Genomic DNA, 109,900 nt, shown 5'->3' with positions numbered 1-109,900 from the left:
TAGGCGCCCACAAAGCCCTGCACATCGTCGCGCGTGATCACCCAGGATGGGCGCGTCGCGACCGGCACGTTGGCATGGCAGACATGCGGCGGGAGGGACGCCCGGAAGGGGTGGCGGGCGGCTTCATCGGTGAGGACAAGGGAGCGTCGCATGGCGAAGTTCTTAACGGCCCGGAAACCATCGCGCTCCCCGGATTTCCGCCCCTGTCGCGCCGCGGGACATTAAGGCTGTTCGTTGACCAGGCGCGCGCCTTGTCCACAGAAAAAGGGCCGCCCGCTGCCGGACGGCCCTTTCGTTTTTGCTCGCCGCGTGGGCTCAGATCTTGTTGCCGAACGCGCCCTTCACTTCGCCTTTGAGGTTCTGCGCCTCGCCTTTGGTTTCCTGAGCGGCGCCTTCCGCGCGGGTATCCGGATCATCCGACATCTGCTTCGCGTTGCCCGCGATCTCGTTGCCGATGCCCTTCGCCTTGTCCTTGAGTTCACCCATGGGAGTTCTCCGATTATTCAGGCAGCGACCCAATGCCGCCGTCTCGCAGAACTAAACCCATGTAAGTTTGCGGCGTTCCGCAGTTATGCCGCGCCGAGCGTCAGAACGCGCTTCCACTCCGCCGGAGTGAATTCGCACACCGAGAGCCGCGATTGGCGGATGAGTTCGCATTCGGCGAACGCGGGATCGGCTTTGATGGCGGCGAGGGTGACCGGCTTGGCCAGCTTCTCGACCGGTTTGACCTTCACTGACGTCCACTTGCCCGTGTCGTCGCTCGGATCAGGAAAGCCGGCGACGCTGATCTCGACCACTCCGACCACCTCTTTGCCGATGTTCGAATGGTAGAAGAATGCCCGGTCACCCACCTTCATCGCGGCGAGGTTGTTGCGTGCGCGGTAGTTGCGCACGCCATCCCACGTGCCTTCCCCTTCGGCGACAAGATCGTCCCAGCCGTAGACGTCAGGCTCCGATTTCATCAGCCAGTATCGCCGCGCCATGTCTTTTCCTTGCCTTACGGGCCGACCGCAAGCCGACCTTAACCTAATTTTCAGCCCCATAGGCGATAGGTCCGCGTTCGCAACGTCAGGGGGTCTGGTTGCTCCGCAACAAAGTCAAAGCGGGTAAGTCAGCCGCGCGGGAGCCCAAGATGGGCCGCGCCGAGCGCGATCTCGTGGCGCTTGGAATTGCGATCGCCGCCATTCTGCTGTTCGTCGGCACCGGCGGACTGGTCCTGCCGCAGGTCGTGCGGTCGTGGATGGGCGCCGGCACCGCGCCCGATCCGATCCTGGTCAATGCGCTGTTGCTCAACATCGCGCTCGTGATTTTCGGGTGGCGCCGTTACGCCGAGCTCACGAGCGAGATCGCCGAGCGGCGCAAGGCCGAAGAGCTCGCGCGCCAACTCGCCGAAATCGATCCGCTTACCGGGGCGCTCAACCGCCGCAGCATCGGGCCCGCGACAGATGCCCTGCTGGCCGAAGCCCATGCATCCGATCGCTCGGTCGCGTTCGTCATGGTCGACCTCGACAATTTCAAGCTGGTCAACGATCTCAATGGGCACCTCGCCGGGGACGCGCTGTTGCGGCTGACCGCCGAGCGCATTCGCGCGCTGCTGCCCAAGGATGCGCTGCTCTCGCGTCTCGGCGGCGACGAGTTCGCCTGCGTGGTCCCGTTCGACCCGCGCACTCCCGACCGTATCGACCAGTTCGCCAGTCTGCTGATCGACCGCGTCGCGCAGCCGGCCGATTTCAACGGCCTGTCCATCGAAGTCACGGTCTCGGTCGGCATGTCGGCCGATCTCGAGGTGCCCGGTACTCCGAGCGAGCCCGCCGACGCGCAGATGCTGATTCATCGCGCCGACATCGCGATGTACCACGCGAAAAAGCAGGGCAAGAACCGCTACTTCTGGTTCGAGGAGCCGATGGAGGCCGAGCTGCGCTTCCGCAGCGAGCTCGAGACCGGCATTCGCCGCGGCATCCCGCGCGGCGAGTTCATTCCGTACTACGAGCAGCAGATCGATCTCGCCACGGGCGAGCTCACCGGCTTCGAGATGCTGGCGCGGTGGCAATCGCCGACGCTCGGGATGGTCAGCCCCGAAGTGTTCATCCCCGTGGCCGAGGACATCGGCTTGATTGCGGATCTGAGCGAAAGCCTGATCGAGGTCGCGCTGGAAGACGCCAAGGAGTGGGATCCGCGCCTATCGCTTTCGATCAACATCTCACCGATCCAGCTGCGCGATCCGTGGTTCTCGCAGAAGATCATCAAGATGCTGGTGCGGCACAACTTCCCGCCCCCCCGGCTCGACATCGAGATCACCGAGAGCTGTCTGCACGAGAATATCGGAGTGGTCCGCTCGATCATCACCAGCCTCAAGAACCAGGGCGTGACGATCAGCCTCGACGACTTCGGGACCGGCTTCTCCAGCCTTGCGCAGCTGCGCTCGCTGCCGTTCGACCGGCTCAAGATCGACCGCAGCTTTGTCTCCGAGCTGAAGGACGGCGAGGACGCAGACAAGCTGGTTCAGGCGATCATCCAGCTCGGCGACGGCCTCGAACTGCCGATGACCGCCGAAGGGATCGAGGATCCGACCATCCTCACCAAACTCCAGAGAATGGGCGAGCTCAAGGGCCAGGGCTATTTCTACGGCCGGCCGGAGAACGCCGAAGCGGTGCGCACGCGGCTCGCCGCTGCGGGCCTGTTGGCCAAGAACCCGGAACCGACGCCGACGGGCGAGCCCGCCGACGACCAGCGCAAGGCGGGCTGACCCCTCGCCACTGGACGCGCGCGCCGCCCCCGCATAGAGCCCGCGCGCGATGCGGGTCCCCTTCATCAAGATGCACGGCCTCGGCAACGACTTCGTTGTGCTGGACGCGCGCGTCGAAGCGCTGCCGCCGCTCGGAGCGGCGATGGCCGCTGCGCTCGCCGACCGGCGCACCGGGATCGGCTGCGACCAGCTGATCATCCTCGAACCGTCCGACCAGGCCGACTTCCGCATGCGGATCTTCAATCCGGATGGGGGCGAGGTGGAGGCGTGCGGCAACGCCAGCCGCGCGGTTGCCCTCCTCCACGGCCGCGCGGCGCGGGTCGAAACCGCGGGCGGCGAGATCACGGTCGAGCCCACGGGGCGCGGCGCGCGGATCGACATGGGTGAGCCCCGGTTCGAGTGGGACGCCATCCCGCTCGCCTACGCGGTCGATACGGCGGCCATGCCGGTCGCGTGGGAGGGTCTCGCAAACCCGGTGGCGGTCAATGTCGGCAACCCGCACGCGGTGTTCTTCGTCCCCGATCTCGAAGCGGTCCCGCTCGATCGGCTCGGCCCGGAGATCGAGCACGACGCGCTGTTCCCCGAGCGGGTCAACGTCAATGTCGCGCAAGTGACCGGCCCGGCGTCGATCACACTCAAGGTGTGGGAGCGCGGCGCCGGCCTGACCCGCGCCTGCGGCACTGGCGCCTGTGCGACCACCGTGGCGGCGATCCGGCGCGGACTGCTGGCGGAGCGTCAGGCGCAAGTCACCCTGCCCGGCGGCACGCTCGACATCGAGTGGGGCGACGATGGGCGGATCATGATGACCGGCCCAGCGGCCGAAAGCTTCCGCGGCAGCTTCGATTGGGGCGACTTCGTATGAGCGCGGAGGTGATTTCGCTCGGCTGCCGGATGAACCTCGCCGAGGGCGAGCGCATGCGCGGGCTGCTCGCGGGCGAGCCCGACACGGTGGTGATCAACTCGTGCGCGGTGACGTCAGAAGCTGTGCGCCAGACGCGCCAGGCGATCCGCCGCGCCCGCCGGGCGCACCCCGACGCTCGCCTGCTCGTCACCGGCTGCGCGGCGGAGATCGAGCGCGAGAGCATCGCCTCGATGGCGGAAGTCGACGGCCTGATCGCCAATGCGGCCAAGCTCGATGCGCGCGCGTGGAATGTCTCCGGCGAGACAGGCACGACGACCGAGCGTCACACCCGCGCGTTCGTGGCGGTGCAGAACGGCTGCGATCACGTCTGCACCTTCTGCGTGATCCCGCAGGGGCGCGGGCCAAGCCGTTCGCTGCGGGTCGGCCAGGTATTGCGCGATGTCGAACGCGACCTCTCGCGCGGCGCGAGCGAACTGGTGCTGTCCGGCGTTGACCTCACAAGCTGGGGTCAGCACTTGCCCGATGCCCCCCGCCTCGGCGCATTGGTGCGTGCGATCCTCGACGCCTTCCCTGCGCTTCCACGCCTGCGGCTCTCCTCGCTCGACGGGATCGAGATCGATCCGCTGCTCGAGGACCTGATCGCCAGCGAGCCGCGCGTCATGCCGCATATCCATCTGTCGTTGCAGCACGGCCACGACCTGATCCTCAAGCGCATGAAACGCCGCCATTTGCGCGGCGATGCCGTCGCGCTGGTCGAGCGCCTGCGCACGCGCCGGCCGGAGATTGCGATCGGAGCAGACCTCATCGCCGGCTTCCCGACCGAGAGCGAGGAGCATCACGCGGCCAACCTGTCGATCGTCCGTGAGCTCCGCGTGGTCCACGGCCACGTCTTCCCCTACTCGCCGCGCCCCGGCACGCCCGCCGCGCGCATGCCGCAACTCGATCCCGCGACGATCAAGCGGCGTGCCCGCGAAGTGCGACAGGCAGTCGCCGAGGTCCGACACACCTGGCTTCAGGCGCAACTCGGCCAGCAGCTTTCGGTGCTGGCCGAAGCGGACGGAACCGGCCACGCGAAAAACTTCGCGCGCGTTCGCGTTCCCGCCACTGTGCAGCGCGGCGAGATCGTCACCATAACCCCCACTCGCATCGAAGAAGGCCTGCTCGCATGAGCGAACCCAGCTGGACCGAGCGCGTGTTCGGAGGCTTCCGCAAGACCTCCGAACGGCTCAGCCAGAACCTCACCGGCGTGGTCGGAACCGCCAAGCTCGACGACGCGACGCTCGACGATGTCGAGGATGCGCTGATCGTTTCCGACCTCGGCCCCGCCGCCGCGCGCCGTATCCGCGACCGGTTGGCCGAGAAACGCTTCGGCCTCGGCATCACTGAAACCGAGCTGAAGGAAGCGGTCGCCGAGGAAATCGCCGCGATCCTGCGCCCGGTGGCCAAGCCGCTCGAGATCGTCGCCTTCCCGCGTCCGCAGGTGATCCTGGTGATCGGCGTCAATGGCAGTGGCAAGACCACGACAATCGCCAAACTGGCGCACTGGCTGCAGGAAGATGACTACGCAGTCATGCTCGCCGCCGGCGACACCTTCCGCGCCGCCGCGATCGGCCAGCTCGCCACCTGGGCCGAGCGGGTCGGCGTGCCGATCGTCAGCGGGCCGGAAGGCGGCGACCCGGCCTCGATCGTGTTCGACGCGGTCAAGCAGGCGACGGCGGTCGGCACCGATGCCCTGATCGTCGACACCGCCGGCCGGCTGCAGAACAAGCGCGAGCTGATGGACGAGCTCGCCAAGATCCGCCGCGTGCTCGGCCGGCTCAACCCCGAGGCGCCACACGACGTGATCCTAGTGCTCGATGCGACCAACGGACAGAACGCGCTGTCGCAGATCGAGATCTTCCGCGAAGTGGCCGGGGTAACCGGACTGGTGATGACCAAGCTCGACGGCACCGCGCGCGGCGGTGTTCTGGTCGCAGCGGCCGAACAGTTCGGCCTGCCGATCCACGCGATCGGCGTGGGCGAGAAGATCGATGACTTGCGTCCGTTCGATCCCGACCTGGTCGCGCGCGTGATCGCGGGAGTGGCCTGATGGCGGAAGACAAGCGCAAGCCGTCCGGCTGGCTGAACGTCGCGGTCGATTACGGGCCGCTGGTCGTATTCCTCGCGGTGTTCAAGCTATCCGAACCGAGCGGACAGGACATGGCCGGCACCATCGCCGCGATCATTCGCGGGACCGCCGCGTTCATCGTCGCCGCGATCGCCGCGCTGGCGTTCAGCCGGATCAAATTCGGGCGCGTGTCGCCGATGCTGTGGCTGTCGACCGCGCTGATCGTTGGGTTCGGCGGATTGACGATCTTCCTCGGCGATCCCTTCTGGGTGCAGGTCAAGCCGACCGTCATCTACCTGCTGTTCGCGATCTCGTTGCTGATCGGCTGTGCCCGGGGGACCGCCTTGCTGGAAGTGCTGCTGGGCGCCGCGTTCGAGGGCGTGGACCGCGACGGCTGGCTCAAGCTGTCGCGCAACTGGGGCCTGTTCTTCCTGTTCCTCGCCGCACTCAACGAAGCGCTCCGGCACTTCTACAATGCGGAGAACGGCGGGTTCGAGACCTGGCTGTGGGCGAAGCTGTGGGTGTTCATGCCCCTGAGCTTCCTGTTCACCTTCACCCAGGTCCCGATGCTGCTGCGGCATGGTCTGAGTTTCGAGGACAAGGATGAGCCGCTCAAAGAGCAGCCGCCAACCGATTAGAGACTGGCGATTAAATCTCCAGTTGGCTGCCGAGCTCGACCACACGGTTGGTGGGCAGCCGGAAAAATTCCATCGCCGTCGCCGAATTGCGCAGCATCCATGCGAACAGCTTCTCGCGCCAAATCGCCATCCCCGGCCGCTTCGACGCGATCAGCGTCTGCCGGCTGAGGAAGAAGCTGGTGTGCATCATGTCGAACATGCCGCCACAGGCGGAGTTTGCCTTGAGCGCGGCGGGCACATCGGTCTCCTCCATGAAGCCGAAGTGCAGCACCATGCGGTAGAGCCCCTCGCTCACCGAGTGGATCTCGAACCGCTCGAGCGGATCGACATACGGCACGTCCGCAATCTCGATGGTCAGGATCACCACCCGCTCGTGCAGGACCTTGTTGTGCTTGATGTTGTGCAGCAGCGCGCTTGGCACCCCGCCGGTGTTGGACGCCATGAAGATCGCGGTGCCGGGCACGCGAGTGGCGGAATTCTTGGCGCTCTTGGCGAATATGGCGATCGGCAGCGCGACCTCACTCATACGGTCGCGCATCAGCTTGCGCCCACGCGCCCAAGTGGTGAGCAGCGTGAAGGCAAACGCACCGACGAGCAGCGGGAACCAGCCGCCATCGGGTACCTTCGGCAGGTTGGCGCCGAAGAACGCCCCGTCGACCAGGAAGAACACGCCCGCCACGGGGAGCGCCATCCACAGCTTCCAACGCCACACCGCAACGAACAGCACAGCCATCAAGCAGGTGTCGATCAACATCGCGCCGGTCACCGCGATGCCATAGGCGCTCGCGAGGTTGGACGAGTTGCGGAAGGTCAGCACCAGCAGGATCACCGCGATCATCAGCACCCAGTTGACGAACGGAATGTAGATCTGCCCGTGCTCGGTTTCGCTGGTGTGGAGGATCGACAGGCGCGGCACGAAGCCCAACTGGATCGCCTGCTGAGTGACCGAGAACGCGCCCGAGATCACCGCCTGGCTGGCAATGAAGGTCGCGGCGGTCGCCAGCAGCACCAGCGGCAGGCGGAAGCTCTCGCTGGCCATCACGAAGAACGGATTCTTGATCGCCTCCGCGGCAGCTGCGGCCTCGAGGTTCATGATCATCGCCGCTTGGCCAAAGTAATTGAGCAGCAGGCACGGCATCGCGAAGCCGAACCAGCTCAAGCGCAGCGGCCCGCGCCCGAAGTGGCCCATGTCGGTATAAAGCGCCTCCGCGCCCGTCACCGCCAGCACCACCGAGCCCAGCGCCAGGAAGCCGAGGAGCTTGTCGGTCATGAAGAACTGGACCGCGTACCACGGGTTGAGCGCCGCCAGCACGCCGGGGAATTCGAGGATGTGGATCACCCCCAGCACCGCCAGGGTCGCGAAATAGACCAGCATGATCGGCGAGAAGAGCTTGCCGATCGTCGCAGTGCCGCGCTTCTGCAGCAGGAACAGTGCGATCAGCAGTGCGAGCGCGATCGGGATGACGAACTCGCTCAGTCCGGCTTCGACCGTGGTCAGGCCCTCGACCGCCGACAGCACCGACACCGCGGGCGTTATCATGCTGTCGCCGTAGAACAGCGAAGTGGCGAACACCCCGAGCATCACCGCGATCCAGCCGCGGTTGGTGCCGCCGAGCTTCTGCGAGATCAGCGCGACCAGCGCGAGCGTACCGCCCTGCCCCCGGTTATCGGCTCGCATCAGCACGGTGACGTACTGCAGCGAGACGATGATCGTCATCGCCCAGAAAATGAGGCTGACGACGCCCATCAGGTGCAGCGTATCGAGCGTCAGGGGATGCGGGCCGACGAAAGTTTCGCGGAAGGCGTAGATCGGGCTGGTGCCGATGTCGCCGAAGACGATGCCGATCGCCCCGACCGCCAGCTTGACCTTGGCCGAGGGCGACTTGGAGCCGGCCTGGCCGTGCGGAGTTGCCGCGCTCATAGCCCTGGAATCGGTGTCATGAAGGGCGCGGCGATTAGCACCGCGTCCAGCCCCCCGCAACGCGGAGTGCGAATGGTCACTGAGTCCCCATTTGCGCGATGAGAACGTCGAGCCGGTCGAGCCGTTCCTTGAGCCCCGCCCGCCACGGCGCGTCGGCGGGTGCGCGGGCAAGCATGTCGCCCCACAACTGGCGCGCTTGCGCGGGCTGGCCGGAGTTGATCAGCGCCACCCCGAGGAAGAAACCTGGGCCGGGATTATCGGGTTGCGCGCGCTCGGCGCGGCTGAAGGCGTACATCGCCGCCGGGGTCAATTGGCCGTCCGCGTTCTCGACCAGCGCGTTGGCAAGCGCTAGCCAGGCTTCGGGATCGTTCGGCTGCTTGTCGAGTGAGGCGCGCAGGATGCCCGCTGCGTCGGCGAACTGGCCGCGCCGGGCGAACCCGTCAGACACCGTGACGAAGGGCGATGGCGGCTCGGGACCGAACAGCTCGCGCCGCGCCTCGACCAGGGCCACGCCTTGTTCGGCCGCCTGTGCCTCGCCGGCCTTGGGCGAGCCCGCCTGCCCGGGCGATCCCTGCAGCGCATACCCGGCAAGCCCGAACAGCAGCGCGGCGGCGAACAGCGTCCAGCCAGCGCGCGGCAGCCGCAAGGCCACCACCGCGATCGCGAACGCCGCCAGCGCGACCAGGATGATCGGTACGAAGCTCACCCGCGCCTCCCGAACCGGCGCCACATCAGCAGCGCCGCGATCGCGAGCAGGATCAGCGGCCCCGCAAACAGCGGCCAGGTTGTGCGGCTCACTTGCGGGGCATAGCTGACGTAGTCGCCATAGCGATCCATCATCCACTGGCGGATATGTTCGGGGTCCTCGCCCGCGGCGATTCGGGTGCGGACCTGATGGCGCATGTCGCCCGCCATCGGCGCGTCGCTGTCGGCGATCGACTGGCTCTGGCACTTCAGGCACCGGAGCGTTTCCATCAGCCCCTGCGCGCGTGCCTCCAGCGCGGGGTCATCAAGCTGGCGATAGGCGTAGGGCGCCGGCGGCATGGTGTCCTGCGCTGTCACAGGCAGTGTTACACACAGTGTTACAAGGGCCAGGAACAGGACGATCAAGCGCTTCATTGACCGGCCTCGCGCAGCTTTTCGAGGATCATCGGCACCTGGCTCGCCCGGATATCGCCGATGTGCTGGTAGCGGATCACGCCGTTGCCATCGACCACGAACGTCTCCGGCACGCCCGAGCTGCCGATCGCGAGCTGGAGCTGCGACAGGTCGTCCGCCCCGATCCGATCGAACGGATTTCCGTAGCGCGACAGGAACGCGGCGACATCTTCCGGCCGGTCGCGGATCGCCACGCCGACAATCGGCGCGCCCTGCGCCTTGAGCGCGGCGAGCTGCGGCGCTTCGGCTGCACAGGGGACGCACCAGCTCGCCCAGATGTTGAGCAGCTTGGGCTTGCCATCCTTCAGGTCCGCCAGTGCCAGTCCCGGCCGGTCGGCCGCTGCGGCGCGCATGGCGAACTGCGGCATCGGCTTGCCGATGAAGGCCGAGTGGACGAACTCGTCCTTCGGCTGGGTCAGCTGCCACGCCGCCACGCCAAGAAAGGCGAGGAAGATCGCCAGCGGCAAGAAGAAGCGCCAGGCCTTCACGCCGCAACCTCCGCGCGCCGCGCTGCGCCCTTGCGCCGGATCGCCCGCCGCTTGAGATCGCCCGCGACCCGGCCGAGCAAGGCCAGCACGCCGCCGAGCGCGATCAGCAATCCGCCGAACCAGATCAGCGTGACGAACGGCTTCCACCACAGCCGCACCTGCCACCGCTCGCCGTCCGCCGCCTTGCCGAGCACCGCGTAGAGTTGGCCGTTCCAGCGCGTGTCGAGCGCGCTCTCCGTCGTTTCCTGCGGCGGCGCCCAGAAGGTGCGCGCCTGCGGGGTGAGGAGCACCGGCTCTCCGCCGGCATAACTTGCCGCCATGACGCCTTCGAGGGCGTTCCAGTTGGGACCCGCGACGGGCGAGACCGCTTGCAGCGTGACCTTCCACGGACCGACCGCAGCGGTGTCGCCGACCTTGAGCGCGGCCAGCCGCTCCTCGCTGAAGGCACTGTCGCTCGCCATACCGATCAGCGCCACCGCGATGCCGAAGTGGGCGACGACCATGCCGAGGGTGGCGAGCGGCAGTCGCCGCAGGTTGCGGCCCCGCAGCGGCAGCAGGCTCGCGACCGCCAGTCCAGCACCGAGCGCAAGGCCGAGCAGCGGCAGCAAACCGGGGCTCGCCCAGGCGGACGCGACCACCAGCCCGGCGAGCGCGACGAGCCCGGCCAGTAATAAGGGCGATCCGACCCTCTGCAGCCGATCACGCCGCCAGCGCAGCAGCGGCCCCGCGGCCATCACCAGCAGCATCGGCAGCGCGAAGATCGCCGAGGCCGGGTCGAAGTACGGCGGCCCAACCGACACCCGCACGCCCATCGCTTCAGTCAGCAAGGGATAGAGCGTCCCAAGCAGCACGACTCCGAGGATCGCCGACAGCAGCACGTTATTCACCACCAGCGCGCCCTCGCGGCTCACCAGCGCGAACCGCTCGCCTTCGGATATCGTGCTCGCGCGTAAGCCGAACACCGCCAGCGCGCCGCCGATGTAGATCGCGAGCAGGATCAGGATGAACGCGCCGCGCTCCGGATCGACCGCGAAGGCGTGGACGCTGGTGAGGATACCCGAGCGGACGAGGAACGTGCCGACCATGCTCATCGAAAAAGCGACCACGCCGAGCATGATCGTCCACGCCCGCAGCGCATCGCGCGCCGCCAGCACGCTCGCCGAGTGGAGCAGCGCTGTCGCCGCCAGCCACGGCATCAGCGACGCGTTCTCGACCGGATCCCAGAACCACCAGCCGCCCCAGCCGAGCTCGTAGTAGGCCCAGTACGACCCGGCGGTGATGCCGACGGTGAGGAAGATCCACGCCCCCAGCACCCACGGCCGCATCGCGCGGGCGAAGTCGGGCGTGACGCTGCGGGTCAGCAATGCGCCCACGGCAAAGCTGAAGGCAACCGAGAGGCCGACATAGCCCAGGTAAAGCGTCGGCGGGTGGAACGCCAAGCCGATGTCCTGCAGCAGCGGGTTGAGCCCGTTGCCCTCCAGCGCCGGGACCGGCAGCCGTTCGAACGGGTTCGAGCTGAACAACAGGAAGGCGTAGAACCCCAGCGCGACGAAGCCCTGCGCCGCCAGCGTCGCCTGCATTGTGCGTTCGGGCAGCCGCCGCTCAATCAGCGCGATCAGCGCGCCTGCGGCGGACATGACCGTGACCCAAAGCAGCATCGAGCCTTCGTGGTTGCCCCAGGCGCCGGCGATCTTGAACACCAGCGGCTTCATCGAGTGCGAGTTCATCGCGACCAGCTTCACCGACAGGTCGGTGCGGGCGAACAGCCAGATCAGCATCGCGAATGCAAATGCACAGAGAACCCCCTGCACCACCGCTGCAGGCCGCACGAGCAGCGCGAGTTCACCCTCGCCCACCGGCGCGTTCTGGCGGACCGCCAGGAACCCCGCGACGAGCTGCAGCGCGGCAAGTGCGGCAGCCAGCCACAGCGCGGCGAGGCCGAGCTCGGCGATCACTTCGCGGTGGTCTCCTCGACAACCAGCTTCTTCTGCGCGGCGGTCATCTCTTTCAACTCTCGCGGGACGTAGTTCTCGTCGTGCTTGGCGAGGAGTTTGTCGGCGATGAACGTGCCGTTGGCCTGCATCCGCCCCTCGGCCACCACGCCCGATCCCTCGACGAACAGGTCCGGCACAATGCCGGAATAGCGGACCGGCACCCGCGCGGTGCCATCGCCCACCACGAAGTCGATCGTCACTCCGTCGGGACGGGTGAGGATCGATCCCTTCTCGACCATCCCGCCCAGCCGCACCGCGCGGCCCGGGGCCGGGTGATCTTTCACGATCTCGCTGGGCACGTAGAAGTAGCTCGCCTGGCTCCGCAGCGCCCAGGTCGCGATGATCGCCGCCGCGACCAGCGCTACGACTGCTGCAACCACCAGCGCCAACCGCTGATGCTTCGGTTGGAGGCCCCCGCGCTCGCTCATCGGCCGGCTCCGTCGCGGCGGCGTTCCGCGCGGCGCATTGCCAGCCAGCTCCAGCCAACCAGCACGAGCGTGCCGATCACGCCAATCGCATAAGCGGCGATCACGAACGGCCATGGATCGAGCGTTTCGCGCATCAGGCGCCAGCCTCTCTCAATTGGCCCGCGTCGCCGTCCGCCTCGCGCGCGCGGCGGCGCAGGCGGGCTTCGGCCTGCGTCTCGGCGAGCAGCGCGCGCATCCGCATCAACACGACCGCCGCGAACAGGCAGGTGAAACCCATCGTCGACGCGAGCAGCGGAACCTGGAACGCGGTGGCCATCGCCGATTTGCCGAGCGAGAAGCTGGGCGGCTGGTGGATCGAGTACCACCACGTGACCGAGAAATGGATCACCGGCACGTTGATCACGCCGAAGAGGCCGAAGATCGCGGGGATGCGGCTGGAGGCTCCTTCGCGCGCGGTCGCCTGGCTCAGCGCGATGTAGCCGAGGTAGAGGAACAGCAGCACCAGCATGCTGGTCAGGCGGCCGTCCCATTCCCACCAGGTACCCCAGGCAGGCCGGCCCCATAGCGAGCCGGTGACGAGGCACAGCGCAGTGAAGAATGCGCCCGGCACCGCCGCGGCGCGGCCCGCGATCGCCGCGAGCGGGTGGCGCCAAACGATCTCGGCGAGGCTCGCTCCGGCGATGGTCATCCAACCGGCCATGCCCAACCACGCGGCGGGCACATGAAGGAACAGAATGCGGACCGTTTCGCCTTGCAGCCGCTCGGCAGGCACTCGCGTCAGCCCCCAGAACAGCGCGCCGCCCGCCAGCGCCAAGCCGAGCGCGAGCAGCCACGGCGTCAGCGGCCGCGCGAAGCTCAGGAAGCGCTTGGGATTGGCGAAGCCGTGCATCGAAAGACCGTCGCCGCCGCTTTGGCAGGACGCGCCAGACGCGGCAAGTGGCCGAGCGCGCCGGTGCCGGAAAGCTTACCGGCCGATCAGCTTCTGCGCCATGCGGTCGGCGACCTTGTCCGACGACACGCCGGTGCGGTCGCTCTCTTCCCAGATCGTCCGCAGGCGATCGGGGATCTGCTTGAGGCGCTTGCGCACCTCGTTGATGTCGCAGGCCTGCCCTTCCGTGCGCGCGAGGTACTCCAGAGCGACCGAGATGATGCCGCCTGCGTTGATCACGTAGTCGGGCGCATAGAGAATGCCGCGCTCGGCGAGGCTCTGACCATGCTCTGGCCGGGCAAGCTGGTTGTTCGCGCCGCCCGCCACAATCGCGCAATCGAGCCGCGCGATCCCTTCCTCGTCAAGGATCGCGCCGAGCGCGTTGGGGCTGAACACGTCGCACGCGACCGACATGATCTGTTCGGGGCTGACCGCTTCGCCGCCGACTTCGTTGGCGAGCGCCTGGGCGCGCGCGCCATCGACATCGGCGACCACCAGCCGCGCGCCATCCTTTGCGAGGAGGCGGGCGACTCCTCCACCGACGCTGCCCGTGCCCTGCAGCGCAACGCGGACGCCTTGTAGCGAGGACTTGCCGAGCTTGTGCTCCACCGCCGCCTTGATGCCGTGGTAGATGCCCATCGCGGTGAACGGGCCGGGATCGCCGCCTGCCTCGCCCTCACCGACCGGGAGGCCGGAGACGAACTTGGTGTGGCGCGAGACTTCGACCATGTCGGCTTCGGAGATGCCCACGTCTTCCGCGGTCACGTAGCGGCCGCCGAGGGCCTGGACAGCATCGCCGAATGCCGCGAGCATTTCAGGCGTCTTGCGCCGGTCCTTGGAGGCGAGAATGACTGCCTTGCCGCCGCCCATGGGCAGGCCGGCCATGGCATTTTTGTATGACATTCCGCGACTTAGGCGCAGCGCATCGCGCATTGCGTCGGCGGGATCGGCGTAGTGCCAAAAGCGCGTGCCGCCTGCCCCTGGACCGAGGTGCGTGGAGTGCAGCGAAATGATCGCGGTCAGGCCCGAAGCCTGGTCGTGCACGACCTCGACCAGCTCGTGGTCGTCGTAATCCGCCTGAGTCCAGAAAGCCGTCATCGCGCGCCCCTAAGTGGCGGCAGAGACAGGGAAAATGGGGCGATCGAGGGGTCTCGAACCCCCGACCTCCGGTACCACAAACCGGCGCTCTAACCAACTGAGCTACGATCGCCACATGCCCTGCGCATGCCGTGAAGGCCGGGCAATTAGACCCCCTTGGCAAGCCGTCAACCCGCTTCCCGCAAGGGCGAGCGCCTGTTGCATAAGGCCGCGAAATTGGGAAGGGAAAACTGTCTGGCCCCCCTTTCAACGCAAGATTGTTTCTCCGACCTTGACGCACAAATGATTCAACCTGGCGAATCCTCGGCCGAAAAACTCATAACGACGCCGCGCATGCAGCGCGCGCCGCTTGCCAAGCTCGAGCTGTTCCAATTGAAGGGATTCCTCCCGCCCGAATTGTGCCGCGACCTAATCGCGCTGATCGATGCGGGCCGGCGGCCTTCCACCATCGCCGACGCCAACGGCGACCACTATTTCCGCACCAGCGAGACGTGCGATCTCGATCCGGCGCACCCGGCGGTCCGTGATCTCGAGGCGCGACTGTTCGCCGTGAACGGGATCAATCCCGCATACGGCGAGCCGGTCCAGGGCCAACGCTATGCCGAAGGGCAGGAGTTCAAGGCGCACACCGACTATTTCGAGCCCGGCGGCGCGGACTTCGACCGGTATTGCAGCGTCGCCGGCCAGCGGACCTGGACTTTCATGGTCTATCTCAACGAAGTCGAGGCCGGCGGCGGGACGCGGTTCGGGGTGGCGAAGAAGATCATCCAGCCCGAAACCGGCAAGCTCCTCGCGTGGAACAACCGGCGGCCGGACGGACAGCCCAACCCCAACACGCTGCATCACGGAATGAGGGTGCGAAAGGGCGTGAAATACGTCATCACCAAGTGGTACCGGGAAAGGCCATGGCAATGAGCGAAGCGCGGATCGTCGGTCTGGCCTGCAGCGGCGAGCATAATTTCTCCAAGACGCCGCGCGAACGCATCACGCTGGTTGAGGGCCTGGGGGTCGAAGGAGATGCCCACGCCGGGGTGACGGTCCAGCACCTTTCGCGGATCAAGAAAACGCCGGATCAGCCGAACCTGCGGCAAGTGCACCTGATCCATGCCGAGTTGTTCGATGAACTGGCCGCCAAGGGCTATGTGGTCACGACCGGCGATCTAGGCGAGAACGTCGACACCCGCGGGATCGACCTGCTCGGGCTGCCGGAGGACACCCGCCTCGCGATCGGCCCGACGGTGTTGCGCGTCACCGGCCTGCGCAACCCGTGCTACCAGATCGACGACTTCCAGCCGGGACTGCTCAAGGAAATGATCGAGAAGCGGCCCGACGGCACCCTCAACCGCAAATGCGGCGTGATGGCGGTGGTCGAGGCGGGCGGCGAAATCGCGGTCGGCGATCCGATCTCCGTCACCCTGCCCGACGAGCCGCACCGCCCGCTCGATCTGGTATAGCGCAAACGCAAAGGGCGGCCCCGCAGGACCGCCCCTCTTGGATGCACGAGATCCCAGCTTGCGCTGGGATGACGCCGCTTACTTCTTGAGCGTGAGCCCGCCGAAGCGCTGGTTGAACTTGGCCACCCGACCGCCTTCCGAAACCTGCTGCTTGCCGCCGGTCCAGGCGGGGTGCGTGGTCGGATCGATGTCCAGCGCCAGCGTGTCGCCTTCGGCGCCCCAGGTCGAGCGGGTCTGGAATTCGGTCCCATCGGTCATCTTGACCGTGATGGTGTGGTAGTCGGGATGCGTATCGGCCTTCATGGCATAGTGCTCCGTTAGCGTAAGACCGGTTCCGACCGGCCAAGCTGTTTCGGGAAAGGCGCGCCGTTAGCGGCGTCGCCCGGACTTTGCAAGCGCGGCGTCAGTCCTTCGGCGCGTCGGCGATCATCGCGGTGAACTCGACCTCGCAGGTCGTGTTGCCCTCGACACTGGCGCGGCCCTTGAACTTGCACACCCGGCTCGACTTGCGGGTGAATTCGACTTCAAGGTCGAGCAGGCAGCCCGGCTCCACGGGCGCGCGGAACTTGGCGTTCTCGATCGCCATGAAGATGACCAGCTTGCCCGATCCGGCAAGCTCGTAGCTCTCGATGCCGAGCACGCCGGCCGCCTGCGCCAGCGCTTCGATCTGCAGCACGCCCGGCATGATCGGACGGCCCGGGAAGTGGCCCTGAAAGAACTGCTCGTTGAACGAGACCGCCTTCACCGCGTGAATCCGCTCACCCAGCTCGATCGACTTGACGCGATCGACCAGCAGCAGCGGATAGCGGTGCGGCAGGGCCTTGAGCACCTTGAGGATATCGTACGGCGTGTCGCCGCCGGGATTGCCCTCGCTCATGACCCTGCCCCCGTTTCTGCGCTTAGCGGCTGTTGGTCGCCGGTGGCGTGGTCGTCGGCGCGGCGGGCGCCTGGCCGTTCTGCGCGGCGGCCTGGGCGGCCTGTTGCTCGCGGATTTCGCGCGGCAGCCAGCCCTGCGGCGGCACCAGCTGCGCGTTCGGCAGCAACGTGTTGAGCTCGTTCAGGACGTCCTGATTGATGTTGTACGCTTCCGACGCGAACAGAACATCGCCCTGGCTGCTGTCGAGCACCAGCTGGATGTTCTTCTTCTTGGCGGCGTTCTGCACCGCGGTGTTGAGCTGATCGGTGATCTGCTCGGTCACATAGGCGCGGCTGAGCGCGACCGGCGCGATCATCTGCTGGATTTCCTGCTGACCCGCCTGGCGGATTTGCTGGATCGCGTTGTACTGCTGCTCGAGCGCCGGATTGTTCGGGTTCGCCTGGCGATCGGCGTTGAACTTGTCGATCATCGGCTTGAGCTGCTGCTCGATCGCCGCGCCGCGCGCGTTCGCCTGGTCGATCTGCGGCTTGTAGGTCACCGGACGCTGGGTCTCGGCGGTCTTGTACGCATTCGAGTTGGCGACGATCGCAGGCAGGCTGGCGACGCCGATGCCCTTGACGATCTGCGCGGCGGCAGGCGCCGCGACCACCGGCGAAAGGCCGGCGAGCATGACCCCGGCCGCAAGCAGGGGCTTGATGGTGATCTTCATCAGAATTGGGTTCCTACGTTGAAGGTGAAGCGCTTGGTGTCGTCACCCGGTTGTTTCATAAGCACGTGAGCAAAATCGATCCTGAACGGGCCGAACGGCGAGTTCCAGTTGACCCCGATGCCGACCGAGATGCGCGGCTGCGGCGAATCGCCCAGAAAAATCTCCCGGAACGGTCCGATATTGCTGGTCAGCGGCGAGTTCTGGTTGCCGGCGAGGCAGGACGGCGGATTGGGGTTGATCGGGTTGGTCACCGTGGTCACGTCGCCGGCATTGGTGCCCGGCGTACAGATCGGCGTGCCGCCGCCCGTCGGCGTCACCAGCGTCGCGACGTTGACCTGGGTGTAGAGCGCGTTGCCCGAGGCGTCGCGGATCGGGAAATCGATCCCGCCCGGGAACGGGCTGTTCTGCAGCACCGGGGTCTTTACGCCCCACAGCGCGCCGGCATCGAGGAACACCGACGGGCGCAGGCCCAACTGCTTGGCCCCGCTGCCCAGCGGAATCTCGAGCTCTGCGCGACCCAGGTAGTAGTACTTGCCGCCCAGCGCGTCGTCCGACACCTGCTTGCGGTCGGTCACGATCAGCGGCAGCGGGTTGGTCGGATCGGGGCTGTCCGGATCGGCGATGATCCGCTGACGGATCACGCGCGGACCGACGCCGCGGATGTCGAAGCCGCGGATCTGCGGCTCGCCCAGGAAGAAGCGGTCGGTCAGCTGGACGCCGTCGTTGCCGAGCGCCTTGATCGCCCCGCCCTCGGCCGAGAGCGAGAAGATGAACCCGCCGCCGACCGGCCAGTACTGCGCCGCCTTGCCGCGCAGGCGGACGAACTTCACCGAGCCGCCGAGACCGGCGAATTCGGCACCCGCCGAGATCGACCGGCCGCGCGTCGGACGCAGGCGGCTGTCGAGCGAATCGTACACCACGTTGACGCCGAGGATCGAGCTGGTCCGCTTGCCCAGCGCATCGCACAGGTAGCGGCCCGCGAGCAGCGGATCGCAGGTGAACAGCGGCGGGTTGAGCCGGTTGGAGAAGAACTGGCTCTCGTCCAGGCCGACGTTGTCGAAGTTCAGCGTGTAGCTGCCGATCAGCGACATGTACTCGGTCAGCGGCACGCCCAGGCGGACCTGGCCGCCTGTGGTGGTCTGCTGGAAGGTCGTGTTGCGATCGTTGTTGAGGTAATTGAAGCTGTTCAGGTCGCGCCGGTAGAGATCGACGCCCATCGAGATGTTGCGATCGAACACGTACGGTTCGGCGAAGCTGACATTGGCGCTCTTCGAATAGCGCGAATAGTTGATGCCGAGGCCGACCGTCTGGCCGCGGCCGCGGAAGTTGCGCTGCTGGATCGAGGCGGCAAGGATGAAGCTCTCGATCGAGGAGAAACCCGCCGATAGCTGGAGCTGGCCGGTCGGCTGCTCTTCGACGTTGGCTTCGAGGATGATCCGGTCGGGCGTGGTACCGTCCTTCTGCGCGACCTCGAAGTTTTCCTGGAAGTAGCCGAGCGACTTGATCCGGTTGGTGGTGCGCTTGACCTGCAGCGAGTTGAACGCGTCGCCTTCGACCAGGCGGAACTCGCGCCGCAGCACCTTGTCCTGAGTCAGCGTGTTGCCGTTGACGTCGATCCGCTCGACATAGACGCGTGGCGCTTCCTTCAGGGTGAAGGTCACGTCCATCGTCTTGTCTTCGGGGTGACGACGGTATTCGGGCTGCACGTCGGCGAAAGCGTAGCCGAAAGTGCCGGCGAGCTCGGTGAGCTGCTCGGTCGTGTCCTCGACCTGCTTGCCGTTGAACCAGTCCCCGCCCTTCATCGGCAGCTGGGTGGTCAGCGCATCGCTGGAGAAGTCGCGAATCTGGCTCTGCACGGCGACGTTGCCGAACTTGTACCGCTCACCTTCCTCCACCACGTATGTGATGATGAAGTCCTTCTTGTCGGGCGTGAGCTCGGCCACCGCGGACACGACCCGGAAATCGGCATAGCCCTGCGTCAGGTAGAACTGGCGCAGCTTCTGCTGGTCGAACGCCAGGCGATCGGGGTCGTAGCTGGTGTTGCCGCTGAGGATGCGCGTGATGCGCGCTTCCTTGGTGATCATCTCGTCCTTGAGATCGCCGTCGGAGAACGCCTCGTTGCCGATGATGTTGATCTGCTGGACCTTGGACTTGGGTCCTTCGTTGATCTCGAACACCACGTCGACGCGGTTCTGCGACAGCTCGACCATCTTCGGCTCGACCGTCGCGGCGAAGCGGCCCTGGCGCTTGTAGAGCTCGACGATGCGGGCGACGTCGGCGCGGACCTTGGAGCGGGTGAAGATCTGCCGCGGGGCGAGCTTGATCTCGGGCGTGATCTTGTCCGACTTGATCCGCTTGTTGCCCTCCAGCACGATGCGGTTGATCACCGGGTTTTCCGCCACGGTGACGATCACGTCGCCGTTGTTGTTGGCGATGCTCGCGCTCGAGAACAGCTCGGTCGCGTAGAGGTCCTTGAGCGCCTGGTCCGCCGCAGCCTGAGTGTAGACCTGGCCGGGGCGCAGGCGGATGTAGGACAGGATCGTGTTGGGTTCGAGTCGCTGCGCGCCGGAGATGGCGATCGAGCGGATCACCTCGGACTGCGGGGCGGCCGCGGTCGTCGCGGGCGCCGTCGCCGCGTCCTGCGCGAACGCGGCCACGGGCATGCCGCCGAGCACGGTTCCGCACAGCAGGGTGAGGGCCAACCTGGTCTTCCCCGGCCGGGTGCGTGAACCGGCGTTGTCGCGTGCATTCATTGAGGTGGGACTCCCGTCCGTAATGTCCAAACTGCGCAGATGATGCGCCCGCCGCCTGCCGGATCTTGAGCAGGGCGCCGCGTGGCTGCGCCCTTGCCCGATAGCCGGTCCCCAATCAAGCGGCGGAAGCTCGGTTGTGCTCCGCGAAACGATCCCCCGAGGCTGCCGGGCTACCGCCGGAACAGCGGCAGCGACAGCAGGTCGTTGACGGTGACGAACAGCATCAGCGCAAGGATCATCGCCACGCCGGCACGGAACGCCATCTCCTGACCGCGCGCACCGATCGGCTTCCGGCGGACCGCCTCGGCCGCGTAGAAAGCGAGGTGCCCGCCGTCGAGGGCAGGAATTGGCAACAGGTTGATGAATGCCAAATTAAGCGAAATCAGTGCCGCGAACCAGATGAACGCCTGCGCGCCGAGGCTCAATTGCTCGCCCGAAAACTTCGCGATCTTGAGCGGGCCACCCAGCTCTTTCACCGACCGCTGGCCGCTGACGATCTGGGCGATGCCGGTGACCATCATGTCGACCACCGTCGCGCTCTGGCGGAACGACATCGCGACCGCCTCGCCCGCGCCGACCGGCTCGAAGTGCGGTCGATCGACGTATTTCCAGCGCACGCCGATGCGGCCGACGGTCGAGGCGTTGCCGAACTGGTCGCGCTCGACCGCCGAGCCGAAGGTGACCGGCACGGTGATCTCGCGCCCGTCGCGCAGCACGGTGACGCTCGAGCTACGGCCGGGATAGAGCATGACCTGCTCGGCCACCTCCATCACGTCCGCCACCGGGGTCTCGCCGATCGCGATGACCTTATCGTCGGGGGCAATGCCGGCCTTCTCGGCCGCAGAGCCGGGCAGCAGCGAGCCGACGATGTTTGCGCGCGCCGGGTCGGGTGGCACCGGCTTGCCGTAGGCGAGGTTGAACGCGGTGAAGATGCCGAGCGCGACGATGATGTTGGTCAGCGGGCCGGCGAACACGATCAGCGCGCGCTTCCACAGCGCCGCGTGGTGGAAGCTGCCGTCGCGCTCCGCCGGGCTCATGCTGGCGATGGCGTCGGCATCGGGAATCGACGCGGGGTTCATGTCCCCCTTGAACTGGCAATAGCCGCCAAGGGGGAGCGCGGAGAGCTTCCACCGGGTGCCGCGCCGGTCGGTGAACCCGGCGATCTCCTTGCCGAATCCGACCGAGAACGCCTCCACCCCGACGCCAAACAGGCGGCCCATCAGGTAATGGCCGAACTCGTGCACGGTCACCAGCGGCCCCAGCAGGAGCAGGAAGCCGGCAATGTAGAGCCAGAAGGGCGGGCTTTCGATCAACTCAGGCAAGCTCCAGCAATTCGTCCGCGCGGACCCGCGCTTCACGGTCGACCGCCAGCACGTCTTCGAGGCTGGCAGGCGCGGGCGGCAGTGTGCGGGACAAGGTTCGCTCGACGGTTAACGCAATCCGGGTGAACCCAATCTTGCCGGCGAGGAAGGCCGCAACCGCCGCTTCGTTGGCCGCGTTAAGCACCGCCGGCGCCGCGCCGCCCGCCTGCGCTGCCTCGCGCGCGAGCCGGGTGGCGGGAAAGCGCATCTCGTCGGGCGCCTCAAAGGTCAGCGTGCCGAGCTTGGGCAGGTCGAGCGGCGCCATCGGCGTCTCCATCCGCTGCGGCCAGGCGAGGCAGCTCGCGATCGGCACCCGCATGTCGCTCGGGCCGAGCTGCGCGAGCGTCGAGCCGTCGCGGTATTCGACCAGCGAGTGGATGACGCTCTGCGGGTGGACCACGATCTCGATCCGCTTGAGGCCGACCGGGAACAGGTGATGCGCCTCGATGAACTCGAGGCCCTTGTTCATCATGGTCGCGGAATCGACGCTGATCTTGGCGCCCATGTCCCAGTTGGGGTGCGCGACCGCCTGGCTTGGCGTCGCGGTCTCGAGCTGCGCCGCGGTCCAGGTGCGGAACGGCCCGCCGCTGGCGGTGAGGATGATCCGCCGCACGTCCTCGATCCGGTTGCCCGCGAGGCACTGGAAGATCGCGTTGTGCTCGCTGTCGACGGGGAGCAGCGTGGCGCCATGCCGGGCGACCGCCGCGGTCATCACCTCACCGGCGGAGACCAGCGCCTCCTTGTTGGCGAGCGCGATGGTGCCGCCCTGCTCGATCGCCGCCATGACCGGGGCAAGCCCCGCGCAGCCGACGATCGCCGCGACCGTGAGATCCGCGCCGCGCGCCGCGGCCTCGACCAGGGCTTGCGGTCCGCCAGCGCATTCGATTCCGCTCCCGGCGAGCGCCTCGCGCAATTCCGGCAGGCAGGCTTCGTCACCCACCACCGCGAGCTCGGCCTCGAACTCGCGTGCAAGCGTCGCCAGCTCGGCCGCGTTACAGTTCGCCGTCAGCGCGACCACCCGCCACTCACCGCGATTGCGGCGCACGAGGTCGAGGGTCGATGCACCCACCGATCCCGTCGCGCCGAGGACCGAGATCGTTCGCATCAGTTGACCAGGATCGTCCCGAGCGCGCCGACCGCGATGGCGACCGGGATCATCCCATCGATCCGGTCGAACACCCCGCCGTGACCGGGAATGAGCTTCGAGGAGTCCTTTACCCCCGCCCGCCGCTTGAGCCAGCTTTCGAAGAAATCACCCGCCTGCGCCAGTACCGCGAGGCCCGCCCCTAGCAGCGCCGCAGTGCCGAGGTTGTCGCCGTTCAAGGCGAGGCCCAACTCGAACCGCGGCCCGGCGATCCCGCCGTCGATCGCGACCACCCACAGCACCAGCCACAGCGCCGCGCCGATCATCCCGCCGATCAGGCCGGACCAGGTCTTGTTCGGGCTGATCGAGGGCGCGACCTTCGGCCCACCCAGCGCGCGTCCGGTGAAGAAGGCGAAGGTATCGGTGAACACGGTGACCCCGACGATCAGTACGATGAGGAAATCCCCCGCGCCGGCCAGCACACCGCCGGCGAGGCCGAAGTACAGCGCACCAGCGATGATCGCCGCGAGCCGAAAGGCGATGTTGCCCGTCGCCTTCACCACCAGCAGGATGAACTCGACGAACGCCGCCAGCGCGACGAACACGACGAAGGTGTCGAACACTCGCCCGCCGATCACCAGCGCGGCGATCGCCACCGCCAGCATGATCACCGCCGAGGCCAGCCGCACGGGCAGGTCGCTGCGTTTCCCCGTCACCGCTTCGGGCGCGTCAGCGTCCGCCATATCGTCTCTCCCTGCGCGCGAACTCTTCTAGCGCATCGTTCAAATGCGCAGGGGTGAAATCCGGCCACAGGACATCGGTAAAAATCATCTCGGCGTAGGCGCATTGCCACAGCAGGAAGTTCGAAAGTCGCACCTCGCCGCTGGTGCGGATGAGCAAATCGAGCGGCGGCAGCGGCGCGGTGTCGAGGTGGCGCTCGATGCTCTCCGCCGTGATCTCACCCTCCGCCGCCGCCTTGGTCGCCGCGCGGGCAATCTCATGCTGCGAGCCGTAGTTGAGCGCCACCGCCAGCGTGCGCTTGCCCTTTGCGGTCTGCGCCAGCGCATCGTCAAGCAGCGCGACGATGTCCGGCGCCAGCCCGCGCCAGTCGCCGAGGATGTGCAGCTTGACGTCGTTGGCGATGAATTCGGGCAAGTCCGATTTGATGAACTTGCGCATCATGTTCATCAGGTCGTCGACCTCGTCCTCGGGCCGCTTCCAGTTTTCGGAGCTGAACGCATAGAGCGTCAAGCACTCGATGGGGGTGTCCTTGAGGCTGCGGACCAGCTTGCGCACCGCCTCTACCCCGCGCTGGTGCCCGACCACGCGCGGCAGGTGCCGGGCCTTCGCCCAGCGTCCGTTGCCGTCCATGATGATCGCGACGTGACGTGCGACTGCTGCCGAACCTTGAGGCAAAGTTATTCGCCCCTAAGCCCTCTCCCCTTGAGGGAGAGGGTTGGGAGAGGGGTTCGCCGCCTTGGCGGCGACTGACGTCGCCGACCCCTCTCCCTCCGCGCCTGGCGGCGCTCCTCCCTCTCCCTCAAGGGGAGAGGGGCAAATGTTGCAACGGCAATCGCATGGCCGCTCACTGGGAGAGGATTTCCTTCACCTTCGCCGCGACCACGGTGTCGGTCTCGGCGACGTGGGCGTCGGTCAGCTTCTGGACGTCATCCTCGGAGCGCTTGCGCTCGTCTTCGGAGATGTCCTTCTTCTTCTCGTCGTCCTTCAGGTTCTCCATCCCGTCGCGGCGGACGTTGCGGATGGCGATCTTGGCCTTCTCGCCGTACTCGCCGGCGAGCTTGGCGAGTTCCTTTCGCCGCTCCTCGGTGAGGTCCGGCAGCGGCAGGCGCAGGGTCTGGCCGTCGATCATCGGGTTCAAACCGAGGTTCGCCTTGGCGATGCCCTTCTCGACCGCGGTGAGGTTCGACTTGTCCCACACTTGCACGCTGAGCATGCGCGGCTCGGGCGCAGAGACGGTCGCCACCTGATTCAATGGCATCATCGCGCCATAGACTTCGCACACCACCGGATCGAGCAGGCTGGTGTTGGCGCGGCCCGTGCGCAGGCCGCCAAGATCGCTCTTCAGGCTCTCGACCGCGCCCTTCATGCGCCGTTCGATGTCGGCCTTGTCGTACTTTGCCATCAGGCTTCCCCTGGAACTTCGGATTGAACGATTGTCTGGACGCCCTGCCCGCTCAGCACCCGCGCGAGGTTGCCCTGTTCGCGGATCGAGAAGACCACGATCGGGATTCCGTTGTCGCGGCACAGCGCCACGGCGGAAGCGTCCATCACCTTGAGATTGTCTGCCAAGACCCGGTCGTAACTCACGCTATCGAAACGCTTTGCCGAGGCCTTCTTCTTGGGATCGGCATCGTACACCCCGTCGACGCTGGTGCCTTTGAACAGCGCATCGCACTTCATCTCGGCTGCGCGCAATGCAGCGCCGCTGTCGGTGGTGAAGTACGGCGCGCCGACACCGGCGGCGAAGATCACCACGCGGCCCTTTTCGAGGTGGCGCTCGGCGCGGCGTCGAATGACCGGCTCGCACACGGTGTCCATCTGCACCGCCGACTGGACGCGGGTCTGCACCCCGATCTGCTCGAGCGCGTTCTGCATCGCGAGCGCGTTCATCACGGTCGCCAGCATGCCCATGTAATCGGCCTGCGCGCGGTCCATGCCCGCGGCCGCACCGGCCATTCCGCGGAAGATATTGCCGCCACCGATGACCAGACAGATTTCCAGGCCGGTGTCCTTGGCTGCCTTCACTTCCTTGGCGAGCTCGGTGACGAAGGCGGGATCGATCCCGAACTGCTGCCCGCCCATCAGCACTTCGCCCGACAGCTTCAGAAGGATGCGCTTGAGCGGTGGCAGGGCCATGAAGCTGGTTTCTCGTGTAACGGCCGGGCGGGACTGCGCGGCGTTAGATCGCATGGCGCCCGCTGCCAAGGGGGCGCGGGTCGGGAAGAGGCAGCACTACCCCCGGATCAAGTCTGCTTTGCAGAGCTGCGCTTCCCGGGGTGACGTTAGACGAATGGGCTGACCTCTCAATCATCGTCGGCCCGGACTTGATCCGGGCCAGTGCTTCCTTGTCGAGGCTCGCCCCAAACGAAAACGGCCGCCGGATCGCTCCGACGGCCGCCTTCAAATTTTACACTCAGCTCAGCCCTTGACCGCAGCCGCAACCTCGGCGGCGAAGTCGCTTTCTTCCTTCTCGATGCCTTCGCCGAGCTGGAAGCGGACGTAGTCCTTGAGCACGATCGGCGCGCCGGCGTCCTTGCCGGCCTTGGCCACGACCTCGCTGATGGGAGTCTTGTTGTCCATCACGAAGACCTGGCTCAGCAGCGCGTTCTCCTTGGCGAACTTCGAGATCGCACCGTCGACCATCTTGGCCTGCACTTCGGCGGGCTTGCCGCTTTCGGCAGCCTTCTCGGCGGCGACCTTGCGCTCGCGCTCGATCACTTCGGCGTCGAGGCCCTCGGCGTTGAGCGCCTGCGGGAAGGCAGCGGCGATGTGCATCGCGAGCTGCTTGCCGAGCGCTTCGAGCGCGCCCTTGTCGGCACTCGATTCGAGCGCGACGAGCACGCCGATCTTGCCGAGGTTCGGCGCCGCGGCGTTGTGCATGTAGGGCACGACCACGCCTTCGTTTACCGAGACGTGCTTGAGGCGGCGAACCTGCTGGTTCTCGCCGATCGTCGCGACGTTGTCGGTCAGCTTGTCGGTCACGGTACCGCCGCCCGGGTAGGCCGCGCCCTTGAGCGCTTCGACGTCGGCCGAGCCTTCAGCCAGCGCGACTTCGGTCACCTTGCGGACGAAGTCCTGGAACTTGTCGTTCTTGGCGACGAAGTCGGTTTCCGAGTTGACCTCGACCGCCACGCCCTTGGTGCCTTCGACGGCGACGCCGACGAGGCCCTCGGCCGCGGTGCGGCTCGACTTCTTGGCGGCGGTGGCGAGGCCCTTGGCGCGCAGCGCGTCGACCGCGGCTTCGATGTCGCCATTGGTCTGCTCGAGCGCCTTCTTGGCGTCCATCATGCCCGCGCCGGTCTTCTCGCGCAGGTTCTTCACGTCGGCGGCGGTGAAAGCAGCCATGTATAATTCCTTCTGGTCAGAAAAATGCGGTGCGGCGCCGGATTGAAGCCCAGCGCCGCACGAACAGGTAATCGCGGAGGCGATCAGGCTTCGGCGGCGGCCTCAGCGGCGTCGACCTCGGCCGGCGGTTCGGCCATCGCGCCGACATCTTCGCCCGAATCGATCGTCGCGCGGCCCTTGCCGGTCGAGGCGGCTTCGGCCACCGCGTCGCAATACAGGCGGACGGCGCGCGCGGCGTCGTCGTTGCCCGGGATCGGGAAGGCGATGCCGCTGGGGTCGACGTTCGAATCGAGCACCGCGACGACCGGGATGCCGAGCACGCCGGCTTCCTTGATCGCGAGGTCTTCCTTGTTGGCGTCGATCACGAACATCACCGCTGGGATGCCGCCCATGTCGCGGATGCCGCCGAGCGACAGCTCGAGCTTGTCACGCTCACGGGTGAGCTGGAGGACTTCCTTCTTGGTCAGGCCCGAAGTGTCGCCCGAGAGCTGCTCTTCGAGGCTCTTGAGGCGCTTGATCGAGCCCGAGATGGTCTTCCAGTTGGTGAGCATGCCGCCCAGCCAGCGGTGGTTGACGAAGTGCTGGCCCGAACGGCGCGCGGCCTCGGCGATCGGCTCCTGCGCCTGGCGCTTGGTGCCGACGAACAGCACCTTGCCGCCCGAACGCACGGTGTCCTGGATGAAATCGAGCGCGCGCGCCATCAGCGGCACGGTCTGCGACAGATCGATGATGTGCACACCGTTGCGGGCGCCGAAGATGTACGGCTTCATCCGCGGGTTCCAGCGGTGGGTCTGGTGGCCGAAGTGCGCGCCGGCCTCGATCAATTGCTGCATGGTGACGACAGGAGCCGCCATAGGTAATTCCTTTCCGGTTGAGCCTCTGGAGAGCAGGAACCGCCGCGGAGATCCCGCGGAAGACGGCACCGGTATGTGGCGCTCTCCATGTGGATTTGCCCGCTGGCACCCGGCTGGATGTCCGGCGAACGGGCGGCCCCTTAGCGTGGTGCATGCGGGAAATCCACCATCAATTCGTCGCGCGTGAGATTCGGGCGGTCGCGAAAACCGTTTGACACGGTGGAACAAACAGAGAACATTGTCTCGTATCGGGAACAAGAACCGATTCGGAGTTTTCCACTAGCTGTCCACAGTCGCTCCACGCGGTTGTGCCGGCCAATGAGGGTCTCGAGAAATGATCGCCACGCTGCTTGTCGCACTGTTCGCCACCATCGCGCTGGCCAGTGCAGTCACCCTCGCCGATGCTGCCGTTCGCGGCCGGAACGCGTTCCGGCTGCTGCGGGGCGATCTGGCGCGGATCGACGCCGTGCGCCGCGTGACGGTCGAGTTCGCCGATATCGAAACCGCCCAGCGCATGCCGGCGCTGCGGGCGGCTCCAGTCAAAGCAGCACGGTCGGTCGCTCGGCCGTCGCGGGTGCGAGCGCCGGAACGGCTGCGCGCTGCCGCTTGATCCGCGCATAGCGGGTCCAGGCATAGGGTAGCAGCGCCAGGTACCCGAGGCAGATCGCCACCAGCGTCCACCACGGCTCCAGCAACAGCGCCGCGAACACCATCCCCACCACCAGGATCACGCCCAGCCGCACGTCGCGGCGCGGGCGCATGAGCGTCCAGCTCAGCGTCGCGACGTTGGAGATCATCAGGAACGCGATCAGCGCGGTCCACGGCGCGACCAGCAGCGAATCGCGGAAGATCGGCTCGCCCGTCGCCAGCCACAGATAGACCGGCAGGAACGCGAGGCCCGCCCCGACTGGCGCGGGCACGCCGGTGAGGAAGCCGGCCGATTTGTGCGGCTGCTCCTTGACATCGATCTGCGCGTTGAAGCGCGCCAGTCGCAGCGCGCCGCACACCGCGAACGCGAGCGCCGCGAACCAGCCAAGCCGAGTGAGGTCGTTGAGCGACCACAGGAACAGGATTAGCGCCGGCGCGGTCCCGAAGCTCAGCGAATCGGCGAGGCTGTCGAGCTCCGCCCCGAAGCGCGACTGCGCGCGCAGCAGGCGCGCGATGCGTCCGTCGATCCCGTCGAGCACGCCTGCCAGGATCACCGCGATCACCGCCTCGCGCCACATGCCCGCCATCGCGAAGCGGATGCCGGTGAGGCCCGAGCACATCGCTGCCGCCGTGATCGCGTTCGGCACCACCGCCCGCATGGCGAGGCCGCGATTGCCCTTGCGGTTGGCGAGCGGAACCTCGTCCTCAGCCGCCATCGGCCCGATGCGCGGGCGTTCTTCGATCACTGGTTGACCCCTTCGATCAGCTTCTGGGTGCCGAGTTCTGCGAGCACTGTCTCGCCCGCCACGACCGTCTGGCCGAGCACCACCTTCGGATCGGTCCCCGCCGGCAGGTAGACATCGACTCGGCTGCCGAACCGGATCAGGCCGACCCGCTGACCGACCGCGATGGTGTCGCCCGGCTTGACGAACGGCACGATCCGCCGCGCGACCAGACCGGCGATCTGGGTGAACCCGATCGCGGTACCGTCGGCCCGCTCGATCAGGATGTGCTGGCGTTCGTTCTCATCGCTCGCCTTGTCGAGATCGGCGTTGACGAACTTGCCCGGGATATAGACCACCCGGCGCACCGTGCCGCCGATCGGGGCGCGGTTGATGTGCACGTCGAACACCGACATGAAAATCGACACTCGGGTGACCGGCCCGGCGGCCAGCCCGCGCGATCCGCTGCCGTCATCGATCTTCAGCTCGGCCGGGGGCTCGACCTGCGAGATGAGCGAGACCATCCCGTCGGCAGGGGAGACGATCATCCGCTCGTCCTGCGGCACCACCCGTTCGGGGTCGCGGAAGAAGGCGAGCACTCCGAGGGTTAGGAAAGCGAGCGGCCAGGCGATCGTTTCCCATGCCAGGAACGCGCAGACCAGGCTCGCGGCCGCGGTGATCAGCGCATACTTGCGCCCTTCGGGATGGACCGTGGGCCACGACCAATGCGCATCGCCGCGACCCTTGTTGTCGAGTATTTCTCCGGCCATGCGCTTGGGCTTAGGTGCTGGCAGCAGCGCTCACAAGCAAAACCGCGCCGTCCTCAGGCCGCCTTGCGGACGAACACCGTCCCCGCCGAATAGCCCGCGCCGAAGCTGCAGATGATCCCGGTATCGCCCGCCGCGAGGTCGTCGGAATGCTTGTGGAAGGCGATGATCGACCCCGCGCTGGAGGTGTTGGCGTACGTATCCAGCACCGTCGGGCTCTCGTCCTCGTTCGCCTCGTGTCCCAACACCTTCTGCGCGATCAGGCGGTTCATCCCGGAATTCGCCTGGTGCAGCCACAGCCGCCGCAGCGAGTGCGGATCGATCCCCAGCCGCTCGGCTTCCTCGACGATCATCGTGGCGACCATCGGCACCACTTCCTTGAACACCTTGCGCCCTTCCTGGACGAACAGCTTGTCCGCCTGCCCCTGGCCTTCGGGCGCGGCGCGGTTGAGAAAGCCGAAGTTGTTGCGGATGTTGTTGGAAAACACCGTCTTCAGCTTGGTGCCGAGGATGTCCCAGTGCGCCGCCGGAGCGATACTGGCATCCTCCACCAGCACCGCGGTGGCGACATCGCCGAAGATGAAGTGACTGTCGCGGTCGCGCCAGTTGAGATGGCCGCTGGTGATCTCCGGGCTCACCACCAGCACGCTCTTCGCATTGCCCGCGCGCACATAGTCCGCCGCGGTCTGGATGCCGAAGGTGGCCGAGGAGCACGCAACGTTCATGTCGAACCCGAACCCTTCGATCCCGAGCGCGTGCTGGATCTCGATCGCCATCGCCGGATAGGCGCGTTGCATATTGGACGCCGCGCACAGCACCGCGTCGACATCGCCCGGCTCGCGCCCCGCCCGCTCCAGCGCCTGGCGCGCGGCGGCGACGCCAATCTCGGCCATGATCGACAGCTCGTCGTTGCCACGCTCGGGAATGCGCGGGCACATCGTGTCGGGATCGAGCACGCTCGCCTTATCGACCACGTGGCGCGCCTTGATCCCGCTCGCCTTCTCGATGAACTCGACCGAGCTCGGCTCAAGCGCGGCGACCTCGCCGGCGGCAATCGCGTCGGCATGCGCGGCGTTGTGCCGCTCGACGTAGGCGTTGAAGCTCTCGACCAGCTCCGCGTTGCTGATCGAATGCGGGGGAGTGAAAAGCCCGGTCGCGGAAATGACCGGGCAAGGGGTCTGGCTCATTGGGTGCGAATTACGCTGGGGCGCCGAACACGGCAAGCGCCTCAGCCCTGCAGGAAGACGTAGCTCCACAGCGCCGCCGTTACAGTGGCCATCGCGATCACCGCCGCCTTGCCGGCACGCGCCAGCTTGCGCTTCTTTTCCGCAGCCTTGAGACGGGCCTCCTGGCCCATCGGAATTCGCTTCATCGTCCCCACACCCAGCCGAACTTCGCGGCCCCTCGGAGCCCGCCCTAGCTCCGCAAAAATGGTGGACAGGGCTGGATTCGAACCAGCGTACGCTTGCACGGGCAGATTTACAGTCTGCTGCCTTTAACCACTCGGCCACCTGTCCACACAGGGCTGCGACACCGCATCAAATTGCCCCGTCGCCGGGGCCCGCGGGCCGAGAGGAGCGCCCCATGGCGAAGCAGCGCTTGCCTGTCAATGGCGGCACTGGCAGGGCGCGCGCCATGGCCAAGGGCGAAAAGAAACGGGCGATGCGCGGGCGCGCCGGGCGGATGCAGGGCGGACGCGGCAGCGGGCGCGCCGGCGCCGGACAGGTACGCCTGTGGGGGCGGCACGCGGTCGAAGCGGCGCTCAAGAACCCCGAGCGCCAGCACCGCAAGCTGTGGGCGACCCGCGAAGGCATCGATTCCCTCGACGGCGAGCTGCCGCCCGATTTTCCAGTCGAGTATGCCGATGCGCACGATCTCGCGCGGCTGGTCGCGCGCGATGCGCCGCATCAGGGGCTGGTGCTCGAATGCGCGCCGCTGGAGGACGTGTTCCTGGGCGATGTGATCGGCGAAGACAGCGGTCCGGTGCTGGTGCTCGACCAGGTTACCGATCCGCACAACGTCGGCGCGATTTTGCGCTCCGCGGCGGCATTCGGAGCGGCGGCGATCGTCACGCAGGACCGTCACGCCCCGCCGGAATCGGGCACGGTGGCTAAATCGGCAAGCGGCGCCTTGGAAATCGTGCCGTGGGTGCGCGTGGTGAACCTCGCCCGCGCGCTCGAGGAACTGGCGGAAGCGGGATACTGGCGCATTGGGTTGGCTGGCGAGGCGGAGGCCACGCTTGCCGAAGCCCTGCCGACCGGCCCCGTGGCGCTGGTGCTCGGTGCGGAGGGTGAAGGCATGCGCCACAACATCGCCGCGCACTGCGATGCGCTCGCGCGGCTGCCGATCAGCGACGCGATGGAGAGCCTCAACGTGTCGAACGCCGCGGCGATCGCTCTTTACGCGGCCGCGACGCGCGGGCCATAACGGCCGCACATTCCAAGGGGGGAATCGACGATGATGCATTGGACCACTCGTCCGCGCCGGTTCGCCGCCGCGGCGCTCGCCGCCGGCCTCGCGGTGCTGCTGACCGGCTGCCTGCTGACACCGGGCAAGTTCACGTCCAGCCTCGACCTGCGCAAGGGCGGCGCCTTCACCTACAAGTACGATGGAGAAATCCACCTACTGGCGCTGAGCAAGCTCGCCCAGATGGGCCAGGCGGCCGGCAGCGACGAGTACGTCGAAGAGGCGTGCTATGACGATGAGACCTTTGAAGAGCGCGATTGCACCGCGGAGGAAAAAGCCGAGCACCGCAAGGCGTGGGACGAGGGCGCGGCCGCCCGCAAGGCCAAGAAGGAACAGGACGCCGCCGCGATGCGCGCGATGCTCGGCGGCATCGATCCGGCCGACCCCAAGGCGGCCGAAGAGCTGGCCGCGCGGCTGCGTCGCCAGGTTGGCTGGACGCGTGTGGACTACAAGGGCGACGGGCTGTTCGACGTCAGCTTCTCGCTCACCGGCAAGCTCGACCACGATTTCCTGTTCCCGACCTTCGAGGGCTTCCCGATGGCGAACGTCTTCGTCACCGCCACGCGCCGGGTGGGCGGGACCGTGCGGGTCGATGCGCCCGGGTTCGGCCCGCAAGCAGGCGGCAATCCGTTCCAGAGCATGATGATGGCCGGGATGATGAGCGGTGCTTCCGACGTGGCCGCTGCCGAAGCGGCCGAAGCGGCCGCCGACGCAGCGGCGGAAGGCGCCGACGAGGATGCCGACGATACCGCGGGCATGGCCGAGACGATGCCGAACCTGCCGACGGTCGAAGGCACCTTTACCCTCACCACCGACGGCGAAATCCTCGCCAACAACACCGATGAAGGGGCGAGCGTCGGCGCGAACGGCAAGACGCTGGTGTGGGCGATCAACGTGCGGACCAAGCAGGCGCCGACGGCGCTGATCAAGATCGATTAGGGAAGTAAAACGGCGCCCGCGTTACCGCGCGGGCGCCGGCTAGGTCAGTTGACCGAGTCCTTCAGGACTTTGCCGGCCTTGAACTTGGGCTGGTTGGACGCCTTGATCTTCATCGGCTCGCCGGTGCGGGGGTTGCGGCCGGTCGACGCCTTGCGCCGCGCGACGGTGAACGTACCAAATCCCACCAGACGGACCTCGTCGCCCTTCTTGAGCGAGCTCGTGATCGCGTCGAACACGCCTTCGACCGCGCTCGCGGCGTCGCTCTTCGAGAGACCCGCGGCTTCGGCGACGGCGCCGATAAGGTCGTTCTTGTTCATTCCTTCCCCCGTTCCGATGGACATGCGTCGAGCGGCGACTCCGTGAAGGAATCGCCTTCGCGAAACGCGGGTTTTGAAAGGCTTTTGCCCCCCAAGTCAAAGCCAAATCCCGCCGCGCACGCCGCGATCACGGCGAGTTGAGCGGGATTTGTCCCGAAACGGGTCGAGCGCGCGTGCCGTAGCGTCGGCGCGGGCTCAGTGCGCGGTCGCGCCCTCGCCCGGACCTTGCGGCAATGGTTGGCTCGCAAGATCATCCGCATCGCTCCAGTCGATCGGGTCGAGCGGCGCCACCAGCGCGCGTTCGAGTACCTGGTCGACATGGCTGACCGGCACGATCTCGAGCCCGTCCTTGATGTTCTGCGGTATCTCGGCGAGGTCCTTGACGTTCTCCTCGGGGATCAGGACCGTCTTGATCCCTCCACGAAGAGCGGCGAGCAGCTTTTCCTTGAGCCCGCCGATCGCCAGCACCCGTCCGCGTAGCGTGACCTCGCCAGTCATCGCCACATCAGCGCGAACGGCGACACCCGACAGCGTCGAGACGATCGAAGTGACCATGCCCACGCCCGCGCTCGGGCCGTCCTTGGGGACCGCGCCTTCGGGCAGGTGAATGTGGATGTTGCGCTTGCCGAATAGCGAGGGGCGGATGCCGTAAGCCGGCGCGCGCGCCTTCACGAAGCTGAAGGCCGCCGCGACGCTTTCGTTCATGACGTCGCCGAGTTTTCCGGTAGTCTTCACCTCGCCCTTGCCCGGGGTGGTGACGCTTTCGATCGTCAGCAGCTCGCCGCCAACCTCGGTCCACGCAAGACCAGTAACCGCGCCAACCTGCGGCTCATCTTCCGACACCCCGTGCTTGAACTTGCGCACCCCGGCGTAGTCGCCGAGGTTCTCCGGCGTGATGGTGACGCTGGTCGCCTTGCCTTCGAGAATCTGGCGCAAGCTCTTCCGTGCCAGCCGCGCGATCTCGCGCTCCAGCGTGCGTACGCCCGCCTCGCGGGTGTAATAGCGGATGAGGTCGCGCAGGCCCTCGGTGGTGAGGGTGAACTCGCCCGCCTTCAGCCCGTGCGCTTCGACTTGCTTGGCGATAAGGTGCCGCTCGGCGATCTCGACCTTCTCGTCCTCGGTGTACCCTTCGAGGCGGATGATCTCCATCCGGTCGAGCAGCGGCTGCGGCAGGTTGAGGCTGTTCGCGGTGGTCACGAACATGATGTCGCTGAGGTCGAGGTCGAGTTCGAGGTAATGATCCTGGAACTTCGAGTTCTGCTCAGGGTCGAGCACTTCCAGCAAAGCCGAGGCGGGATCGCCGCGGAAATCCTGGCCGAGCTTGTCGATCTCGTCGAGCAGGAACAGCGGGTTGGAAGTCCCTGCCTTCTTGAGGTTGGAGACGATTTTGCCCGGCAGCGAGCCGATGTAAGTGCGCCGGTGGCCGCGGATTTCGGCCTCGTCGCGCACGCCGCCCAGCGACTGGCGCACGAATTCGCGCCCTGTCGCCTTGGCGATCGACTTGCCGAGCGAAGTCTTGCCGACCCCCGGAGGGCCGACGAGGCACAGGATCGGCCCCTTCAGCTTGTTGGTCCGCGCCTGCACCGCGAGATACTCGACGATCCGGTCCTTGACCTTTTCCAGCGCGTAGTGGTCCTCGTCGAGCACCGCCTGCGCGCGCGCGATGTCCTTCTTGACCTTCGATTTCTTACCCCACGGCAGCCCGAGCAGCACGTCGAGATAGTTGCGGATGACGGTCGCCTCGGCGCTCATCGGCTGCATGGTCTTGAGCTTCTTGAGCTCGCTTTCGGCCTTGGTGCGCGCTTCCTTCGACAGCTTGAGCTTGGCGATCTTCTCGGTGAGCTCGGCGATCTCGTCGCCGTCCTCACCCTCGCCGCCCAGCTCGTTCTGGATCGCCTTGAGCTGTTCGTTCAAATAATATTCGCGCTGGGTCTTCTCCATCTGCCGCTTCACGCGGCCGCGGATCTTGCGCTCGACCTGCAGGACCGAGAGCTCGCCCTCCATGATCGACATGACCATCTCGAGCCGCTTCAAGGGATCGCGTTCGGTCAGCAGCGCCTGCTTGTCGGCGACCTTGCCCGCCAGCGCGGCGGCGATCGTGTCGGCCAGCTCGCCGGCATCGTCGATGTCGCCGAGTTCGCTCCCGGCGCCTTCGCCGATCTTCTTGTTGAGCTTGGCGTACTCGCCGAACTGCTCGACCACCTGGCGCATCATCGCCACGACTTCGCTGCCCGAAGCCGTCACACCTTCGGTCGTCTCGACCTCGGCGACGATAAACGCGCCTTCCTGCCGCATCGCCACGAGTGCACCGCGCTGCCCGCCCTCGACCAGGAGCCGCACAGTGCCGTCGGGCATCTTGAGCAGCTGGAGAACCTGCGCGACCACGCCGGTATCGTAGAGATCGTCGTCCGACGGATCGTCGCAGCCCGGATCGAGTTGGGCGACGAGGAAGATGTCCTTGTCGCCTTCCATCGCCGATTCGAGCGCCGCGACCGATTTCTCGCGGCCGACGAAAATCGACACGACCTGGCCGGGAAAGACCACGATGTCGCGCAAGGGGAGGAGGGGGAAAAGCTGGTTCATCATGTTACCGTCTAGCTGGCGCGCTCGCGCTGCGCCTGATTGATAAGGATATGGTGCGCGCAGGCGGCCCGTGCAACGGCCCGTGCCGCGCCGTCCCCCATCCATGGCGAAAGACGAACTTTCGCCCCACCAATCCTAGAAAGCGAGCGTCACCGTCACAGTGTCGCGGCAATCGCCGGTGGCCACCGCCGTGTCGCGCGCTTCAACCCGGCCATAGGCGACCAGCCGCAGGACACCGTCGTCACCCGTATCGGTGCGGACCGGCTCGCCCTGCCAGCTACGGGTCCGCGCGGGATCGGAGTAGATCGCGTAGGGGACGGCGGTCCCGCCTTCACTTATCAGTTGGCGCTGGCCGCCGACTGCGTTCATCCCGCTATCCAGCGATAGCGCCACGCTGGTGTTGCCGGCGCACCGCACATCGATCGGCGCTTCCGCCTGGGCGGTCGCCCCGGCTTCCGCAACGAACGCCAGCGGAGCGGCGGTCACGCTGCAGCCGGGAAGGATCTTCAGCGAAACGTCGAGGGTGCCCGAGGCGGTGCCCGCCGACGCCGAAGCGGAACAGCCCAAGGCTACTCCACACAGCACCGCGAAAAGCATCGGACGAACCATCACCGCCGACGATAGCGGCGGCGACGGTTATGAAAATGTCGGTAACCTTACAGTAGAAACACTTATCCCCTTTCGGGACGCGTGCTTAGCTAAAGCCAGGAATGTTCAATCCCGGCGGCAGGCCCATGCCCGACTGGATCTTCTGCATTTCGTCGTTGGCGACTCGGTCGGCCTTGCCGCGCGCGTCGTTGAACGCTGCGGTAATCAGATCTTCGAGCATGGCCTTGTCCTCGGGCACCATCAGGCTGTCGTCAATCGACACGCCGAGGATCCGGCCCTTGGCGGTGCAGCGGATCTTCACGAGACCGCCGCCGGACACGCCTTCGACCTCGAGACTGTCGAGCTTGGCCTGGGCATCGCCCATCTGCTGCTGGATCGTCTCGGCCGCCTTCTGCGCGGCGGCGAGCATCTCTTCCATCGATTTCATGCGCGGTTTCTCCATGGCGGTGCGCCGGAGCGGTCATCTTCGGTGACCAGCTCGGCGTCGGGGAATGCGGCGAAGGCGGCTTCGACCAGCGGATGCGCGCGCAGTTGCTCGGCCGCGGCATCGCGCTCAGCCTGCTCGCGCTCGTACAGCGTCAGGACACCGCCTTCGGCTACGCGATCGACCTGCCAGCGCTGGCCGGTGAGGTCGAGCAGTGCCTGGCGGAGCTCCGGCCCGAGATCGTCGGTGAAGCCGGGCGCCATGGCATAGGTCAGCTGGCCCTCGGTCACCTCGACCGGGCGGACCTGCATCTTGAGCTGCGAAGCAAGTTGAAGTCGGCCGATCTTGTTCTCGATGTCGTCGACCAGCCGCGACCAGTCGATCGCCGCGGGGGCTGCAGAAGCGGCGTTTGCGGCGGGCGCAGCGCTCGGCATGGCAGCGGCGCGGGCGGCCATGTCTTCGAGCGTCTTCGCCAGCGTGCCCGGATCGGGCATCTCGCTTGCGTGGAGCGCGCGGAGCAAGGCCATCTGCGCGGCGACCAGCTGGTCGGGCGCGCTGCGCACCTCGTCGTAGCCTTTGAGCAGGAGCTGCCACAGCCGGTGGAGCTGCCCCGGCGACAGGCGCCCCGCCCACTCCTCAATCACCGCGCGTTCTTCGGCGGTCGGCGCGTCGGCGCCGCTGCCGCCGACCTGGCAGACGGTGATCTTGTTGGTCAGCTCCATCAGGCTGCGCATCAGCGCCATCGGCTCGACCCCGAGCGCGTACTGGTCGGCGAGCGCGGCCATCAGCGCCTTGGAGTCGCCTTCGAGCAGGTGCGCGAACAGCCGCCGCTGCGCGCCCTTGTCGGCGAGTCCGAGCATATCACGCACGCGCGCCGCGGTGACCATGCCCTCCGTATCAAGATCGGCGTGCGCGATCGCCTGGTCGAGGATCGACAGCCCATCGCGCACCGATCCTTCGGCCGCGCCGGCGATCAGGTGGAGCGCCTCGTCCTCCGCCTCGACGCCTTCCTGGCGACAGATACTGGCGAAGTGCTGCTGGAGCAGTTCGGCAGGGATACGACGCAGGTCGAACCGCTGGGTGCGGCTGAGCACGGTGACAGGCAGCTTCTCGACCTCGGTGGTCGCGAAGAGGAACTTCACGTGGCTCGGCGGTTCCTCAAGTGTCTTGAGCAAGGCATTGAAAGCATTGCGCGACAGCATGTGGACTTCGTCGACGATGTAGATCTTGTAGCGCGCGCTCACCGCGGCATAGCGAACAGCCTCGATTATCTCGCGCACGTCGTCGACGCCGGTGTTGGAGGCGGCGTCCATCTCAATCACGTCGATGTGGCGGCCTTCGGCGATGGCGCGGCAGGGTTCGCACTCGCCGCACGGGTCGATGGTCGGGCCGCCTTTCCCGTCGGGCCCGATGCAATTGAGCGCCTTGGCTATCAGCCGCGCGGTCGATGTTTTGCCCACTCCGCGCACGCCGGTCATCAGGAACGCATGCGCGAGCCGATCGCGCTTGATCGCGTTGGCGAGCGTGCGGACCATCGGCTCCTGGCCGATCAGTTCGCTGAAGGTCTGCGGCCGGTACTTTCGCGCCAGGACTCGGTACGGTTGGCTCGCGTTGGCAGCAGGAGGAGGCGCGGGCGGCGGGGAGGCCGGCGCCGGATCGCCGAACATCGAGTTCTGTCCGGCAGCCTCCAACTCGGCCGCAGTCGGAGCGTCGCCGCTGTCGTCTTCGGGCGGGGTCTCGCCGAACATGTCCCCGGAATCGATCATCGGTCGAAGCTAGGGGTTGGGGCGGCGAAAGTCATGTGGGTAAAAAGGAGCCGGCCGACCCGCCGCAACCCGTTGTGGCTGCTTCCTTCCGGACCTGACCAGGTTGGCGGACGCAAGCGTCCGACCGACTCCCGGCGGCGCATATGGCGGCGTCGGGATAAGAAATCAACTCAGCGAAAATTATCCGCGTAGGCCTGCAGCTTGAGCCGCCTGGGCGGCGTCGGCTGGACGCGCGCGGGAATGCCGTACTTGTCGGCGTACGCAGTCGCTTCGGCCACGCTTGGGAACGTCAGCACGATCTGCGCCTGTGTGTCGCCGCTGCCGGTCCAGCCCATCAACGGGTCGGGTACCCGCGCTTGGGACTGTTCGAATTCGAGAACCCACTCGTCGGTCCGGGCCTTGCCGGACTGCATGGCGTTCTTGGGGCGTTGGAAGATGCGTGCGGCCATGGAGAAGTCCTTAATTCAGCTTTCGCCGCGGGCAAAGGCGTTCTTGGTCTTGAGGCTGGGCTTTTCCGTCCACGGCGCGTCGGGCCAACGGTGCTTGGGGTAGCGGCCCTTCATCTCCTTCTTCACCTCGGCCCAGCTACCGCGCCAGAAACCGGGCAGGTCGCGGGTCGACTGGATTGGGCGGCCCGCGGGGCTGGTGAGCTTGAGCAGAAGCGGCGTGGTGCCGACCATCGGCTGCCCGTCGAGCCCGAACAGCGCCTGCACCCGCACCTCGACGCTGGGCGCATCATCGCTCGCGTAATCGATCGGGTGGCTGGTGCCGGCAGGACTGGCGAACTCTCGCGGAGCCAGCCGGTCAAGCCGCTGGCGCGCATCCCAATCCAACAGCCCCAGCAAGGCATCCGTCACCTTACCACGTGGCACGTCGAGATCGCGTCTGCCGTCGAGTAGCGGCCGCAGCCAGGCCTCGGCCGCTGCCCGCATGGCGTCGTTGGACAGTGCGTCTACACCGGCAAAGCGGGCGCGGGCCATCAGATCGCGCGGCACGATCGCGTCCAGACGACCGAGCGCGGTCTGGAGCAGCAAGTCTGTCACTGTGTCCTTGTCCGGTGCCGGATCGGGGCCGCTCGCCAAGGTGATCGCTCCGATCCGTCGCTCAAGCCGCGCTTCCACCCGCTCCCCGACCCACGCCAGCGTGCTGCGCCGCTCAATCCGTTCGCCCAGCCAGCGTTCGACCTCGGCGGCTTCCAAAGGCAGCGCGGCGGTGATCCGGGCACCCTTGGCCGAGCCTTGGGCATCGCCGATCGCCAGCCATTCAGCGCGCGCCAGTGGGCTCGTCGGATCGAGTACGTAACCGCGCCCACCGGCGGAGAGCCAATGCTCGCCCGATGCATCGCGCCTCCGCGCGAGGTTGTCCGGTAGGCCAGCGAGCAAGGCGATTGCGGGCGGCATCCCTTCGCCGGTCCGCTCGACGAGCGCGCCGGCCTTGCGCGCCCAGTTTGCGGCGAGCTTGCGGCTCGCCTCCGCGCGCGGGCTGCGGTCGGCGTTCCATCGCTGCAGGCGCGCTGCCAAGTCCTCGCCGCGCCCGCCCAGCCCGCGCTCCTGTAGCAGCAGCGCGATTTGCGCTGCCGGAATCGCCGCGTCGTGCTCCGCTCCCGCAAGCAGCATCGCCGCGTGCGCAGGGTCGAGCGGCAAGGCGGCAAGCATGCGGCCGCGTGCAGTGATCCGCCCATCCCCGTCGAGCGCGCCGAGCGCTGTCAGCCTCTCCCGCGCCGCTGCCAGTGCGGCCGCCGTTGGCGGATCGAGCCACGGCATCGCGGCCGGGTCGCCTGCTCCCCACTGCGCCAGCGACAGCACCAGCGGGGCAAGGTCGGCGGTGAGCATCTCGGGCGGATCAAACGGAGGGCGGCCGGGGTGCGCCGCGGCTTCCCACAGCCGGTACGCCACCCCCGGTCCCTGCCGCGCCGCCCGGCCGGCGCGCTGCGCTGCCGAGGCCTGGCTCGCGCGGCCGGTGACGAGGTGCGTGGTGCCCGCCGCCTTGTCGAACTCGGCGCGGCGGGCGAGGCCGCTGTCGACCACCACCGCCACGCCATCAAGGGTGAGCGAGGTTTCCGCGATGCCCGTCGCGAGCACGATCCGCCGCCGGCCCCGCGGATCGCGGCGGATCGCCGCGCGCTGGCCCGCGGGCTCGACCTGGCCGTGGAGCGGCAGGATCGGTGTGTCGGGGAGCCGCGCCTCCAGCCGCTCGCGGACACGCTCGATCTCGCCCACGCCAGGAAGGAAAGCGAGCAGGTCGCCATCGGTCTCGCGCCACGCGGTCAGGACCGCACCGGTCATCGCGTCTTCCAGCCGCTTGTCAGGAGACGACCCCAACCATCTGATTTCGAGCGGGAACGCCTTGCCCGCGCTTTCGACGACTGGCGTGTTTTCCCCCAGCAGCCGGGCAAAGCGCGCGCCGTCGATCGTCGCCGACATGACCACCACGCGCAGATCCTCGCGCAGCACCGCGCGACTTTCGAGCGCCAGCGCGAGGCCGAGGTCGCCATCGAGATGCCGCTCGTGCGCCTCGTCGAACAGCACCGCCGAAACCCCCGCCAGCTCGGGATCTTCCAACAGCCGGTTGACCAGGATCGCCTCGGTCACGACGAGGATGCGCGTGCGCGCCGACTGGCGGCTGTCGAGGCGGGTCAGGTAACCCACAGTCTCGCCGGCTTTCTCGCCCATCAGCTCGGCCATCCGCTCGGCGGCAGCGCGCGCGGCCACTCGGCGGGGTGAGGTGACAATCACCTGCCCCGTGCACCATGGCTCCGCGATCAGTGCGGGCGCGACCGCGGTCGTCTTGCCTGCCCCCGGCGGCGCGATCAGCACCGCACCGCTCTGCTCACGCAACGCGGTGAGCAGGTCGGGCAGGACGGCATGGATCGGAAGGTAGGTCACGCCGTGTCACACTGATGTGGGGTGTTTTTCAATACTGTTGCGGCGCGGCGCATATCCGTAAATCGCCGAAATCGGGTGTCGCAGTTGTCACCTTCCGTTTGCGTGCCCTTGCAGCGAAAATCCGCTTTCCGGATAGCGGCGACGAAAACGAAATCACGAGGAAACATCGGGACTGCCTGCCACAGTCCGCGACCTGTAGGAAAGCGGGTTGGCTCTGCTCAGTACCCGCGCGCCACGGCGAACTCGGCCGCCTCAGTCATCGCGCGGCGGGCGGCGCCGTCGGGGAAGATCGACAGCGCATCGATTGCGCGCTGGGCGAAGTGGCGCGCGCGCTCGCGGGTCGCCTCGAGCGCGTCGTGCCTGGCGATCAGCCGGGTCGCCTCGGCCAGCGCCTCGTCGCCTTCGCGATGGCCGGCGATCGCCGCCTGCCAGAACTTGCGCTCGGCCTCGTCTCCGCGGGCGTAGGCGAGGATCACCGGCAGGGTCATCTTGCCCTCGCGGAAATCGTCGCCGCGCGCCTTGCCCATGGTGCTCGCATCCGAATCGTAGTCGATCGCATCGTCGACCAACTGGAACGCGATGCCGAGGTTGCGGCCGTAATCGTCCAATGCCTGCTCGCGCCGGTCGTCGCATTCGGCGACCACCGCGGCGATCCGGCTGGCGGCGGCGAACAGCGCGGCGGTCTTCGCGCCGATGATCGCGAGGTAGCGTTCCTCGCTGGTCTCGATCTGGCGCTGCGCGGTGAGTTGGTCGACCTCGCCTTCGGCGATCACCGCGCTGGCGTTGGACAGGATCTTGAGCACCTTGAGGCTGCCGTCCTCGACCATCAGCTCGAAGCTGCGGCTGAACAGGAAGTCGCCCACGAGCACGGTCGCGGGGTTGCCGAAGATGATGTTGGCAGCCGCCTTGCCGCGCCTGAGGTCGCTGCCGTCAACCACGTCGTCGTGCAGCAAGGTCGCGGTGTGAATGAACTCGACCGCGGCGGCGAGCTTGTGATGGCGGGTGCCGTTGTACCCCACCAGTTCCGCCCCCGCGAGCGTCAGCATCGGCCGCAGCCGCTTGCCGCCGCCCGAGATCAAGTGCCCCGCGAGTGCGGGGATCAGCGGGATCTTCGACTGCATCCGGTCGAGGATCACCGCATTGACCGCGTTCATCCCCGGCGCGGTGAGCGCGAGAATGGGATCGAGCGACGGGGCAGGCTGGCCGGCGCGCTTCAGCGGGACGATCTCGGCAGTCATCGGCGGCGACATGGGCGGGTGCACCGCGCTTGGCAAGCAGGGAATCGCCGCTATCGTGCGGCCTCACGATGACCCAGCCGTCCGATCCCGTTCTCGCCGCCTACCGCAAGAGCATCGACAACTTCGACGCCGCGCTGATCCACATCCTGGCCGAACGGTTTCGCATCACCCAGGCGGTCGGCGCCTACAAGGCGGAGGCGAACCTGCCCCCCGCCGACCCGGGCCGCGAGGCGGCGCAGATCCAGCGCCTGCGCTCGCTGGCGGAAGAAGCCCAACTCGACCCCGAGTTCAGCGAGAAGTTCATCCGCTTCGTGATCGACGAGGTCATCCGCCACCACGAGAAGGCGCGCGCGCTTTAGAGCGCTGCCTGACCTGCCCGCGGCAGGATCAGCCGCACCAGCAACCCGCCCAGGTCCTCGCTCTCGCCCAGCGTCACGCCCCCGCCGTAGATTTCTGCCACGTCGCGCACGATCGCGAGGCCGAGGCCGGTGCCGGGCTTGCCGGTGTCGAGCCGTGCGCCGCGGTCGAAGATGCGGACGCGTTCTTCCTCCGGGATGCCCATGCCGTCGTCCTCGACCCACACGACGCAGTTCTTGTCGGCGGGCTCGGCATCGACCGTGACGAAGACGCTGCCCCCGCCGTACTTGGCGGCGTTCTCGATCAGGTTGCCGAGGATTTCGTCGAGATCCTGCCGCTCGATCGCGACGCGCGCCTGGCGGTTGCCGTCGAGATCGAAGCGAACGTTGGGATAGAGCCGCTCGACCGCACGGCGCACGGCCTCGGCGCTTTCGCAAACCGGCGTCTTGGCGTGGCCGACCGCGCGGCGGCCGACTGCGCGGGCCCGCGCGAGGTGGTGATCGACGTGGCGGCGCATGGTGCCCGCCTCGCGGATCACCGTCGCCGGCAGATCGGTGGCATGCGCGGTCGCGGCGTTGTTGATCACGGTGAGCGGGGTCTTGAGCGCGTGCGCTAAGTTGCCTGCGTGGGTGCGCGCCTCCTCCGCCTGCTTCTCCGAATGATCGAGCAGGGCGTTCAATTCCTGCACCAGCGGCTGGACCTCGAGCGGTAGCGGATCGGTCACCCGATTGGCGCCGCCTGCCCGCATGTGCTGGATCGCCAGCCGCACGCGCCGCAAGGGACTGAGGCCGTACCAGGTCTGCAGCATCGCCATCGCGAACAGGCCCAGCCCGAGGACGAGGAAGCTCCACACCAGGATCGAGCGGATGCGACTGAGCTGCTCGTCGAGCTGGTCGCGTGCCGAGGCGACGGCGAAGGTCCAGTGCGCCTTGCTGTAGGGCAGCGAAACGGTCCGTTCGACGATCCGCAGCGGCTCGTCCGGGAACTGGTCGCTGTCGTAGAAGTGCGGGCTCGAATCCGACCGGTCGGCGCGCACCTTGAGAGTCTTGTCCCACAGCGAGCGCGAAGGATAGCCCTCGTGCCCCGGCGCGCTGATCTGGAAATAAAGCCCGCTGTTCGGTTCGAGGAAGCGCGGCTCGCCGATCGTGCGGTTGAAATAGACCTCGCCGCCGTCGTCGATCTCGGCCGAGACAAGCATCGAGTTGAGCAGGTATTCGAGCTGCTCATCAAAGCTGTTCTCGACCTGGCTGGTCAGGGTGCGGTCGAGCGCGAAGCCGCCGGCCAGCAACAGGATGGTGATCCACCCGAACGCGATCAGCATCATCCGGCGCGATAGGCTGCCGGTGTGCTGCGGCCGGTCCGGGGACAAGCCTTCTCCCGACGAGTCCCGGCCGTCCGTCACCGGCGCATCGGCTGCGGCCTCGCGGCCGCCCGATGGCGCAGGATCAGTTCGCGCGGGGTTGCTCGTCGGGGTCGTCGAGGCTGTAGCCGAGGCCACGGATGGTGGTGATGACGTCCGCGCCCAGCTTCTTTCGGATGCGGGTGACGAAGACCTCGATCGTGTTCGAATCGCGGTCGAAATCCTGGTCGTAGATGTGCTCGATCAGTTCGGTGCGGCTAACCACCTTGCCCTTGTGGTGCATCAGGTAGCTGAGCAGTTTGTACTCCTGCGCGGTCAGCTTGACCGGCTCGCCCGCCAGCGTGACTCGGCCCGAGCGGGTGTCGAGCCGAACAGGGCCGGCGGTGAGCTCGCTGGAAGTGTTGCCCGAGGCGCGTCGGATCAGCGCGCGCAGGCGTGCGATCAGCTCCTCGGTCTGGAACGGTTTGGCGAGGTAATCGTCGGCGCCGGCGTCGAGGCCGGCGACCTTGTCCGACCAGCTATCGCGCGCGGTCAGCACCAGCACCGGGAACTTGCGGCCTTCCTTGCGCCACATGCCGAGCACGGTGAGGCCGTCGATCTCGGGCAGGCCGAGGTCGAGGATCACGGCGTCGTATTCCTCGGTCGAGCCGAGGAAGTGCCCGTCCTCGCCGTCGGTCGACAGGTCGACCGCGTAACCGGTCTGCTCGAGGGTCGATTTGAGCTGTTTGCCGAGGGTCGGCTCGTCCTCGACGATCAGGATGCGCATGGGCGAGTGGTCCCTGTTCTTGCTTGCCCGCGGATGTGGGCGCTGAACATGAACGCGTCAACCGAGCGCCCGGTTTCCGTGGACGCCGGGCGCGGCTTCAGAAACCGCTCTTGCCGATAACCGCGCCAGTGCGCGCGTCGACATCGACGTAGACCACCTGCGATCCGCGCAGGAACTTCAGGCGATAGGCCATCGCGGTCGAATCGTAGGCCGGACCGAGGTACTGGAAACCGCGCATCCGGGGCAGGATACGCCCTTCGATCTCGCGCAGCGGCAGCACGTTGCCCGCACGCATTTCCTTGCGCGCCTTGCCCTGGTCGTTGTCCTGCGCCAGCGCCGGCGTGGCGGGCACCAACAGCGCGGCGGCAGCGATCGAGGCGAGAAAGCGTTTCATGACGCCTCAATCTATGCATCGGGGGCTTTGAACAACCCGTGAATGCTGCCGCCGCGCGGTGTTCAGGCGATCAGCGGGTCATTTCGAAGGTGACCGAAATAGTGACCGCGGTGCCGACCAGGCCCGGTTCGACCGGGGTCTGCTTCATGTCCGCCGCCATCGCAACGCGCGCTTCAGCATAGGGCATCGGCCGGCCCGGATTGACCGCCTCGCTGATCGAGAGCAGCCGCACGCCCGAATAGCCCGCCCATCGCGCGTATTCGCTCGCTTGCGCCTGCGCTTTGTCGAACGCCGCCTTGCGGGCTTGTGCGCGCGAGGCGGAGTCGTCGTCGATCGAGAAGCTCGGTCCGCCGATATCGGTCGCGCCGGCGGCGACCAGCGCATCGAGCACCGCGCCGGTCCGGTCGATCTTGCGCAGCGTTACGCTCACTCGGTTGGACGCCTGGTAGCCGCGAAACACCTGGCGCTGCGCCGACTGGTCGTAATCGTACTGCGCGCCGAGGTTGATGCCGGTGGTCTGGATGTCTTCGGGCGCGATGCCGAGCGCCTTGATGCGCTGAATCACCGCGTCCATCGCCTTGGCATTAGCCTGCATAGCCGCGACCGCGGTCGGCGCCTGCGTGGTCACCCCGGCGCTGACTTCGGCAAGGTCGGGCTTGGCCTTGACCGTCTCGGTCACAGACAGCTCGACCAGCGGCCCTTGCGAGGTGACCTGCACGTCGGCGGCGGCGGCCGGGACGGCAATCGCGGCGGCAGCCAAGGCAAGCGTAGTGCGGATCATGGTGTTCTCCTTATCAATTCTGAAGTCTTGCTGGCGCTCACCCGATTACGCGCCGGTGAACCGGCTTGTTCCGCCCCGCCCTCGCCGCTAGGTGCGCGCCCCTATGGCGCAACCTCCGATCTTGAGCTGGGAAGGCCTTGGCCTGCAACAAGGCGGGCGTTGGCTGTTCGGCGGGCCCGAGACCGACGGCCTCAACCTGCACATCGGCCCGCGCGACCGGCTCGCGCTGATCGGCCGCAACGGCGCGGGCAAGACCACGCTGTTCCGCCTGATCGACCAGCAGATCGAAGCCGACCGCGGCCTGCGCAAGGTCAAGCCCGGCACGCGCATCGTGCTGCTGGAGCAGGAGCCCGACTTCACCGGCTGTGCGACGCTGATGGATTGGGCGCTGTCGGGCGAGCACCCGCCGGCCGAACACGAAGTGGAAGCGATCGCTGGCCAGCTCGGCATCGACATGGCGACCCCGGCGGCGGGCGCGAGCGGGGGCGAGAAGCGCCGCGCGGCGATCGCCCGCGCGCTGGCGCAGGACCCCGACCTGCTGCTGATGGACGAGCCGACCAACCACCTCGATCTCGCCGCGATCGACTGGCTGGAGGATTGGCTCGGCCGCTACACCGGAGCGTTCGTGGTCATCAGCCACGACCGCACCTTCCTGAAGCGCCTGACCAGCGCGACCCTGTGGCTCGACCGCGGCGCGCTGCGGCGCAAGGAAGTCGGCTTCGGCGGTTACGAGGCGTGGGAAGAGCAGGTCTACGCCGAGGAAGCGCGCGCCGCCGAGCGGCTCGACGCGCGGCTCAAGATCGAAGCGCACTGGCTCGAGCGCGGGGTCACCGCGCGGCGCAAACGCAACCAGGGCCGGCTGGAGAAACTCTGGCAGATGCGCGCTCAGCGCGCCGCGATGATCGACCCGCAGGGCGCGGCCAAGCTCAAGCTGGCGACCGCCGAGGACTTCAAGTCGAAGTCGGTGATCGTTGCCGAGCACGTCTCCAAAAACTTCGGCGAGCGCCGGATCATCCGCGACTTCAACCTGCGCATCCAGCGCGGCGACCGGATCGGCGTGGTCGGCGCCAACGGCACCGGCAAGACGACGCTGCTCAAGCTGCTGACCGGCGAGCTGGCGCCCGATTCCGGCACGGTGACGATCTCGAAAAAGCTGTCGGGCGTGATGATCGACCAGCAGCGCAGCGTGATGGCGGCCGACAAGACCGTGCGCCAGGTGCTCGCCGAGGGCGGCGACTGGATCGACGTGCGCGGGGTGCGCAAGCACGTGCAGGGCTATCTCAAGGAATTCCTGTTCGATCCGGGAATCGTGGACAGCAAGGTCGGCATGCTGTCGGGCGGCGAGCGCAGCCGGCTGCTGCTGGCGCGCGAGTTTGCGCGGCTGTCCAACTTGCTGGTGCTGGACGAGCCGACCAACGATCTCGACCTCGAGACGCTCGACCTGCTGCAGGAAGTCATCGCCGATTACGAAGGCACCGTGCTGATCGTCAGCCACGACCGCGACTTCCTCGACCGGACGGTGACGCTCACGCTCGGGCTCGACGGAAGCGGCATGGTCGACGTGGTCGCGGGCGGCTACGAGGACTGGATCGCCAAGCGCAAGGAGCGCAGCGCGCCGGCCAAAGCCCGCTCGACTCCGGCAGCGCAAACCTCGCCGGCCAAGCCCACCGCGCAGGCACCGGCAAAATCCGCCAAGCTGTCGTACAAGGACCAGCGCGACTATGAACTGCTGCCGGCGCGCATCGAAGAACTCGACAAGGCAATCGCGCGCGGTGAGGAAATCCTCGGCGACGCGGACCTGTTCACGCGCGATCCGCAGCGCTTCGCGACGATCAACCAGGGCCTCGCCAATGCGCGTGCCGAGAAGGACGCCGCGGAAGAGCGTTGGCTGGCGCTCGCCGAACTGGTCGAGGGCTGAGCGGTGAAAGTGCTTGCGCGCCCTGCCTCCGCGCGCAATGCGGATTTATGACACCGCCCCCGCCCCCGGCTCCGCCGCGGCGCATCCAGCGCAACATCCTGGCCCGGAGCGAGCAGCGCCTGTTGCAGTGGCTGTGCCCGCGTATGCCGGCATGGGTGACCCCTGACCTGCTCACCGGCGGCGCGCTGATCGCCGCGTTCGCGATCGGTTTCGGTTACCTGATGAGCAACTGGAGCCCCGCGTGGCTCGCGCTCTCGGTGGTCGGTTACTTCGTGCACTGGTTCGGCGATTCGCTGGACGGCACGATCGCCCGGTTCCGACGCGTCGAGCGGCCACGCTACGGCTATTTCATCGACCATAGCTGCGATGGCCTCGCTACGCTGCTGATCCTCGGCGGGCTCGGCGCGAGCCCGTATCTGCAGGTGGAGGTCGCGCTCTACACCGTCGTCGCGTACCTGCTGATGTCGGTGCACACCTTCCTGCTTGCGAAGGTCGCGGGCGAATTTCCCCTGTCGCACATGGGCGCGGGACCGACCGAACTGCGGATCATCCTCGTCGTGCTGACGGTGATCATGGGCTTCCTCGGTCCTGACGTGGGCCGCGTCGCGGGCTTCAATGCGTTCGACATCCTGTTTGGCGCCGTCGCCACGCTGCTGGTCGCGCTGTTCATCATCCAAACGGTCCGCGAAGGGCGTACGCTCGCGGCGATCGACCGCGGCAATCAGACGATCCGGTAGAAGTTCGCCACCCGGTCGAGCGCGAGGCGCAGCACCACCTTCCCGCTGCGCGCTGGCCACGCGAGCGCGCGTTCGGCATCGGGCAGTGTCTCGCCGGCGCAGACCACACGCCACAATACGTCGGACAGGCCGGGCCCAGCTTCCCTGAGCGCGCCGTCGAAGCGCGCCTTGGCCGCGATCTGGCGCTCGCCCGCGGTTAGGCCGCCGTCGCTGGTGCCTTTGATGCGCACCGGGTCCCACCGCATCGTCACGCTCGGTGCCAGCTGCGCGCGTTCGTAGTCTGCGCGCAGGCGTTCGCCGGCGTCGAATAGCCGATCGTCGAGGTGACCACGCGCATAGAGCCAGGCGATCGGCGATTCGGCGAGGTTGACCGTCACCGTGCGCCGCCTGCCCTTCGCGCCTCCCGTCCGGCGCGGTCCTTCGGAAGTCAGTTCACGCTCGGCGAGTTGGCGATTCATGCGGGTCTCCTGTTGTGAATCTGCGCTTGCCAAACCGGATGGCTTGTAGGAAAGTGAAAACCGATTTGGTTAGGAGTTGGCGATTTGTGGTGGAAGCGGGACGAAGATTGGACGCCTCTATCCCTTAGCGCGATGGCCGACCCTGTCGGGGCGATTATCTTCTTCGGAAGTCTGGTGCTCGCCGTCCATTTTGGTTTGTGGGACTGGCTTTCCAAGGCTCCTGCGCGCTTCTTCAATTTTATCTGGCAATCAATGGGTTAGTTCTAGTGAGACCCTTAAACTGCGCAACCGCCGAGGAACTGGCATGATCAACCGCATCCGCGACATCCGCCGCGAGAAGGGCATGACACTCGCCGATCTCGCCGAGGCATGCGTTCCGCCGACCACTGCGCAGACGATCGGCCGGCTCGAGACGGGCATGCGCAACTTGTCGATCAAATGGATGGACCGGATCGCGGGGGCGCTCGGCGTCGATCCGGAAATGCTGGTGCGGTCGGAAGGCAACGCGCGCGCCCAAGTCGTGGCGCAGCTGTCAGCGACTGGTGCAGAGGCGCTCTCGTCGCCCCGCGACGCGCTGCTGCCGAGCGAATTGTCCGGCGATGCAGTGCGCGTCGTGCTGACGATCGAGGACAGCGCGGGCGAATACCGCGCGGGCGACCAGCTGTGGCTACGCCAGATCGCGCCCGAGGATGCGGCGCGCGCGATCAACCGCGACGTGCTTGTCCCGCGCAAGGGCGGGCGGTTTGCCTTCGGCCGCCTGATCGACCGTCAGGGCGCGCGCGTGGGCGTGCTGCCGACCGGCGCGGGCCAGAAGCAACTGGTGGTCGACGATCCAGCGTGGATCGCGGTCGCCGAGATGCTCGTCCGTCGTCTCTGAGGCGCCCGCGATGAAGCGCGTCCTGTCGCTCGCGACGCTCTATCCGAACGCGGCCGCGCCGCGCTTCGGCACGTTTGTCGCGCGCAGCCTCGAAGCGCTCGCGGCGCGCGGCGATTGGCAAGTGACGGTGATCAATCCGATCGGCGTTCCGCCCGTAGCGTTCGGTCGCTACCGTGCCCTCAAGGCGGCCGCCATCGACGGGGTCGAGCATGGCGTGGAAGTCTATCGCCCGACCTTCCCGCTCATCCCCAAGATCGGCGGGAGAATCAATCCGGGCCTGATCGCGCGTGCGGTGCTGCAGCTGGCCCGGCGCCTGCATGCCGGGGCACCGTTCGACCTGATCGACGCCCAGTTCTTCTACCCCGATGGTCCCGCCGCCGCGCGCGTGGCTACGGAACTCGGCCTACCGCTCTCCATCAAGGCGCGCGGCGCAGACATTCACTATTGGGGCGCACAGCCGCAGGCGCACGAGCAGATGATCACCGCCGGACGCCAAGCCGCCGGCCTGCTCGCGGTATGCGGCGCGCTCGCTGACGACATGGCAACGATCGGTCTTCCACGCGAGAAGATCGCGCTCCACTACACCGGCCTCGACCGCAACCGCTTCCGCCCGCTGCAGCACGCCCAACTGCGCCGCCGGCTTGGCCGCGAGCTTAAGATCGCCCTACCCGACGGCGCGCCGGTCCTCGCCACGGTCGGAGCGCTGATCCGCCGCAAGGGCCAGGCGTTGGTGATCGAGGCGCTGAGCCACTTGCCCGGCGATACCGTGCTGTTGCTGGTGGGTCGCGGGGAGGACGAGGCTGCCCTCCGCTCACTCGCCCGCACGCGCGGCGTGGCGGACCGCGTGCACTTCCTCGGCAGCCTCGACCACGATCTCGTCCCGCTCGTGCTCTCGGCAGCCGACGCGATGGTGCTGCCGTCGTCGAGTGAGGGCCTCGCCAATGCCTGGGTCGAGGCGCTCGCCTGCGGCACGCCGCTGGTGATCACCGACGCGGGCGGCGCACGCGAAGTCGTCACCGCGCCTGAGGCGGGCCGCATCGTCGCGCGCGACCCGCTGGCGATTGCCGACGGCGTGCGCGAGCTGCTCGAGGACCCGCCAATGCGCGAAGCCACCGCCGCGCTCGCCGAGCGCTTCAGCTGGCAGGCCAACGCCGCGGCGCTGGCCCAATACTATGAGAGCCTACTGGCTTAGGCTTCGCCGCGCGCGGCTCGCTCGGCCTTGTTGGGGCCGCCCTCGGTCGGCACGAAGCTGTCCGACTTGACCCCGAACCAGATCAGCAGGGGCGCGGCCATGTAGATCGAGCTGTAGGTGCCGACGAAGATGCCGAGCGTGATCGCCGCGGTCAGGCCGAACAGGCTCGCCGGGCCGAACAGCAGCAGCGGCACGAGCGCGATCAGCACCGTCAGTGAAGTCATCACCGTGCGCGCGAGCGTCTCGTTGACCGACAGGTCGAGCAGCTCCGGCAGCGGCATCTTGCGGAACTTCTTCAGGTTCTCACGGATGCGGTCGTAGATGACGATCGTGTCGTTAAGCGAATAACCGATGATGGTCAGGATCGCCGCCACGATGTTGAGGTCGAACTCGAGGCCGGTGAGCGCGAACATCCCCAGTGTCAGCGACACGTCGTGGAACAGCGCGAACAGGCCGCCCACCCCGAATTGCCATTCGAACCGCACCCAGATGTAGATCGAGATCGCGATCATCGCGAAGGCGAGGCTCATCAGGCCGGTGCGGAACAACTCACCCGACACCTTGCCCGACACCGAATCGACGCCGTCGATGCGCACTTCAGGGTGCGCGGTCTTGAGCGCCTTGGTGATCCGCTCCGCCATCGTGTTGGCGAGGTCGGGGTGCTGCTCCGATCCCTCGGGCAGCTTCATCCGGATCGAAGCTTCGTTGGGCTTGCCGAAGCGCTGGATGATCGGATCGCCGTAACCGAGGTTGGCGATCTCGTCGCGCATCGAGGCGACCGGCGCGTCGGGCTTACCGACGAACGTCACCCGGATCATCTGCCCGCCGACGAAGTCGACGCCGAGGTTGAGGCCCTTCGTCAGCACCAGCGCCCAGCTCGCCGCGATCAGCAGGATCGAGATGACGTAGAAGGGCACGCGCCACTTCAGGAAGTGGATGTTGGTGTGGTCGGGGACGAGCTTGAGGAGTTTCATGGCTGCGGTCCTCGGGTCAGATGTGCAGGTCCGCCGGGCGCGCCCTGCGCAGCCAGCCGGCGACCCACATGCGGGTGATGGTGACGGCGGTGAACACCGAGGTGATCACGCCGATGACGAGGACGACCGCGAAGCCCTTCACGGGGCCCTGGCCGAACAGGAACAGCAGCACCGCCGCGATCACGTTGGTGATGTTCGCGTCGAAGATCGCGCGGCTTGCCTCGGTGTAGCCGACCTCGACCGCCTGGACCACGCGCCGCCCTCGATGCCGTTCCTCACGGATGCGTTCGTTGATCAGCACGTTGGCGTCGACCGCGGCACCGATGGTGAGCACGAAGCCGGCGATACCGGGCAGCGTCAAGGTGGTATTGAGCACCGCCATGATGCCGAGGATCATCAGCACGTTGAGTACCAGCGCCGCGTCGGCATAGACGCCGAACCGGCCGTAAGTGATCAGCATCAAGAGCAGCACCAGCCCGGTGCCGATGCCCATCGCGATCATGCCACTGCGGATCGAATCCGCGCCGAGATCGGGCCCGACGGTGCGCTCCTCGATCACCTTCAAATCGACCGGCAGTGCGCCTGAGCGCAGTGCGATCGCGAGCTGGTTCGCGCTTTCGGAGGTGAAGCTACCCGAAATCTGCGCGCTGCCGCCGCGGATCGGCTCGTTGATGTTGGGCGCCGACAGCACCTTGTTGTCGAGAATGATGGCGAACGGCTTGTTGACGTTCTGCGTCGTCAGCCGGGCGAACTTGGCGGCGCCCTGCTGATCGAACTGGATGTTGACGATGTTCTCGTTGGTCTGCGGATTGACGCTCGCTTGCGCGTTGGTGAGGCTGTCGCCCTTGATCCCGCCCAGCCGCCGCACCGCGACCTTGCCACCGGCGAACGGCGTGCCTTCCGCGTAGGGGAAGATCTCGCTGCCCGGAGGCGCATTGCCCGCCTGCACGTCGCTCGGCAGCGCGTTCTGGTCGACCAGCTTAAATTCGAGCTTGGCAGTCTGGCCGATCAGGGCCTTCAACGCTTCGGGGTCTTCCTGGCCCGGCGCCTGGACCACGATGCGGTCCGCGCCCTGACGGATGATGGTCGGCTCCAGCGTGCCGATCGCGTTGATGCGGCGGTCGATCACGTCCTTCGCGCTGTCCATCGCCTGGTCGAGCGCGGCGTCGAGCCCTTCCTGCGTGGGGGTGAGCACGAAGCGGGTCTCGTCGATCACGTCGAGCGACCACTCACGGCGCAGGCCCTGGCCGTTGACCAGCGGCAGCAGCAACTCGCGCGCCCGGTCGACGTCGCTCGCGCTCTCGACGAGGAAGCTCAGCCGCTTGCCCTGGGTCGAGACGTCGCCGATGCGGATCGCCGGGGTCGCCTGGCGCATCGCGCTGCGCACCGATTCCTCCATCGATTCCAGCCGCTGGCTGGCGATCTGGTCGGCATCGGCTTCGAGCAGGATGTGGCTACCGCCGGCGAGGTCGAGGCCCAGGTTGATCGAGGGATCGGGCAGGTTCTCCGGCCACTTCATCCCGCCGAGCGAGGCAAGCGAGGGCAGCGAGGCGAGCGACACTAGGATGATGATCGACCACAACCAAATCCGTTTCCAGCGCGGGAAATCGAGCATGTGCGCGCGTCCTCAGTCGTTCGCGGCGGAGCCGGCGGGGGGGATCACCTCGCCGATCGTGTGCTTGACGGCCTTGACCTGCACGCCCTTGCCGAGCTCGAGGTCGACGTAGTTCTCGTCCACCCGCAGCACCTTGCCGACCAGACCGCCCGCGGTGACTACCTGGTCGCCCTTCTTGAGGCCGCCGATCTTCTCGCGGTGAGCCTTCTGCTGGCGCATCTGCGGACGGATCAGCAGGAACCAGAAGATCGCGATCATGCCGATGATCGGCAGCCAGCTGATCCACACCGGCGGCGCAACGCCGGCCGTTCCGGCGGCGAGAATATCGAGCATCGTCTAGTCGGTCCGTTCGCACGAATGAATGATGGCCGGACAGGTAGGAAACCCGTGCCCGGCGGCAATGGCGGCGCGCCTAGCAGCATCACATCGCGAGAGCAATTCGCGCGCCCTGTGGCCGGATCGACACGCCTTGCCATGCCGCTGGCTCGGACCTATAGGCGCGCCTCCACTGGCTCGGGACGTAGCGCAGCCTGGTAGCGCATCACACTGGGGGTGTGGGGGTCGGAGGTTCGAATCCTCTCGTCCCGACCAGTGGTTTCAGTGGCCTGTCGCTACGCGGCCACTCCTTCGCAAATCGATCGGGAAAGCTCACCGCGCGGCGGCGTTGTGAAGCGGCATGCCATTTGAACGCCTGAAGATTCCCCTGACGACCCCGCCGATGGAAGCGCGGCTGATCGATCGCATCCCCGATGACGACGGCTGGCAGTTCGAGCCGAAGTGGGACGGCTTCCGCTGCATCGCCTACCGCGATGGCGACGAGGTCGCGCTGATGTCGAAGTCCGGCAAGCCGCTGGAACGCTATTTCCCCGAAGTTGCGATGATGCTGCGCGGCATCAAGGAGAAGCGCTTCGTCGTCGACGGCGAGATCGTTCTGCCGATCGGGGGAGAGCTGTCGTTCTCTGCCCTGCAGGCTCGCTTGCATCCGGCGGCATCGCGGATCGCCAAGCTGTCGCAGGAGACGCCGGCGCAGCTCATGCTGTTCGATTGCCTGCAGGTCGGCGCGAAGGTCCTGCTCGAAGCGCCGCTCGACAAGCGCCGCGCGGCGGTCGACGCGTTTGCCGGTACCCTGCCGGACGAGGTCCTCATCTCACCCTTCACCTACAGCGTGGGGGACGCGCAGGCGTGGCTCGACCAGACCGGCGGCGCGCTCGACGGTGTGATCGCAAAGCGGCGCGACGAACCCTACCGGCCCGGCGAGCGTGCCATGTTCAAGCACAAGGTCGAGCGCACCGCGGACTGCGTGGTGGGCGGCTTCCGCTACGACAAGAGCGGGACCGGGGTGGCGTCGTTGCTGCTCGGACTATACGATGCCGACGGCTTGCTGCACCACGTCGGCTTCACCTCGTCCTTCTCCGAGGCGGAGCGCGGCGAGCTCGCCAAGCTCCTCGCGCCATTGATGGGCAAGTCTGCCTTCACCGGCAGCGCTCCCGGCGGCGCCAGTCGCTGGGCGAAGCCCGGCGCGAGTAGCGAATGGGTAGCGCTCGAACCATCGCTCATTGCCGAGGTCGCCTACGACCAAGTCACCGGCGACCGCTTCCGCCACGGCACCACATTCAAGCGCTGGCGGCCCGACAAGAAGCCGGCCCAATGCACCTTCGATCAGCTCTCCGCCGAGCTGCGGCCGGAGCAGCTCGAGGCGATCCTCAGGACCCGTTGAGCTACTTGTATGTCACGCCGGGCAGCCCCTGGCCGCCGTCGGCGATGAACGCGTCGATCCGCGCTTCCAGCTCGGGCAGCGGGACTGAGCCGAGCGCGAGCACCACGTCGTGGAACTTGCGGATGTCGAACTTATCGCCGAGTGCGCCTTCCGCCTTGGTGCGCATGCGGCGGATGGTCATTTCGCCGAGCTTGTAGGCGAGCGCCTGGCCGGGCCACGAAATGTACCGGTCGACCTCGGTCTCGACCTCGTGCCGCGACAGGGCGGTGCGGTCGGCGAGGTAGGCGATCGCCTTGTCGCGATCCCAGCCGTAGTGGTGGATGCCGGTATCGATCACCAGCCGCACCGCGCGCCACATCTCGTAGCTGAGGCGGCCGAAGCGCTCCTCCGGCGTGCGGTAGATGCCCATCTCCTCGCCGAGGAATTCGCTGTAGAGGCCCCACCCCTCCCCCATGCCGGAGAAGTAGATGTTGCGGCGGAACTTGGGCTGCTCGCCCTGCTCCTGCTGGAACGCCATCTGGAAGCTGTGGCCAGGCTCGCACTCGTGCAGCGTCAGCGCGGGGATGTTGTAGAGCGGCCGCGAGGCGAGGTTGTAGGTGTTCATCTGGCACGCATCGAGGCCGCCGCGCCCGGCGGTGTAGAACGGTGCGATAGAGTCGGCGACGGGGCGGATGGTGAAACGCGCGCGGGGCAGAGACCCGAAGTAGTCTGCGATCTTCCCGTCGACCCGTTTCACCACGTAGGACGAAACCCCCATCAGCTCGTCGGGCTTGGCGGCGATCTGCGCGGGATCGGTGCGCAGCTTCTCGGTGAACTCGGCGATCGTCCCGGTGAAGCCGACCTCCTGCATGATCCCGCGCATCTCGCCCTCGATCCGGGCCACTTCGGTGAGGCCGATCTGGTGGATCTGCTCGGGCGTCAGATCGAGCGTGGTGTATTGGCGGATCTGCTGCTGGTAATACGCCTTGCCGTTTGGCATCGCCTCGGCCGCGAGCGTAGTGCGCGCCCGGGGCATGTACTCGTCGCGCAGGAAGGTCAGCAGCTTGCCATACGCCGGCGTGACGCTGTCGGTGATGGCCGCGCGGCCTTCGGCGGTCAGGCGCGCCTTGTCGGCATCGGAGAAGCGCGCCGGAATCTCGGCGAAGGCGCGCCAGAATGGGCTCTTCTCGGGCGCATCGACGGTGTAGGCAGCAAGGCTGGCATCGCGGCCTGTGAGCGTCACCCGCGGCACGCTGAACCCGCGCTTCAAGCCGGCGCGCGCGTTAGCGATCTGTTCGTCGAAATAGCGCGGCAGCGCGCGCAGGCGGGCAAGGTAGTTGTCGTACTCCTCGACCGTCTGGAACCCGCTCGGCGCGTCCCAGTAGCTCCAAAAATTGGAGTCGCTGTCGAACGGCATTTCCCATTCGGAAAAACGCGCGTCCTCGATCGTCTCGGTCAGCGCGGCGCGCAGGACCGCGGCGTTGACCTTCTCGGTCGGCGAGAGCGCGGCGGTGTCGATCTGGTCGAGCCGCGCGCGGAATTCGGCGGCGGCGGCGGCGCGCGCCTTCTGCGCGGCGGGGGTGGCGGACGCGATCGTCGGACCTTCGTCGGTCGAGCCGTCGGCGCGCTCGATCATCCCGTATTCGCGCACCTGCCAGTCCCAGTATTCGCCGTAGAGCGCCTGTAGGGTCTGGTCGGCTTTGCTCGGCGGAGCTTGTGCGAGGGCGGGAGCGGAAACGAAGAGGGCGGCGGCGAGCAGGAGCGATTTCATGCGGAGCTTCCTGCTTTGCCGTTTGTGGCGAGTCAAACGCGGCTCTGGAGCGGCGCACATTGGTGAATGCATTTTCCTACACGAACCTGTTTGGTTACACGCTGGTCCGTTTCAACCGGAGGAAATGCACATGTCCGTTCTCGACGTTCTCATCGGCCCGATCACCTCGATCATCGACAAGGTGATCCCCGACAAGGAAGCGCGCGCCAAGGCCAAGCTCGAATTGCTCCAACTCGAGGGCACGCAGGAACTGAAGCTGATCGAGACCCAGCTCTCGGCTATCGTCGCGGAGGCGAACTCGAGCGACCCGTGGACCAGCCGCGCGCGGCCGAGCTTCCTTTACGTGATGTACGTAATGCTGCTCGCCGCGCTGCCGATCGGCATCCTTTCGCTGTTCGCGCCTGGCACCGCCGAGACGATCGCCGGCGCGATGACCGCCTACCTGCGCGGACTGCCGGAGGAGCTCTACGCGCTCTTCGGCACCGGCTACCTCGGCTACACCGCTGCCCGCCAATGGGGGAAGATCAAGGGCGTCGAGAGCTGACTTTCTTGTCCAGAACAGTGTGACAAGTGTGACAAGTCCTACACGACGCTCACGGCTCGCTCGATGCCGATCGCATCCAGGAACGCGCGGTCATGGCTGACCACCAGCAGTGCGCCGTCGAATTCGCGCAGCGCGCCTTCCAATAGCTCGATTGATTCGAGATCGAGGTGATTGGTCGGTTCGTCGAGAATGAGCAGCCAGGGCGGGCGCTCGCCAGCCAGCGTGCAGGCGAGCCCCGCCCTCAGCCGCTCCCCGCCCGAGAGCGTGCCGACCAGTTGCTCGGCGTTGCGGTTGCGGAACCCGAAGCGGGCGCAGGCGGCATAGGCCTCCCGCTCGCCGAGCGAGGGGTTGAGGCGGCGGTAGTTGGCGACAATGCTAGTGCTCGGGTCGAGGAGGTCGACATGCTGGTCGAGCAGCACGATGCGCTGCTCCGCTCGAACGACCGTCCCATTAGAGGGTGTCAGGGCGCCGGTCGCGACCTTGAGCAGCGTGGTCTTGCCCGAGCCATTCGGCCCCTCGACGGCGACCCGCTCCGTCCCGCGGATTTCGAGGGACCACGGCCCGAGTTTGCGTCCGCCGAGCTCGACCGTGACCTCGTCGAGCGACAGCAGTCGCGCATTCGAGGGCGTGCCACTCTTGGGAAGATCGATTGCGATGGGGGTAAGGACCTCGACCTTGGCCCGCGATTCGGCGGCCTCGGCCTCGGCCTCGCTGACCTCGCGCTCTCCGAGACGCTTGGTCCGGCCGCTGGTCTCCTCGGCCCGCCGCGCCTGCGCGCCGAGGAAGATCTTCGGCTCGGAGCCCTTGGCCGCGAACGCCCGTCCGGCCTTGTCGCGGCGCGCTTGCGCTTCCTGCCGGCGCTGCGCGGTGCGCTTGGCGTCGCGCAGCGCGCCCTCACTGCGTTCGAGCTGGTCCGCCGCGGCCTGCCGCTCACGCTCGCGCTGCTCGGCGAACGCGGTCCAGCCGCCGCCGACGATCCGCACGCCGACCGGCGTTAGCTCGACGATGCGGTCCATCAGTTCGAGCACCTCGCGGTCGTGGCTGGCGACCAGCACGCCGCGGCTCCACCGCGCGATCAGATCGTGGATTGCCGCGCGCCCATCGGCGTCGAGGTTGTTGGTCGGCTCGTCGAGCAGCAGCAGATCGGGCTTCTCGACCAGTAGCCGGGCGATCCCGACGCGCGTCCGCTCGCCGCCCGAGAGCGAACCGATCGCGCGGTCGAAGCCGATGCCTGTCAGGCCCACTTCGGCCAGAGCCGCTTCGAGCCGCGGCTCCAGAGTCCAGTCGGCCGCGGCGAAGTCGTCCGCGTTGCCCTCGCCCGCAACCACGCGCGCCAGCAACGTCAGCGGTTCGCTGACGCCGAGCGCATCGGCCACGGTGATCTCGGGCGGAAAGCCCTGCTGCAAGGTGCCGACGGTGCCCGACAGGCCGACTGCGCCCGCCGCCGGGGCAAGCTCACCAGCAACAATCCGCAGCAGCGTCGATTTGCCCGAGCCGTTGCGGCCTACCAGCCCGACGCGCTCCGCATTGAGGGCGAGCGAGAGACCGGAAAAAAGGAGCCGCTGCTCAGGAGTGTGCGCGGCGACGGAGTCGAGAGTGAGAAGGGCAGACATGGGAACTCGCACGGTTCGAAGGACGGGGACAGGTGATTGTGCTGTTCCGGTCGTCCATCGCGCGTCTCCTTGCTGCGGCCTGCGAACTAGGGCGCAACACGCCGTCCGGCAAGCTTTCCCGCGACCCTGCGCCTCGCTATGGCGCGCGCATGTCAGCGAACCTCGTCTATGTGCTCAATGGCCCCAATCTCAACCTGCTCGGCATGCGCGAGCCGGAGATCTACGGCTCGGACACGCTCGACGATATCGCCGGGATGCTCGAAGACCGGGCCCAGGAACTCGGGCTGGAGGTCGAAGTGCGCCAGTCGAACCATGAGGGCCATCTCGTCGACTGGCTGCACGAGGCGAACGCGGAGGGCGCCAAGGCCGTGCTGCTCAATGCAGGCGCCTATACTCACACCTCGATCGCGCTGCTCGATGCGATCAAGTCGATCAAGGTGCCGGTGATCGAGGTGCACTTGTCCGATCCCATGACCCGCGAGCCGTTCCGGCATGTCTCCTACGTCGGCATGGGCGCGGTGGGCGAAGTCAAAGGGCTCGGCGCGCAGAGCTATGTCGTCGCGCTCGAAAAGGCGGCGAAGCTCTAGCGACTTGCCCTTGCGGGCCGAGCCGCGCATAGGCACCCGCTTGAGATAACAAGGGGCAGGCAATGGCCGAAACCAAGGGCGCCGCCGGGCGTAGCTCGGGAATGAACGTCGACACAAAGCTGGTCCGCGAGCTCGCCGAGTTGCTCGCCGAGACGGGCCTCACCGAGATCGAAGTCGAGGACGGCGACCGCAAGGTCCGCGTCGCCCGCGGCGGCGGCGTGATGATGGCCGCCGCGCCGCAAGCGATGGCGCCGGCCCCGGCTGCGGCGCCCACAGCCGCGCCCGCCACTGCCCCCGCGGCGGAAGCGCCCGCTGCGATCGAAGGCGCACTGAAGTCGCCGATGGTCGGTACGGCTTACCTGTCCGCCGAACCCGGCTCGGCGCCGTTCGTCAAGGTCGGCGACACCGTCAGCCAGGGCCAGACCCTGCTGATCATCGAGGCGATGAAGGTCATGAATCCGATCGCCGCCGACAAGGCCGGTACGATCAAGTCGATCCTGGTCGAGAACGCCCAGCCGGTGGAGTTCGACCAGCCGCTGGTCGTGATCGGCTAAGCAGCGATGGGCATTTCCCGCATCCTGATCGCCAACCGCGGCGAGATCGCGCTGCGCATCCACCGCGCCGCGCACGAAATGGGCATTGAGACGGTCGCGGTGCACTCGACCGCCGATGCCGACGCGATGCACGTGCGCCTGGCTGACCACGCGGTGTGCATCGGCCCGCCGCCGGCGGCCGATAGCTACCTCAACGTTGCGGCGATCATCTCGGCGGCGGAGATCGCGCACGCCGACGCGATCCATCCCGGCTACGGCTTCCTGTCCGAGAACGCCCAGTTCGCCGAGATCGTCGAGGCCCACGGGATCACCTGGATCGGCCCCAAGCCCGAGCATATCCGCACGATGGGCGACAAGGTTGAAGCCAAGCGCACCGCCGGCGCGCTCGGCCTGCCGCTGGTGCCGGGCAGCGACGGCGCGGTCAGCGACTTCAGCGAGGCGCGCCAGATCGCCGCGGAGATCGGCTACCCGGTCATTATCAAGGCTGCGTCGGGCGGCGGCGGGCGCGGCATGAAGGTGTGCGAGAGCGAAGACACGCTCGAAACCCTGATGCGCCAGGCGGGCAGCGAAGCGAAGGCCGCGTTTGGCGACGCCACCGTCTATATCGAGAAGTATCTTGGCAACCCGCGCCACATCGAATTCCAGGTGTTCGGCGACGGACGTGGCGGGGCGATCCACCTTGGCGAGCGCGACTGCTCGCTCCAGCGCCGGCACCAAAAAGTGCTGGAAGAAGCGCCCTCGCCGATCCTTTCATCCGAAGAACGCGACCGGATGGGCGCGATCTGTTCGAAGGCGATGGCCGACATGGGCTATCGCGGCGCCGGGACGATCGAGTTCCTGTGGGAGAACGGCGAGTTCTACTTCATCGAGATGAACACCCGGCTGCAGGTCGAGCACCCCGTGACCGAGATGATCACCGGCATCGACCTGGTCCGCGAACAGATCCGCGTCGCCGACGGCAAGGATTTGTCGGTCACGCAGGACGAGATCGAGTTCAAGGGCCACGCGATCGAGTGCCGCATCAACGCGGAAGACCCGTTCACCTTCGCGCCCTCGCCCGGCACCGTCACCGCCTATCACGCCGCAGGCGGCATGCACGTGCGGGTCGATAGCGGTCTCTACGCCGGCTACCGCATCCCGCCGTATTACGATTCGATGATCGCCAAGCTGATCGTCTACGGGCGAAACCGCGAACGCTGCATCATGCGCCTGCGCCGCGCGCTGGAGGAGATGGTGGTCGAGGGGGTCAAGACCAGCATACCGCTGCACCAGGAACTGATCCGGCAGGACGACGTGCTGAGCGGCGACTACTCGATCAAGTGGCTCGAGGAGTGGCTCAAGGAGCGCTGACTGGAGAGGCGAACCTCACCGAGGCCCGCCTCTCTAAATATCAGTAGGCCGTTTCGACCTCACGCGGCCGGGCGCGGTTGTGGCCGCCGGCGTTGTACATCGCCTCGGCAGTGCGATCGCGGTCATAGCCCGAAGTCTCGTCGTCGACTGACATGAACACCGCGCCGTCCTTCATGCGCGGGCTGTAGTACTCGGCGTCCTCGTCGCTGACGCCGTGCCCCTTGAGCACTTCGTTGACCGAGCCGAACGCGGCCCCGGCGAGCGCACCGATGCCCATCGCACCAGGTACGGCCGACGACGCGATCGCGCCCGCCGCGACGAGTGGGCCGACGCCCGGAATGGCGAGCGCCGCGACGCCCAAGCCGGCACCGAGTGCCCCGCCGCCGAGAATGCCGCGCACAAGGTTGGTGTGATCCTCATCGGTCACGTTGCCGTCAGCGTCGGTCGTCGTGGTCGTGCGGCCGTGGTGAGCGACGAGCGAGATCGAATCGTCACGCACGCCGGCCGAGCGGAGATCGTTGACCGCGCGGTTGGCGTGTTCGTGGCTATCGAAAATGGCGTGAGTTGGCATGCGACTCTCCTTGGTTGGTCGCACACCTAAATCACGAGAATCAAATGCGTTCCGGCCCGCCAGGGTAACGGGCCAGAGCGATGGATTCAGTCGCCGAGCGGAACTCCCGGCTCTTGTTTGGCGGTCCTGATCGTCAGCGAGGTCTTCACGCTGTCGACGTTCGGCGCGGGCGTCAGCTTGCTGGTCAGGAACTCCTGAAAGCTTTGCAGATCGGGGCTCACGATCTTAAGGATGAAGTCGATCTCACCGTTGAGCATGTGGCACTCGCGCACTTCGGGCAGCGACTTCATATGATCCTCGAACTCGCGCAGTGAGCTCTCCGCCTGGCTCTTCAGGCTGACCATCGCGAACACGGTAATCGCGAATCCGAGCTTCGACGGATCGAGATCGGCGTGGTAGCCGCGGATGACGCCCTCTTCCTCCAGGCTGCGCACCCGGCGCAGGCACGGCGGTGCGGTCAGTCCGACCCTGCTCGCGAGTTCGACGTTGGTCACGCGTCCTTCGTTCTGCAGCTCGGCGAGCAATTTCCGGTCGATATCATCCAGGTTGGCCATTGCCGCGCCCCCGCGAGATGGTACCCAGCTAGGACGCCGGGCAACAAAGGCGGCACGATAGCGTGCCACCGGCTAATTTTATTGTTTCTGCCAGCAATTGTCCCGCTTTGCAACGCACGGACCGGGTCCCATGTCAGTCGCAGCCAAGCATGTTAGCGAGCGCCCCGCGGACGGCCCGCATTCATAGCGCCGCGCGCACAGTGGGAGCACAATGCACTTCGACGATCGCCTTGCCACGGTTCTGCGCCACCGCGCGGGCAGCGAGCGCGCGGCGAAGACGCAGTTTCGCCAGCTGCTCGACCTACTCGGCAACCGCCGCGCCGCGCGAGACGAATCGATGCTGGCGGCGGCGTGGTTGCGGCTGGCGGCGCTCGGCGAAGCGATCGCCCCCGAGGACCGCGCGGAGATGATCCGCGAGCCGGGCCTGCGCTTCCGCAATCCCGAACTCGCGCTCCACCTCGCAGAGGACGAGCCGGAGGTGGCCGCCGCTGCGCTCTCGGTCGCCCAGTTATCGAGCGACGACTGGGAAGCGCTGATCCCGCGCCTGCCGATCCGCGCGCGCGGCTTCTTGCGCCTGCGCCGCGACATGCCGGCGGCAACGCAAGAGCTGCTCGAGCGGCTCGGCATTCGCGATCGTGCGCTGCCCCGCCCCGACGTGCTCGTAGATGAGCCGATGCCTTCCCCCCCGCGTGCCAGACCGGTCGCGGCGAACGACCTAGCCGGCGCGGACGACGACAAGGACAGCGAGATTGGCGCGCTGGTCCGCCGCATCGAATCCTTCCGCAAGACGCGCGCCGCGCGCCCTGCCGAGGAAGCGCCGCAGCTTCCACTCGGCGAGCGAGCTGACGGCGCAGCACGCGCCCGCAGCTCAGGCTTCGCGTTCTCCACCGACGCGGAAGGCCGGATCGACTGGGCCGATGCGCCGGTCGCACCGATGGTCGTGGGCGCCGTATTGCCGGCAGCGGCCGAAGGGGCGCGGAGCCAGCACCAACCCCTGCGCCGCTTGGCGGTCGCCTGGTCGGGCGCGCCGGCGGTCGAGGGCGACTGGGCGATCGATGCCGCGCCGCGCTTCTCCGATCCGGGCGGGCGCTTCGTCGGCTACGCTGGCCGCTTCCGCCGTCCCCCTCCGCCGAGCGCGGCAGCGGCGAGGGCTGACCCTGGTGCCGACCGGATGCGCCAGTTGCTCCACGAGCTGAAGACTCCAGTCAACGCGATCCAGGGCTTCGCCGAGGTGATCCAGCAGCAACTGTTCGGCCCGACCCCGCACGAATACCGCGCGCTGGCGGCGACGATCGCCGGTGACGCGGCGCGCATGCTCGCGGGCTTCGAGGAGCTCGACCGGCTCGCCCGCCTCGAAAGCGGCGCGCTGGCGCTCGACGGCGGACAGGCGGACTTCGCGACGATCGTGACCGGCCTGGCCCGCCAGCTCGACGAGGTGCTGCAATCGCGCGGCGCCGGTTTCCGCATTGAAACCGATGGCACGCCTTGCCCGGTTCCGCTGTCGCTGCACGAAGCCGAGGCGCTCGGCTGGCGGCTGCTCGCCACTATCACCGGCGCTACCGGCGCAAACGAAGACATTGCTCTTCGTCTCACCTGCGACACTGCGACGGTTCGCCTAGTTTGCAGCATTCCGGCGTCGCTGCGGGCGCAGGACGACGTATTCGCCGCAGAAAGCCGCGCGGGCGGCGGTGCGGTCAGCGCGGGGATGTTCGGCGCCGGTTTTGCGCTCCGGCTGGCGAGAGCCGAGGCGCGCGCGGCGGGTGGCGATCTGCTGAGCGAGGGCGACACTCTCGTCCTCACCCTGCCGCGCTTGACCGCCGCCTAGGCCGCTCCTAGCCACAGGGCCGAGGACGCTGCCGTTGCAGTGAGGGGCGCATGGACAGACCGATCACCGATCCGCCCGCATCCGGCTCGGCCGCGCGCTTCGGCCCCGAGTTTGGCACCCGCTCGCTGCTGACCGTCGACACCGAAGAAGAGTTCGACTGGTCCGGCCCGTTCACCCGCACCGAGCACGGCCTTTCCCATGTCGCGCACATCGCCCGCTTCCAGGAGTTTTGCGAAGAGCTGGGCGTGGTGCCGGTCTACCTGGTCGACTGGCCGATCGCGACCTCACCGGCCGCGGTCGATATCATCGGGAGCGCGGTGAATGCGGGTCGCGCGGAAGTCGGCATCCAGCTCCATCCATGGGTCAATCCGCCGTTCGAGGAAGAGGTCGGCCCCTTCACCAGCTACGCCGGCAACCTGCCGCCCGCCCTCGAACGCGAGAAGTTTACCCGCCTGCGCGACACGATCGCCGAAGCCTTCGACACCACCCCGCTGATCTATCGCGCCGGCCGCTACGGGCTTGGTCCCGAGACTGCCGGGCTACTCCGCGACACGGGGGTGCCGATCGACAGCTCGGTCCGCGCGAACTTCGACTATCGCGCCGGCCACGGACCCGATTATCGCGCTCACCCGCTCGCGCCCTATTGGGTCGACGGCGAAAAGCGCCTGCTCGAGCTCCCGCTGACCACCGTCTACTGGGGCATGCTGCGGCGTCAGGGCCGCTGGGTCCACCCGCTGCTCGGCAAGCTGCCTAAGATGACCGGGCTGTTCTCGCGCGTCGGCCTGCTCGAACGGATCGCGCTGACCCCCGAAGGCGTGACTGCCGAAGAAGCTCTGCGGGGGATCGACATGGCGCTCGACGACCGGCTGCCGCTGCTGGTGCTCAGCTTCCACAGCCCGTCTCTGGCTCCGGGGCATACCCCGTATGTGCGCACCGAGGGCGACCTCGACCGGCTCTATGACTGGTTCCGGCGCGTGTACCTCTATCTAGAGATGCGCGGGGTAGCGCCGACCACCGTCGCCGAGATCCTCGCCGCAGCGACGCATTGAGCCGCTTGCCAGCGTGCGCCCCCGCGTCTACCGCCCCGCGCACCGGCCACCGCCGGTCCGGCTTTCGGGGGCCTGTAGCTCAGCGGTTAGAGCTGGCCGCTCATAACGGCTAGGTCGCGGGTTCGAATCCTGCCGGGCCCACCGGATGGCAACGATAGGTCGGGGAGTGGCGCAGCCCGGTAGCGCGCTTGCTTTGGGAGCAAGATGTCGCAGGTTCGAATCCTGTCTCCCCGACCAATTTCGATAAGACAAAACCGTCCGGGGGACGGTTTTGCATCGAAATTCCCGAGCGATAGCGAAGGGCGCATGAGGGCCACCCTCTTATGAGTCCCCCCGATATTCATCCCGATCGAGACCGTGCTTCGCAAGCTTCTCGTAAAGCGTTTGTCGAGATAGCTTTAGCGTGCGGCACGCCTCCGAGATCGAACCCCTTGCCTGCTTGAGCGCCTCGACAATCAGTGTCCGCTCATAGTTCGCCATCCGCTCGGACAGGCTCGCGCTACGTGCCGCCATCGCCTGCTCGGTGCGCGAGAGGTTCAGCACGGCGCTGTAGGCATAACTGCGCAGTTCGCGCGAGTTACCCGGCCAATCGTATTCGAGCAGCTTGCGGCGATCGGCGGCGGACAGGTCGAACCGCTTGCGGCGGGTCTTGTCGAGTGCTTCGCGGATGAACTGGGCAAACAGCAGCGGCACGTCCTCCCGCCGTTCGCGTAGCGGCGGCACGCGCAATCGCAGCACGCTGAGACGATAGAACAGGTCCCCGCGAAAGCGCCCAGCGCGCACCTCCTCCTCTAGGTTCGCGCGAGTGGCGGCGATCACTCGCACTCCGCCGCGTTCGCCGACATCCTGACGTTCGCGCGCCTCCAGGTAAGCCAGCAAGCGGGTTTGCAGCGGCGGGGTCAGGGCTTCGACCTCGTCGAGGAACAGCACGCCCCCGTCGATCGGGCTCAGCGCGGTGGCAGCCGGGCTGGCATCGGTCCCGAACAGGTCGGTCATGCCGGTCGCGTCGAGCGAAGAGCACCGCACGGGCGCAAACGGCATCAGGGCGCGCGCCGATCGGCGGTGAAGCGCGCGGGCGACCAGTTCCTTGCCCGTCCCGGTCTCGCCCTCCACCAATACATCGAGATCGATCATCGCGATCTGGCCGACGATCGTCCGCAGCTTGCCCATGATCTCGGACGTGCCGAGCAGTTCTTCATCGTCCGCGCGCTCGGACAGGCTCCGCAAACGCCGGTTATCAAGCACCAGCGTGCGCGATTGCAGCGCGCGGCGCACCGCGGCGCTGAGCTGATCGCTGGAAAAAGGCTTGGCGAGGAAATCGAACGCGCCTTCCTTTAGCGCCGCGACCGCCATGGCGACGTCGCCGTGACCGGTGATCAGGATTACCGGGATATCGGGATCGACCGACCTGGCGAGGCGCATCAGTTCGAGGCCGTCCATCCCGTCCATGCGGATGTCGGTGACTACGCAGCCGGCGAACTCGGGCCGCAACTGGCTGCGCGCGCGATCGGCCGACGGGTATGAGACCGGCTCGAAGCCTGCGAGTTCGAGCGCTTGCTCGGTTGCCGCGCGCAGCGCCTCGTCGTCCTCGACCAGCAGGACGCGGCGGAGATCGGCCGCTTCGCTCACGCCGACACCAGCGTCGCGCGGAACACACTGCCGGCGGGGCCGGTCTCGGCCAGTTCGAGATCACCGCCGAATTCGCGCAAGATGTCGCGTGCGATTGCAAGGCCAAGCCCGAGGCCGTCCTCGCGCCCGGTGGCGAAGGGGGTGAACAACCGGCGGCGAACATCGGCCGCGACCCCGCCGCCGTCGTCGGCAAAGTCCACCGAGACCTTCTCACCGTCCGCGCTGATGCGAATTTCAATCCTGGCCGCGCCGGCGTCGACCGCGTTCTGGATCAGATTCACAAATACTTGTTCCAGGCGCACGCGGTCCGCCGCCACCTCTCGGCCGGCACTAGCGGCATCCCACACCACCTCGGCCCCTTGGGAGGTCACTCGGTGGTGTACGAGCAGCAGCGCGCCCTCCAGCGTCTGGTCGAGCGGAATGGGACCGATCTTGCGCGTCTTGCGGCGGGCGAAGGTGCGCAGTTCGCCGGTAATTTGCGCGATCCGCTCGGTCAGACCGACGACTTGCGACAGGTTGGCCTCGGCCCGGTCGACCTGTCCGCGCTCGATGAAGGCAGCGGCGTTTTCCGAAAACGTGCGGATCGCGGCAACCGGCTGGTTGATCTCGTGCGCCACGCCCGCCGCGACCTGGCCCAAGGTAGCGAGGCGGTTGGCCTGCGCCAGTTCCTCGCGTGAGCGGCGGTAGCGTTCCTCGGACCGCTGGCGCTTGGCGCCCTCGCGCACGAGCTGCGCGTTGGCATCGCGCAGCGCCGCGGTGCGCTCTTCGACCTTGGCTTCCAGCTCGCGCTGCGCGGCGCGTTGCAGCGCGAGCCGCTCGCTCTGCCGGACCAGCCAGATCGCGATGCCCGCGACGAGCGCCGCGAGTCCCAGCAGCACCAGCCGCGCCCGCGCACGCGTCCCCTGCAGCGCGGGCTGGAGCGAGCTGATCGCGGTCAACTGCGCGCCTTCGAGCGAAACGGGCACCGACGCCATGCGGTGCTTCGCGCCATCGAACCGCGCGTCCTTGCCCTCGATCGCGATCGGCACCGGCGCGAGCGGCAGGCCGCTGAACTGGCGTGTCCGGCCGATCTCGGCCACCTCGTCCGGGCGCAGGTCGCGCAGGCGATCGAACTGCCAGTCGGGCCGCGAGCTGACAATGATCACCTGGTGTCGGTCGGCGACGAACGTCACGCCCTGTTGCGCGCGCCATGCCCGTTCGAGCCGGTCGAACTCAATCTTGGCCACGATCACACCCAGCGGCGCGCCAGCTGGCCCGATACGGCGGGCGATGTACAGGCCGGGGCGGCCGCTCACCGTGCCTTGCGCGAACAGCTCCGAGGTGCCCTTGGCCAGCGCGTCGGTGAAATAGGGCCGAAAGCCGTAGTTCTGGCCGACGAAGCTGGTCGGCAGGCGATAGTTGCTCGCAGCGAGAGTCCGGCCGTCGGGCGCGATCACGTAGATGACCGCCGCGCCGGTTCGCGCGGCAAGCACCTCCAGCCGCCGGTTGAGCAGGCCGGGATCGGAATTGGGTGCGCGGAGCAGCTCCGACACGTTGGGATACTCGGTCAGCACCGCAGGCAGGAGGCGGAATTTTTGCAATTCGCTGTCGAACAGCGAGGCGTTCGAGCGTGCCAACTGCCGGGCGTCGGCATCGGCAATCGCTCGCGCCGAAGCGTGCGCCCATTGCTCGCTCGCCCAGCCGGCCAGTACCAACGCGAAAAGCCCGACAGCGATCAACGCGAGCCGCGATTCGCGCCAGAATCGCGAGCGGACTAAGCCAGGCGCTGTCGCCATCTCCGTACAATCGTCAGATTTGCTGTCCGGAAACCCTGACATAATTGGCCGCGCTGGACTCCCGGTATCGATGAAAATGACGTTTAATCAGCGCTTTAATAAATCAGCACATAGCGTTGACAGGTCACGATAACTCTCTTCACAGACAAGGCCAAGCGCCCGTTGAGGCGTCACAGGAGAGCGACCATGGCGGCCAGCGCCGCATCGACCATCCCGACCGGCACCCGCCCCGGCATCCTCCGCCGGGCGATGGGCTCGCTTTACCTGCAGGTGGTGATCGCCATCGTGGTCGGAGTTGCAGTCGGTGCGATCTGGCCCGCAACGGGCGAAGCTCTCCAGCCGATCGGCGAAGGCTTCATCAAGCTGGTGAAGATGATCATCGCCCCGGTGATCTTCCTCACCGTGGTGACCGGCATCGGCAACGCGCGCGGCGCGGGCACGCTCGGCCGGGTGGTCGGCAAGACCTTTGCCTATTTCCTCACCTTCTCCACCCTCGCGCTGATCATCGGGCTCATCGTCGCCAACGTGGTGCAACCGGGCGCGGGGATGCACATCGATCCCGCGACGCTCGATAGCGGCGCGATCGCGGAGTATCACACCAAGGCCGAGGAAGCCTCGGTCACCAAGTTCCTGCTCGACATCATCCCGACCACCGCCGTCTCGGCGCTGACCGAGGGCTCGATCCTCCAGGCGCTGTTCGTCGCCGTCCTGTTCGGCATCGCGCTGATGGGCGCGGGCGAGGCGGGCGCGCGGATCACCGGCGCGCTGGAGAGCCTGGCCGAAGTGGTATTCCGCCTGGTCGGCATCCTGATGCGCGCGGCGCCGATCGGCGCGTTCGGCGCGATGGCCTTCACCATCGGCAAGTACGGCCTGAGCGCCCTCGCAGACCTCGCCGCGCTGATCGCGACCTTCTACATCACCTCGCTGCTGTTCGTGGTCTTCGTGCTCGGGCTGGTCGCGCGCTACAATGGTTTCTCGGTTTTCCGCCTGATCGCGTACCTCAAAGAAGAGCTGCTGCTCGTCCTCGGCACCTCCTCATCGGAGGCGGCGCTGCCGCGCCTGCTGCAGAAGATGGAGGCCGCCGGCTGCCCCAAGGCGATCGTCGGGCTGGTGGTGCCGACCGGCTATTCGTTCAACCTCGACGGGACGAACATCTACATGACCCTTGCCGCGCTGTTCATCGCGCAGGCGACAGGCGTGGAGCTGTCGATCGGCCAGCAGATCGCGCTGCTGCTGGTGGCGATGATCAGCTCGAAGGGCGCCGCCGGGGTGACCGGCGCGGGCTTCATCACCCTCGCCGCGACGCTGTCGATCGTTCCCTCGATCCCGCTCGCCGGCATGGCGCTGATCCTCGGCATCGACCGCTTCATGAGCGAGTGCCGCGCGCTCACCAACTTCACCGGCAACGCGGTCGCGACGATCGTCATCTCGCGCTGGGAGGGCCAGCTCGACCGCGGCGCGCTCGACGCCGCGCTGCACGGCGCGCCGCGCCCCCTCGCCGGAACGCCGGCTTTCGCGGTGACGCCCCCGGCCGGGGTGCAGCTCGGTGAAGCAGACGAAGATTGAGCCGTGACCACGCGGCGGACGAACGGAATTTCGGGAGAGTTACCATGAGCAAGACCACCATTCAGCTGCTGCTCGCAGGGACCGCGATCGGGCTGTGCCCGGCGGCCGCCTGGGCGCAGGATGCCGCGCCCGAGCAGGCGACCGAGGAGGTCGATCCCACCGGCCAGCCGACCGATCAGGCGGCGGCCGAGGGTATCGTGGTCGTCGGCACCCGGATCGAGGGCGCCAAGGTGACCGAGGCACTGCCGGTCGTGGTGCTCGACCAGAACCGGCTCGATTCGGTGGGCGCAGTGAGCGGCGACGAGCTGATCCGCAGCATCCCGCAGATGGGCGACGTGACCTTCAACCCGGGCAACAACGCGCAGACGAGCAATGCGGCGCGCGGCGATGTCGGCTCGGTCAACTTGCGCTCGCTCGGCGTCGGCAACACGCTGGTGCTGATCAACGGCCGCCGCGTGGTGACCCACCCCGCCAGCCAGGGCCTGTCGGACACCGGAACCGTGCCGGTGCTGAGCTATAACTCGAACGCCATCCCCACCACCGGGCTCGAACGGTTCGAGGTCCTGCTCGACGGCGCGGCCGCGCTCTACGGCTCGGATGCCGTGGCGGGCGTGGTCAACACCGTGCTCAAGGACGATTACGATGGCCTACGCATGCAGGCGCAGTACGGCGGCGCCGAAGGCACGCACTTGCGCGAATTCCAGGGCAACATCCTCGCCGGCAAGAACTTTGACCGCGGCAACCTGACCGTCTCGTTCGAATACACCAACCGCACCGCACTGCGCGCCGAGGACCAGGACTTCACCGCCTCGGCCGACTTGCGTCCGTTCTTCGCCGACGACCCCAACTACGCCGGCTTCACGCCCGACGGCCGCGCCACCCGCGGACCCTGGCCTGCGCTGCAGGTGCCGGTGACCGGCGGCCGTCCGCGCCGCGGCTCGACCAACCTCACCACCAGCGCGGGCAGCTTCACGATCCGCCCGGTGAGCTTCGGCGGCTGCACTTACGCGCTCACCCAGGACCTGTGCCTGGTCAACACCGCGTTCGCGTCGAACAACGCCTTCCGCAACCTGCGCTACGATACTGCGGTCGGCACGACGGTGTGGCCCGAGGTCAAGCGCTACAACGCCTTCGCCAACGGCCACTACGACCTGACCGACACGCTCACCTTGTTCGGCGAGTTCGGGTACTACTATTCCGACACGCACCGCGTGCAGCCGGCGGTGATCAACCTCAACACGATCACCATTCCGGCGAGCAACTACTTCAACCCGTTCGGCCCGACGACGATCAACGGCCAGCCCAACCCCAACCGCATCCCGGGTCTCACCAACGTGCCCGCCGCGGGGCTTCCGGTGACGCTGACGACCTATCGCTACGCCGATACCGGTCCGCAGTCGGTCGATGTCACCGGCAGCCAGCTGCGCGCGCTGCTCGGCCTCAAGGGCGAGACCGCGGGCTTCAAGTGGGACAGCGCCTTCACCTACTCGCGCGCCACCGCGCACGATGCGTCCTACGCGGTGCGCAGCTCGCTGCTGCAGAACCAGCTCGCGCTGTCGACGCCCGACGCCTACAACCCGTTCAACGGTGGCTGTCTCGACAACACCAGCTACGGCGATTGCACGCCCAGCTCGCAGACCGCGATCGACGCGATCGGCTTTATTCTCGACCGTTATTCCTCGACCGAGCTGATCATGGGCGACTTCCGCGCCTCGCGGAACGACCTGTTCAACCTGCCCGCCGGCCCCGTCGGGATCGCCATCGGCGGCGAGATCCGCCGCGAAGCGCAGCGCGACGACCGCGACGAGGCGGTCGACGGGTCGAGCCCCTTCACCGACGCGGTCACCGGCGCGGTCACCATCAGCGACGCGATCGCGGTCAGCGACAATCCCGACACCTACGGCAAGCGCACCGTCGCCGCCGCTTATGCCGAACTCGCCGTCCCGGTCATCTCGCCCGACATGAACGTCCCGCTGATGCGCAGCTTCGACCTGCAGCTGGCGGGCCGCTATGAGCACTACAGCGATTTCGGCAGCGTCGCCCGGCCCAAGGTCGCCGCAGCGTGGGACGTGTTCGACGGGCTGCGCCTGCGGGGGTCCTATTCCAAGGGCTTCCGCGCGCCGAACCTGGAGCAGGTCAACGCGGTCGAATACGCCCGTCTCGCTACCGTGCAGGACCTGATCCGCTGCGAGGCCGACCTGCGGGTCCGGAGCGAGCCGTTCGCCGACTGCGGCGCCGGCTTCGGCGTCTCGCGCCGGGTCTCGGGCAACCCCGACCTCAAGCCGGAGAAGAGCACCAACTACAACCTCGGCGCGGTGATCGAGCCGCGCTTCCTCGACAGCCTTGGACGGATCACCTTCACGGTCGATTACTGGTCGATCAAGCAGACCGACATCGTGGGCATCCTCGGCGCAGACACCGCGATCGCGCTCGACTACCTCGCGCGGCTCAACGGCTCGTCGAACCCGAACGTTATCCGCGATCCGGCGAACGCCGACGATATCGCGTTCTTCGCGGGATCGGGCATCGCTCCGGCGGGCCGGATCACGGTACTGCGCGACCAGTTCATCAACCTGCAGCCGCAGACCGTCCGCGGGCTCGACTTCGGGTTCTACTGGAAGACGCCCAAGACCGCGATCGGCACCTTCGACCTGGCGGTGAATGCCAGCCGCCTGCTCAAGTTCTCGCGCGATCCGGGCCCGCTGGTGGCCGACCTCGTCGCCGCGCGCGATGCGGGAGAGATCAATATCCAGACCCCGCTGCCCGAGACCCAGGACCTGATCGAAGCGAACAGCCGGCCCAAGTGGCGCGGCACCGCTTCGCTCACCTGGTCGCTCGGCCAGTTCCAGATCGGCGCCTTCTCGCGCTACACCGGCGGGGTGAACGATCTCAACTTCATCGGCCTCGACGGCACTCCGTACCGAGTGGAATCGCAGATCACGACCAATCTCTACGCGCAGGTGCGGATCAAGGACGACCGGATCGGCACGTACCGCTGGCGAGTGGGCGTGCGGAACATCGAGGACAAGGCGCCGCCGCTCAATTCCGAAGGCTACGTCGGCGCGCTGTATCTGCCGTACGGTCGTTACTGGTACACCTCGGTCACCACAGAGTTCTGATGTCCGTGCTGCCCTTCCGCGCCGCGATCGCCGCCGCGATGCTTGCCGGGGCGAGCGGCGCGGTGGCGGGCGAGCCCGCCGAGACGCTAAAGGAACGTGCCTGCCCGGCCGAGTTGGCGGTGGCGGCGACTTGCTACGGAGGGCAGGACCGGCACGGGGCCTGGCTGCTTGCGGCGGTTCCCAAGGACTGGAACCGGGCGCTGGTGGTCCACGCGCACGGCGGCCCACGGCTCGGCAAGCCTAAGGCGGACGATTCCGACGAAGACCTGGTCCGCTTCCGGGCGATGGTCGGCGCGGGCTATGCGTGGATCGGCTCGACTTATCGCCGCGGCGGTTACGGCGTGCGGATGGCGGCGGAAGACGTCGACCAGAGCCGCAAGGTATTCTGGAAGCAATTCGGCCAGCCGCGACTGACCATTCTCCACGGGCAATCCTGGGGCGGCAACGTCGCGACCAAGACCAGCGAGCTCTACGCCATCTCGCCCGCTGGCGAGACCCACTTCGACGGCGTGCTGATCACCAACGGCGTGCTCTTCGGCGGCACCGGCGCATACGGTTTCCGCGCGGACCTGCGGGCGGTTTACCAGTACTATTGCAACAACCTGCCGCGTCCCGACGAGGCGCAGTTCCCGCTGTGGCAGGGCACCGCCAAGGGCTCGACCTGGACGCGCGCCGAAGTCGGCCGCCGGCTCGACGAATGCACCGGCGCGAGCCTACCCGCCGGCAGGCGCTCGCCGGAACAGGCCCAGCGGCTCGCGGCGATCACCGGGGTTACCGGCATCGCGGCGGAGAACCTCGAGAGCCACCTCGAGTGGGCGACCTTCACGTTCGCGGACTTGGTGCAGAAGCGGCTCGGCGGCCTCAATCCGTTCGACAACAGAAAGACCGTGTACCGCGGCTCGCCGGACGACGCGGCGCTCAATCGCGGAGTCGTGCGCTTCACCGCCGATCAGCGCGCTATCGACAGGCTTGCCTACGACGCCGACCTCACCGGCCTGATCGCGGTGCCGACGCTGACGGTGCACTATCGCGACGATCCGACAGTCTCCTCCACCGCCGACGCGGAGTATGCGGCCAAGGTCGCCGCTGCCGGCAAGAGCCACCTGCTGACGCAATTCCTGACCGCCGAGGGCACGCACAGCCGGCTATCGGCGCCCGACTATCTCGCGCCGCTCGAAGCGCTCGTCAGCTGGGTCCAAGGGGGAGCGAAGCCGGCGCCCGCTAGCGTAATCGCCCGGTGCAGGGCGCTGGAGGGATCGTTGGCGCAGAAGTGCACCCTGATCGATCCCGCCGCCGCGCCCTAGCTCACCCCGTCTTGTTTCTCCGCGGCAACCGTCCGTTCGATCCAGCGGGCGAACGCGTCGATGAAGGTGCGGAAGAACTTCTCGGTCCCTTCCTTCACGATCGAACCGTCCTCGCCGAACAGGTGGAAGCCGTCGCCGACGTAGGCTTCGGGCTGCTGCAAAATCGGCATGTCGAGGAACACCAGCGACTGGCGCAGGTGGTGGTTCGCGCCGAACCCACCGATCGCGCCGGGTGACACGCTCATGATCGCGGCGGGCTTTCCGGCCCACGCGCTGCTGCCGTACGGGCGCGAGCCGACGTCGATCGCGTTCTTGAGGCCGCCGGGCACCGAGCGGTTGTATTCGGGGGTGACGAACAGCACCGCGTCGGCGGCCTTGATCGCCTGGCGGAAGCGCGTCCACGCGTCGGGGGCGCCGGCGGCTTCGACATCCTCGTCGTAGAGCGGCAGGTCGCCGATCTCGACGATCTCGAGGTCCAAATTGTCGGGCGCGAGCTTGGCGAGCGCGTTGGCCGCTTTGCGGTTGATCGATTCCTTGCGCAGGCTGCCGACCACGACCGCGACCTTGAACTGTTCCGCCATTTCATCGTCTCCTGCGCTTTGAGCCCCGCGTTCGGACAACGCCCCGGCCACCGGCGGTTTCCCCTGCCCCGGACCCCTCGCCACGTCCATGCGTCTATCCACCATGACGTTGCAGCTCGAACGGTGGCGCGCGCTCAGGCACATGGACGAGTGGCTGCGCACGCCGATGATGATTCTCAGCCTGATCTGGCTGGCGCTGATCGTGATCGACCTGACAGTCGGGACCAGCCCGCTGCTCGGCGTGTTCGCGACGATCATCTGGATCGTCTTCATCGCCGAGTTCGTGGTCCGCTTCTTGATCGCACCCGACAAGCGACGCTTCCTGAAGCGTAACTGGCTGACCCTGATCGCGCTGATCGTGCCCGCCTTGCGGCTGTTCCGCGCGCTTGCGATCCTGCGCGCGGCGCGCGGCATTCGCCTGATCCGCATCGTCGGCACCGCCAACCGCAGCATGCGCGCGCTGCAAGCGACGCTGCGGCGGCGGCAATTCGGCTATGTCACCATGCTGACCATGCTGGTGATCGCGCTGGGATCGGCGGGCATGCTCAGCTTCGAGCCGGCGAGCGAGGTCAAGGGCGGGTTCGTCGATTACTGGGATGCGCTATGGTGGACCGGCATGCTCCTGACGACGATCGGCAGCCAGTTCTGGCCGGCGACGACTGAGGGCCGCGTGCTGGCGTTCCTGCTCTCGCTCTACGGCCTCGCGGTGCTCGGCTATCTGACCGCAACCTTCGCCAGCTTCTTCATCGGCCGCGACGCCGAGGAAGAGAGCGGGCCGGTTGCGGGCGCAGCCGAGCTGCGCGCGCTCCAGGCCGAAGTCGCCGCGCTGCGGAGGGCGATCGAATCTTCGCGGGTTACTCCCCCGGGTTGATCGTTCCGCGCTCGTTGGCGAGGATGCCGACCACCTGGGTCCACACCGCGACATTCTGGCGCAGTTGCGCCGGATCGACCTTGTCGAGCGTGTCGTCCGGGGTGTGGTGCAGGTCGAAATAGCGCAGGCCGTCCTGGTCGAGGTCGATCACCCCCGCTTTCTGCTCGCGCGCGATGTCGATGTCCTCGCCGCCGCCGGCGGGAGTGGTAACGGTCGAGACGCCGAAGCGGGACACGGCGCGGGCGATCCGGTTGTGCAGATCGGCGTTCGAGGTCGCGAAATTGGACTTGAAGCGCCACACCCGGTCGGCGCCGAAATCGCTCTCCAGCGCGACCGCGACCGGCTTGTCGCCATGCGCCTTGGCGAAGGCATCGCCGCCGAGGCCGCCGGGCTCCTCCGAACCGGCCAGCAGCAAGCGAATGGTGCGCAGCGGGCGATCGCTCTTGGTCGCCTGCTTGGCGGCCGCGGCGATGATGCCGCACCCCGCACCGTCGTCGATCGCGCCGGTGCCGAGGTCCCAGCTATCGAGGTGGCAGGCTAGGATAACCGGCGGCAGCGAGGGATCGGTGCCGACGATGTCAGCGATCACGTTACCCGAGGGCAGCGGCCCGACGCTGCGCGGGGTGAGCGTGAGGTGCAGCGTGACCGGCTTGCCCTTGGCGCGGGCGAACACGCGGTCGAGCTGCTCGGCGTCGGGCACCGCCAGCGCCGCGGCCGGGATCGGCTCCACGTCGCGGAAGGTGGTGCCGCCGGTGTGCGGATTGCGATGGTGGTCGGTGCCGATCGACTTGATCACCGTGGCGACCGCCCCCTTTCCCGCGGCGATGGCAGGACCGACCCAGCGTGCCGGCCCGGCAAAGCCATAACCCGAGCCGTCCTGCGTCTTCTCCATTGCGTTCGAGATGTAGGCGATCTTGCCCTCGAGGCTCCCCGCCGGGGCGGCCTGCAAGTCAGCGAAGCTGGCGAAGCGTACCACTTCGGCCGTGATGCCCTCCGCCGGGGTCGCGCCGCTGCGGCCGAGCGCGGCGAGCGTCAGGGGCTGCGCGAACGGCGAGACGATCTCCGCCCGCGCCTCACCGCGTTCCCAACCGGGGATTGTGAAGTCCTCGACATGCACGTTGGCGAAACCGTGCTGCTTGAGCCAGGCGACCGCGAAAGTACGCGCGCGCGCCTCGGCCTCGGACCCCGCGAGGCGCGGACCGACCTCGGTCGTCACGCCTTCGGTGAAGTCCCATGCGAGCTGGTCGTTCTTGGCGGCATCGTCGGCCAGCCATTCGAGCGGCAGCGGCGGCGGCATGGCGGAAACGGCGGTGGCGGCGAATAGCGGCAGCGCGGCGAGCGCGATCTTGAGCGACCTCATGGCGCGCTTGCTAACCGCTCGCCGCCCCTCTGCCAAGCGGCTTGCCCGACTCCCCGCCAGCCCCTATCTGCGCGCCAACTCCAGACAATCCCAAGCTTTCCAAGGACCCACGATGGCCGCCCAGTACGCATACGTCATGAAAGGCATGACGAAGACCTTCCCCGGCGCGCAGAAGCCGGTGCTGAAGGACATCAACCTGCAGTTCTACCAGGGCGCCAAGATCGGCATCGTCGGCCCCAACGGCGCGGGCAAGTCGACCCTGATCAAGATCATGGCGGGGATCGACAAGGACTTCACCGGCGAAGCCTGGGCGGGCGAGAACATCACCGTCGGCTATCTGGAACAGGAGCCGGAGCTCGATCCCACCAAGACCGTGCTCGAGAACGTCAAGGACGGCGCCCGCGCGACCGCCGACATGGTCGAGCGGTTCAACGCGATCGGCATGGAGATGGCCGAGGAAGACGCCGACTTCGACGCGCTCGGCGCCGAGATGGCCGAGCTGCAGGACAAGATCGACGCGGTCGACGGCTGGACGCTCGACAACCAGCTCGAAGTGGCGATGGAGGCACTGCGCTGTCCGCCCGGCGATTGGTCGGTCAAGGACCTGTCGGGCGGTGAGAAGCGCCGCGTCGCGCTCACCCGCCTGCTGATCCAGAAGCCCGGCATCCTGCTGCTCGACGAGCCGACCAACCACCTCGACGCCGAGAGCGTCCAGTGGCTTGAAAACCACCTCAAGGAATATGCTGGCGCGGTGCTGATGATCACCCACGACCGCTACTTCCTCGATAACGTGGTGGGCTGGATCCTCGAGCTCGATCGCGGCAGCTACTACCCGTACGAGGGCAACTACTCGACCTATCTGGAGAAGAAGGCCAAGCGCCTCGAACAGGAAAGCCGCGAGGAATCCGGCCGCTCGAAGGCACTCAGCCGCGAGCTCGAATGGATCCGGCAGACCCCGGCCGCGCGCCAGACCAAGTCCAAGGCGCGCATCCGCAAGTTCGAGGAACTGCAGGAGAGCCAGAAGGACCGGAAGCCCGGCAAGGCGCAGATCGTCATCCAGGTGCCCGAGCGCCTCGGCGGCAAGGTCATCGAGGTGAAGAACATCTCCAAGGCCTATGGTGACAAACTGCTGTTCGAGGACCTGACCTTCACCCTGCCGCCGGGCGGCATCGTCGGCGTGATCGGCCCGAACGGCGCGGGCAAGTCGACGCTGTTCAAGATCATCACCGGCAAGGAAACGCCGGACAGCGGCAGCATCGAGATCGGCTCGACCGTCCACCTCGGCTACGTCGACCAGAGCCGCGATCATCTCGATCCCAAGCACAACGTTTGGGAGGAGATCTCCGACGGCCTCGATTACATGAAGGTCAACGGCCACGACATGAGCACGCGCGCCTATGTCGGCGCGTTCAACTTCAAAGGCGCGGACCAGCAGAAGAACGTCGGCAAGCTATCGGGCGGTGAGCGCAACCGCGTGCACATGGCCAAGATGCTGAAGGAAGGCGGCAACGTCCTCCTGCTCGACGAGCCGACCAACGACCTCGACGTCGAAACCCTCGGCGCGCTCGAAGAGGCGATCGAGAACTTCGCCGGGTGCGCCGTGGTCATCAGCCACGACCGCTTCTTCCTCGATCGCCTGGCGACGCACATCCTCGCGTTCGAAGGCGACAGCCATGTGGAGTGGTTCGAGGGCAACTTCGAGGCTTACGAGGAAGACAAGCGACGCCGGCTGGGCGATGCGGCAGACCGGCCGACCAGATTGGCGTACAAGAAGCTGACGCGCTAAACTCTGCCTAACTAAAGTTACGGCGAAAACGATACAATAGAGTTTTCTCAAATACTTAGCGTTCTCGACCTGATTAAACTAAGTATTTAGAATTCTAGCCGTAATCTGGCAGCGATCGCATCACCTTGGGTCGTACCGAGGAGAGACAGCTATGTCTCGTGTTGCGCGTTACGTTCGCTCGTCGTCTACCGGACTCTTCTTTTTAACTGCGGCCGTTCCGCTACCGCTGGCATCGCCCGCTAGTGCACAGGCCCTGCGACCCGTCGTCGATGTCTGCACCGGAGTGGGCATCGACGATTCCGCGCTCCGCACACTGCTTCAACGGACGCTGGTGCCGACCGCTCAGGGTGTCGAGAACCTGTTCGACGAGCTCCTGACGGTCAACATCCTCGGAGTGCCTCTTCTCTCGCTTCCGGACGTCAACCTGGGATTAGCGGACACCGTGTCCGATATCGCCGCGGGCAACACGGTTTCGCTGCAGGTCCTCGATACCGACGGGAACGTGGTCGGTTCGGGCACCTGTAACGTGACGACCGACGGATACACGCTCAACACCCCGGCAGGCGTCGCCTTGGGCGGGAACCAATTGACCGGCCTGGGCTCGGGGACGCCGGCGAGCGCCGCGGAGCTCGACGCGATCGCGATCGGCAACGGCGCCGCGACGGCCGTGGGCGCAAGTGGCGCGGTGGCCATCGGCAGCGGCGCTTCGGTCACGGCGACCAATGGCGTCTCCATCGGCGCGGGATCGGTCAACGATCGTGCGGCGCTGGCCGGCTATTCGGCGTACGGTGTGGCGGGCCCTGCCAGCTCGGCCGGAACGGTATCGTTCGGCGCACCGGGAATGGAGCGCCAACTCACTAATATAGCGCCCGGCACGGCGCCCAGCGATGCGGCGACGGTCGGCCAGGTGCAAGGCGCGGTCAGCGCCGCGACCGCCGACACCGTGCGCTATGCCGACGGCAGCCACACGGTGATTGCACTCGACGGAGCGGACGGGACCGGGCTGACGAACCTCGCCGCCGGAACGGTCGCCGCAAACTCAACCGATGCGGTCAATGGTGGCCAGCTGTTCGCGACCAACCAGCAGGTCGCCGCGAATACCGGCGCCATCGTGACGCTTCAGGCGGACCTGTCCGCGCTTTCGTTCGATGCGGTGAAGTATGACAGTCCCACGTTCGACAGCGTGACCTTCGCCGGCGCAGCGGGAACGACGCTGAACAATGTTGCGCCGGGGACCTTGGCCCCTGGCTCGATGCAAGCGGTTAACGGCGCGCAGCTTTACGCCACCAATCAGCAAGTCGCGGCGAATACCGCTGCGATCGGCGGGCTCGACGCCAGGACCACGCAGAACAGCGCCGATATCGCAGCGGTCGATGCCCGCGTGACGCAGAACAGCGCCGATATTTCCACGATCGGCGCGCAGGTCGCGCAGAATACGAGCGACATCTCGTCGATCTCGACGCAGGTGACGCAGAATGCGGGTGACATCGCCGCGCTCGACGGCCGGGTGACGAACAACAGCATCTCGATCGGTCAGCTCTCGACGAGCGTGACGGCGATCGATGCCCGGGTGACCAACAACACGACCCAGATCGCCGCAGTGCAGGCGCAGGTGAACAACGTACCGGTGAAGTATGTCGGCGATGCCGACGGCCTGCCGACGGTCGGCCCGACCGATACCGTGGCCTTCACCGGCGCAACCGGCGGCGCGGTCCGCGTATCCAACGTCGCGGACGCAACCGCGGGCACCGACGCGGTCAATCTCCGGCAGCTGCAGGCTTCGCTCGCGCAGTTCCAGGGCGGGATGACCCAGGTGCTCTCGGACGCCAACGCCTATACCGACACGCGCTTTGCCCAGCTCGACTTCGATCTCCGCGATCTCAAGGAGAGCGCGTTTGCCGGCACGGCTGCGGCGATCGCCCTGGCGACGGTCCCGCAATCGATGGAAGCGGGCAAATCGATGATCGGCGGGGCGGTCGGCCACTACCGTGGGCAAACGGCGTTCGGCTTCGGCGTATCGACCGCGGGCGAAACCGTCGCCTTCAAAGCGAGCGGCACGATCGACATGAATGGCAAGGGCTCGGTCGCGATGGGTGCCGGGGTGAGCTTTTGAACGCGCGGCCCTTCGCGCTTCGATCTGTCGAGTTGGGGTGACCTGGTCACCAGCAACTTCGATCCCAATCGCTCATCTCGTCCTCGACAGCGGGCGCATCGACATATTAGTCAAAGCGCGTGCCGTTCGCCCTGCTCTATACCAGCCACAACCAGATCCCGCCCGCCGCGCTCGACGAGGAGCTGGCGAAAGTCCTTGAGGTGTCGCTGACGTATAACAAGGCGAACGCGATCACCGGCGCGCTGGTGAGCACGCCGACCCGCTTTGCGCAGGTGCTCGAAGGCCCACGAGGTGCGGTGATGGCGGTCATGCAGCGGATCGAGGCCGATCCCCGGCACCGCGACATTGCGATCGTCGCCAGCGAGATGATCCCGCAGCGGTCCTTCCCGCGCTGGAGCTTGGCGCATATCGGGATGTGCGCGCAATTGGACGATGCGATGGCGAAGCTGTCCGACGCGTCCAGCCGTCCACCTCTGCCTGGCGACGTCTCTGCGTTGTGGAAGCTGATGAGCGAGCTCGCCGAGGCTCAGTTCAACGCCGATCCTTCGCGCTCGACCTGACGCTAGGCGACGCGCAGTTCGCGCTCGGCGTGGTCGTAGGCGGCTCGATTAGCGTGAATTTGCGGCAGATGCGCGAAGGTCCATTCGGCCAGCGCCATCACCGGCACGGCGAGTGATTGCCCGAGCTCGGTTAGCCGGTATTCGACCGACGGTGGCACCGTGGGATGGACGATCCGCTCGACCATGCCGTCGCGTTCCAGCGTGCGCAGGGTGCGGGTGAGCATCTGCTGGCTGATGCCACCGATCTCGCGCTTCAGTTCGTTGAAGCGGCAGGATTTGCCCTCCAGCGACTTGACGATCAGCACGGTCCATTTGTCACCGACGCGGCTGAGCAACTCGCTCACGGCGCGGCAGTCGGGGTTGGAATGCGGGTGCGGCGCGATCGTGCCGGCGACTTTGGAGGCAGTCATATCGGTGTGACCTGGTCAGGAAAATTTGCGTTCTTGCGGGTCCTATGTGGTCACTTATGTGGTGCTGGTCAAGATTAGTGACTACCCACTCAAGGAGCCAACCATGAACATCCTCCACCTCGATTCGAGCATCACCGGCGACAATTCGGCGAGCCGCCAGCTCTCGGCCGCGATCGTCCAGGAATTGACCGATGCCGATCCGACCGCCGCGGTCACCTACCGCGATCTGGTAGCCGATCCGCTCGACCACCTGACTTTGCCCGGCTTCGGCACCGACGCTTCGCAGGCGGCGCTCGCCGAGTTCCAGGCCGCCGACGTGATCGTGATCGGTGCGCCGATGTACAACTTCACGGTGCCGACCCAGCTCAAGGCGTGGTTCGACCGCGTGCTGATCACCGGCCAGACCTTCAAGTACACCGAGACCGGCCCGGTCGGCCTCGCCGGCGACAAGCAGGTAATCGTCGCCCTCGCCCGCGGCGGCCACTACGGCGAAGGCACCGAGCAGCGCAGCATCGAGCATGCCGAGCGCTACATCACCGACGTGCTCGCCTTCATCGGCATCACCGAACCGAAGTTCGTGATCGCCGAGGGCCTGGCGCTGGGCGACGAAGCGCGCGCCGCCGCGCTCGAGGCCGCGCTCGGCACGGTGCGCGAGATCGGGGCGGCCTGCCCGGTCGCCTGAGCCTTTTCGCATTTTCCTACACGGGTGCCGCTTCGCTATGGCGGCACCCATGTATCCCACTCTCATCAATCGTATCGTGCTGATCCCTTGGAGCAAGGCGACACTCGGTGTCGACAAGGCGACAGCGTCGGCATGCAAGGCGACACTGTCACCCCACAAGGCGACGCCGCCTCGCATCAAGGCGACACCTTTCGGCATAAGGCGACGAAAAGTCTCCAGGACAGTGTGACAAGTGTGACAAGTCCTACCCGCGCCGGCATCATGCTTAACGCCAAGCGCTGTTTGCGGTTCAGTTTCGCGACAGCCAACATTAACTAGACGACTCGCATCGATACAGCCGCAGGTGGTGGGGCGGCCTTCTCGAACACGGAGAACGCCCATGACTTTGAAAACCTTCCTGCGCACCGGAAGCGCCGCGGCAGTGGCCGCGGTTCTCGCGCTCGGTGCACTTCCCTCCGCCGTCCAGGCGCAAGATCACGGCCGCGGCCACGATCGGGAAACCCGCGGCGGCGACCGGCCGTCGGGCCAGGCGCGGGCCCAAGCAGCGCAAGCTCGCCAGCAGGCGCGCGCGCAGGCTCCGCAGCGCACCTATCAGGCGCCGCAGCAACAGCGCACGTACCAGGCCCCCGCCGCGCAAGAGCGGAGCGGCCGCGACTGGAACCGGGGTGACCGCCGCAGCGACACTGGCGCGACGCGCTCGACCCGCACCTGGAACCAGAGTGCTCAGGCCCAGGCGCAAGCCGCTGCCCGCGCTCAGGCTACCACGCGCGATCGTTCGCAAAGCTGGGGCGGCCGTTCGACCACCCGCAGCGGCGACAACAACTGGCAGCGCAACCGGACCGGCGACAACAACTGGCAGCGCAATCGGACTTACACCGACACCTCGCGCAACCAGACCTACCGCGATGGCTACCGTGACGGCCGGCGCGTCGATTCGCGGCAGGACCGCCAGCAGACGCAGAACGCCTACCGCAGCGGGTATCGCGACGGGAACCGTACCGGCTACCGCGACGGCAGCCGCTACACCTCGTGGAACCGCGACTGGCGCTCGAACAACCGGTACAACTGGTACAGCTATCGCAACCAGTACCGCGACCGGTATCGGCTGGGCCGCTACTACGCGCCGTACAGCAACTACAGCTACAGCCGGCTGAGCATCGGCTTCCGTCTCGGCAGCCTGTTCTTCGGCAGCCGCTACTGGATCAACGATCCGTGGCAGTACCGCCTGCCGGAAGCTTACGGCCCGTATCGCTGGGTCCGCTACTACGACGACGCGCTGCTGGTGGATACCTACACCGGCGAAGTGGTCGACGTGATCTACGACTTCTTCTGGTAAGCGGCAGACGCTCTTCCCGGTCGGGATTGAGTGGCCTGCCCGGGATAACTGAGCCCCCGTCGGCACGCGCCGGCGGGGGTTCTTTTCCTCAGGCCCTCGGGGTCCCGAACGGCAGCATCCGCCACAGCGTCCCGTCGCGGTCCCAGAAGGTGTGCTTGAGCGCCCCGGCGACATGCAGCGCGATCAGCCAAACCATGATCCCGCCCAGCGTGTGGTGGATATCGAACAAGGTCTCACCGGTATCCTCGCTCCGCCCCACCGGCAGCGCGGGGATCTGGAACACGCCGAACCAGTCGACCGGCTTGCCGAACGAGGACGAGGCGATCCAGCCGAGCATCGGCAACCCGATCAGCAGCACATAGAACGTCACGTGCACCGTCTTGGCGAGCACCCGCTCCCACACCTTGAGGTCGCGCGTCCGCACGATCACCGGATGCGCCAGCCGCCAAGCCAGCCGCACCAGCGTCAGCGCGAGGATGGTCATGCCGATCGCCTTGTGCGTCGCCATCAATGCGGCGGCATCCTCGCGCGATCCGTGCTCCGCGCCTTCGGCCAGCCGCCAGTTGACGATCACCGCAATCGCGATGAGCCAGTGAAGCAGCATCGCCGCCCCCGAATAGCGCGCGCCGCGTTCCGTTTGCATACCAGCTCCCCATATTGTTTGCTGATCTTCTAGCAGCGCCCGGCGGCCTCACAAGCGCCCGCTTTGCGCACCCCGGCGAGCTTGCTAGGACTTCGCCTATGCCAACGACCGAGATGATTCCCGACAAGGATGCGCTGCGCCGCGTGGGCGAAACCGTGCGCCAGCGGATGGCCGCCGACCCGCGGGTGTACAAAGTGCCGACCGACAAGGCCGAGATTTTCGCGGTGGGCAATTTCCTTACGCCCTCCGAATGCGAGCGGCTGATGCGGATGATCGACACCGTCGCGCGGCCGAGCTCGCTGTACGACACTGACTATTCGAGCGGCTTCCGCACCTCCTATTCTGGCGATCTCGATGCCTATGACCCGTTGATCAAGGCGGTCAGCCGGCGGATCGACGACCTGATGGGCATCAACGGCATCTGCGGCGAGACCATCCAGGGCCAGCGCTACTTCCCGGGCCAGGAATTCAAGCCCCACAACGACTGGTTCTACACTAGCGAAAACTACTGGAAGGGCGAACGCAAGCGCGGCGGGCAGCGGAGCTGGACGGCTATGGCGTTCCTCAACAAGGTCGAGGCGGGCGGCGAGACGCACTTCGTGGAGGTGGGCGCCAAGATCGAGCCCAAGCCGGGCGTACTGCTGGTGTGGAACAATGCGCTGCCGGACGGCTCGCCTAACGAGAACACGCTCCACGCCGGCACGCCGGTGGTGGCGGGCGTGAAATACGTCCTGACCAAGTGGTACCGCACCCGTAAATGGAAGTGAGCCTTACTTCGAGGGGTTTTTGATCTCCTCGATCACCTCTTCGATTTCCTCGCCGGTCTTCTTCGCCTCGCGGATTGCGAGGTGCATCATCTTGTCGAGCTTGCGCGACAGGCGGACGATCTCGAGCTGGGTGCGCAAGTTGACCTCGTAGTCGTGCCGGGCGGTGATGCGGTCCTTCTTCGATTGCCGGTTCTGGCTCATCATGATCACCGGCGCCTGCAGCGCGGCGAGCGTCGATAGGGTCAGGTTGAGCAGGATGAACGGATAGGGATCGAAATTCGCGCCACCGAAGTGCGCGACGTTGATCGCCATCCACCCGGCCATCACCAGCATGAACGCAACGATGAAGCCCCAGCTACCGCCAACCGCCGCAACCTTGTCGGCCAGACGGTCGCCCCAGGTCGAATTGAGCTGCGCGGTCTCGTCGGCATCGCAGCCGACGAAGGTGCCGGCGAGCACGCGTTTCAGGACCAGCTGCTCGTCCGCATCGAGATCGCTGCAGCGCCGCCCGAGCAACTCGATCGCGAGCCGATCGAGCGCTTCGTCGTCGCAGTCTATCTCCAGCGGGTCGTCGCTCACCGAGCAAGCGCCTCGGCGATCAGCTGGCGGGTGTTGGCGATGCCGTAGAGCGCGATGAAGCTGCCCATGCGCGGCCCCTGGTCGCTCCCGAGCAGGGTGCGGTAGAGCCCCTGGAACCAGTCGCGCAAAGAGGCAAAACCAAACTCCTCGCGCTTGCCGATTTCATAGACCATCGTCTGCAGAGTCTCGGCCGACGTGTCGGGTTCCAGCCCTGACAATTGTTGGTCGAGCTCGCGCAAAGCCGCGGCCTCGTTGGCAGTGGGCGCCTGCCGCACCAAGCCAGGGGCAATGAAATCGCGGTTATAGGCGAGCGCGGTGCCGACCAGCTTGTCGAGCTCCGGGTGCGCGGCCGGATCGGCATCGCCCACGTAGTTGCCGAGGTACGACCACACTTGCTCGCGCGTGGCGCCCGCGCCGAGCACGCCGACGAGGTTAAGCAGCAGGGCGTAGGTCACCGGCAGCGTGTCGCCCGCGCCCTCACCGGCCTTGTCGGTCGTGCGGAGCAGGTGCCACACCGGATTGCCGAGCTGCTTGTCGAGCGGCTGCTCGGCGAGCTGCCCGCGGAACTGCCAGTAGTCGTCCACCGCGCGCGGGATCACCCCGGCGTGCAGGCTCTTGGCGCTCTTGGGATTGGGGAAGATGTAGAACCCCAGGCTCTCCTCGCTGCCGTAGGTGAGCCATTCCTCGATCGTCAGGCCGTTGCCCTTGGACTTGGAGATCTTCTCGCCGTTGGCGTCGAGGAACAGTTCGTAGATCAGCCCCTCCGGCTTCCGCCCGCCGAGCACCTGGGCGATCTTGCCCGATTGCACGCCGCTGTCGGTGAGGTCCTTGCCGTACATCTCGTAGTCGACGCCGAGCGCGACCCAGCGCATCGCCCAGTCGACCTTCCACTGCAGTTTCGACATCCCGCCGAGGGCCGATTGTTCGACCGCTTCACCATTCTCGTCGGTAAAGCGGATCGTGCCCGACTCGGCATCGACCACCTCGACCGGCACCTGCAGCACCGCGCCGGTGGTCGGACTGACCGGCAGGATCGGCGAATAAGTCGCCGCCCGCTCGGCCCGCAGCGTCGGCAGCATGATGTCGAGGATCGCTTGATTGGTGCGCAGCACGCCGCGCAGCGCCTCGTCGAACGCGCCCGCGTTGTACATCTCACTCGAGGAAACAAACTCATAGTCGAACCCAAAGCGGTCGAGGAAGGCACGCAGCTTCGCGTTATTGTGCGCCGCGAAGCTGGGGAAACCGGCTTCGAACGGATCGGGAATGCGCGAGAGCGGCTTGCCGAGATGCTGCGCCAGCAGCGCCTGGTTGGGCACGTTGTCGGGCACCTTGCGCAGCCCGTCCATGTCGTCGCTGAAAGCGACCAGCCGCGTGGGCGCACCGCCGGTCAGCGCCTCGAACGCGCGGCGGACCAGCGTGGTGCGCAGCACTTCCTGGAACGTGCCGATGTGCGGCAGGCCGCTGGGACCATATCCGGTTTCGAACACCACCGGCTGCCCGTCGGGCCGGCGGCCGTCGGGATAGCGCTTCAAGAGCTTGCGCGCCTCCTCGAACGGCCAAGCCTTGGACACGCGGGCGGCTTCGATCAGGGCATCGTCAGTCATTGCGTGCGCGCCTTCGCGCATGAGGGCGGGAGAGGCAAGTCGGCAGGGAGTGTGACCTTCCGTGTCACACTGAAGTACCCCTTTTTTCGAAACTCAGATGGACTGATATTCCTTTGCATTTCCAAATGCTTCGCGCCGATCTGAGGTGTCCACATTGTCACCTTCCCCTCTCCCCTTGAGGGAGAGGGAGGAGCCGCGTTAGCGGCGGAGGGAGAGGGGTCGGCGGCGCAGCCGCCGCTGCGCGGCGGCCCCCTCTCCCAACCCTCTCCCTCAAGGAGAGAGGGCTATTTGGCTTTGGCGAGACCGTCATGCGTCCCGCCTAACCCGTTTCCCCGCCTGTAGGACAGGCAGGATGTTTACTTTTCGTTCCGCGCTTCGCATGGGTAGGTAGTGAGCGCTCCGCTTCTCCTCCCTGCCCTGCATGCGAGCCACGCCGGCACCTGGCTGCGCGATCGTGAAGCGACGCGCGGATGCGGCAAGGGCGATGCCGTCATGGCGGCGGCGGATACCCCGCTGCTGCTGCTCAACGCGCCGCTGGTGGCGACGCGGCTTGGCTATCCCGATCTCTCCGGGCTCGACCTGCTCGAGTTGTTCGCCTTCGTGCATCCCGCGCGGTTCGCAGTGCCGACGCCCAAGGGACTGGCGCACGCGCTGGGAATGGACGAGCCCGCCGGCGACGACGCGGTGCCGCCGTTCCTTCAAGCCGCAGCCGGCAAGCTGATCGAGACTTGCGAAAGCGACGACTGGCCCGAGCGCGAAGGCGCGTGGTCCACTCTGCAATCCCTCACCCGCATGCGCTGGCCGTGGGCGCAGGTGCTGCTGCCACACGTTCGCAAGCCCGAGAAAGCCGAGCGCTGGCTATTCGCCCGCCTGCCCGAATGGGAGGAAGCGCCCGAGCGCCCCGCCCCGGGCCACGTGCTGATCGAGGAGGAGGAAGTCGAAGGCCGCCTCGCCCGCCTGACCGGCGAAGGCGCGGAGGTGCGCGAGGGCCAGCGCCGCTACGCGCGGGAGGCCGGCGCGGTGTTCGCGCCGCGGACCAAGCGCGGGGTGCCGCACGTATTGCTGGCCCAGGCGGGCACCGGGATCGGCAAGACGCTCGGCTATCTCGCCCCCGCGCACTTGTGGAGCGAGCGGTCGGGCGGCACCGTGTGGGTCAGTACCTTCACCAAGAACCTCCAGCGCCAGCTCCGCCGCGAGAGCGCGCGCGCGTGGCCGCATACCCGGCAGGACGGCACGCGCCCCGTGGTGGTGCGCAAGGGGCGCGAGAACTACCTGTGCCTGCTCAACCTGGAAGATGCGCTGCAGGGCGGGTTCGGCGGGCGTGCAGCGATCCTCGCGCAACTGGTCGCGCGGTGGGCGGCGTTCAGCCAGGACGGCGACATGATCGGCGGCGACCTGCCCGGCTGGCTCGGCACGCTGTTCAGGAAGCGCGGGATCGCGGCGTTGACCGACCAGCGCGGCGAGTGCGTCTATGCCGGCTGCCCGCACTACCGGAAATGCTTCATCGAGCACGCCGCGCGCGCCTCCGCGCAGGCCGATCTCGTCATCGCCAACCACGCGCTGGTGATGGTCAACGCCGCGCGCGGGCGCGACCATGCGCAGCGGCCGACGCGGATCGTGTTCGACGAAGGGCATCATGTGTTCGAGGCGGCGGATTCGACTTTCGCCGCCGCACTGACGGGGGCCGAGGCGATCGAGCTCAGGCGCTGGATCGTCGGACCGGAGAAGCAATCACGCGGACGGCGGCGTGGTCTGGCCGCGCGGTTGGCCGATGTCGCGAGCTACGACGATGCGGGCGGCGATGCCATCGAGGCCGCACTCGAAGCGGCACAGGTGCTGCCGAGCGAAGGCTGGTTGCAGCGGCTGGTCGAGGGCGTGCCGCACGGGCCGGTCGAAGCGCTGCTCGGCGCGGTACGCGCGACCACTTACGCGCGCGACGAGAGCGGCGGACAGGAAGCAGGTTACGGAATCGAGACCGAGGCGGCCGGGCTCGATGGGCCGGTGGTCGAACTGGCCGGACAGGCCGCCGGTGCGCTCGCCGCGATCCGCTCACCGCTGATGAAGCTCGGCGGGCGGCTGGAGGCGATCCTCGCCGATCCACCCGGTTGGCTCGACGCGCAGGGCCGCGCGCGGATCGAGGGTTCGCGGCACTCGCTGCAATGGCGCTGCGACCTGCTCGCGGCATGGGAGGCGCTGCTCGACCGGCTCGGCGGCCCGGGCGATCCGGAGTTCGTCGACTGGCTGGCGGTCGAACGCAGCGATACGCGCGAATTCGACGTCGGCCTCCACCGCCACTGGCTCGACCCGATGAAGCCATTCGCGCGCGTGGTGCTCGAACCGGCGCATGGGGTGATGCTGACCAGCGCCACGCTGAAGGACGGCGCCGACTGGGACGCCGCGATCGCGCGCAGCGGGGCGCATCATCTCGACGCGCAGCCCCGGCTGAGCGAGGCGGAGAGCCCATTCGACTATGCCAGCAACGCCGAGGTGCTGATCGTCACCGACATCCAGCGCGGGGACATCCCGGCGCTGGCGGGCGCCTATGGCCGGATCATCGAGGCGTGCGGCGGCGGGGTGCTGGGCCTGTTCACCGCCATCCGCCGGTTGCGCGCGGTGCATGGGCGGATCGCCGACCGGCTCGCCCGCAGCGGGCTGCCGCTGTTCTCGCAGCATGTCGATCCGATCGACACGGGGACGCTGGTCGATATCTTCCGCGATGATCCCGCCGCCTCGCTGCTCGGCACCGACGCCTTGCGCGACGGGGTCGACGTACCGGGCCGGAGCTTGCGCTGCGTGGTGATGGAGCAAGTGCCCTGGCCGCGCCCGACCATCCTCCACCGCGCGCGCCGCGCTGCGGGTGGAGGCAGCGCCTACGACGACCGCCTGATCCGCGCGCGGCTGGCGCAAGCATTCGGGCGGCTGATCCGTTCGAAGGAAGACCGCGGCCATTTCGTGGTACTCTCGCCCGCCTTCCCCAGCCGGCTCCTCACTGCCTTCCCACCCGGCACGCCTGTCATACGCTGTACACTCGACGAGGGTTTACAACGCCTCGCTTCCGGTGTTTCCGGACAGGCGACACCGGCCGATGCGGCCGCAGATGGGATGATCTGACCTGCCCAAACTGCTCGGCCTCCTGCGCCATGCGAAGTCCGATTGGGACGACATTGGCATGCGCGATTTCGACCGCGGCCTGAACGAGCGCGGCCGCCGCGGCGCGCGCCTGATCGGCCAGCACATCCGCGATCACGGGGTGAAGTGGGGCGCCGTCGTCGCCAGCCCCGCCGCGCGAGTGGTGCAGACGCTCGACGAGGCGCTGCCGGGGGTCGAGGGGCGTTACGACAAGCGCGTCTACCTCGCTGATGCGGACACACTGCTCGATGTCCTGCGCGAGGCAGGCGAGGCCGACACGGTCCTCCTCGCGGGGCACAACCCTGGCCTGCAGGACGTCCTGTTCGCGCTGATCCCGCCGGAGCACGAGAACGACCTGTTCGACGAAGCCTCGGTCAAGTTCCCCACCGCCACCTTCGCGGTGCTGGAGCTGGCGATCGATGACTGGTCCGCGCTGGGCAAGGACATCGGCAAACTGGTCCACTTCGCCAGGCCGCGTGATCTCGATCCGACGCTGGGACCGGAAGCCTAGCGCAGCACGCGGGGTCCGGCACCGCCCTCGCCCCACTTGTCCTGTGGGTTGTAGAGGCGGCATTTCTTCAGGCTCAGGCAGCCGCAGCCGATGCATCCGGTGAGGTCCTCGCGGGTCTTTTCGAGCGTCGCGATCCTGGCGTCGATTGCGGCGCGGACGCCGGTGCTGATTCGCTCCCAATCGCGCTGCGAGGGATTGCGGCCCTGCGGCAGACGCGCCAGCTCGCGCTCGATTTCGCCGAGTGACAGGCCAAGGTTCTGCGCGATCAGGACGAAGCTCAGGCGGCGGATGTCGCTGCGCAGGAAACGCCGCTGGTTGCCGCCGGTACGCAGCGGTTCGATCAGGCCGCGCTTCTCGTAATAGCGGATTGCCGAGACCGACAGGCCGGTGCGGCGCGCGAGGTCGCCGATGGTCAAAAGGTCGCTCGATCGCAGCATCGCGAAATCTCCTTGACCTCAAGTTAGCTTGAGGTTGCATCAACGCCAAGCGGGCGATTCGATCCGCGGCAGAAGCGAGGGATTCCGATGCCGACCGGCACGCTCGAACATTGCAACATCACCGTCTCCGACCCCGAGCGCAGCGCCGCGCTGCTGGAAAAGCTATGCGGCTGGCACGAACGCTGGCGGGGTCCCTCGCAGCTCGGCGGGTGGACGATCCACTGCGGCACCGATGACGCCTACATCGCGCTCTACACGCGCGACGGCGCCGCGGGGCCTTGCGCCAAGGGCGCGCCGCTCAACCATGTCGGCCTGCTGGTCGACGATCTCAATGCGGCGGAGGAGGTGGTGAAGGAATCCGGACTCGAACCGTTCAATCATGCTGACTACGAGCCCGGCCGCCGGTTCTACTTCTTCGATTGGGACCACATCGAATGGGAAGTGGTCAGCTACGCCTAAGCGAGCCTCTGGACCTCGGCCGCGGATTGCCGCAAAGCGCGCGCGGACCGCTGGTCCGCCGGCTTAGCTCAGTTGGTAGAGCACCTGATTTGTAATCAGGGGGCCGCGGGTTCGAATCCTGCAGCCGGCACCGTTCCCGTCAGACCCTGCGCAGTTGGACCGCCGCCGCTCCGGGCGCTGCGCCGTAGCTGCCGCTCACCCGTACCTGGGTCGCCTCCGGATCGATCACCACGCCGAAGCGGATGCCGATCGCGTCCTCGCCTTCGATACGGACGACCTCGCCCGGCACCCAGCCGATGTTGGGCAGGCCGATCTCGACCCGCGAGCCGGGAAACATCGCGACCGGCGCTCGGGCTTTCATGCCGGTCGACGAGAGGTCCTTCACCGTCAGCGGCCACCCGTCGCTCTGCCCTTGCAACCGCATGATCGCGCGCATCAGCACGCGGCGGCGGGCGGCAGCGCGCAGTTCGCCCGCCTCGCGCGAAGGCGGCAGTTCGAGTTGGTGCACCAAGCCCATCACCTGGCTTATCGCCGCGCATAGCGAACGAAGCGGTCTTCTGAGGTTACGCAGATTCCCCTAGCGGCACCAATTGCATGCCCGAGGCGTTGGCAGCCAAGTGAAGATCGCGACGTACAACGTGAACGGGGTGAACGGGCGGCTGCCGGTGCTGCTCCGCTGGCTGGAGCAGGCGCAGCCCGACGTGGTGGCGCTGCAGGAACTCAAGGCGCCCGACGAGAAGTTTCCAGCCGAGCCGATCCGCCAGCTCGGTTACGAGGTCGCTTGGCACGGCCAGAGCCGCTGGAACGGCGTCGCGCTTTTGAGCCGGGTGGGCGAGATCCACGAGACCCGGCGCGGCCTCCCCGGCGATCCGGAGGACGTGCAGAGCCGCTACATCGAGGCGGCGATCAACGGGGTGGTGTTCGGCGGGCTTTACCTCCCCAACGGCAACCCGCGCCCGGGGCCCAAGTTCGACTACAAACTGGAGTGGTTCGAGCGCCTGACCGCGCATGCCGCCGAGCTGATCGCCAGCAAGCTGCCGGTGGTGTTGATGGGCGACTTCAACGTCATGCCCACTGAGAAGGACGTCTACAAACCCGAGCGCTGGCTCGACGACGCCCTGTTCGCGCCCGAGGTGCGCGCGGCGTGGTTCAAGCTGGTCGACCAGGGCTGGACCGACGCCCTGCGCGCGATGCACCCGGACGAGACGATCTACACCTTCTTCGACTACTTCCGGAACGCCTTCGCGCGGAACGCGGGCTTACGGATCGATCACTTCCTGCTGAGCCCATCGCTCAAGAAGCGCCTCCGCGCCGCCGAAGTCGATCGCGAAGCGCGCAGCTGGGAAAAGACCAGCGACCACGCGCCGGTGTGGATCGAACTCGCCGACTAAACCATGTCCTCCGGGCGTACGAGACGGTCGAAGTCGGCCTCGCTCACGCCGTTCGCCAGCGCGGCTTCGCGCAGAGTGGTGCCCTGCTTGTGCGCCCGCTTGGCGATCGCGGCGGCCTTGTCATAGCCGATTTCCGGCGCGAGTGCGGTCACCAGCATCAGGGAATTTTCCAGCCCGCGACGGATGTTGTCGCGCCGCGGTTCGAGTCCCTTGAGCAAATGCTCGGTAAAGCTCTCGCAGGCATCGGCCAGCAGGCGCACCGAGCGGAGCGCGTTCCACGCCATCACAGGGCGATAGGTGTTGAGCTCGAACTGCCCCTGGCTGCCGGCGAAGGTCAGCGCGGCGTGGTTGCCGAACACCTCGATGCACACCTGGGTCAGTGCCTCGACCTGGGTCGGGTTGACCTTGCCCGGCATGATCGAGCTGCCCGGCTCGTTTTCCGGCAACGCCAGCTCGCCTAGCCCCGAGCGCGGGCCCGAGCCGAGCAGGCGGATGTCGCCGGCGATCTTGTACAGCCCCGCCGCCAGCGCGTTGAGCGCCCCGTGCGCGAACACCAGCGCGTCCTGCGCGGCGAGCGCGGCGAACTTGTTGGGCGCGGTGACGAACGGCAGGCCGGTGATGGCGGCGATCTTGGCGGCGACGAGTTCGGCGAAACCTTCGGGAGCATTGAGCCCGGTGCCGACCGCCGTGCCGCCCTGCGCCAGCTCGTAGAGACCCGGCAGAGTGAGCTCGATCCGCTCGATCGCGGCTTCCAACTGCGCCGCGTAGCCGGAGAACTCCTGCCCCAGCGTCAGCGGGGTCGCGTCTTGCGTATGCGTGCGGCCGATCTTGACGATGTCGTTCCACTGCCCGGCCTTCGCCGCCAAGTCGCCCACCATTGCCTTCAGGGCAGGCAGCAGGTGCCGGACAATCTCGCCCGCCACCGCGACGTGGATCGCGCTCGGGAAGGTATCGTTCGAGCTCTGGCTCATGTTGACGTGATCGTTCGGGTGGACCGGCTTCTTTGAGCCGACCTCCCCGCCAAGCAGCTGGATCGCGCGGTTGGCGATCACTTCGTTGGCATTCATGTTCGACTGGGTGCCCGAACCGGTCTGCCACACCACCAGCGGGAATTCGGCGTCGAGCTTGCCGTCGATCACTTCCTGCGCGGCGGTCGCTATCACATCGGCCAGCTTCCCATCCAGCACGCCAAGTTCGCGGTTGGCTTCCGCCGCCGCGCGCTTGATCGTGCCGAGCGCGCGGATCAGCGACACCGGCATCGTCTCGCCGCCGATCCTGAAGTTCTGCAAGGACCGCTGGGTCTGCGCGCCCCAAAGGTGATCCGCCGGCACCTCGATGGGGCCGAACGTGTCGCTCTCGGTGCGGGTGCCGCTCATCCGCGGCCCCGATAGCTCGCGACGCCCTGGTCGGGCACCCACAACCCTTCCGGCGGCGCACCGGTTTGCCAGAACACGTCGATCGGGATGCCGCCGCGCGGGTACCAGTACCCGCCGATGCGCAGCCAGCGAGGTTGCATCTCTTGTGCGAGCCGCTGGCCGATCCCCACTGTCACATCCTCGTGGAAGCCGCAGTGGTTGCGGAAGCTGCCGAGAAACAGCTTGAGGCTTTTCGATTCGACGATCGTCTCGCCCGGCGCGTAGTCGATTACCAGGTGCGCGAAGTCGGGCTGGCCGGTGACGGGGCACAGCGAAGTGAACTCGGGTGCGGCAAACCGCACTAGATACAGCGTCTCGGCGCGCGGGTTGGGCACGTAGTCGAGCACCGCCTCTTCCGGCGAAGCGGGCAGCGTGCTCGCCTGGCCCAGGTGGCGCGGTTGGAGTGTGTCGCTCATGCCGCGCATCTGGGCCTAATCGCGCGTGCTCGCAAGGCAATGGTGGACTCGGCCAATTCAGTGCCTATTCAGCGCCGCCGACGCTTGAACGGCGTGCTCGGGAACCATGAAAAAACTCGCTCACTCCAGCTTGATCGCGCTCGCCGTGGCCGGCGCACCGCTCGCCGCGCAGAGCGCGCCGGGCGGCTTCCGCCTGCCCACGCCCACGCCGACCGCGACCGACATCCAGGGCCCGGTCGATCCGGACCGGCCGATCCTGACGCGCCCGCGCGACAACACGCCCACCCCGACTCCGGTTCCAACGCCGACTCCGACCCCGGTGGCGACGCCCACTCCGCGACCGGTCGCATCGCCCACCACCAGCGCCTTGCCGCCGCGCGTCACCGCCACCGCTGCACCGACCGCGCAGCAGCCCGCAACGCTTCCCGGCACCGAGACGCCGCTGCCGGCTCCGACCAGTGCATCACCCCTCCCGCCAACCTTTCCGCTACCGACCGAGAGTGCAGCGGCGCCTGAAGTTACCGCACCGGCGGATGATGGGTGGATCGGCTGGGCGTCGATCCTGGGCGCACTCGCCATCGCGGGCGGAATCGGCACCGCGCTGTACTTGCGCCGCCGTCGCCGCGAAGATGAACCGCCGGCAGAGATCGAGCGGCCGCGCGTTGCGCCCGATCCGGAGCCGGCGCTGGTCGCCGAACCGCCGCTTGCCGCGACTGGCCCGCAGCTCAGGATCGAGGCACGCGCGCTGCGTATGGCGCGCAGCATGGTCTATGCCACGCTGAGCTACGAAGTGCTGGTGACCAATCGCGGCGGCCAGCCGCTGACCGACGTCAAGCTCGGAGCCGATCTCGTCACCGCCCACGCGCGCATTCCGACCGACCAGCAGCTCGCCGATCCGCTGCTGCCGCTGGCTCCGGTCAAGACGATCGCGCAGCTCGATCCGGGCCAGAGCGTCACCGTTGCGGGCGAACTCCGCCTGCCGGTGGCCGAGATTCGCCCGATTCCGCACGGCAAGGCCGTGGTCTATGTCCCGCTGCTGCGCGTGCGGGGAGAGGCCGAAGGCCTGATCCCCGTGGCGCGCACGTTCGTGGTCGGGGTGCCCGGGGGTGTGAACCAGCGGCTGCAGCCGTTCCGGCTCGACGAGATGCCGCAGACCTACCGCTCGGTCAGCCAGCACGCGCTCGATTGACCGTGTCGGCGCCGCGCGGCTAGGCTCGGCGGCGATGGACAGCCTGGTATCGACCAAGTGGCTCGCCGGCGAGCTGGGCGCGAGCGATCTCAAGGTCATCGACGCATCGGCGCACCTGCCGGCCAAGAACCGCGATCCGCGCGCGGAGTTCGCTGCGGCGCACATTCCCGGCGCGCTGTTTCTCGATCTGGGGAGCCTGAAGGATGCGGGCTCACCCGTTCCCAACGCGCTTCCCACCGCTGCGCAGTTCGCGGAGCGGATGGCAAAGCTCGGCATTGGTCGGGACGATCGGATCGTCATCTACGACGACAGCGATGTGAAAACCTCGTCGCGGGCGTGGTTCATCTTGCGCATGAACGGCCTGCGCAATGTTGCGCTGCTCGACGGCGGGATCGCGAAGTGGAAGGCCGAGGGACGACCGCTCGAAAGGGGCGAAGCCTTTGGGGAATCGATAGCGGCACAGGAAGCCCAGTCCGATTGGCGCAACGTGCGCAGCAAGACGGACGTGATCGCCAACGTCGACAGTCGAGCAGAGCAGGTCATCGATGCGCGCGACGCAGGCCGTTTCACCGGCGAGACCCCGGACACGATCCATAACCTGCCCGGTGGACACATCCCGGGCGCGCGCAACCTGTTCTTCGGCGATCTGTTCGCCGCCGACGGCACCTTCAAGTCCAAGGGCGACCTGCGCGCGGCTTTCGAGCGCGCGGGCGTCGACCTGTCGCGCCCGATCGTCACGAGCTGCGGCAGCGGCGTGACCGCGTCGGTCCTGCTGTTTGCCCTGCACCTGCTCGGCATCGACGACGCCGCGCTCTACGACGGGAGTTGGAGCGAATGGGGCGCCGACCCTGCAACCCCCAAGGAAACCGGGGTGGCGCGGTGAGCGACGGGCGTAAACCCGGCACCCGGCTGGTCGAGGCGGGCCGGCGCCCCGAATGGACCGGCCCCGTGGTCAACCCGCCGGTATGGCGCGCGAGCACGCATCTCTATGCCAACATGGCCGCGCTCGACGAGGGCAAGAAGCATAACGCCGACGGGCACTTCTTCTACGGCCGCCGCGGCGCACCGACGCAGTGGGCGCTAGCCGAGGCGCTGACCGAGCTCGGTCCGGGCGCGGCGGGGACGGTGCTCTACCCCAGCGGAGTGGCGGCAATCGCCGGGGCGCTGCTGGCGGTGCTTGCTCCGGGCGATGTCGTGCTGGTGACCGACAACGCCTACGAACCGACCCGGCTGATGGCGACCGGTCTTTTGAAGCGCATGGGGATCGAGGCACGCTTCTTCGATCCGCTCGACCACACGTCCTTCGAGCTGGCGTTCTGCGAGCGGACCCGCGCGGTCATGCTGGAGAACCCCGGCAGCCTGACGATGGAAGTGTGCGACGTGCCCGCGCTCGCCGCGATTGCGCGCGGTCAGGGCGCAACGGTGGTGCTCGACAACACCTGGGCCAGCCCGCTGGGCTTCCAGCCGTTCCAGCACGGCTGCGACATGGCGGTGATGAGCCTGACCAAGCACGTCGGTGGCCATTCGGACCTGATGATGGGCTCGGCCAGCGGCGGGGCGCGTTGGCACGCGCGGCTGCGCCAGACCGCGCAGAGCCTTGGCCAGGTCGTGTCGCCCGACGACGCCGCGCTCGCGCTGCGCGGCTTGAGGACGATGGGCGTGCGGCTCGAACGCAGCACCGCGAGCGCGCTCACCATCGCGCAATGGCTGGAGGGGCGCGAGGAGGTGGCGCGGGCGCTGTGCCCAATGCTACCGGGATCGCCGGGGCACGAGATCTGGCAGCGGGACTTCACTGGCGGCTGCGGCTTGCTGAGCTTCGTATTCGCAGGGCGGGACGATGCCGCGCGCGCGCGTTTCATCGACGCCCTCAACCTCTTCGGCATCGGCTATAGCTGGGGCGGGTTCGAGAGCCTGGTGACCCCATTCGATGCCGGCGAACTCCGCTCCGCCACTCCGTGGCCGCCCACGGGCTGGCCCGACGACGCGCGCCTCGGCGTCAGGCTGTCGATCGGGCTGGAAGACTCGTCCGACCTGATCGCCGACCTCGCCCAAGCCTTCGCCGCGATGGACGCGGCATGAGCGTGCCGGGGGAAAAGGAAGTCCGCGCCGCCGACGGGCTGAAGGACGTTGTCACCCAGAAGGGCGGGACCGCCGCCGGCGTAGTCGAGACGCTCGACCGGTGGGCGATCGATCTCGGCACCTGGCGGGTGTCGATCTGGGACGCGATCGTCTTCGTGTTCATCATCGTCGCGGTCTGGGCGGCGGCCTGGTTCATCAGCCGCACCGCGCGCCGCGTGCTCAGGCGAATGAAAGGGCTCGACACCACCCAGCGGCTGCTGGCGGAAAAGCTCGTCACCATCGCGGTGTGGGCGATCGCGATCATGGTCGGGATCGACATCCTCGGCATCGATCTCACCGCGCTCGCCGTTTTCTCGGGCGCGTTCGGGCTCGCGATCGGCTTCGGCCTGCAGAAGACCTTCGGCAATCTGATCGCGGGGATCATTCTGCTGATGGACCGCTCGATCAAGCCTGGCGACGTGATCGCGATCGCCGACGCCGGCGGCGTCGCCACGTTCGGCCAGATCCGCAAGATCGGCATCCGCGCGGTCTCGCTGACCACGCGGGACCAGAAGGAATACCTGATCCCGAACGAAAACCTGATGATCAATCAGGTCGAGAACTGGTCCTATTCCTCCAAGAACGTGCGCGTGCAGGTTCCGGTCGGCGTCGGGTATCGCTGCGACATCAAGCTGGCCGAGCAGCTCATGCTCGAGGCGGCCAAGGGCGCGCGCCGCGTGCTGACCACCCCACCGCCCGTGGTGTGGCTGGAGGCGCTCGGCGAGAACGCGATCCAGTTCAAGATCCACTGCTGGATCAACGATCCCGAAGAGGGCATCGGCAGCGTCCGTTCCGACGTGCTCAAGCGGCTGTGGGACCTGTTCCAGGCGAACGGCATCAGGGTCCCCTTCCCCCAACGCGACCTCAACCTGAAGGACAGCGAGCAATTGCGCGAGCTGATCGCTGCGATCGCCCAGCGGGACGACAAGCCGGAAGCCTAGCTTCGCGCACCGCTACAGTAGCTTTCAAAATGCAACCTTCCCGCGCTGACAGGCAATCTGGCTGGCGAGCGCGCGGGGCCGTGCCCAATCAAGCGGCATGGGAAAAACAGGGACAGTCTATCTCGTCGGAGCGGGCCCGGGCGATCCGGACCTGCTGACGCTGCGCGCCGCGCGCCTGCTCGAGCGCGCCGAGCTGGTGGTGCACGACGGCCTGGTCGACCGCGCGGTGCTGGCGCTCGCCAGTCCGCAGGCAGAGCTGATTTCGGTCGCCAAGAGCCGCGCCCGCCACACCTTGCCGCAGGACGCGATCAACGCGCTGCTGGTGCGCGAGGCGCTCGCTGGGCGCGATGTGGTACGGCTCAAGGGCGGCGATCCGCTGGTGTTCGGCCGCGGCGGCGAGGAAGCCGAGGCGTGCCGCGACGCGGGCGTGCCGGTCGAGATCGTCCCCGGCATCAGTGCAGCGAATGGCGCTGCGGCGGCCGCACAAATCCCGCTCACCCACCGCGACGCCTCGAGCGTGGTCAGCTTCGTCGCCGGGCAGTGCAAGGGCCTCAGCGAACAGGACTGGTCGGGCCTCGCCGGCAAGGGCCGCACGCTGGTGATCTACATGGGTGTGAAGACCGCCCCGCAAATCGCTGAAAAGCTTATGGCCGACGGCCTCGCGCCCGACATGCCGCTGGCGGTGATCGAAAACGCCGCGCGTCCCTCAATGCGCGTGCTGCGCGGACCTCTCGCCGCCCTGCCCGACCTTGTAGTGCAGCAGCGGGTAAAGAGCCCGGCGCTGATCGTCATCGGTGAAGTCACCTCGCGCGACGATGTCGCGGTCGCCCAGTTCGCGGAGATGGCGGCATGAGGATCATCACCGGCAACGACCTCAAGACCGGCGCGGTCACCTGGTGGACCGGCTATGACTGGTCGCTCCACGTCGAGGACGCGGTCGACGCGGGCGCCGATGCGGAGGCGGTCATGGCGCGCGAAGTCGCCACCTGCCGCGTCAACGGCCCCTACATCATCGACGGCGAGAAGACCGCCGACGGCGTGCGCCCCGCGCACATCAAGGACCGCATCCGCGCGTTGGGCCCGACCGTGCGGCCGGACCTGACGCTCAAGCCCGCCGACCCCGAAGCCCGCGAGTGGGTGATCTGACATGTACCGTTACGACAAATACGATCAGGCGATGGTCGACACCCGCGTCGAGGAATTCCGCGACCAGGTCCGCCGCCGGATCGAAGGCAAGATGGACGACGACCAGTTCAAGCCACTGCGGCTGAAGAACGGGCTCTACCTCCAGCTTCACGCCTACATGCTGCGCGTGGCTGTGCCTTACGGCACGCTCAACTCCGCGCAGATGCGCACGCTGGCGATGATCGCGCGCAAGTACGACCGCGGATACGGGCATTTCACCACCCGGCAGAACATCCAGTACAATTGGATCAAGCTGGCCGAGGCGCCCGACATCCTCGCCGATCTCGCCAAGGTCGAGATGCACGCGATCCAGACGAGCGGGGAATCGATCCGCAACATCAGCTCGGATCAATATGCCGGCGCTGCCGCCGACGAGCTGATCGACCCGCGCCCGTGGGCCGAGATGCTGCGGCAGATGACCACCTTCATGCCGGAATTCAGCTACCTGCCGCGCAAGTTCAAGATCGCCATCATCGCTTCGGCAGAGGATCGCATCGCGCTGCGCTGGCACGATTTCGCGCTGCGGATCGTGCAGAATACGGCCGGCGAGCTCGGCTTCGAGGTGTTCGCCGGCGGCGGAATGGGTCGCACGCCTTTTATCGCATACTGCATCCGCGAATTCCTGCCGACTACCCAGATTTTCAGCTACTTGCAGGCCGTTCTTCGCGTGTGGAATCGCCACGCGCGGCGCGACAACATCCACAAGCAGCGGATGAAGATCCTGGTCCACGACTTGGGGCAGGAGGAGTTCACTGCCCAAGTCGAGGAAGCGTTCGAGCACTTCCTGTCGCTCGGCGAGGACTTCCCGCCGGCCGAATACGACCGCATCGCCGCCTATTTCGCGCCGCCCGCGTTCGAGCAGGGCCTGAGCGACGAGATCGACCTTTCCGACCCCGCGTTCGCGCGGTGGGTCGAGCGGCAGGTCGTGGCGCACAAGGCGCCCGGTTACGCGATCGCCAACATCAGCTTGAAACCGGTCGGCGGCATCCCAGGCGATATCACCGCCGAGCAGATGGAGCTCGTCGCCGATCTCGCCGAACGGTTTAGCTTCGACGAATTGCGCTCGACCCACGCGCAGAACCTCGTCCTGCCGCATGTGAAGAAGGCAGACCTCTACACGGTGTGGCAGGCGCTGGTCTCGGCCGGGCTGGCCGATGCCAACCTCGATCTCATCAGCGACCTCATCGCCTGCCCGGGGCTCGACTATTGCAGCCTCGCCAATGCGCGCTCGATCCCGGTCGCGCAGAAGATCGCTGAGCGCTTCGCCGACCCCGCGCGGCAGGCCGACTTGGGCGAGCTCAAGATCAAGATTTCCGGTTGCATCAACGCCTGCGGCCACCACCACGCGGGCAACATCGGCATTCTGGGCGTCGACCGGAAGGGCAGCGAGAGCTACCAGCTGCTGCTCGGCGGGTCGGGCGACGAGGACACCACCCAGGCCAAGATCGCCGGCCCCGGCTTCGACGAGGACGGCATCGTCGACGCGGTCGAACGCGCGGTCGAACACTACCGCGCCGTTCGGTCGCCAAACGAGCGCTTCATCGACACCTACCGCCGCGTCGGAATGGATGGCTTCAAGGAGGCGATCTATGGCTGAGTCGGGCAACCCCACCCCCGCCGCGACCGAGCAGTTTTCCGCCGGCCTGCGCTTCCGCGACGATGTCGCCGCCGACGAACCTGCCGTTTCGCTCGACGCCTTCCTCGAGCAGGAAGAGGCGGACTCAGTGCGCATCGAGGCAGGTGAGGACGTCACCGTCCTGTTCCCGCACCTGTCGCGCGTGCGGCTGATCGAGGTCGACTTCCCCAAGTTCCGCGACGGCCGCGGCTTCTCGACCGCGCGGATGTTGCGCGAGGCGGGCTACACCGGTGAGATCAAGGCGACCGGCGACGTGCTGGTGGACCTCATCTTCTTCATGCGCCGATGCGGGTTCGACAGCTTCGCGCCCGACAAGCCGATCGACCCTTCCGATGCCGAAGCAGCATTGACCCGGTGGGACAATGTCTACGTCCCCGCCGCCGACGATCGGGTGCCGATCTGGAAGCTGCGGCATGGCTGATATGGGCCTCGCCCGAGTGCGCGACCGGATCGACACCGGTCCGCGCTTCACCGATGCGGACGCCATCCGCCTCAACCGCATGTTCCGCGGCGCGGACACGGCTGCGGTACTCGAGGCGGTCCTCAAGGATCGCATCGCTGGCGAGGTTGCTGTGGTCTCCAGCTTCGGGGCCGAGAGCGTCGTACTGCTACACCTCATCGCCCAAGTTGCGCCCGACACGCCGGTGCTCTTCCTCGATACCGGCAAACATTTTCCCGAGACGCTCGCCTACCGCGACGAAGTGGTCGCGCGCCTTGGCCTGACCAACCTGCAGATCCTCACGCCCGACCCGGCCGACCTCGCCGCGCGCGACGAGAGCGGCCTTCGCTGGTCCTACGATCCCGATGGCTGCTGCGAGATCCGCAAGGTTCGCCCACTCGAAAAAGCCCTTAGCCGGTTCGACGCCTCGATCACCGGCCGCAAGGCGTTCCAGTCGAGCACCCGCGCCAACCTGCCCCGGTTCGAGGTCGACTCCAGCGATGCGCAGGGCCGCCTCAAGATCAATCCGCTGATCGACTGGCAGGCCGCCGACCTCGCCGCCTACATCGCCGAGCACGATCTGCCGGTGCATCCGCTGATCGCGGACGGCTACCCATCGATCGGGTGCTCGCCGTGCACCAGCAAGGTCGCGGACGGCGAGGACGCGCGCTCAGGCCGCTGGAAGGGATGGGACAAGACCGAGTGCGGCATCCACTCGCCCGTCCAGCTCGGCCCCGACGGCGAGCTGCCGCCGGGGTACGAACCGTTCCTCTAGGTCAGGCTTCGACGCGAACGACCGTCGCGGTCTTCCCGTCCGGGCTGGTGGTCTTCCACACGCCCTTGTCGTCGACCGCCTCGGTGTTGCAGATCTCCTTCGAACCGGCCTTGTCGTTGGTGTAGCAGAAGGTCCCGGGCGACTTCTGCGTCCAGGTGCCGGTCTCGACCACCTTTCCGTCCAGCGTGTCGGCGTACTTGCCGTCGGCGGTCAGTTCCTCGTTGATCACCTTGCCATCCGAAGTCGTGATGGTGAACTTGCCGACCGGCGACTTGCCGTCAGCGGCCATCACTTCGGCGGGGGTCGCGGCGGCGGCCGGAGTGGCTTCGGGTGCGGGCGCCGGCGCTTCCTTCGAACAAGCGCCGAGTGCGGCCAGTGCGGCCACGAGCATGATTTTCTTCATGAATTTCCCCTTATCCAGATGATCGGGCGGCCGTTCCCGCCAACACGACTCGCGATCCTGTCGCGAGGCTACGCTCCCCGCGGGGAAAACGCCAAGGCGCTTACAGCCAGCCCTTGTCGCGATACCAGCGCGCGGTCGCCTTAAGCCCGTCGCGGGTGGGGATGCGTGGACGCCAGACGTCGCCGGGCAGAGCGAACTCAGGGCGTGCGAGCCAGTCGGGATGGCACATGTAGCCGACGCGATCCGCGGTGAGCCTTGCGCGCTTGCGGCGCACCAGCCGGTCGGCCTTGGCAGCGCCCGTGAGCAGGCGGGGCGAGAGATGCACCACCCACGGTCGCCGGCCCACGGCCCAGCCGATCACCCGCGCCAGCTCGCGGTGCGTCCAGCCGCCCTTGTGTCCGTCGTCGGGCTCGAACATTTGGTGCGTGATGCTCTCCCCGGTCGGCACGAGTGCCACCAGTAGTTCGGCGAGGTCCTGCACGTGGATCAGCGAGCTGCGCCCCGGCGGCGGCACCGGCACCACCCCGCGCTTCGCCAGCTTGAACATTTCGAGGTAATCGACGTCCCATGGGCCATAGACCCCCGGCGGACGGACGATCGTCCAGTCGAGCCCGCTCGCCCGCACCAACCGTTCGGCGCGTTCTTTCGAAGCGCCGTAGGCCGACAGCTGCGGCTCGCGCGCCGAGAGCGAGGACACATGCACGAAGCGCGGCACGCCGGCCTTGGCCGCCGCCTCGACCACCGCCAGCGTGCCGGCGACGTTGGCCGCCTCGAACTCCGCCGGCTCGCGCGCGGTAGTGAGGCCGGCGACATGGATCACCGCCTCCGCGCCCTGCACCAGCCGGGCAAGCGCAGCGCGGTCGGCAAGATCGCCCTGCACCCACTCCACGCCGCTAGATCCTTCGGGCACCTTCCGCGTCAATGCCCGCACCGCGTAGCCCGCGCGTTCAAGTGCAGCGAGTGTCGCCTTGCCAACGAAGCCGGTGGCTCCGGTCAGTGCGACGAGCGGCTTAGTCACAGCAGCACCATGTGGTCGCGGTGCACCACTGCCGCGCGAGGGGCGTAACCGAGCAGCTCAGCCTGGTCGCCCGCTTTGCGCCCGGCGATCGCGCGGCATTCGGCGGCGGAATATTCGATCAGGCCCTGCGCCAAGCGGTCGCCCTTGGCGCCGTGGATCGTGACGAGATCGCCGCGCGCGAATTCGCCATCGACTGCGATAACCCCCGCGGCCAGAAGGCTCGATCCGCCTCCTAGCGCGGCTGCGCAGCCCTCGTCCACCGTCAGCACACCCGCGGGCGCGATCCGGCCGCCGAGCCACGCCTTGCGCCCGCCGTCGCGTCGTTGGGCATGGAACAGGGTGCCGCGATCCTGCGCGAGCGCTCGCGACAGCGGCCGGTCGTGGGTGCCGTTGACGATCGCCAGCGCGATTCCTGCGCGGCCCGCGATTTCGGCAGCTTGCAGCTTGGACACCATTCCGCCCGAGCCCATGCCGGAGCCCGAGCCGGCACCGGCCATGGCGCGCACTGTCTCGTCCACCCCGCTGACCTCGCGCACCAGCTCGGCGGCTGGATCGCGTGGATCGCGGTCGAACAGGCCGTCGACGTCGCTCAGCAGTATGACCGCGTCAGCGCCCGCCGCCTGCGCCACGCGCGCGGCGAGGCGGTCGTTATCCCCGAAGCGAATTTCCGCAGTCGCGACACTGTCGTTCTCGTTCACAACCGGCACCGCGCCCTGCTCGAGCAACCGGGCCAGCGTCGAAGAGGCGTTCAGATAGCGGCGGCGGTCCTCGAGATCGTCGAGCGTGAGCAACAGTTGTGCCGCGGTCAGAACGTGCGCGCCAAGCAACTCTGCCCATACTGCGGACAACGCAATCTGCCCGACGGCAGCCGCTGCTTGCGCGTCGGCAAGACTGGCGCGGCCACCTTGCGCCAGTCCCAGCCGCGCCGCGCCCAGCGCGATCGCGCCCGAGCTGACCACGACGACCTGCTGTCCTCGGCCGCGCGCCTCGGCAATCTCGGCCGCAAGGCCTTCGAGCCAAGCACGCCGCACAATACCGCCGCGGTCGACGAGTAGCGCCGAGCCCACTTTGAGCACGAGCCGGGGGCACGCGGCGGCATCGCCGAACTGGGAGATCGCGGCAATCGACATCGCCGCGCGCTTAGCCGAGCAGGCGGCCCCCGTCACCTGTTGGACGGAGCCTAGATCGGCGACCAGTCGCCGCCCTCGGCGGGTGCGTCCTCGACCTCGCTGCCCTTGGTTTCGGTCGCGGTGCGATCGGGCAGGTAGCCAAGCACTGCATCGAGCAACCCGGGAATGCCCTCGCCGGTCGCGCCCGAGATCGGGAACACCTGGTCCGCGCCCGCCGCGCGCAGTTCCTTCGCGAAGTCCTCCGCCAGCTCGGCGTCGGCGAGATCGATCTTGTTGAGCGCCACCAGGCGCGGCTTGTCGTCGAGGCCCTCGCCGTACGCGGCAAGTTCCTCCTCGACGATGCGCATCGCTTCGACCGGATCGACGCCGCCGATGTCGATCAGGTGGATCAGCACCCGGCAGCGCTCGATGTGGCCGAGGAAGCGGTCGCCAATCCCCGCGCCGTCCGCGGCGCCCTCGATCAGTCCGGGAATGTCGGCCAGCACGAACTCTCGATTGCGGTGCCGCACCACCCCGAGCTTGGGGACCAGCGTGGTGAAGGCATACGCGCCGACCTTGGCCTGCGCGTTCGAGACCTGATTGATGAAGGTGCTCTTGCCGGCATTCGGCAGTCCCACGAGGCCTGCATCGGCAAGCAGCTTGAGCCGCAGCCAGACCCACATCTCTTCGGCCGGGATGCCGGGCTGGTGCTGGCGCGGCGCGCGGTTGGTGCTGGTCTTGTAGCTGGCGTTGCCGCGCCCGCCCATGCCGCCTTCGAGCAGCACGACGCGCTGGCCGACCTCGGTGAAATCGGCGAGCACTTCCTCGCGGTCGTCGGAGATGATCTGCGTGCCCACCGGCACCTCGATCACCAAGTCGGGGGCGGAGGCACCGGTGCGATCCTTGCCCATCCCGTGCCCGCCGCGCTGCGCCTTGAAATGCTGGGTGTAGCGGAAGTCGATCAACGTATTGAGCCCGGCCACCGCGACGAACACGACATCGCCGCCCTTCCCGCCATTGCCGCCGTCAGGCCCGCCATATTCAACATACTTTTCGCGCCGGAAGCTGACGGCACCAGGCCCGCCCGCGCCGGACTTCACGAAGATCTTGGCCTGATCGAGGAAATGCATCGCGCCGCGCTACGCGTTTAGCCCAGACGTTGGAACCCTTGGCGGTGCCAGCCGCCTGCGAATAAGTTCAGCCCAGCCGGGATGGATATTTGACGCGGGCATGCGGTCCCGCAATGGTCGCGCCGCATTTCGCCGAAGGATTATCCGTTGCTGCCTGGTCGCTCGCGTCCCCTGTTCGTGATGGGAATGCATGGCAGCGGGACCACGATGGTCGCGAAGGCGCTGCATGACGCAGTTGCCTCGGCCGACGTGGCGCTCGATCGCCAGCAGGAGCCGGAGCTGGCGAGCGGCATAAACGAGGCCCTGCTCCGGCACGCCGGCGGCAGTTGGTGGCAGCCCCCTTCGCAAGACGCGCTCGAGGCCGTGCTCACAGGCGTGCTGTCCGAGGTGCGAGCCAGCGACATCCAGCGCCAGGTCACCGGCAAGCCCGACGCGAGGCCGCTGCGCGAACGGCTGCTTCATCCCCGGCCCTGGGTGCTGGAGGACCCGCGCCTGTGCCTCACCCTGCCGTGGTGGAGAAGCCGTTTCCCGCGCGCGCGAGTGCTTTGGATACAGCGGGATCGTGATGCAATCGTCGAGAGCTTGCTGCATCGCCCGGAGGTGGACGACGAAGCGATGAACGAGCTGACCGCGTCTACCGCGCATGCGCTCGTCGAGCGATACGATGAAGCCGCCATCCGTTCGGTGAAGGTGACCGGCGCGCCTTTCCTTCCGGTGCGCTACGAAGCGCTCACCTCGGTCGATGAAGAAGAACGGCGTGCCGCGTGGACTGCAGTCTATGAGTACGCCGGTGTCGAGCGCGGCAAGCCGGATGGGTTTGATCCAAGGGACCGCGCCGCCGAGCTCGCTGGAGGTGACGGTCGTAAGGGCGAACTCGGCGCCTCTCTGCCGCCGGCAGCCGATGGACCGCTGGTGAGCGTGATCGTCCCCAACTACAACCACGCGCCCTATCTCGACGCCCGGATCCGCTCGATTGTCGATCAAACCTACAAGAATGTCGAAATCCTGCTGATGGACGACTGTTCGCCAGACAACAGCCGCGAAGTCCTCAAGAGCTGGGC

Annotated in this window: 111 protein-coding genes, 6 tRNA genes and 1 other RNA gene (2 of these 118 cut by a window edge); 51 read left to right on the top strand and 67 right to left on the bottom strand. The window is 67.3% G+C overall.

Annotated features, from left to right (window positions below; genetic code table 11):
• From ELY12_RS05840 to ELY12_RS05830, 3 genes are all read right to left on the bottom strand, one after another.
• On the bottom strand, positions 1-152 hold the 5' portion of the coding sequence (locus ELY12_RS05840) for a hypothetical protein (RefSeq protein ID WP_126175750.1). The gene continues 40 nt to the left of window position 1, outside the view; 152 of the gene's 192 nt are visible here — the first part of the coding sequence; it begins with the start codon at positions 150-152; the stop codon falls past the left edge of the window.
• A gap of 163 nt (positions 153-315) precedes the next feature.
• Positions 316-486, bottom strand: a complete 171-nt coding sequence (locus tag ELY12_RS05835; protein ID WP_126175749.1) for a CsbD family protein — start codon at positions 484-486, stop codon at positions 316-318.
• An 83-nt stretch (positions 487-569) separates the two neighbouring features.
• Positions 570-983, bottom strand: a complete 414-nt coding sequence (locus ELY12_RS05830) for an EVE domain-containing protein (protein WP_126175748.1) — start codon at positions 981-983, stop codon at positions 570-572.
• A 149-nt stretch (positions 984-1,132) separates the two neighbouring features.
• Here ELY12_RS05830 and ELY12_RS05825 point away from each other — a divergent pair, with 149 nt between their 5' ends.
• The 5 genes from ELY12_RS05825 to ELY12_RS05805 are packed head-to-tail and all read left to right on the top strand — an operon-like array spanning position 1,133 to position 6,353.
• Positions 1,133-2,746 carry a putative bifunctional diguanylate cyclase/phosphodiesterase gene (locus ELY12_RS05825; RefSeq protein WP_126175747.1) on the top strand — a complete coding sequence of 538 codons (1,614 nt, stop codon included), beginning with the start codon at positions 1,133-1,135 and terminating at the stop codon, positions 2,744-2,746.
• A gap of 49 nt (positions 2,747-2,795) precedes the next feature.
• Positions 2,796-3,608, top strand: coding sequence for a diaminopimelate epimerase (gene dapF, locus ELY12_RS05820; protein WP_126175746.1), 813 nt, complete (start codon positions 2,796-2,798; stop codon positions 3,606-3,608).
• A complete protein-coding gene (locus ELY12_RS05815) occupies positions 3,605-4,777 on the top strand; it encodes a MiaB/RimO family radical SAM methylthiotransferase (protein WP_126175745.1) in 1,173 nt (390 codons plus the stop codon). Before dapF ends, ELY12_RS05815 begins: the two co-directional genes overlap by 4 nt.
• Complete coding sequence (gene ftsY, locus ELY12_RS05810; RefSeq protein ID WP_126175744.1) at positions 4,774-5,697, top strand: signal recognition particle-docking protein FtsY; 924 nt, start codon at positions 4,774-4,776, stop codon at positions 5,695-5,697. The genes ELY12_RS05815 and ftsY overlap by 4 nt, the downstream gene beginning before the upstream one ends.
• Entirely contained in the window at positions 5,697-6,353 is a 657-nt protein-coding gene (locus ELY12_RS05805; RefSeq protein ID WP_126175743.1) for an inner membrane-spanning protein YciB, read from the top strand. The genes ftsY and ELY12_RS05805 overlap by 1 nt, the downstream gene beginning before the upstream one ends.
• Positions 6,354-6,363: 10 nt before the next feature.
• Here ELY12_RS05805 and ELY12_RS05800 read toward each other — a convergent pair whose 3' ends face one another.
• The 10 genes from ELY12_RS05800 to ELY12_RS05760 all read right to left on the bottom strand — a co-directional run bounded on the left by ELY12_RS05800 (position 6,364) and on the right by ELY12_RS05760 (position 14,480).
• The gene (locus ELY12_RS05800; RefSeq protein WP_126175742.1) at positions 6,364-8,274 is read right to left on the bottom strand and encodes a potassium transporter Kup; all 1,911 of its coding nucleotides are present in this window, start codon (positions 8,272-8,274) and stop codon (positions 6,364-6,366) included.
• A 76-nt stretch (positions 8,275-8,350) separates the two neighbouring features.
• Entirely contained in the window at positions 8,351-8,980 is a 630-nt protein-coding gene (locus ELY12_RS05795) for a tetratricopeptide repeat protein (protein ID WP_126175741.1), read from the bottom strand.
• Positions 8,977-9,393: a cytochrome c-type biogenesis protein gene (locus ELY12_RS05790; RefSeq protein ID WP_126175740.1), complete on the bottom strand. Its 417-nt coding sequence runs from the start codon at positions 9,391-9,393 to the stop codon at positions 8,977-8,979. Before ELY12_RS05790 ends, ELY12_RS05795 begins: the two co-directional genes overlap by 4 nt.
• Positions 9,390-9,920 (bottom strand): DsbE family thiol:disulfide interchange protein, encoded by a 531-nt coding sequence (locus ELY12_RS05785; protein ID WP_126175739.1) that lies wholly within the window; start codon positions 9,918-9,920, stop codon positions 9,390-9,392. The genes ELY12_RS05790 and ELY12_RS05785 overlap by 4 nt, the downstream gene beginning before the upstream one ends.
• Positions 9,917-11,875, bottom strand: coding sequence for a heme lyase CcmF/NrfE family subunit (locus ELY12_RS05780; RefSeq protein ID WP_126175738.1), 1,959 nt, complete (start codon positions 11,873-11,875; stop codon positions 9,917-9,919). Before ELY12_RS05780 ends, ELY12_RS05785 begins: the two co-directional genes overlap by 4 nt.
• Positions 11,872-12,342 carry a cytochrome c maturation protein CcmE gene (gene ccmE, locus ELY12_RS05775; RefSeq protein ID WP_126175737.1) on the bottom strand — a complete coding sequence of 157 codons (471 nt, stop codon included), beginning with the start codon at positions 12,340-12,342 and terminating at the stop codon, positions 11,872-11,874. The genes ELY12_RS05780 and ccmE overlap by 4 nt, the downstream gene beginning before the upstream one ends.
• On the bottom strand, positions 12,339-12,476 hold the full coding sequence (locus ELY12_RS14265; RefSeq protein WP_164549417.1) for a hypothetical protein: 138 nt from the start codon (positions 12,474-12,476) through the stop codon (positions 12,339-12,341). Before ELY12_RS14265 ends, ccmE begins: the two co-directional genes overlap by 4 nt.
• Positions 12,476-13,231 (bottom strand): heme ABC transporter permease CcmC, encoded by a 756-nt coding sequence (gene ccmC / locus ELY12_RS05770; RefSeq protein WP_126175736.1) that lies wholly within the window; start codon positions 13,229-13,231, stop codon positions 12,476-12,478. Before ccmC ends, ELY12_RS14265 begins: the two co-directional genes overlap by 1 nt.
• Positions 13,232-13,306: 75 nt before the next feature.
• The gene (locus ELY12_RS05765; RefSeq protein WP_126175735.1) at positions 13,307-14,368 is read right to left on the bottom strand and encodes a Glu/Leu/Phe/Val family dehydrogenase; all 1,062 of its coding nucleotides are present in this window, start codon (positions 14,366-14,368) and stop codon (positions 13,307-13,309) included.
• 35 nt (positions 14,369-14,403) lie between these two features.
• Positions 14,404-14,480: transfer RNA gene (locus tag ELY12_RS05760), tRNA-His, on the bottom strand.
• A 170-nt stretch (positions 14,481-14,650) separates the two neighbouring features.
• Here ELY12_RS05760 and ELY12_RS05755 point away from each other — a divergent pair.
• Both ELY12_RS05755 and ELY12_RS05750 read left to right on the top strand, forming a co-directional pair.
• On the top strand, positions 14,651-15,283 hold the full coding sequence (locus tag ELY12_RS05755; protein WP_126175734.1) for a prolyl hydroxylase family protein: 633 nt from the start codon (positions 14,651-14,653) through the stop codon (positions 15,281-15,283).
• A complete protein-coding gene (locus tag ELY12_RS05750; protein ID WP_126175830.1) occupies positions 15,280-15,822 on the top strand; it encodes an MOSC domain-containing protein in 543 nt (180 codons plus the stop codon). The genes ELY12_RS05755 and ELY12_RS05750 overlap by 4 nt, the downstream gene beginning before the upstream one ends.
• Positions 15,823-15,900: 78 nt before the next feature.
• Here ELY12_RS05750 and rpmE read toward each other — a convergent pair whose 3' ends face one another.
• The 12 genes from rpmE to rpsB all read right to left on the bottom strand — a co-directional run bounded on the left by rpmE (position 15,901) and on the right by rpsB (position 27,546).
• Positions 15,901-16,125 (bottom strand): 50S ribosomal protein L31, encoded by a 225-nt coding sequence (gene rpmE, locus ELY12_RS05745; RefSeq protein ID WP_126175733.1) that lies wholly within the window; start codon positions 16,123-16,125, stop codon positions 15,901-15,903.
• A gap of 100 nt (positions 16,126-16,225) precedes the next feature.
• Positions 16,226-16,699: a 3-hydroxyacyl-ACP dehydratase FabZ gene (fabZ, locus tag ELY12_RS05740; protein WP_126175732.1), complete on the bottom strand. Its 474-nt coding sequence runs from the start codon at positions 16,697-16,699 to the stop codon at positions 16,226-16,228.
• Between the two features lie 22 nt (positions 16,700-16,721).
• Positions 16,722-17,408: an OmpH family outer membrane protein gene (locus ELY12_RS05735; protein ID WP_206435770.1), complete on the bottom strand. Its 687-nt coding sequence runs from the start codon at positions 17,406-17,408 to the stop codon at positions 16,722-16,724.
• Positions 17,408-20,161, bottom strand: a complete 2,754-nt coding sequence (bamA, locus tag ELY12_RS05730; protein ID WP_126175731.1) for an outer membrane protein assembly factor BamA — start codon at positions 20,159-20,161, stop codon at positions 17,408-17,410. The genes ELY12_RS05735 and bamA overlap by 1 nt, the downstream gene beginning before the upstream one ends.
• A 170-nt stretch (positions 20,162-20,331) precedes the next feature.
• Positions 20,332-21,483, bottom strand: a complete 1,152-nt coding sequence (locus ELY12_RS05725; protein ID WP_338142049.1) for a M50 family metallopeptidase — start codon at positions 21,481-21,483, stop codon at positions 20,332-20,334.
• The gene (locus ELY12_RS05720) at positions 21,476-22,627 is read right to left on the bottom strand and encodes a 1-deoxy-D-xylulose-5-phosphate reductoisomerase (protein WP_126175730.1); all 1,152 of its coding nucleotides are present in this window, start codon (positions 22,625-22,627) and stop codon (positions 21,476-21,478) included. The genes ELY12_RS05725 and ELY12_RS05720 overlap by 8 nt, the downstream gene beginning before the upstream one ends.
• Positions 22,627-23,349 (bottom strand): phosphatidate cytidylyltransferase, encoded by a 723-nt coding sequence (locus tag ELY12_RS05715; protein WP_126175729.1) that lies wholly within the window; start codon positions 23,347-23,349, stop codon positions 22,627-22,629. The genes ELY12_RS05720 and ELY12_RS05715 overlap by 1 nt, the downstream gene beginning before the upstream one ends.
• Complete coding sequence (uppS, locus tag ELY12_RS05710) at positions 23,336-23,977, bottom strand: polyprenyl diphosphate synthase (protein ID WP_241229743.1); 642 nt, start codon at positions 23,975-23,977, stop codon at positions 23,336-23,338. Before uppS ends, ELY12_RS05715 begins: the two co-directional genes overlap by 14 nt.
• A gap of 214 nt (positions 23,978-24,191) precedes the next feature.
• Positions 24,192-24,749 (bottom strand): ribosome recycling factor, encoded by a 558-nt coding sequence (gene frr, locus ELY12_RS05705; protein ID WP_126175727.1) that lies wholly within the window; start codon positions 24,747-24,749, stop codon positions 24,192-24,194.
• Positions 24,749-25,483 carry a UMP kinase gene (gene pyrH / locus ELY12_RS05700; protein ID WP_126175726.1) on the bottom strand — a complete coding sequence of 245 codons (735 nt, stop codon included), beginning with the start codon at positions 25,481-25,483 and terminating at the stop codon, positions 24,749-24,751. The genes frr and pyrH overlap by 1 nt, the downstream gene beginning before the upstream one ends.
• 282 nt (positions 25,484-25,765) lie before the next feature.
• Positions 25,766-26,692 carry a translation elongation factor Ts gene (gene tsf / locus ELY12_RS05695; protein WP_126175725.1) on the bottom strand — a complete coding sequence of 309 codons (927 nt, stop codon included), beginning with the start codon at positions 26,690-26,692 and terminating at the stop codon, positions 25,766-25,768.
• 83 nt (positions 26,693-26,775) lie between these two features.
• A complete protein-coding gene (gene rpsB / locus ELY12_RS05690) occupies positions 26,776-27,546 on the bottom strand; it encodes a 30S ribosomal protein S2 (protein ID WP_126175724.1) in 771 nt (256 codons plus the stop codon).
• 334 nt (positions 27,547-27,880) lie between these two features.
• Here rpsB and ELY12_RS05685 point away from each other — a divergent pair, with 334 nt between their 5' ends.
• The gene (locus ELY12_RS05685; RefSeq protein ID WP_126175723.1) at positions 27,881-28,156 is read left to right on the top strand and encodes a hypothetical protein; all 276 of its coding nucleotides are present in this window, start codon (positions 27,881-27,883) and stop codon (positions 28,154-28,156) included.
• On the opposite strand, the gene ELY12_RS05680 is transcribed toward ELY12_RS05685, so the two are convergent.
• The 5 genes from ELY12_RS05680 to ELY12_RS05665 form a co-directional block, all read right to left on the bottom strand.
• Positions 28,086-28,910: a CDP-alcohol phosphatidyltransferase family protein gene (locus tag ELY12_RS05680; RefSeq protein ID WP_126175827.1), complete on the bottom strand. Its 825-nt coding sequence runs from the start codon at positions 28,908-28,910 to the stop codon at positions 28,086-28,088. The genes ELY12_RS05685 and ELY12_RS05680 overlap by 71 nt on opposite strands.
• A gap of 26 nt (positions 28,911-28,936) precedes the next feature.
• A complete protein-coding gene (locus ELY12_RS05675) occupies positions 28,937-29,686 on the bottom strand; it encodes a phosphatidylserine decarboxylase (protein ID WP_126175722.1) in 750 nt (249 codons plus the stop codon).
• A 53-nt stretch (positions 29,687-29,739) separates the two neighbouring features.
• The gene (locus tag ELY12_RS05670) at positions 29,740-30,870 is read right to left on the bottom strand and encodes a beta-ketoacyl-ACP synthase III (RefSeq protein ID WP_126175721.1); all 1,131 of its coding nucleotides are present in this window, start codon (positions 30,868-30,870) and stop codon (positions 29,740-29,742) included.
• A gap of 41 nt (positions 30,871-30,911) precedes the next feature.
• Positions 30,912-31,055 (bottom strand): hypothetical protein, encoded by a 144-nt coding sequence (locus tag ELY12_RS14260; protein WP_164549416.1) that lies wholly within the window; start codon positions 31,053-31,055, stop codon positions 30,912-30,914.
• A 59-nt stretch (positions 31,056-31,114) separates the two neighbouring features.
• Positions 31,115-31,200: transfer RNA gene (locus ELY12_RS05665), tRNA-Tyr, on the bottom strand.
• Positions 31,201-31,318: 118 nt separating this feature from the next.
• Here ELY12_RS05665 and rlmB point away from each other — a divergent pair.
• Positions 31,319-32,110, top strand: a complete 792-nt coding sequence (gene rlmB, locus ELY12_RS05660) for a 23S rRNA (guanosine(2251)-2'-O)-methyltransferase RlmB (protein WP_164549415.1) — start codon at positions 31,319-31,321, stop codon at positions 32,108-32,110.
• A 30-nt stretch (positions 32,111-32,140) separates the two neighbouring features.
• Positions 32,141-33,088 carry a hypothetical protein gene (locus ELY12_RS05655; RefSeq protein WP_241229735.1) on the top strand — a complete coding sequence of 316 codons (948 nt, stop codon included), beginning with the start codon at positions 32,141-32,143 and terminating at the stop codon, positions 33,086-33,088.
• A 44-nt stretch (positions 33,089-33,132) separates the two neighbouring features.
• On the opposite strand, the gene ELY12_RS05650 is transcribed toward ELY12_RS05655, so the two are convergent.
• The 9 genes from ELY12_RS05650 to ELY12_RS05610 form a co-directional block, all read right to left on the bottom strand.
• Positions 33,133-33,405, bottom strand: a complete 273-nt coding sequence (locus tag ELY12_RS05650; protein ID WP_126175719.1) for an HU family DNA-binding protein — start codon at positions 33,403-33,405, stop codon at positions 33,133-33,135.
• 195 nt (positions 33,406-33,600) lie between these two features.
• Positions 33,601-35,988, bottom strand: coding sequence for an endopeptidase La (lon, locus tag ELY12_RS05645; RefSeq protein WP_126175718.1), 2,388 nt, complete (start codon positions 35,986-35,988; stop codon positions 33,601-33,603).
• A 135-nt stretch (positions 35,989-36,123) separates the two neighbouring features.
• On the bottom strand, positions 36,124-36,597 hold the full coding sequence (locus ELY12_RS05640) for a Csu type fimbrial protein (RefSeq protein WP_126175717.1): 474 nt from the start codon (positions 36,595-36,597) through the stop codon (positions 36,124-36,126).
• Positions 36,598-36,682: 85 nt separating this feature from the next.
• A complete protein-coding gene (locus ELY12_RS05635) occupies positions 36,683-37,024 on the bottom strand; it encodes a YbaB/EbfC family nucleoid-associated protein (protein ID WP_126175716.1) in 342 nt (113 codons plus the stop codon).
• Positions 37,021-38,787, bottom strand: coding sequence for a DNA polymerase III subunit gamma/tau (locus ELY12_RS05630; RefSeq protein WP_126175715.1), 1,767 nt, complete (start codon positions 38,785-38,787; stop codon positions 37,021-37,023). The genes ELY12_RS05635 and ELY12_RS05630 overlap by 4 nt, the downstream gene beginning before the upstream one ends.
• A gap of 40 nt (positions 38,788-38,827) precedes the next feature.
• Positions 38,828-38,922: signal recognition particle sRNA small type (ffs, locus tag ELY12_RS05625), an RNA gene on the bottom strand.
• A gap of 35 nt (positions 38,923-38,957) precedes the next feature.
• Positions 38,958-39,236 (bottom strand): ETC complex I subunit, encoded by a 279-nt coding sequence (locus tag ELY12_RS05620; protein WP_126175714.1) that lies wholly within the window; start codon positions 39,234-39,236, stop codon positions 38,958-38,960.
• A 15-nt stretch (positions 39,237-39,251) separates the two neighbouring features.
• A complete protein-coding gene (gene hrpB, locus ELY12_RS05615; protein WP_126175713.1) occupies positions 39,252-41,672 on the bottom strand; it encodes an ATP-dependent helicase HrpB in 2,421 nt (806 codons plus the stop codon).
• Between the two features lie 218 nt (positions 41,673-41,890).
• Entirely contained in the window at positions 41,891-42,910 is a 1,020-nt protein-coding gene (locus ELY12_RS05610) for a polyprenyl synthetase family protein (RefSeq protein WP_126175712.1), read from the bottom strand.
• 68 nt (positions 42,911-42,978) lie between these two features.
• Between ELY12_RS05610 and ELY12_RS05605 the strand changes: the two genes are divergently transcribed.
• A complete protein-coding gene (locus ELY12_RS05605) occupies positions 42,979-43,269 on the top strand; it encodes a chorismate mutase (RefSeq protein ID WP_126175711.1) in 291 nt (96 codons plus the stop codon).
• Here ELY12_RS05605 and ELY12_RS05600 read toward each other — a convergent pair.
• From ELY12_RS05600 to ELY12_RS05585, 4 genes are all read right to left on the bottom strand, one after another.
• A complete protein-coding gene (locus ELY12_RS05600; protein ID WP_126175825.1) occupies positions 43,266-44,591 on the bottom strand; it encodes a sensor histidine kinase in 1,326 nt (441 codons plus the stop codon). The genes ELY12_RS05605 and ELY12_RS05600 overlap by 4 nt on opposite strands.
• 121 nt (positions 44,592-44,712) lie before the next feature.
• Positions 44,713-45,393 carry a response regulator transcription factor gene (locus ELY12_RS05595; protein WP_126175710.1) on the bottom strand — a complete coding sequence of 227 codons (681 nt, stop codon included), beginning with the start codon at positions 45,391-45,393 and terminating at the stop codon, positions 44,713-44,715.
• Positions 45,394-45,490: 97 nt separating this feature from the next.
• Positions 45,491-45,787, bottom strand: coding sequence for a PepSY domain-containing protein (locus ELY12_RS05590; protein WP_126175709.1), 297 nt, complete (start codon positions 45,785-45,787; stop codon positions 45,491-45,493).
• Positions 45,788-45,857: 70 nt separating this feature from the next.
• Positions 45,858-46,568, bottom strand: a complete 711-nt coding sequence (locus ELY12_RS05585) for an SIMPL domain-containing protein (RefSeq protein WP_126175708.1) — start codon at positions 46,566-46,568, stop codon at positions 45,858-45,860.
• 103 nt (positions 46,569-46,671) lie between these two features.
• Between ELY12_RS05585 and ELY12_RS05580 the strand changes: the two genes are divergently transcribed.
• Both ELY12_RS05580 and ELY12_RS05575 read left to right on the top strand, forming a co-directional pair.
• Positions 46,672-48,486, top strand: a complete 1,815-nt coding sequence (locus tag ELY12_RS05580; protein WP_126175707.1) for an ABC-F family ATP-binding cassette domain-containing protein — start codon at positions 46,672-46,674, stop codon at positions 48,484-48,486.
• Positions 48,487-48,533: 47 nt separating this feature from the next.
• Positions 48,534-49,223, top strand: coding sequence for a CDP-alcohol phosphatidyltransferase family protein (locus tag ELY12_RS05575; protein ID WP_126175706.1), 690 nt, complete (start codon positions 48,534-48,536; stop codon positions 49,221-49,223).
• On the opposite strand, the gene ELY12_RS05570 is transcribed toward ELY12_RS05575, so the two are convergent.
• Positions 49,208-49,681 (bottom strand): DUF6456 domain-containing protein, encoded by a 474-nt coding sequence (locus ELY12_RS05570; protein ID WP_126175705.1) that lies wholly within the window; start codon positions 49,679-49,681, stop codon positions 49,208-49,210. The two genes, ELY12_RS05575 and ELY12_RS05570, sit on opposite strands and share 16 nt — an antisense overlap.
• 132 nt (positions 49,682-49,813) lie before the next feature.
• Here ELY12_RS05570 and ELY12_RS14560 point away from each other — a divergent pair, with 132 nt between their 5' ends.
• From ELY12_RS14560 to ELY12_RS05560, 3 genes are read left to right on the top strand one after another with little or no spacing between them, the layout of a single operon-like run.
• Positions 49,814-49,942, top strand: a complete 129-nt coding sequence (locus ELY12_RS14560; protein WP_277600238.1) for a hypothetical protein — start codon at positions 49,814-49,816, stop codon at positions 49,940-49,942.
• Positions 49,943-49,985: 43 nt separating this feature from the next.
• A complete protein-coding gene (locus tag ELY12_RS05565; protein WP_126175704.1) occupies positions 49,986-50,558 on the top strand; it encodes a helix-turn-helix domain-containing protein in 573 nt (190 codons plus the stop codon).
• Between the two features lie 10 nt (positions 50,559-50,568).
• Positions 50,569-51,750, top strand: a complete 1,182-nt coding sequence (locus ELY12_RS05560; protein WP_126175703.1) for a glycosyltransferase — start codon at positions 50,569-50,571, stop codon at positions 51,748-51,750.
• Here ELY12_RS05560 and secF read toward each other — a convergent pair.
• Genes secF through yajC form a run of 3 tightly spaced genes read right to left on the bottom strand, consistent with a single transcriptional unit; the run spans position 51,747 to position 54,672 of the window.
• On the bottom strand, positions 51,747-52,724 hold the full coding sequence (gene secF, locus ELY12_RS05555; protein ID WP_126175702.1) for a protein translocase subunit SecF: 978 nt from the start codon (positions 52,722-52,724) through the stop codon (positions 51,747-51,749). The genes ELY12_RS05560 and secF overlap by 4 nt on opposite strands.
• Before the next feature lie 16 nt (positions 52,725-52,740).
• On the bottom strand, positions 52,741-54,339 hold the full coding sequence (gene secD / locus ELY12_RS05550) for a protein translocase subunit SecD (protein ID WP_126175701.1): 1,599 nt from the start codon (positions 54,337-54,339) through the stop codon (positions 52,741-52,743).
• A 12-nt stretch (positions 54,340-54,351) separates the two neighbouring features.
• A complete protein-coding gene (gene yajC, locus ELY12_RS05545; RefSeq protein WP_126175700.1) occupies positions 54,352-54,672 on the bottom strand; it encodes a preprotein translocase subunit YajC in 321 nt (106 codons plus the stop codon).
• Positions 54,673-54,853: 181 nt separating this feature from the next.
• On the opposite strand from yajC, the gene ELY12_RS05540 reads away from it, so the two are divergent.
• Together ELY12_RS05540 and ELY12_RS05535 are read left to right on the top strand one after the other, a co-directional pair.
• A tRNA-Pro gene (locus tag ELY12_RS05540) sits at positions 54,854-54,930 on the top strand.
• Between the two features lie 85 nt (positions 54,931-55,015).
• Positions 55,016-56,056, top strand: a complete 1,041-nt coding sequence (locus ELY12_RS05535; protein ID WP_126175699.1) for an ATP-dependent DNA ligase — start codon at positions 55,016-55,018, stop codon at positions 56,054-56,056.
• 1 nt (position 56,057) lies between these two features.
• On the opposite strand, the gene ELY12_RS05530 is transcribed toward ELY12_RS05535, so the two are convergent.
• Positions 56,058-57,806 carry a DUF885 domain-containing protein gene (locus ELY12_RS05530; RefSeq protein ID WP_126175698.1) on the bottom strand — a complete coding sequence of 583 codons (1,749 nt, stop codon included), beginning with the start codon at positions 57,804-57,806 and terminating at the stop codon, positions 56,058-56,060.
• 130 nt (positions 57,807-57,936) lie between these two features.
• Between ELY12_RS05530 and ELY12_RS05525 the strand changes: the two genes are divergently transcribed.
• The gene (locus ELY12_RS05525; RefSeq protein WP_126175697.1) at positions 57,937-58,350 is read left to right on the top strand and encodes a holin family protein; all 414 of its coding nucleotides are present in this window, start codon (positions 57,937-57,939) and stop codon (positions 58,348-58,350) included.
• A 38-nt stretch (positions 58,351-58,388) separates the two neighbouring features.
• Here ELY12_RS05525 and ELY12_RS05520 read toward each other — a convergent pair whose 3' ends face one another.
• On the bottom strand, positions 58,389-59,963 hold the full coding sequence (locus ELY12_RS05520) for an ABC-F family ATP-binding cassette domain-containing protein (protein ID WP_126175696.1): 1,575 nt from the start codon (positions 59,961-59,963) through the stop codon (positions 58,389-58,391).
• Between the two features lie 149 nt (positions 59,964-60,112).
• Here ELY12_RS05520 and aroQ point away from each other — a divergent pair, with 149 nt between their 5' ends.
• The 3 genes from aroQ to accC all read left to right on the top strand — a co-directional run bounded on the left by aroQ (position 60,113) and on the right by accC (position 62,454).
• Positions 60,113-60,550, top strand: coding sequence for a type II 3-dehydroquinate dehydratase (aroQ, locus tag ELY12_RS05515; RefSeq protein ID WP_126175695.1), 438 nt, complete (start codon positions 60,113-60,115; stop codon positions 60,548-60,550).
• A gap of 62 nt (positions 60,551-60,612) precedes the next feature.
• The gene (accB, locus tag ELY12_RS05510; protein ID WP_126175694.1) at positions 60,613-61,104 is read left to right on the top strand and encodes an acetyl-CoA carboxylase biotin carboxyl carrier protein; all 492 of its coding nucleotides are present in this window, start codon (positions 60,613-60,615) and stop codon (positions 61,102-61,104) included.
• 6 nt (positions 61,105-61,110) lie between these two features.
• Entirely contained in the window at positions 61,111-62,454 is a 1,344-nt protein-coding gene (accC, locus tag ELY12_RS05505) for an acetyl-CoA carboxylase biotin carboxylase subunit (RefSeq protein ID WP_126175693.1), read from the top strand.
• A 40-nt stretch (positions 62,455-62,494) separates the two neighbouring features.
• Here accC and ELY12_RS05500 read toward each other — a convergent pair whose 3' ends face one another.
• The gene (locus ELY12_RS05500) at positions 62,495-63,025 is read right to left on the bottom strand and encodes a hypothetical protein (protein WP_126175692.1); all 531 of its coding nucleotides are present in this window, start codon (positions 63,023-63,025) and stop codon (positions 62,495-62,497) included.
• Positions 63,026-63,111: 86 nt separating this feature from the next.
• Positions 63,112-63,579 carry an Lrp/AsnC family transcriptional regulator gene (locus ELY12_RS05495; RefSeq protein ID WP_126175691.1) on the bottom strand — a complete coding sequence of 156 codons (468 nt, stop codon included), beginning with the start codon at positions 63,577-63,579 and terminating at the stop codon, positions 63,112-63,114.
• 211 nt (positions 63,580-63,790) lie between these two features.
• Here ELY12_RS05495 and ELY12_RS05490 point away from each other — a divergent pair, with 211 nt between their 5' ends.
• From ELY12_RS05490 to ELY12_RS05475, 4 genes are all read left to right on the top strand, one after another.
• Positions 63,791-65,404, top strand: a complete 1,614-nt coding sequence (locus tag ELY12_RS05490; RefSeq protein ID WP_126175690.1) for a histidine kinase dimerization/phospho-acceptor domain-containing protein — start codon at positions 63,791-63,793, stop codon at positions 65,402-65,404.
• A 50-nt stretch (positions 65,405-65,454) separates the two neighbouring features.
• Positions 65,455-66,453 carry a polysaccharide deacetylase family protein gene (locus tag ELY12_RS05485; RefSeq protein ID WP_126175689.1) on the top strand — a complete coding sequence of 333 codons (999 nt, stop codon included), beginning with the start codon at positions 65,455-65,457 and terminating at the stop codon, positions 66,451-66,453.
• 68 nt (positions 66,454-66,521) lie between these two features.
• Positions 66,522-66,594 (top strand) — tRNA-Ile (locus ELY12_RS05480).
• Positions 66,595-66,613: 19 nt separating this feature from the next.
• Positions 66,614-66,690, top strand: a tRNA-Pro gene (locus ELY12_RS05475).
• A gap of 84 nt (positions 66,691-66,774) precedes the next feature.
• Here ELY12_RS05475 and ELY12_RS05470 read toward each other — a convergent pair.
• Positions 66,775-68,082 carry a sigma-54-dependent transcriptional regulator gene (locus ELY12_RS05470; RefSeq protein WP_126175688.1) on the bottom strand — a complete coding sequence of 436 codons (1,308 nt, stop codon included), beginning with the start codon at positions 68,080-68,082 and terminating at the stop codon, positions 66,775-66,777.
• A complete protein-coding gene (locus ELY12_RS05465; RefSeq protein WP_164549414.1) occupies positions 68,079-69,857 on the bottom strand; it encodes a sensor histidine kinase in 1,779 nt (592 codons plus the stop codon). The genes ELY12_RS05470 and ELY12_RS05465 overlap by 4 nt, the downstream gene beginning before the upstream one ends.
• A 186-nt stretch (positions 69,858-70,043) precedes the next feature.
• Here ELY12_RS05465 and dctA point away from each other — a divergent pair, with 186 nt between their 5' ends.
• From dctA to ELY12_RS05450, 3 genes are read left to right on the top strand one after another with little or no spacing between them, the layout of a single operon-like run.
• Positions 70,044-71,423: a C4-dicarboxylate transporter DctA gene (gene dctA / locus ELY12_RS05460; RefSeq protein ID WP_126175686.1), complete on the top strand. Its 1,380-nt coding sequence runs from the start codon at positions 70,044-70,046 to the stop codon at positions 71,421-71,423.
• A gap of 44 nt (positions 71,424-71,467) precedes the next feature.
• On the top strand, positions 71,468-74,542 hold the full coding sequence (locus ELY12_RS05455; RefSeq protein ID WP_126175685.1) for a TonB-dependent receptor domain-containing protein: 3,075 nt from the start codon (positions 71,468-71,470) through the stop codon (positions 74,540-74,542).
• A complete protein-coding gene (locus ELY12_RS05450; RefSeq protein WP_126175684.1) occupies positions 74,542-75,846 on the top strand; it encodes a hypothetical protein in 1,305 nt (434 codons plus the stop codon). Before ELY12_RS05455 ends, ELY12_RS05450 begins: the two co-directional genes overlap by 1 nt.
• Here ELY12_RS05450 and ELY12_RS05445 read toward each other — a convergent pair.
• Positions 75,843-76,427, bottom strand: a complete 585-nt coding sequence (locus ELY12_RS05445) for an NADPH-dependent FMN reductase (RefSeq protein ID WP_126175683.1) — start codon at positions 76,425-76,427, stop codon at positions 75,843-75,845. The two genes, ELY12_RS05450 and ELY12_RS05445, sit on opposite strands and share 4 nt — an antisense overlap.
• A gap of 88 nt (positions 76,428-76,515) precedes the next feature.
• On the opposite strand from ELY12_RS05445, the gene ELY12_RS05440 reads away from it, so the two are divergent.
• A complete protein-coding gene (locus ELY12_RS05440; protein ID WP_126175682.1) occupies positions 76,516-77,298 on the top strand; it encodes a potassium channel family protein in 783 nt (260 codons plus the stop codon).
• Here the strand turns inward: ELY12_RS05440 and ELY12_RS05435 are convergent.
• Positions 77,282-78,658 carry a M20/M25/M40 family metallo-hydrolase gene (locus tag ELY12_RS05435; protein ID WP_126175681.1) on the bottom strand — a complete coding sequence of 459 codons (1,377 nt, stop codon included), beginning with the start codon at positions 78,656-78,658 and terminating at the stop codon, positions 77,282-77,284. The genes ELY12_RS05440 and ELY12_RS05435 overlap by 17 nt on opposite strands.
• 112 nt (positions 78,659-78,770) lie before the next feature.
• Between ELY12_RS05435 and ettA the strand changes: the two genes are divergently transcribed.
• The 3 genes from ettA (at position 78,771) to ELY12_RS05420 (ending at position 83,117) form a co-directional block, all read left to right on the top strand.
• Positions 78,771-80,444, top strand: coding sequence for an energy-dependent translational throttle protein EttA (gene ettA / locus ELY12_RS05430; RefSeq protein ID WP_126175680.1), 1,674 nt, complete (start codon positions 78,771-78,773; stop codon positions 80,442-80,444).
• Between the two features lie 331 nt (positions 80,445-80,775).
• Positions 80,776-82,557, top strand: coding sequence for a YadA family autotransporter adhesin (locus ELY12_RS05425; protein WP_126175679.1), 1,782 nt, complete (start codon positions 80,776-80,778; stop codon positions 82,555-82,557).
• Positions 82,558-82,676: 119 nt separating this feature from the next.
• A complete protein-coding gene (locus ELY12_RS05420) occupies positions 82,677-83,117 on the top strand; it encodes a BLUF domain-containing protein (protein ID WP_126175678.1) in 441 nt (146 codons plus the stop codon).
• Positions 83,118-83,119: 2 nt separating this feature from the next.
• On the opposite strand, the gene ELY12_RS05415 is transcribed toward ELY12_RS05420, so the two are convergent.
• Complete coding sequence (locus tag ELY12_RS05415; RefSeq protein ID WP_126175677.1) at positions 83,120-83,527, bottom strand: winged helix-turn-helix transcriptional regulator; 408 nt, start codon at positions 83,525-83,527, stop codon at positions 83,120-83,122.
• Positions 83,528-83,630: 103 nt separating this feature from the next.
• Between ELY12_RS05415 and ELY12_RS05410 the strand changes: the two genes are divergently transcribed.
• Together ELY12_RS05410 and ELY12_RS05405 are read left to right on the top strand one after the other, a co-directional pair.
• A complete protein-coding gene (locus tag ELY12_RS05410) occupies positions 83,631-84,209 on the top strand; it encodes an FMN-dependent NADH-azoreductase (protein ID WP_126175676.1) in 579 nt (192 codons plus the stop codon).
• Between the two features lie 379 nt (positions 84,210-84,588).
• The gene (locus ELY12_RS05405; RefSeq protein WP_126175675.1) at positions 84,589-85,545 is read left to right on the top strand and encodes an RcnB family protein; all 957 of its coding nucleotides are present in this window, start codon (positions 84,589-84,591) and stop codon (positions 85,543-85,545) included.
• Between the two features lie 88 nt (positions 85,546-85,633).
• Here the strand turns inward: ELY12_RS05405 and ELY12_RS05400 are convergent, their stop codons facing one another.
• Positions 85,634-86,188 carry a cytochrome b gene (locus ELY12_RS05400; RefSeq protein ID WP_126175674.1) on the bottom strand — a complete coding sequence of 185 codons (555 nt, stop codon included), beginning with the start codon at positions 86,186-86,188 and terminating at the stop codon, positions 85,634-85,636.
• A gap of 98 nt (positions 86,189-86,286) precedes the next feature.
• Here ELY12_RS05400 and ELY12_RS05395 point away from each other — a divergent pair, with 98 nt between their 5' ends.
• Complete coding sequence (locus ELY12_RS05395) at positions 86,287-86,955, top strand: prolyl hydroxylase family protein (RefSeq protein ID WP_126175673.1); 669 nt, start codon at positions 86,287-86,289, stop codon at positions 86,953-86,955.
• A gap of 3 nt (positions 86,956-86,958) precedes the next feature.
• Here the strand turns inward: ELY12_RS05395 and ELY12_RS05390 are convergent, their stop codons facing one another.
• On the bottom strand, positions 86,959-87,534 hold the full coding sequence (locus tag ELY12_RS05390) for a DUF1003 domain-containing protein (protein WP_241229734.1): 576 nt from the start codon (positions 87,532-87,534) through the stop codon (positions 86,959-86,961).
• Positions 87,531-89,138: a lysine--tRNA ligase gene (locus tag ELY12_RS05385; RefSeq protein ID WP_126175672.1), complete on the bottom strand. Its 1,608-nt coding sequence runs from the start codon at positions 89,136-89,138 to the stop codon at positions 87,531-87,533. The genes ELY12_RS05390 and ELY12_RS05385 overlap by 4 nt, the downstream gene beginning before the upstream one ends.
• A 390-nt stretch (positions 89,139-89,528) precedes the next feature.
• Here ELY12_RS05385 and ELY12_RS05380 point away from each other — a divergent pair, with 390 nt between their 5' ends.
• The gene (locus ELY12_RS05380) at positions 89,529-92,249 is read left to right on the top strand and encodes an ATP-dependent DNA helicase (RefSeq protein ID WP_126175671.1); all 2,721 of its coding nucleotides are present in this window, start codon (positions 89,529-89,531) and stop codon (positions 92,247-92,249) included.
• 1 nt (position 92,250) lies between these two features.
• A complete protein-coding gene (locus ELY12_RS05375; protein WP_126175670.1) occupies positions 92,251-92,778 on the top strand; it encodes a SixA phosphatase family protein in 528 nt (175 codons plus the stop codon).
• Here ELY12_RS05375 and soxR read toward each other — a convergent pair.
• Positions 92,775-93,212, bottom strand: coding sequence for a redox-sensitive transcriptional activator SoxR (gene soxR, locus ELY12_RS05370; RefSeq protein ID WP_126175823.1), 438 nt, complete (start codon positions 93,210-93,212; stop codon positions 92,775-92,777). The two genes, ELY12_RS05375 and soxR, sit on opposite strands and share 4 nt — an antisense overlap.
• 90 nt (positions 93,213-93,302) lie before the next feature.
• Between soxR and ELY12_RS05365 the strand changes: the two genes are divergently transcribed.
• Positions 93,303-93,674, top strand: coding sequence for a VOC family protein (locus ELY12_RS05365; protein ID WP_126175669.1), 372 nt, complete (start codon positions 93,303-93,305; stop codon positions 93,672-93,674).
• Positions 93,675-93,731: 57 nt separating this feature from the next.
• Positions 93,732-93,804 (top strand) — tRNA-Thr (locus ELY12_RS05360).
• A gap of 9 nt (positions 93,805-93,813) precedes the next feature.
• Here ELY12_RS05360 and ELY12_RS05355 read toward each other — a convergent pair.
• The gene (locus ELY12_RS05355; RefSeq protein WP_164549413.1) at positions 93,814-94,182 is read right to left on the bottom strand and encodes a PilZ domain-containing protein; all 369 of its coding nucleotides are present in this window, start codon (positions 94,180-94,182) and stop codon (positions 93,814-93,816) included.
• A 109-nt stretch (positions 94,183-94,291) separates the two neighbouring features.
• Between ELY12_RS05355 and xth the strand changes: the two genes are divergently transcribed.
• Complete coding sequence (gene xth / locus ELY12_RS05350; RefSeq protein WP_126175667.1) at positions 94,292-95,065, top strand: exodeoxyribonuclease III; 774 nt, start codon at positions 94,292-94,294, stop codon at positions 95,063-95,065.
• On the opposite strand, the gene fumC is transcribed toward xth, so the two are convergent.
• Complete coding sequence (gene fumC / locus ELY12_RS05345) at positions 95,062-96,441, bottom strand: class II fumarate hydratase (RefSeq protein ID WP_126175666.1); 1,380 nt, start codon at positions 96,439-96,441, stop codon at positions 95,062-95,064. The two genes, xth and fumC, sit on opposite strands and share 4 nt — an antisense overlap.
• On the bottom strand, positions 96,438-96,896 hold the full coding sequence (gene queF, locus ELY12_RS05340; RefSeq protein WP_126175665.1) for a preQ(1) synthase: 459 nt from the start codon (positions 96,894-96,896) through the stop codon (positions 96,438-96,440). The genes fumC and queF overlap by 4 nt, the downstream gene beginning before the upstream one ends.
• A gap of 106 nt (positions 96,897-97,002) precedes the next feature.
• On the opposite strand from queF, the gene ELY12_RS05335 reads away from it, so the two are divergent.
• The 9 genes from ELY12_RS05335 to ELY12_RS05295 all read left to right on the top strand — a co-directional run bounded on the left by ELY12_RS05335 (position 97,003) and on the right by ELY12_RS05295 (position 105,179).
• Complete coding sequence (locus ELY12_RS05335; RefSeq protein WP_126175664.1) at positions 97,003-98,085, top strand: hypothetical protein; 1,083 nt, start codon at positions 97,003-97,005, stop codon at positions 98,083-98,085.
• A 34-nt stretch (positions 98,086-98,119) separates the two neighbouring features.
• Positions 98,120-98,968, top strand: a complete 849-nt coding sequence (gene sseA / locus ELY12_RS05330; RefSeq protein WP_126175663.1) for a 3-mercaptopyruvate sulfurtransferase — start codon at positions 98,120-98,122, stop codon at positions 98,966-98,968.
• On the top strand, positions 98,920-100,164 hold the full coding sequence (metC, locus tag ELY12_RS05325) for a cystathionine beta-lyase (RefSeq protein ID WP_126175662.1): 1,245 nt from the start codon (positions 98,920-98,922) through the stop codon (positions 100,162-100,164). The genes sseA and metC overlap by 49 nt, the downstream gene beginning before the upstream one ends.
• Positions 100,161-101,144 carry a mechanosensitive ion channel family protein gene (locus ELY12_RS05320; protein ID WP_126175661.1) on the top strand — a complete coding sequence of 328 codons (984 nt, stop codon included), beginning with the start codon at positions 100,161-100,163 and terminating at the stop codon, positions 101,142-101,144. The genes metC and ELY12_RS05320 overlap by 4 nt, the downstream gene beginning before the upstream one ends.
• A 97-nt stretch (positions 101,145-101,241) precedes the next feature.
• Positions 101,242-101,997: a uroporphyrinogen-III C-methyltransferase gene (gene cobA / locus ELY12_RS05315; RefSeq protein ID WP_126175660.1), complete on the top strand. Its 756-nt coding sequence runs from the start codon at positions 101,242-101,244 to the stop codon at positions 101,995-101,997.
• Positions 101,994-102,290, top strand: coding sequence for a DUF2849 domain-containing protein (locus tag ELY12_RS05310; RefSeq protein ID WP_126175659.1), 297 nt, complete (start codon positions 101,994-101,996; stop codon positions 102,288-102,290). Before cobA ends, ELY12_RS05310 begins: the two co-directional genes overlap by 4 nt.
• Position 102,291: 1 nt before the next feature.
• Positions 102,292-103,926 carry a nitrite/sulfite reductase gene (locus tag ELY12_RS05305; RefSeq protein ID WP_126175658.1) on the top strand — a complete coding sequence of 545 codons (1,635 nt, stop codon included), beginning with the start codon at positions 102,292-102,294 and terminating at the stop codon, positions 103,924-103,926.
• Entirely contained in the window at positions 103,919-104,386 is a 468-nt protein-coding gene (locus ELY12_RS05300) for a DUF934 domain-containing protein (protein ID WP_126175657.1), read from the top strand. Before ELY12_RS05305 ends, ELY12_RS05300 begins: the two co-directional genes overlap by 8 nt.
• Positions 104,379-105,179 (top strand): phosphoadenylyl-sulfate reductase, encoded by an 801-nt coding sequence (locus ELY12_RS05295; RefSeq protein WP_126175656.1) that lies wholly within the window; start codon positions 104,379-104,381, stop codon positions 105,177-105,179. Before ELY12_RS05300 ends, ELY12_RS05295 begins: the two co-directional genes overlap by 8 nt.
• A gap of 1 nt (position 105,180) precedes the next feature.
• Here ELY12_RS05295 and ELY12_RS05290 read toward each other — a convergent pair whose 3' ends face one another.
• From ELY12_RS05290 to obgE, 4 genes are all read right to left on the bottom strand, one after another.
• On the bottom strand, positions 105,181-105,582 hold the full coding sequence (locus tag ELY12_RS05290) for a hypothetical protein (protein ID WP_126175655.1): 402 nt from the start codon (positions 105,580-105,582) through the stop codon (positions 105,181-105,183).
• A gap of 100 nt (positions 105,583-105,682) precedes the next feature.
• Positions 105,683-106,600, bottom strand: a complete 918-nt coding sequence (locus ELY12_RS05285) for an NAD-dependent epimerase/dehydratase family protein (protein WP_126175654.1) — start codon at positions 106,598-106,600, stop codon at positions 105,683-105,685.
• Entirely contained in the window at positions 106,597-107,730 is a 1,134-nt protein-coding gene (gene proB, locus ELY12_RS05280) for a glutamate 5-kinase (RefSeq protein ID WP_126175653.1), read from the bottom strand. Before proB ends, ELY12_RS05285 begins: the two co-directional genes overlap by 4 nt.
• Positions 107,731-107,780: 50 nt before the next feature.
• Positions 107,781-108,839, bottom strand: coding sequence for a GTPase ObgE (gene obgE, locus ELY12_RS05275; protein ID WP_126175652.1), 1,059 nt, complete (start codon positions 108,837-108,839; stop codon positions 107,781-107,783).
• Positions 108,840-109,019: 180 nt separating this feature from the next.
• Here obgE and ELY12_RS05270 point away from each other — a divergent pair, with 180 nt between their 5' ends.
• Positions 109,020-109,900, top strand: the 5' portion of a protein-coding gene (locus ELY12_RS05270) for a glycosyltransferase family 2 protein (RefSeq protein WP_277600239.1). Its footprint extends 844 nt past the window's final position; only the first 881 of its 1,725 coding nucleotides appear in the window; its start codon is at positions 109,020-109,022; the stop codon falls past the right edge of the window.

Origin of the sequence: Tsuneonella rigui (assembly GCF_003958625.1) — a bacterium.
GTDB classification, from domain to species: Bacteria; Pseudomonadota; Alphaproteobacteria; order Sphingomonadales; family Sphingomonadaceae; genus Tsuneonella; species Tsuneonella rigui.
The sequence above is the reverse complement of the archived record's forward strand: the minus strand, read 5'-3'. Positions and strand labels throughout refer to the sequence as shown.

Excerpts from the sequence above, each read along its gene's own strand:
- ELY12_RS05835 (WP_126175749.1), bottom strand. The coding sequence starts at position 486 with ATGGGTGAACTCAAGGACAAGGCGAAGGGCATCGGCAACGAGATCGCG.
- ELY12_RS05830 (WP_126175748.1), bottom strand. The coding sequence starts at position 983 with ATGGCGCGGCGATACTGGCTGATGAAATCGGAGCCTGACGTCTACGGC.
- ELY12_RS05825 (WP_126175747.1), top strand. The coding sequence starts at position 1,133 with ATGGGCCGCGCCGAGCGCGATCTCGTGGCGCTTGGAATTGCGATCGCC.
- dapF (WP_126175746.1), top strand. The coding sequence starts at position 2,796 with ATGCGGGTCCCCTTCATCAAGATGCACGGCCTCGGCAACGACTTCGTT.
- ELY12_RS05815 (WP_126175745.1), top strand. The coding sequence starts at position 3,605 with ATGAGCGCGGAGGTGATTTCGCTCGGCTGCCGGATGAACCTCGCCGAG.
- ftsY (WP_126175744.1), top strand. The coding sequence starts at position 4,774 with ATGAGCGAACCCAGCTGGACCGAGCGCGTGTTCGGAGGCTTCCGCAAG.
- ELY12_RS05805 (WP_126175743.1), top strand. The coding sequence starts at position 5,697 with ATGGCGGAAGACAAGCGCAAGCCGTCCGGCTGGCTGAACGTCGCGGTC.
- ELY12_RS05800 (WP_126175742.1), bottom strand. The coding sequence starts at position 8,274 with ATGAGCGCGGCAACTCCGCACGGCCAGGCCGGCTCCAAGTCGCCCTCG.
- ELY12_RS05790 (WP_126175740.1), bottom strand. The coding sequence starts at position 9,393 with ATGAAGCGCTTGATCGTCCTGTTCCTGGCCCTTGTAACACTGTGTGTA.
- ccmE (WP_126175737.1), bottom strand. The coding sequence starts at position 12,342 with ATGAGCGAGCGCGGGGGCCTCCAACCGAAGCATCAGCGGTTGGCGCTG.
- ELY12_RS14265 (WP_164549417.1), bottom strand. The coding sequence starts at position 12,476 with ATGCGCGAAACGCTCGATCCATGGCCGTTCGTGATCGCCGCTTATGCG.
- ccmC (WP_126175736.1), bottom strand. The coding sequence starts at position 13,231 with ATGCACGGCTTCGCCAATCCCAAGCGCTTCCTGAGCTTCGCGCGGCCG.
- ELY12_RS05765 (WP_126175735.1), bottom strand. The coding sequence starts at position 14,368 with ATGACGGCTTTCTGGACTCAGGCGGATTACGACGACCACGAGCTGGTC.
- ELY12_RS05755 (WP_126175734.1), top strand. The coding sequence starts at position 14,651 with ATGATTCAACCTGGCGAATCCTCGGCCGAAAAACTCATAACGACGCCG.
- ELY12_RS05750 (WP_126175830.1), top strand. The coding sequence starts at position 15,280 with ATGAGCGAAGCGCGGATCGTCGGTCTGGCCTGCAGCGGCGAGCATAAT.
- rpmE (WP_126175733.1), bottom strand. The coding sequence starts at position 16,125 with ATGAAGGCCGATACGCATCCCGACTACCACACCATCACGGTCAAGATG.
- fabZ (WP_126175732.1), bottom strand. The coding sequence starts at position 16,699 with ATGAGCGAGGGCAATCCCGGCGGCGACACGCCGTACGATATCCTCAAG.
- ELY12_RS05735 (WP_206435770.1), bottom strand. The coding sequence starts at position 17,408 with ATGAAGATCACCATCAAGCCCCTGCTTGCGGCCGGGGTCATGCTCGCC.
- bamA (WP_126175731.1), bottom strand. The coding sequence starts at position 20,161 with ATGAATGCACGCGACAACGCCGGTTCACGCACCCGGCCGGGGAAGACC.
- ELY12_RS05720 (WP_126175730.1), bottom strand. The coding sequence starts at position 22,627 with ATGCGAACGATCTCGGTCCTCGGCGCGACGGGATCGGTGGGTGCATCG.
- ELY12_RS05715 (WP_126175729.1), bottom strand. The coding sequence starts at position 23,349 with ATGGCGGACGCTGACGCGCCCGAAGCGGTGACGGGGAAACGCAGCGAC.
- uppS (WP_241229743.1), bottom strand. The coding sequence starts at position 23,977 with ATGGACGGCAACGGACGCTGGGCGAAGGCCCGGCACCTGCCGCGCGTG.
- frr (WP_126175727.1), bottom strand. The coding sequence starts at position 24,749 with ATGGCAAAGTACGACAAGGCCGACATCGAACGGCGCATGAAGGGCGCG.
- pyrH (WP_126175726.1), bottom strand. The coding sequence starts at position 25,483 with ATGGCCCTGCCACCGCTCAAGCGCATCCTTCTGAAGCTGTCGGGCGAA.
- tsf (WP_126175725.1), bottom strand. The coding sequence starts at position 26,692 with ATGGCTGCTTTCACCGCCGCCGACGTGAAGAACCTGCGCGAGAAGACC.
- rpsB (WP_126175724.1), bottom strand. The coding sequence starts at position 27,546 with ATGGCGGCTCCTGTCGTCACCATGCAGCAATTGATCGAGGCCGGCGCG.
- ELY12_RS05685 (WP_126175723.1), top strand. The coding sequence starts at position 27,881 with ATGATCGCCACGCTGCTTGTCGCACTGTTCGCCACCATCGCGCTGGCC.
- ELY12_RS05680 (WP_126175827.1), bottom strand. The coding sequence starts at position 28,910 with ATGGCGGCTGAGGACGAGGTTCCGCTCGCCAACCGCAAGGGCAATCGC.
- ELY12_RS05675 (WP_126175722.1), bottom strand. The coding sequence starts at position 29,686 with ATGGCCGGAGAAATACTCGACAACAAGGGTCGCGGCGATGCGCATTGG.
- ELY12_RS05670 (WP_126175721.1), bottom strand. The coding sequence starts at position 30,870 with ATGAGCCAGACCCCTTGCCCGGTCATTTCCGCGACCGGGCTTTTCACT.
- ELY12_RS14260 (WP_164549416.1), bottom strand. The coding sequence starts at position 31,055 with ATGAAGCGAATTCCGATGGGCCAGGAGGCCCGTCTCAAGGCTGCGGAA.
- rlmB (WP_164549415.1), top strand. The coding sequence starts at position 31,319 with ATGGCCAAGGGCGAAAAGAAACGGGCGATGCGCGGGCGCGCCGGGCGG.
- ELY12_RS05655 (WP_241229735.1), top strand. The coding sequence starts at position 32,141 with ATGATGCATTGGACCACTCGTCCGCGCCGGTTCGCCGCCGCGGCGCTC.
- ELY12_RS05650 (WP_126175719.1), bottom strand. The coding sequence starts at position 33,405 with ATGAACAAGAACGACCTTATCGGCGCCGTCGCCGAAGCCGCGGGTCTC.
- lon (WP_126175718.1), bottom strand. The coding sequence starts at position 35,988 with ATGAACCAGCTTTTCCCCCTCCTCCCCTTGCGCGACATCGTGGTCTTT.
- ELY12_RS05640 (WP_126175717.1), bottom strand. The coding sequence starts at position 36,597 with ATGGTTCGTCCGATGCTTTTCGCGGTGCTGTGTGGAGTAGCCTTGGGC.
- ELY12_RS05635 (WP_126175716.1), bottom strand. The coding sequence starts at position 37,024 with ATGAAATCGATGGAAGAGATGCTCGCCGCCGCGCAGAAGGCGGCCGAG.
- ELY12_RS05630 (WP_126175715.1), bottom strand. The coding sequence starts at position 38,787 with ATGATCGATTCCGGGGACATGTTCGGCGAGACCCCGCCCGAAGACGAC.
- ELY12_RS05620 (WP_126175714.1), bottom strand. The coding sequence starts at position 39,236 with ATGGCCGCACGCATCTTCCAACGCCCCAAGAACGCCATGCAGTCCGGC.
- ELY12_RS05610 (WP_126175712.1), bottom strand. The coding sequence starts at position 42,910 with ATGACTGCCGAGATCGTCCCGCTGAAGCGCGCCGGCCAGCCTGCCCCG.
- ELY12_RS05605 (WP_126175711.1), top strand. The coding sequence starts at position 42,979 with ATGACCCAGCCGTCCGATCCCGTTCTCGCCGCCTACCGCAAGAGCATC.
- ELY12_RS05600 (WP_126175825.1), bottom strand. The coding sequence starts at position 44,591 with ATGATGCTGATCGCGTTCGGGTGGATCACCATCCTGTTGCTGGCCGGC.
- ELY12_RS05595 (WP_126175710.1), bottom strand. The coding sequence starts at position 45,393 with ATGCGCATCCTGATCGTCGAGGACGAGCCGACCCTCGGCAAACAGCTC.
- ELY12_RS05590 (WP_126175709.1), bottom strand. The coding sequence starts at position 45,787 with ATGAAACGCTTTCTCGCCTCGATCGCTGCCGCCGCGCTGTTGGTGCCC.
- ELY12_RS05585 (WP_126175708.1), bottom strand. The coding sequence starts at position 46,568 with ATGATCCGCACTACGCTTGCCTTGGCTGCCGCCGCGATTGCCGTCCCG.
- ELY12_RS05580 (WP_126175707.1), top strand. The coding sequence starts at position 46,672 with ATGGCGCAACCTCCGATCTTGAGCTGGGAAGGCCTTGGCCTGCAACAA.
- ELY12_RS05575 (WP_126175706.1), top strand. The coding sequence starts at position 48,534 with ATGACACCGCCCCCGCCCCCGGCTCCGCCGCGGCGCATCCAGCGCAAC.
- ELY12_RS05570 (WP_126175705.1), bottom strand. The coding sequence starts at position 49,681 with ATGAATCGCCAACTCGCCGAGCGTGAACTGACTTCCGAAGGACCGCGC.
- ELY12_RS14560 (WP_277600238.1), top strand. The coding sequence starts at position 49,814 with ATGGCCGACCCTGTCGGGGCGATTATCTTCTTCGGAAGTCTGGTGCTC.
- ELY12_RS05565 (WP_126175704.1), top strand. The coding sequence starts at position 49,986 with ATGATCAACCGCATCCGCGACATCCGCCGCGAGAAGGGCATGACACTC.
- ELY12_RS05560 (WP_126175703.1), top strand. The coding sequence starts at position 50,569 with ATGAAGCGCGTCCTGTCGCTCGCGACGCTCTATCCGAACGCGGCCGCG.
- secF (WP_126175702.1), bottom strand. The coding sequence starts at position 52,724 with ATGAAACTCCTCAAGCTCGTCCCCGACCACACCAACATCCACTTCCTG.
- secD (WP_126175701.1), bottom strand. The coding sequence starts at position 54,339 with ATGCTCGATTTCCCGCGCTGGAAACGGATTTGGTTGTGGTCGATCATC.
- yajC (WP_126175700.1), bottom strand. The coding sequence starts at position 54,672 with ATGCTCGATATTCTCGCCGCCGGAACGGCCGGCGTTGCGCCGCCGGTG.
- ELY12_RS05535 (WP_126175699.1), top strand. The coding sequence starts at position 55,016 with ATGCCATTTGAACGCCTGAAGATTCCCCTGACGACCCCGCCGATGGAA.
- ELY12_RS05530 (WP_126175698.1), bottom strand. The coding sequence starts at position 57,806 with ATGAAATCGCTCCTGCTCGCCGCCGCCCTCTTCGTTTCCGCTCCCGCC.
- ELY12_RS05525 (WP_126175697.1), top strand. The coding sequence starts at position 57,937 with ATGTCCGTTCTCGACGTTCTCATCGGCCCGATCACCTCGATCATCGAC.
- ELY12_RS05520 (WP_126175696.1), bottom strand. The coding sequence starts at position 59,963 with ATGTCTGCCCTTCTCACTCTCGACTCCGTCGCCGCGCACACTCCTGAG.
- aroQ (WP_126175695.1), top strand. The coding sequence starts at position 60,113 with ATGTCAGCGAACCTCGTCTATGTGCTCAATGGCCCCAATCTCAACCTG.
- accB (WP_126175694.1), top strand. The coding sequence starts at position 60,613 with ATGGCCGAAACCAAGGGCGCCGCCGGGCGTAGCTCGGGAATGAACGTC.
- accC (WP_126175693.1), top strand. The coding sequence starts at position 61,111 with ATGGGCATTTCCCGCATCCTGATCGCCAACCGCGGCGAGATCGCGCTG.
- ELY12_RS05500 (WP_126175692.1), bottom strand. The coding sequence starts at position 63,025 with ATGCCAACTCACGCCATTTTCGATAGCCACGAACACGCCAACCGCGCG.
- ELY12_RS05495 (WP_126175691.1), bottom strand. The coding sequence starts at position 63,579 with ATGGCCAACCTGGATGATATCGACCGGAAATTGCTCGCCGAGCTGCAG.
- ELY12_RS05490 (WP_126175690.1), top strand. The coding sequence starts at position 63,791 with ATGCACTTCGACGATCGCCTTGCCACGGTTCTGCGCCACCGCGCGGGC.
- ELY12_RS05485 (WP_126175689.1), top strand. The coding sequence starts at position 65,455 with ATGGACAGACCGATCACCGATCCGCCCGCATCCGGCTCGGCCGCGCGC.
- ELY12_RS05465 (WP_164549414.1), bottom strand. The coding sequence starts at position 69,857 with ATGGCGACAGCGCCTGGCTTAGTCCGCTCGCGATTCTGGCGCGAATCG.
- dctA (WP_126175686.1), top strand. The coding sequence starts at position 70,044 with ATGGCGGCCAGCGCCGCATCGACCATCCCGACCGGCACCCGCCCCGGC.
- ELY12_RS05455 (WP_126175685.1), top strand. The coding sequence starts at position 71,468 with ATGAGCAAGACCACCATTCAGCTGCTGCTCGCAGGGACCGCGATCGGG.
- ELY12_RS05450 (WP_126175684.1), top strand. The coding sequence starts at position 74,542 with ATGTCCGTGCTGCCCTTCCGCGCCGCGATCGCCGCCGCGATGCTTGCC.
- ELY12_RS05445 (WP_126175683.1), bottom strand. The coding sequence starts at position 76,427 with ATGGCGGAACAGTTCAAGGTCGCGGTCGTGGTCGGCAGCCTGCGCAAG.
- ELY12_RS05440 (WP_126175682.1), top strand. The coding sequence starts at position 76,516 with ATGCGTCTATCCACCATGACGTTGCAGCTCGAACGGTGGCGCGCGCTC.
- ELY12_RS05435 (WP_126175681.1), bottom strand. The coding sequence starts at position 78,658 with ATGAGGTCGCTCAAGATCGCGCTCGCCGCGCTGCCGCTATTCGCCGCC.
- ettA (WP_126175680.1), top strand. The coding sequence starts at position 78,771 with ATGGCCGCCCAGTACGCATACGTCATGAAAGGCATGACGAAGACCTTC.
- ELY12_RS05415 (WP_126175677.1), bottom strand. The coding sequence starts at position 83,527 with ATGACTGCCTCCAAAGTCGCCGGCACGATCGCGCCGCACCCGCATTCC.
- ELY12_RS05410 (WP_126175676.1), top strand. The coding sequence starts at position 83,631 with ATGAACATCCTCCACCTCGATTCGAGCATCACCGGCGACAATTCGGCG.
- ELY12_RS05405 (WP_126175675.1), top strand. The coding sequence starts at position 84,589 with ATGACTTTGAAAACCTTCCTGCGCACCGGAAGCGCCGCGGCAGTGGCC.
- ELY12_RS05400 (WP_126175674.1), bottom strand. The coding sequence starts at position 86,188 with ATGCAAACGGAACGCGGCGCGCGCTATTCGGGGGCGGCGATGCTGCTT.
- ELY12_RS05395 (WP_126175673.1), top strand. The coding sequence starts at position 86,287 with ATGCCAACGACCGAGATGATTCCCGACAAGGATGCGCTGCGCCGCGTG.
- ELY12_RS05385 (WP_126175672.1), bottom strand. The coding sequence starts at position 89,138 with ATGACTGACGATGCCCTGATCGAAGCCGCCCGCGTGTCCAAGGCTTGG.
- ELY12_RS05365 (WP_126175669.1), top strand. The coding sequence starts at position 93,303 with ATGCCGACCGGCACGCTCGAACATTGCAACATCACCGTCTCCGACCCC.
- fumC (WP_126175666.1), bottom strand. The coding sequence starts at position 96,441 with ATGAGCGGCACCCGCACCGAGAGCGACACGTTCGGCCCCATCGAGGTG.
- queF (WP_126175665.1), bottom strand. The coding sequence starts at position 96,896 with ATGAGCGACACACTCCAACCGCGCCACCTGGGCCAGGCGAGCACGCTG.
- ELY12_RS05335 (WP_126175664.1), top strand. The coding sequence starts at position 97,003 with ATGAAAAAACTCGCTCACTCCAGCTTGATCGCGCTCGCCGTGGCCGGC.
- sseA (WP_126175663.1), top strand. The coding sequence starts at position 98,120 with ATGGACAGCCTGGTATCGACCAAGTGGCTCGCCGGCGAGCTGGGCGCG.
- metC (WP_126175662.1), top strand. The coding sequence starts at position 98,920 with ATGGGGCGCCGACCCTGCAACCCCCAAGGAAACCGGGGTGGCGCGGTG.
- ELY12_RS05320 (WP_126175661.1), top strand. The coding sequence starts at position 100,161 with ATGAGCGTGCCGGGGGAAAAGGAAGTCCGCGCCGCCGACGGGCTGAAG.
- cobA (WP_126175660.1), top strand. The coding sequence starts at position 101,242 with ATGGGAAAAACAGGGACAGTCTATCTCGTCGGAGCGGGCCCGGGCGAT.
- ELY12_RS05310 (WP_126175659.1), top strand. The coding sequence starts at position 101,994 with ATGAGGATCATCACCGGCAACGACCTCAAGACCGGCGCGGTCACCTGG.
- ELY12_RS05305 (WP_126175658.1), top strand. The coding sequence starts at position 102,292 with ATGTACCGTTACGACAAATACGATCAGGCGATGGTCGACACCCGCGTC.
- ELY12_RS05300 (WP_126175657.1), top strand. The coding sequence starts at position 103,919 with ATGGCTGAGTCGGGCAACCCCACCCCCGCCGCGACCGAGCAGTTTTCC.
- ELY12_RS05295 (WP_126175656.1), top strand. The coding sequence starts at position 104,379 with ATGGCTGATATGGGCCTCGCCCGAGTGCGCGACCGGATCGACACCGGT.
- ELY12_RS05290 (WP_126175655.1), bottom strand. The coding sequence starts at position 105,582 with ATGAAGAAAATCATGCTCGTGGCCGCACTGGCCGCACTCGGCGCTTGT.
- proB (WP_126175653.1), bottom strand. The coding sequence starts at position 107,730 with ATGTCGATTGCCGCGATCTCCCAGTTCGGCGATGCCGCCGCGTGCCCC.
- obgE (WP_126175652.1), bottom strand. The coding sequence starts at position 108,839 with ATGCATTTCCTCGATCAGGCCAAGATCTTCGTGAAGTCCGGCGCGGGC.